This window comes from Streptomyces sp. NPDC093586, assembly GCF_044764905.1.
In the GTDB taxonomy this organism is placed as follows: Bacteria; Actinomycetota; Actinomycetes; order Streptomycetales; family Streptomycetaceae; genus Streptomyces.
In genome coordinates, this window is the sequence record NZ_JBIWJA010000019.1 from 56347 (window position 1) to 149269 (window position 92923).

Genomic DNA, 92923 nt, shown 5'->3' on the forward strand with positions numbered 1-92923 from the left:
CCCTCGTCGCCGAACTCGGCGCCCTCGGCCTGCTGGCCCGCCTGTTCACCTCCGGCGCGCTCGACCTGTGCCTGATGCGCGAGTCCCTCGCCTACGCCTGCACGGAGGCCGAGACCGCGCTCGCCCTCCAGGGGCTCGGCGCCCATCCGGTGTACGCCCACGGCACCGAGACCCAGCGCGCCCGCTGGCTGCCCCGCGTGAGCGACGGCACCGCGGTGGCCGCCTTCGCACTCAGCGAGCCCGCGGCGGGCTCGGACGCGGCGGCCCTGACATTGAGGGCGGAGCCGACGGGGACGTGGAACGCGGCGGGCGGGACCGGGCCGGCCGGGGAGCGGGGTGTCGCGGACGGCGCCGGGTCGGCAGGACCGCGGGACGCCACGGGCGTGGCCGGGGCGCAGGGCGCCTCCGTGCGAAGCCGCGGCGGCTCGCGGAGCGACGCCCGGCCGGACGACACCGCCGCCCCCACCCTGGCCGCGGAACCCGACGGACGTTCCGCCTGGCGGCTCACCGGCGAGAAGTGCTGGATCTCCAACGCCCCCGAGGCCGACTTCTACACCGTCTTCGCCCGCACCACCCCCGGCGCCGGCGCCCGCGGCGTCACCGCCTTCCTGGTACCGGCCGACCGTCCCGGCCTCACCGGCACCCCCCTCGACATGCTCTCGCCGCACCCCATCGGCGCCCTGGCCTTCGACGCCGTGCCCGTCACCGCCGCCGACGTGCTCGGCGAGCCGGACCGCGGCTTCCGCGTCGCCATGGGCACCCTCAACCTGTTCCGCCCCAGCGTCGGCGCCTTCGCCGTCGGCATGGCCCGCGCCGCCCTGGACGCCACCCTGGCCCACACCTCGGCCCGCGAGGCCTTCGGCGGCAGACTCCGCGACCTCCAGACCGTCTCCCACCAGGTCGCCGAGATGGCCCTGCGCACCGAGGCGGCCCGCCTCATGGTGTACGCGGCGGCGACGGCGTACGACGAGAACGCGCCGGACGTGCCGCGGCGCGCCGCGATGGCGAAGCTCCTCGCCACCGAGACCGCCCAGTACGTCGTCGACAAGGCCGTCCAGCTGCACGGCGCCCGCGCCCTGCAACGCGGCCACCTCCTCGAACACCTCTACCGCGAGGTCCGCGCCCCCCGCGTCTACGAGGGCGCGAGCGAGGTGCAGCGCGACATCATCGCCAAGGAGCTGTACCGCACACAGGACACGACCGGGGAGGCCGGAGCATGACCGCCGAACGCGTGAACCCGCCCGACCTCTCCCCGCCCACCGGCTTCTCCCACGCCGTCGTCGCCACCGGCACCCGCGTCGTCCTCCTGGCCGGCCAGACCGCGCTGGACACCGACGGGAAGATCACCGGCGACACCCTCCCCGAACAGTTCGAGAAGGCCCTCACCAACCTCCTCACCGCCCTGCGCGCCGCCGGCGGCACCCCCGCGGACCTGGCCCGCGTCACCGTCTACGCCACCGACGTCGCCGACTACCGCCGCCACGCCGCCGGCCTCGGCCGCACCTGGCGCCGGCTCGCCGGCCGCGACTACCCGGCGATGGCGGTCGTGGAGGTCGTACGCCTGTGGGACGAACGGGCGCTGGTGGAACTGGACGGTTTCGCCGTACTGCCGTAAGCCCCCTGCCCGGACCTAGAGTTCGGGTATGCCGGACATCGAACTGAGCGCGGGAACCCTCGAGTACGAGGACACGGGCGGCGAGGGACCGGTCGTCGTCCTCCTCCACGGCCTGGTCCACGACGCCTCCGTCTGGCGCGAGGTCACCGCCGGCCTGCGTGCCGACCACCGGGTGATCGCACCGACCCTGCCCTACGGCTCCCACCGCAGGCCCCTGTCCCGCCCGCCCACGCCGGACCTCGTCAACGAACTGATCGCCGAGTTCCTCGACCGCCTCGACCTGACCGACGTCACCCTGGTCGAGAGCGACTGCGGCCGGGCCCAGACGGTGGCGGCCCGGCATCCCGAGCGCCTCGCCCGGCTCGTGCTGATCTCGTGCGAGGCCTTCGACAACTACCCGCCGGGACTGCCCGGCAAGCTGATCGGCCTCGCCTGCCGCGTGCCCGGCGGCGTGCCCCTGCTGGTCCGCACCCTGGGCCTGAAGCCCCTGCGCCGCCTGCCCGTCGGGATCGGCGCGCTCACCAGACGCCCCGTGCCGGACGCGATCGTCGACGGCTGGCTGCGCCCCCTGCGCACCGACCCGGCGATCCGCCGCGACTTCCGGCACTACAACACCCACGTCCGGCGCGGCGAACTGCTGGAGGCCGCCCAGGGGCTGCGGCGCTTCGACCGGCCCGCACTGGTCGTCTGGGCCCTCGAGGACCTGATGATGCCCCGCGACCACGGCCGCCGTCTGGCCGAGATCCTCCCGCAGGGCAGGCTGGTGGAGGTCGAGGACAGCCGGACGCTGATCGCCGAGGACCAGCCGGAACTCCTCACCTCCCTGCTGAGGGAGTTCATCGCCGAGAAACCCTGAGGACGACGCCCGCGACGGTCAGGCGGCCGTCGCCGCACCCTCGGCGGGCACCCGGTGCGGCCCGACGGCGCGGCCGTCGGGCCGCAGCTCACCGGTGTCGTCGAAGACGATGCCGCCGTCGCACAGCAGGTTCCACCCCTGCTCGGGGTGGGCGGCGACGACGTGCGCGGCGGGGGAGTCGGCCCCAGGGCAGGAAGGCCGGTGGGAACACATGGCGCACCTCCACGTCGTGAGGGCCGTCCCGGAGGTGGGACCGCCCGTACAGACCGACCGTGCGCCCCGTCGGCAGTCGCCGCCAAGGGACAGCGGCCAAGCGTGACAACACCCGGACGACACGGCGACCGTTCCACGACGGCCGACGCGGACTCGCCACCGAAGGGGTGAGGGTCACTCTCTTCGGGTTGCCCGCCCGGTACCAGTGGAATCCCTCATTCCGACCGACCGGGAGGTCTCCCATGTCCCTACGCCCCGCCGCCCTCGCCGCGGCCGCCGGCGCCGCCCTGATCCTGCTGGCCGCCCCCACCGCGACCGCGAAGGCCGACGCCGCCGAGACGGTGACCGTCGACTCCACCGGCCGCATCGCCGCGGACGGCACCATCACCCTCTCCGGAACCTACCGCTGCTCCGGCGGCACCGGTCCGGTGTACGTCAGCTCGTCCGTGAGCCAGGGCGACAGAACCGTCGAGTACGGCATCGGAGGCACCCTCGCGGTGTGCGACGGCCACCAGCACCGCTGGACCAACATCGGCAGGCCCTACCGCGCCCTGCGGCCCGGCACGGCCCACGTCGGCGCCACCCTGATGGAACTGCGCCCGGTCGGCATCGTCTCGCTGCCGAGCTTCCACGCCCTGAACGAACAGGACATCAAACTGGTCCGGGGCTGACGCCCGTCTGGTCCGGGGGCGGGCCCGCACCCGTTTCGGCCATCCGCAAACGGGCGCGGGCCCGCCTCCCCACGACGGCCGCCACCGCGTGGGACACGGCCCAGGAGCCCGGCGCTGGACGAGCGGCTTCACCAGGTGCTCCAGCGTCGCGGGACCGGCGGACCGGGCCGCCGACCGCCACCGCCGGGGCCAGACCGGCCCACTGGGAAGTTTCCCGTCGCGTCCTGCCCCGAGGGGCGACCGCGACGGTCGGCTCACGCGCCGCCACGACCGCTCCGTCCTCGACGCGCACTGCCTTCTCGCCGCCCTGGGGCATCGCCCGCGGGGCACACTCGAGGACGGTCGCCCGCGGGGTCGGCGACGGCCTGTGCGGGAAGGCGCACCTCGCCGCTCCGGGCGGGCAGCAGACGCCCGAGCCGGGCGGGCAGCCACCAGTTGGCCCGGCCCATGAGCCGCATCAGGGCGGGCGCCAGCACCATCCGGACGACGGTGGCGTCGAGCACGACGGCGGTCATCACCACGAAACCGAGCTGGCGCAGGTCCTGACGGTGGGTGCTGAGCAGCCCGGTGAGGCTCACGACGAGCACGCCCGCGGCCAGGCTGATGGGAAGGGCGGTGCGGCGCAGGCCGTACAGCACGGCCGCCGAGTTGTCGCCGTGGGCCCGGTGGCGCTCGGCGATGCGGTGGACGAGGAAGACCTCGTAGTCCATCGACAGGCCGAACACCAGACTGAGGACGATCAGGGGCAGCAGGGGGCTGACGGCGGAGTAACCCAGCACCGGGGTGACCAGGGTGAGCACCCCGAAGGCGGCTCCCACGCAGAGCAGGTTCATCGCGATCGCCTTGAGCGGGACGAGCACCGAACGGAAGACCAGGAAGGTCAGGACGAACGTGCCGCAGCTGATCACCGCCAGCACCCACCACACCCGGTCACCGGCCGCGACGGCCAGGTCGTACACGGTCGCGGACGGCCCGGCGAACCGCACGGGCTGACCGGCGGGCAGCAGACGCGGTGCCAGGTCCTCGCGCAGCCGCTGCTGGAGAGCGGCCGCTGCCGCGGAGTCCGGCGCCTGCGCCTCGCCGATCAGCAGCAGGGTCAGGTCGCGGCCGTTGTCGATCGGAGCCGCCAGGGAGACCCGGCGGTCCTCGTCCAGCGCGTCGGACAGCGCCTGGGTGTCGACGGACCCGGCGCCCACCGGGTGGGGCAGGACGACCAGGGTGAGGCTCGCGATCCGGTCGGCCTCCATCCTGGCCAGTCCGTCGCCGGCGGCGGTGCCGGCGAGTACGGACCGGTCGAAGTGCAGCGCCGTGCGCAGTCCGAGCGCGGGGAGCGCGGCCAGCAGGAGGAGCAGCGTCGCGGCGGTGGCGTAGCGGGCGGGGTGCCGCATCAGGTGCTCGGTCCAGCGCGCCCAGGCACGGGGGCCGGGCTTCGGGCGGCGCCGTCCCGGCCGCTTCCAGGGCATCGGAGCCCAGTCCAGGACCCGGTCGCAGGAGGCGAGCAGCGCCGGCATCAGGGTGAGCGCGGCGAGGGTCGCGGTCGACGCGGCCAGCACCGCGGCGAGCGCCAGGGTCCGCATGTAGGCGATGTCCGTCAGCAGCAGACCTGTGGCGGTCGCGACGACGGCCGTGCCCGCCAGGAGGACCGTGGCACCGGCGGTGGCGGTGGCCTGTTCGGCGGCCCGGCCGGGCGGCAGCCCGGTGGCCCGACGCCGGCGGTGACGCAGCGACAGCAGCAGTGCGTAGTCCAGACCGACACCGAGTCCGACGGTGGCGACCACGGCCACCGCGGTCGCGTCCACGCCCCGGGACAGACCGGTCAGCGTCAGGATGCCGAGGCTGAGGACGATCGCGCTCCCGGCGAGCAGCAGCACCAGGGCGGCGGCTCCCAGGGAGCCGAGACCCACCGCCAGCAGCAGGGCGGCCGCGGGAACCGTGAACACCTCGGCGGACTCCACGTCCCGGGTGGTGGCACGGGCCAGTTCCGCCAGGACGGGATCCAGACCGACGAGGGCGACCGACACCGCGCCGTCCGAGCGGTCGCGGGCGATCTCCCGGGCTCGGTCGGCCAGTTCCGGCAGCACCTGCCGGGCGGTGTCCGTGCCGCCGAGGAGGCCGAGCATCACGTACGCGTGGCGGGGGTCCTGCCGCTCGGTGCGGGGCACCGGCAGGGCGGCCCCCACCCGCGGCTGCTTCGTCATCGCGGCGGTGACGGCCTGCGTGGTGCGCCCGTACACCGGATCGTCGGCCGACAGCGTGCGGGAGGCGAACGCCAGCATCACCTGCCGCGTGCCGACGTCGGGGAACCGGTCGGCGACCAGGTCCGCTGCGGCGGCCGAGGCCGACCGGTCGACCGTGATGTCCGGCGGCTGCAGGGCCCGGGGGAGGACGGACAGCACGGCGAGACTCGCCACGACCAGCACCAGCCACACGGACATCACCGCGAAGCGGTACCGCACCACGATCGTTCCGATGCGGCGCATCGACGCCTCCCTCACCCGCGCTGCCGAAGGCCCTTTGGCTATCACGGACGGGTCGGGGCGTTCCGGTCACCGCGACCGCCCGCAGGCCGCCCGGACACCTCGCTCGACCGGGCGGCGCAAGGCGTACCGCGTCCCGGGGCGGGCGGCCGCCGTGACCCGAACGAGTGATGCGGGGAGGGGAGGGAAGGGGCGGCGGCGGTTCCCGCCGGACGGCCGCCCGGGCAAGGACCGCGGACCCGGGCCCGGCTCCGCGGTCCTCACTCCCGAGGGTGAACGCGACCAGCGGTGACTACCCTGCGCGTTCCGTTGGCTATTTCCGCACACGCGTCTATCCCGGCCGGCACTTCTGCATGACGACCAGTGGCCCGACGTCGTCCGCGGCATCGCCCGGGACCCGCGGGAAGCGCTGCGCCCGTCCCGCGAGCCGTAGACGCCGCCGGACAGGGTCCGGGGCGGGTGGACCGGGCCGACGGTGGTGGGTCACGGTCACACCGCGGGGGCGCCGTCCCGGCCGAAGAGCGTCGCGATCCCGAAGTGGTGGCTGGGAAGGTTGTCCTCCGTCAGCAGACCGACGGTGAAGGAGTCCCGCACGGCCGCGGACATCACGGACTGCCCCTCCCGCCAGGGCTCGCCGTCCAGCGGGCCGTCGTAGTCGGTGGCCTCGCTCCAGGGGGTGTGGGTGTGCGGGAACCAGGGCTTGGCGGCATCGAGGTGGCGGTCGAGCAGCCGCGCCACGACCGGCTCCAGGGCCGCGAGGAGGCCGACCGGTGCGAGAGCGGGATCATCAGACACAAGGGGCCTCACCTGAGGAGGCCGCCGGGCGACGACGCACCGGCCGGGCCGCGGTCCTGCGGCCCGGCCGGCCTCTGCCCGGCGGCAGGGGAGCGGGACGAGCGCCCCGCTCCCCTGCCGCCGGGAGCCCGCGTTACCAGGCGGCCTTCGCGCTGTCGTAGGACTGCTGGCAGGTGGCGTTGGTCGCCTCGGTGGAGAGCTTCTGCATGGAGTTCTTCCAGACCTTCTTGACCACGGTCTCCGCGCCCCGGGTCTCCGCCGGGAGGGTGGGCGCGTACTTCTTGAACGCTCCCATCGCCGCGGTGGTGAACTTCCTGCACACCAGGCCGTCGGTGTTCTGGTAGGTGGTGTCCAGGTACCGTGCGACCTCCGCCCCGTTGGCGGTGGCCCAGTCGTTCCACGCCGTGCACGCACGGTCCGTGAACGCTTCCTGGTCGGTCTCGCTCAGCGCGCCCAGCTCGTTCAGCAGGGTGGTCTTGACCTTGTCGGGGACCGTGAACTGCTGGACGGGGAACTTGTCCTGGACCCCGGTGATGGCCGACAGGCACGAGGGGGGCAGATCCACCGCGTGCGCGGGCGCCTGTACGGTCAGCAGGGGGACGGACAGCATGGCGGCGACGACGGCGGCGCGCCGACAGATGTGACGAACGGTCATGGTGGGGGTGCCTCCTCAAGAGGAACGCGGATGCTCGGTCGGGCCGGAACAACGCCCTGATCACGTCAACGGCCGAAGCCCGCGCAGGTCACGCGTCGTCCCCCGGAAGCCGGAAGCCGGCCAGCCGTCCGGGGGACGCGCCGTGACCGTCCGCCACCGCGTGGATCCGGCACCTCTGCCGGACGTGCGGTCGCGAGGCCTTCCCGTGCCCTTCGAGCCCCGGACGAGCGGTGCGAACTGCTCCCGCGTCGGGCGGGCTTCCTCGTGCGGGGCCTTGAACACCGCATGTCTTCCCGCGCTTCCGTACGCCCCCACGGGAACGGCAACAGGCCGGTCGTCGGCAGGCGCGGCCGGGACGGGCGGCGGATGGTCTGCGAGGTGTGTGCGGCCATCCTCGCGGTTGCAGACGCAGGGGTGCGGGTGGCGTAGCTGTATCGTGCGGCCCACCATCTACACCGAGGGGGAGCGGCTATGGGGGGCATGACCGCCAAGGAACGAGTCGCGGGTCTCGTCGTCGCGTACGCGGCCCTGGTCGACGCGTCCAACGCATGTGACGCGCTGGACGAGGTGGTGGTGGCCGCCGACAGCTGGACTTCGGCCACGGATCTCCTCCGATCCTGCGGCTACCGCAAGGTCCCCAGGCGGGCCATGAACGACAAGGTCCCGGCAGAGGCGGTCGCGGCAGCCCTCACCAGTCCCGGAACGGTGTTCCGGAAGCGTTTTACGGCGGACACGCCGTGGACACCCGCCACCAAGTGAGGGAACGGTCCTCCAGGACCAACGGGACTCCTTCATCGTGCCCGCACGGCAGCTGCGGGGCAGGCCGGAAGGGTGAGCGGCGCACCGGCCATCGTGTGAACTCGGTCCGGCACCTGGAGCCGCCGGAGCACCTGACGACCACTCGGCACCGCGCGCACTGCGGCGTCCCGTAAGCGTGTGCTCTCCTGCAGGCGAGCCGAGTGGGGGAGGGGGCGGCGATCAGGCGTCGATGATGACGGGGATGATGAGGGGCTGGCGGCGGTACGTCCGGAATGCCCAGTTCGCCACGGCGCGGGCGATGAGCTGCTCCAGTTGGTGCGCATCGCCGACCCCTTCCTGGGCCGCGGTCGCCAGAGTCTTCTCGATGACAGGGACGACCGGTTCGAAGGTGGTGTCGTCGTGGACGAACCCGCGGGCCAGGAAGTCGGGCGGCTCGGTGAGGGCGCCCGTGTCGGCGTCGACGATCACCACCACGGTGACCACGCCTTCCTCCGCGAGGGTGACGCGGTCCTTCAGGGACGCCTCGGTGGCCCCGCCGACCTCCATGCCGTCCACGTAGACATTGCCCGCGGGCACCTTGCCGGTGATCGACGCGCGCCCGTCCACGAGGTCGACGACCACGCCGTCCTCGGCGATGACCACCCGCTCGGGATCGACCCCCGTACGGATGGCAAGGTCGGCGTTGGCCCGCAGGTGGCGCCATTCGCCGTGCACCGGCATGACATTGCGGGGCTTGACGATGTTGTAGCAGTACACGAGTTCACCGGCGCTGGCGTGCCCGGAGACGTGCACCTTGGCGTTGCCCTTGTGGACGACATGGGCGCCCCACCGGGTCAGCCCGTTGATCACCCGGTAGATGGCGTTCTCGTTGCCGGGGATCAGGGAGCTGGCGAGCAGGACGGTGTCGTCCTTGCCGATGCGGATCACATGGTCGCGGTTGGCCATCCGGGACAGCGCCGCCATCGGCTCGCCCTGGGATCCGGTACACACGAGGGCGATCTTGTGGTCGGGGAGCTTCTCCAGTTCCTTGGTACTGACGACCAGGCCGCGGGGAACCTTCAGGTAACCGAGGTCGCGGGCGATGCCCATGTTGCGGACCATGGAGCGGCCCACGAAGGCGACCTTCCGGCCGTGCTGGTGCGCGGCGTCCAGGACCTGCTGGATGCGATGCACATGACTGGCGAAGCTGGAGACGATCACCCGGCGCGGGGCGGTACGCATGACCTGCTCGATCGCCGGATTCAGTTCGCGCTCGGAGGTGGTGAAGCCGGGGACCTCGGCGTTGGTGGAGTCGGTGAGGAAGAGATCGACGCCTTCCTCACCGAGGCGGGCGAAGGCGCGCAGGTCGGTGATGCGGTCGTCCAGCGGGAACTGGTCCATCTTGAAGTCACCCGTGTGCAGCACCAGTCCGGCCCCCGTGCGGATCGCGATGGCGAGACTGTCCGGGATGGAGTGGTTGACCGCGACGAACTCGCAGTCGAAGGGGCCGAAGCCGCGCCGGTCTCCCTCACGGACCCGCACCGTGCGTGGTCTGATGCCGTGCTCCTTGAGCTTGGCCTCCAGGAACGCCAGTGTCAGCTTCGAGCCCACGACGGGGATGTCGGAGCGCTCTCGCAGCAGATACGGCACGCCGCCGATGTGGTCCTCGTGGCCGTGGGTGAGCACCACGGCCACGATGTCGTCCAGGCGATCGCGGATCGACGTGAAGTCCGGCAGGATCACGTCCACGCCGGGCTGAGTCTCTTCGGGGAACAGCACGCCGCAGTCGACGACGAGCAGCTTGCCGGCGTGCTCGAAGACGGTCATGTTGCGCCCGATCTCACCCAGACCGCCCAGGGCGACGACCCTCAGCCCTCCTTCGGGCAGCGGAGGGGCGGCTTTCAGTTCAGGATGCGGATGACTCATGCTTTTGACGTTACCCGAGAGTCTGCGGAGGTGATCCACGGACTGTCGGAGGTCCTGACGAAGGCGCTGGACGTGGCGGTGGGCGATCAGGCAGGTGGCGAGGCCGAGGAAGGCTTCGGTCCTGGCGCGCACCGTGTACTCCGTGACCGCCTGGCTGCTGTCCGGGACGAGCGCCGGCTACCACCCGGGCACCTGAGGGCCGCTGGTCGAGGCCGTTCTGCGTCGCCTCGACCACGCCGACATTTTTCTGATCATCGCCGGAGCCTGTACCCCTTTGGCCGTGCTCCTGCCCCCTGACCGGCAGGCACTGCTGCTGTGGATCGTGTGGATCGTGTGGACGGGTGCGCTGGCCGGCATCTCCTTTCGGGTCCTGGGGATCAATGCCCTCGCTGGCTGTACACCCCCTGCTGCCTGGCCCTGAGGGGGGCACCGGCGCGGTGCCTGCCCGACTTCCTGCACATCGGCGGAGCGGCGGTGGTCCCCCTGATGATGACCGGCGGTTTTCTCCGCGGCACGGGAGTGGCGGTCTACGCCGTCCACTGACCGCAGCAGCAGGATTCGCTCCTGCGTCACGGTGGTGTCGCCCCATTCGCACCGATCGGGGAGTGCGGCATGCGGTGAGGGCCCGGCCGGCGCGCGCCGGCCGGGCCCTCACCGCTGTTCTGGTGTCAGCGCGCGCCTGTCGCGTCGGTCAGGGGGACGCCGAGCATCATGACGTGCAGGGGGACTCTCGGTGGCTGATGAGCCGCACGTCGTGCTGTGCTGTGGGACAGTCGGCCCTCCTTCGTTCCGTGGTTCTCGGCCTGCCGGATCCGGGCCGGAGCCGGCAGGCGGATGCTCCGCCGCTGTGGTGGCCCGCTCGTCGGCCGGCCACCGGTCGTGCTGTCACGTGCGCACGCGTGCGTCCCGGCTCGTCCGCCGGTCCCAGCCCGGAAGCGGCAGGGTGCGGCGCCATGCGCGGGACACGAGTACGGCCGTCAGCACGGCGGCGACGGGCGTGAGGGCGAGCGGGAGATAGCCGGTGAGGTGGCCGGCGTTCCCGGTCAGCGCCGGGAGCAGGGACGCCCCGACCGCCGCGTACAGCCCGACGACCGTGAGCCGGATGCCGGGGGAGGTGCGGCAGACACCTCTCCAGGGCCGGGTCGCCGCGCCGGGGGTGGTCGCCTCCTGCGTCACCCTGGCGGCGTCGGTCAGGCGGCGGATGCCGGAGCGGGGGACGGAGCAGGCGAAGGTCCGGCCGTCAGGTGCGACGAAGACCGCCGGGACCATGCTCTTCCCGTCCGCCATGGTCCAGCGCCGGGCCCAGACCAGCCGGCCTGTCCCCTCGCCGAACTCCGTCGTCAGGGGGAGGATCTCGGCGCGGTCGACACAGAGTTCGACCGCGGTGTCACCGTCGACCGCGGCGCTCAGCCAGACCCTGTCGACCACCTTGGTGCTGCCGGCCCGGTCGCCGAGCGTGGTGCGGGCGTCGTGGACCGCGGTCAGCCACTCCACATACGCGGCGTTCACCTGCCCCGCCGCCGCGTCCTCGGCCAGCAGCCTGCGCGGACCGTGCTCGGAGACCCGCTCCGAGTTCACGAAGCCGACGGCCGCCCAGCACGCCACGAGCAGGAGAACCGCGAACGGCATCAGCGTCCCGCCCTCCAGCGGCACGTACCAGGGCGAGAGGTACGACGACAGGTCCACACCGTCGTCCACCCAGCCGCCCAGCTCGGGGCGACCGGGGGCGTGGAGGACCCGGACGTCCCTTCCCTCCTCCGGCGACGAGCCGACGATCCCGCGGTCCACGGCGAGCACCGTGCCGTCGGCCAGTTCGACGCGCAGATCGGCGTAGTGGTAGGCGCCCCGCTTGCCCTTGCCGACGCCGGTGGGCTCCCGGTCGCCGACCTGGACGACGGTCCCCGTCGACACCCGCGGCTGCGCGCGCTGGATCGCGTCGAGCGCCTCGCCCTGGGTGCCGTCCGGCCGCAGCCCCACGAGGGACGCCGAGGCGATGGCGGTGGCGGCGAGCACGAGGGCGAAGGCCGGGCCGAGCGGGACGGGGAAGGGGCGGGGGAGCGCCGAGGGGATCGGCGGGAGTTCCTCGTCGAGCCCGGGCGCGGGCGGGCCCGGCTCCGGCGGGGGCGCCCGGCGCGAGGCTTCCACCCACCCCAGACCGCACACGAGCGCCAGCGTCATCGCGGCCATCATGTCGACACGCGGCGCCGCAGCCGTGAACCGTACGACGGGAAGCAGGACCACCGCCGCGGCGCATATCAGCGCCGCCGTCCCCCACCCGCGAGTCCAAACCGTGGATCTTCGCATCCCCCCATCCAACCCCGGCGACGGGTACGACGAAGGCGACCTCACCGAAGTCGTCGATTCCTCCGGGAAGCCGCTGCGTTTCGGATACGACGACAGGGCGCGCATCGTCTCGTGGACCGACACGAACGGCCACCGCTTCGACTACACCTACGACGATCAGGACCGCCGCGTCGGTCGGTCCGGGAGCGAGGGGCACGTCGACTCCCGTTTCCGGTACGAGCCGGGGACGACCACCGTCGTGAACGGCCTCGGGCACGTGCGGCGTTACGCCGTCGATGCCCGGGCGCACGTCGTCGCCGAGACCGATGCGAACGGTGCGGCGACGTACTTCGAGCGGGACAGGTTCAACCGGCTGGTCCGCCGGGTCGATCCGCTGGGGCGGACGACCGCGGTCGAGTGCGACGGGCACGGCCGGGTCACCTCGGTCACGCGCCCGGACGGCCGGCGCACCACCGTGGAGTACGACCTTCTCGGGCTCCCCGTCCTGGTGACTCGTCCGGACGGGACGAGAGTCCGGCGGGAGTACGACGAGCGGGGCAACCTCACATCGGAGACCGGCCCGTCCGGCACGCTCCGGTTCACCTACGACGCCCGCGGCCACGTGGCTTCGACGACCGATCCGGCGGGCCGCACCACCTTGATACGGTGCAACGCCGCGGGCCTCCCCGTGGAGTCCGTCGCCCCATCCGATGGTGTCACCCGCCACACGTACGACGCCTTCGGCCGACCCGTCTCCGTCACCGATCCGCTCGGCCGGGCCACCCGCCTGACCTGGAGCACGGAGGGACGCCTGCTGCGCCGCACGGATTCCGACGGCGGCGAACACGAGTGGACCTACGACGGTGAAGGGAACGTGCTCACCCACACCACCCCCGACGGCGGGCGGACGGTGTACGAGTACGGCGCCTTCGACCGTCTGACGGCGCGGCTATCACTACCGCTCGGACGGTCACCTGGCGGCGTTGGAAACGGGCGACGGACGCTACGACTTCACCCTGGACACGGTGGGACGGATCACCGCCGTGACCGCGTCCGGCTGGGAGGAGAAGTACGCCTGCGACGGTGCCGGGAACCAGACCGAGGCCATGTGGCCGGACTTCCAGCCCGACGCCGCGGTGGCCACCGGACGTCGCACGTACCAGCGGAACAGGGCGGAACAGGGCGGAACAGGGCGGAACAGGCTGGTCTCGGCGGGAGGACCGCGCTACGAGCACGACGCCCAGGGGCGCGTGACGCCGCGTCAGAGGACTCGGTTGTCCCGCAAGCCGGACACATGGCGCTTCACCTGGGACGCCGAGGACCGGCTGATCGGACTGACCACACCCGACGGCACGTCCTGGCGGTACCTGTACGACGCGTTGGGGCGTCGCCTCGCCAAACGCCGGCTGACCGTGGACGGCGAGGTCGACGAGGAGACCACCTTCACCTGGGAGGGCTCGGCACTGTGCGAGCAGACCACGGTCTCCCGGGGGAGGTCCGGCTCGGTCGCCCTCACCTGGGACCACCGGGATCTGCACCCTGTGGTACGGACGGAACGTCTCCTCTCCACGTCCCAGGAAGAGATCGACAGTCGTTTCTTCACGATCGTGACGGACCTGGTGGGGGCACCCACCGCGCTCGTCGACGAGCGCGGCGCCGTCGCCTGGTGGACCCGTGCGACGGTGTGTGGGCAGACGACCTGGAACAGCGATGCGACCGCCTGCACCCCGCTGCGCTTTCCGGGCCAGTACTTCGACCCGGAATCAGGGCTGCGCCACAACGTCTTCCGCACCTACGATCCCGGGAGCGCCCGGTGCCTGACGCCCGATCCACGGGGCCTCGCCCCGGCGCCCAACCCCACGGCGTACGTGCGCAATCCGCTCACCTGGTCCGACCACCTGGGTCTGGCTCCGGACGAGTGCACCGTCACTGTCTACCGGAAGCAGACCCGGCATCCGCTCAGCCAGCGTGGGCACGTGGACGAAAACGGAAACGTCACCATCACCGGAAACAATCAGCTCTATGTCAACATGAGCGGCGACATCAAGCACGCTGTTGAATTCCGTGGTGACGGCGGCCAGATCGTGTCGTTCGAGGTGCCGAAGGGCTTCGTCGAAGAGGTACGGCACAATGCGGTGCCGCAGAAACAGCCGGAAGGGCTGGGCTTCACCCAACAGGAGTGGAAGCGGCTGAAGAAGTATTACCCGGAGATATCGGACCCCACGATGGGGCCTGACCTCTACGGACTGCCCGGAGAGGTGATCGACGAAATGCGCAGAGTCATCATTCCCGGGCCTGGTGAAATTGTTCAGGATTTCGAGTGGAAGTAGGAAACGTGCTGCACGGGATCGAGGGTGTGGAGCGAGAACTCGCTCGGGTTTCCGGACGGCCCGAAAGCGACCCCGACACCCCTGTCCTCGTCCATGTCGCGGTGAATCCGAACGGCGATCCCGAGGCGTACGCCGGCAGGTTGCGCGAGGTCTTCGCAGCGGTGTTCGCCCTTGCCGCGCACGTGGACTTCGACGAGGACGAGGTGCGCGTGGACACCCTTCCCGACTGGTTCGTCCAGGTCTGCGTGGGCGGTGCCGCCGCCGATTCGTTCGCCGTCGACGGCCGGGCGCGTTACACCGGGCGGACCGGTGACGGGCCCTGGGAGATCCAGGACTGGCTTTCCCGCTTCGACCCCGAACTGGAGGCGAGGGGCTGGGCGTTCTGGGACCTCACGCGCTCCGCCGACGGCGGTGGGCGGCTGAATCTGTGGCTGGACACGTGGGGGGAGCCGTTCTTCTCCTGGGAGGAACTGCGCTGGCTCCTGTACACCTGTGGCGCGGACTCCGTCGCCGATCCGGTGGTGACCAAGTCCGACTCCTGGGCGCAGGAACAGTCCGCATGAGCGACACGACGCCCTCGCGCCAGGTCCGTGCGGTCTTCGACGACGAGGTCATCACCGTCTACCAGGCGTACGGGGACCGGATCGCCGTGCCCGCCCTCCGGGCAGGCACCTTCGTCGATCCGTTCAAACGGGCGCGCATGACGTGGATCAAGCCGTCGTTCCTCTGGATGATGTACCGCTGCGGTTGGGCGACCAGGCCCGATCAGGAGCGGGTCCTCGCCATCGAGATCACGAGAGAGGGCTTCGAGTGGGCTCTCGCGAACGCCTGCCTCAGCCATTTCGACCGCACCCGCTTCGACACCGAAGCCGCTTGGCGGGAAGCGCTGCGGACCAGTCCCGTCCGGGTCCAGTGGGACCCCGAGCGTGACCTCGGGCTGAATCCGTTGCCCCGTCGTGCCATCCAGATCGGGCTGTCGGGCGAGGCGGTGGACCGGTACGTGGACGACTGGGTCACGTCGATCCGGGACGTGACGCCACTCGCCCATGAGGTGCACGCGGCGGTCGTCGCAGGTGACGAAGACGCGGCCCGGGGGCTTCTTCCCGCTGAACGGCCGTACCCGTTGACCGACGACCTCGTGGGCCGGATCGGCCGACGATGAGCGGGTGGGACGGACCGCCTTCGCCGACCACGGCTGGAGGAGCAGGTCCTGGTCGAGGTGACAGGGCGGGTCGTCGCGCAGGCCCTCGTGCAGAACGCCTTCGAAAAGGAAGGCCTCCACATCCGGTGGCAGGTCCAGATGGTGCGGGCGAAGCTGTGCTTCGCGCTCCCCGAGGCTGCAAGGTCCGCGATGTGCCTCCGTCTCAAGCGTGCCCCGTGCCCCGTGCGGGCGCACGGGGCACGGCACGGGCCGCCATTGACGCGATCTCCGCCCGGCTTCGGGCCGGACGGTGTCAGGCCGGGACCGCGGTCGGCCGGGCCCCGGCGCGGGTGCAAAGTCCCAGAGAAGTCCCACGGGTGCCGCCAGGCCCCCTCCTGCTCCGCATCCTCGCAGGCCGGACACAGCGCGGCGGCGTCTTCCTGGAGGACGTTCAGATGTCCCGGAAGATCTCGATCTGCGCCCCGATCGAGTTCAGCCGCTCCGCCAGGTCCTCGTACCCCCGGTTGATGACGTACACGTTGCGCAGCACCGACGTGCCCTCCGCCGCCATCATCGCCAGCAGGACGACCACCGCCGGGCGCAGGGCCGGCGGGCACATCATCTCGGCGGCACGCCAGCGGGTGGGGCCCTCGACCAGGACGCGGTGGGGGTCCAGGAGCTGGAGGCGCCCGCCGAGGCGGTTGAGGTCGGTCAGGTAGATGGCGCGGTTGTCGTAGACCCAGTCGTGGATGAGGGTCTTGCCCTGCGCGGAGGCCGCGATCGCGGCGAAGAACGGGACGTTGTCGATGTTCAGGCCGGGGAACGGCATCGGGTGGATCTTGTCGATCGGCGCCTCCAGCTTGGAGGGCCGGACGGTGAGGTCCACCAGGCGCGTGCGGCCGTTGTCCGCGACGTACTCCGGCGTGCGGTCGTGGTCGAGGCCCATCTCCTCGAGGACCGCCAGCTCGATCTCCAGGAACTCGATGGGGACGCGACGCACCGTCAGCTCCGACTCCGTCACGACGGCGGCGGCCAGCAGGCTCATCGCCTCCACCGGGTCCTCGGAGGGGGAGTAGTCCACGTCGACGTCGATGACCGGCAGGCCGTGCACGGTGAGCGTGGTGGTGCCGATGCCCTCGACCTTGACGCCCAGGGCCTCCAGGAAGAAGCACAGGTCCTGGACCATGTAGTTGGACGAGGCGTTGCGGATGACGGTGACGCCGTCGTGCCGGGCGGCCGCGAGGAGCGCGTTCTCGGTGACCGTGTCGCCCCGCTCGGTCAGCACGATCGGGCGGTCCGGGCGCACGCCGCGGTCGACCACCGCGTGGTAGTGGCCCTCGGTCGCGGCGACGTCCAGGCCGAACCGGCGCAGGGCGATCATGTGCGGCTCGATGGTGCGCGTGCCGAGGTCGCAGCCGCCGGCGTAGGGCAGCCGGAAGCGGTCCATGCGGTGCAGCAGCGGGCCCAGGAACATGATGATGGAGCGGGTGCGGACGGCGGCCTCGGCGTCGATGGCCTCCATGTCCAGCTCGGCCGGGGGCACGATCTCCAGGTCGGTGCCGTCGTTGACCCAGCGGGTGCGCACGCCGATGGAGTTCAGGACCTCCAGGAGGCGGTAGACCTCCTCGATGCGGGCGACCCGGCGCAGCACCGTGCGCCCCTTGTTGAGCAGCGAGGCGCACAGCAGGGCCACGCAGGCGTTCTTGCTGGTCTTGACGTCGATGGCGCCGGACAGGCGGCGGCCGCCGACCACGCGCAGGTGCATCGGGCCCGCGTAGCCCAGGGAGACGATCTCGCTGTCCAGCGCTTCGCCGATACGGGCGATCATCTCAAGGCTGATGTTCTGGTTGCCGCGCTCGATGCGGTTGACGGCGCTCTGACTGGTGTTGAGCGCCTCCGCGAGCTGTGCCTGCGTCCAGCCACGGTGCTGCCGGGCGTCACGGATGAGCTTGCCGATGCGTACGAGGTAGTCGTCTGCCATGAGGTTGAGGCTATCTCAGATATGAGATGGTGCCTCTCAGGGGGGTCTGTTCGGGTGATGCGGCGTCAGGAGCGGGTCAGCGGCGCTTCGCGGTGGTCGTGCGACGCCACCCGAAAGGCCCCGGCAGATCCATCGACGTCGTGCGCCGCCCCGTGCTGCTGCGCGTGTGGCGCGGGCCGCTTCGGCCACCGGTCGTGATGGACCACGAACGTTTGTTGAGGTTCAGCCGCACTCCGGGGAGGATCCGGAAGCTCTTGCGGAACGTGAGCGGCATCGTGCCCCCTTCCGAGTCGTGCCGGGAGCGCCCGGCATACGTCGGATACCCCGGTTCGGCGTGGAGATGGCCGTCCGGGTCACTCGGGTGGGGTGCACGCCACACCGCGCCCGGGCATGACCAGTCCGCCCCTATGTACTAGAGTTATCTCGACATCGAGATATCTGCCGAGGCGCACCGCAGCCGCACGCCGCTACCGGGTCTGACAGTAAGGGTTACCTAACTTAGCCCTACCTTAGCGGATCGGTCGGGGCGACGCGGCGGCAGGATGCGGTGGTACGCGCACATCAATGAAGGAGACTGTCGTGTCGGCGAACAGCTTCGACGCCCGCAGCACGCTGCAGGTGGGCGACGAGTCGTACGAGATCTTCCGGCTGGACAAGGTCGAGGGCTCCGCGCGCCTTCCCTACAGCCTGAAGGTGCTGCTGGAGAACCTGCTCCGCACCGAGGACGGCGCGAACATCACCGCCGACCACATCCGCGCCCTCGGCGGCTGGGACTCGCAGGCCCAGCCGTCGCAGGAGATCCAGTTCACGCCCGCCCGCGTGATCATGCAGGACTTCACCGGCGTGCCCTGCGTCGTCGACCTCGCCACCATGCGCGAGGCCGTCAAGGAGCTCGGCGGCGACCCGGCGAAGATCAACCCGCTGGCCCCGGCCGAGCTGGTCATCGACCACTCCGTGATCGCCGACAAGTTCGGCACCAACGACGCCTTCAAGCAGAACGTCGACCTGGAGTACGGCCGCAACAAGGAGCGCTACCAGTTCCTGCGCTGGGGCCAGACCGCCTTCGACGAGTTCAAGGTCGTCCCGCCCGGCACCGGCATCGTCCACCAGGTGAACATCGAGCACCTGGCCCGCGTCGTCATGATCCGCGACGGCAAGGCCTACCCCGACACCCTGGTCGGCACCGACTCGCACACCACCATGGTCAACGGCCTCGGCGTCCTCGGCTGGGGCGTCGGCGGCATCGAGGCCGAGGCCGCCATGCTCGGCCAGCCGGTCTCCATGCTGATCCCGCGCGTCGTCGGCTTCAAGCTCACCGGCGAGCTGCAGCCCGGCACCACCGCCACCGACCTCGTCCTCACGATCACCGAGATGCTGCGCAAGCACGGCGTCGTCGGCAAGTTCGTCGAGTTCTACGGCGAGGGCGTCGCCGCCACGTCGCTGGCCAACCGCGCCACCATCGGCAACATGTCGCCGGAGTTCGGCTCCACCGCCGCGATCTTCCCGATCGACGACGAGACGCTGAACTACCTGCGCCTGACCGGCCGCTCCGAGCAGCAGGTCGCGCTCGTCGAGGCGTACGCCAAGGAGCAGGGCCTCTGGCTGGACCCGGCCGCCGAGCCCGACTTCTCCGAGAAGCTGGAGCTCGACCTCTCCACGGTCGTGCCCTCCATCGCCGGCCCGAAGCGCCCGCAGGACCGCATCGTCCTCGCCAACGCCGCCGAGCAGTTCAAGCAGGACGTGCGCAACTACGTCGACAGCGTGGACGAGGCGGGCCAGGAGTCCTTCCCGGCCTCCGACGCCCCCGCCGTCACCAACGGCGTGCCGTCCAACCCGGTCCCGGTCACCGCCCCCGACGGCACGACCTACGAGCTGGACCACGGTGCGGTGACGGTCGCGGCCATCACCTCCTGCACCAACACCTCCAACCCGTACGTCATGGTCGCCGCCGCCCTGGTGGCCAAGAAGGCGGTCGAGAAGGGCCTGACCCGCAAGCCGTGGGTCAAGACCACCCTCGCCCCGGGCTCCAAGGTCGTCACCGACTACTTCGAGAAGGCGGGCCTGACCCCGTACCTCGACAAGGTCGGCTTCAACCTGGTCGGTTACGGCTGCACCACCTGCATCGGCAACTCCGGCCCGCTGCCGGACGAGGTCTCCAAGGCCGTCAACGACCACGACCTCGCCGTCACCTCGGTCCTCTCCGGCAACCGGAACTTCGAGGGCCGCATCAACCCCGACGTCAAGATGAACTACCTGGCGTCCCCGCCGCTGGTCGTCGCCTACGCGATCGCCGGTTCCATGAAGGTGGACATCACCAAGGACGCCCTGGGCGCCGACCAGGACGGCAACCCGGTCTTCCTGAAGGACATCTGGCCCTCCGAGGCCGAGGTCAACGAGGTCGTCGCCAACGCCATCGGCGAGGACATGTTCGCCAAGTCCTACAGCGACGTCTTCGCGGGCGACGCCCAGTGGCAGGCGCTGCCGATCCCCACCGGCGACACCTTCGAGTGGGACACCGAGTCCACCTACGTGCGCAAGCCCCCGTACTTCGAGGGCATGGGCATGGAGCCGGCCCCGGTCGAGGACATCACCGGCGCCCGGGTGCTCGCCAAGCTCGGCGACTCGGTCACCACCGACCACATCTCCCCGGCCGGTGCCATCAAGGCCGACACCCCGGCGGGCAAGTACCTCACGGAGCACGGCGTCGAGCGCCGCGACTTCAACAGCTACGGCTCGCGCCGCGGCAACCACGAGATCATGATCCGCGGTACGTTCGCCAACATCCGCCTGCGCAACCAGATCGCGCCGGGCACCGAGGGCGGCTACACCCGCGACTTCACCCAGGACGGCGGTCCGGTGTCGTTCATCTACGACGCCTCCCGCAACTACATCGAGCAGGGCATCCCGCTCGTCGTCCTGGCCGGCAAGGAGTACGGTTCCGGCTCGTCCCGCGACTGGGCCGCCAAGGGCACCGCGCTCCTCGGCGTCAAGGCCGTCATCGCCGAGTCCTACGAGCGCATCCACCGCTCGAACCTCATCGGCATGGGCGTCCTGCCGCTGCAGTTCCCGGAGGGCCAGTCCGCGGCCTCCCTCGGCCTGACCGGCGAGGAGACCTTCTCCGTCTCCGGCGTCACCGAGCTGAACGACGGCACCACCCCGCGCACGGTGAAGGTCACCACCGACACGGGCGTCGAGTTCGACGCGGTCGTCCGCATCGACACCCCCGGCGAGGCCGACTACTACCGCAACGGCGGCATCCTGCAGTACGTGCTGCGCAGCCTGATCCGCAACTAGGCGGCGGCGCACAACGGTTGAGGGCCGCACCCCCGGCGACGGGGGTGCGGCCCTCGGGCGTTGCCACGGGGCGGCCCGGGCGTCACACGGGTCGTCCGGGCGTCAGGCGACCGCCGCGCCCGTGCCGCGAGCCGCGGCGATGTAGTCGGTGCGGCCGGCCCCGTCGTACAGCGTGATGTCGACGTACGCGCCCTCCGGGATGTCGAAGTCCTTCACCGTGAGGTCCACGGTCTGAGAGGTCCCCGGCGCGGAGAAGGTGCCCAGGTCGTGGTACGAGCCGCCGGACGAGTAGCCGACGGCCGCGTAGAAGGTGTCGCCGTCGTTCCTGGTGTCGTAGACCCAGAGCTTCTCGTCGTTCGGGTGGAACTCGACCTTGCCGACGAACGAACCCGCGGCGGTCAGCTCCATCTTGACGGCGGTGCCGCCCGCGTCCTGCGCGAAGGAGGTGCCGTCGAACGGGTCGGTGAGACTGCCGCCGCTGCACGGGCAGGTGCCGGTGTCGCGGTAGTACGTGGCGACGGCGGGATCGGGATCGTAGGCCTGGGCCGGCGCGGCCGTCGCGACCAGGGCCCCCGTCGCCAGCAGCGCCCCCGTGGCCAGTCCCGTGAACCGCTTGCCGATGCTCGTCCGCACGTGCTCCCCCTCCGACGACCGCGCGATGACCGTGCGCCGTCCGGCGCCGGCCGGTGACGCCCGCCCATTCTGGTGCATCCGTCACGTCCGGGGAACGGGGCGACACGCGGGGGTGGCGGGTTCAGGCCACGAGCCCGGACCCGCCACCCCCGCGTCCGGCTCACGCCAGCAGTTCCACCTCCGCCAGCGTGTGCTCGCCATCGAGGACGAGGCGGTACTTCGCGTACGTGCCCGGCGACCTCACCGAGAACGCCCTGGTCTGCCGGTCCCAGGCGAAGGACTCGCCGGAGCGCTGGTCCAGGGTGCGCCACGTCGCGCCGTCGGAGGACCCCTGGAGCTTCCAGCCGGTGGGGGCCTTCGTCCGGTCCGCCGAGGAGGTCAGGGTGTACTGGAGCGCCTTCGAGGCCTTCCCGGACACCGGCAGGTCGACCGAGGTCACGGCGGCGCCCGTCGCCGAGGTGTCGTCGAACAGGGCGCCGTCACCCGCGAGGACGTCCGCGCGCGGCGTCGGCACCCGGTCGTCCCGGGTGATCGACACCGGCGCCGCGTCCTTGCCGGTGCCCCACGCCGACGGCTTCGCGCCCATGTCGAACTCCAGGACACCGCCCCCGGCGATCAGCGAGTGGGGGAGCGAAGTGGACGTCCAGCGCTTGCCGTCGACCTTCAGACCCTGCACGTAGACGTTCTTCGGGCTGTTCCTCGGTGCCTTGACGACCAGCTTCCGCCCGTTCTCCAGGTGGACGGTCGCCTTGGTGAACAGCGGGGAGCCGATGGCGTACTCGCCGCTGCCCATCACCAGCGGGTAGAAGCCCAGGGAGGAGAAGAGGAACCAGGCCGACTGCTCGCCGTTGTCCTCGTCGCCGTGGTAGCCCTGCCCGATCTCGCTGCCGGTGTAGAGCCGCTGGAGCACCTCGCGGACGTTCTTCTGCGTCTTGTACGGCTGCCCGGCCGCGTCGTACATGTACAGGGCGTGGTGGGCGACCTGGTTGGAGTGCCCGTACATGCCCATCCGGACGTCCCGCGCCTCGGTCATCTCGTGGATGACGCCGTCGTAGGAGCCCTTCAGCTCGGGCGAGGCGGTCTCGGGCGTGGCGAGGTACTCGTCGAGCTTGTCGGCGAGGCCGCCCCGGCCGCCGTACAGGTTGGCCAGACCGCGGCTGTCCTGCGGGGCGGTGAAGGCGTAGCCCCAGCCGTTGGTCTCGGTGTAGTCGTGGCCCCACACGCGCGGGTCGTACTTCTCCGAGTCGACCCGCCACTTGCCCGACGCGTCCTTGCCCTGGAAGAAACCGGCCTTCGCGTCGAACAGGTTGACGTAGTCCCGGGCGCGGTTCAGGAAGTAGGCGGATTCCTCCTGGTAGCGCTTCTCGCCGGTCTCGCGGTAGAGCTTCTCGCCCATCTTCGCGATGCCGTAGTCGTTGAGGTAGCCCTCCAGCGCCCAGGAGAGGCCCTCGTGCGTCTCGGTGGAGGTGTAGCCGAGGAACGGCGAGGTCGCCATGCCCTTGCGGCCCACGCCCGAGGACGGCGGCACGACGGTGGCGTTCTTCACGGCCGCGTCGTACGCCGCCTTCGCGTCGAAGCCGACGCCCTTGACGTACGCGTCGGCGAAGGCGACGTCGCTGGACGTGCCGGTCATCAGGTCGGCGTAGCCGGGAGAGGACCAGCGCGAGGTCCAGCCACCGTCCTTGTAGTGCTGCACGAACCCGTCGACCAGCTCACCGGCCTTGGCGGGGGTGAGGAAGGAGTACGCCGGCCAGGTGGTCCGGTAGGTGTCCCAGAAGCCGTTGTTGACGTACACCTTGCCGTCCACGACCTTGGCGCCCGTCTCCGTCGGTGTGTTCTCCTTGACCGCCTTGGAGAACGGGGAGGCGTACTTGTACGTCCCGCCGACCTTCTCGTGGCCCGCGTTCGGGTACAGGTACAGCCGGTAGAGGCTGGAGTACAGGGTGGTCAGCTGGTCCCGCGTGGCGCCCTCCACCTCGACCTTGCCGAGGATGCGGTCCCACTGCCTCTGGGCGTCCCGCTTGACCTTGTCGAAGGAGGCCCGCTCCGGGATCTCCTGGCGCAGGTTGTCCTTCGCCTGGTCGACGCCGATCAGCGAGGTCGCGATGCGCAGCGTCACGGTGCGGTCCCGGCCGGCGTCGAAGCGCAGGTGGCCCTTGACGCCGCTGGAGTCGCCGCCGGTGACCTTGCTGTCGAACTCGCCGTAGACGAAGAGGCGGGTGGCGCCCGCCGAGCCGCCGGACCTGACGTCCGAGTAGCCGGTGAAGGTGCCGTTCTCCTTGTCCAGCGTCAGGCCGCCCTTGTCCTCGACGTTGTCGAAGATGACGCTCGCGTCGTCGCCGGGGTAGGTGAAGCGCATCATCGCGGCGTGGTCGGCCGGCGCCATCTCGGCCTTGAGGCCGTTCTCGAACCGCACCCCGTAGTAGTACGGCCGTGCGGTCTCGTTCTCGTGCCGGAAGGCCAGCTCACGGGCGTCCCGGCCGGTGTCCGGAGTGCCGGCGGCGGCCGACGGCATCACCTGGAAGGTCTGCCGGTCGCCCATCCACGGGCTCGGTTCGTGGCTCGCGGCGAACGCCTGCAGGGTGGGCAGGTTGTCGTCGTTGTTGCCGCGCGCGTATTCGTAGATCCAGCTGGTCGTCCCGGCGTTGGTCACCGGCGTCCAGAAGTTGAAGCCGTGCGGGACGGCCGTCGCGGGGAAGTTGTTGCCGCGCGAGAAGCTGCCGCTGGAGTGGGTGCCGCGCGTGGTCAGCGCGTAGTCGGACAGATGGGCCTCGGGCCGCTCGGGCTCGGCCGGTCCGATGGCCACGTCGTCCAGCCAGCCCCGGAACTTCGCCGGTCCCTCGGGGGAGTCGTACGCCACCAGGATCCGGTCGACGGTCTTGCCGGCGGCGACCGAGCCGATGCCCGACTCGACGGCGTTCCACTGGTTGACGTACAGCACCTTCGACCCGCCCTGTCCGCGCGGTGTCAGCGGGAAGCCGTGGCTGTCGGTCGCCCCGAGGTCGCTGAGGTAGGTGCCGTCGGTGAAGGCGAGGTCGACGGAGACGTTGGTGGCGTCGTAGTCGAGGTCGCCGTCGGCCATCGACGGGAAGATCTTGTACGACAGCTCGGTGCGGCGGTCGACCTTCACATCGACGTCGAAGACCTTGTTGTACGAGTAGGCCCGCCCGCCGGCCGTGTGCCGGCCCGCGTAGCGCAGGGCCCGCTTGCCGGTGAAGCCGGCGCCCGCCTTGGCCGTCGGTGAGCCGGAGGGGCCCTTGTCGACGTGGGAGAGCATGTCCTCGGGGACGGGCGTGTCGCTGCCGCCGGTGGACAGCTGCACGTCGGCGAGCTGGAGGATGTCCCCGCCGTTGTTCTTCGTGACGTCCAGCCGGAAGTGCCGGTACTCGGCCGGCTGGGCGAGATCGTACGTCTTCGTCCGGAACCGTTCGCCGAAGGACTCTCCGGAGCGGCTGTCGAGCGTCCGCCAGTTCCTGCCGTCCGCCGAGCCCTGGAGCGTCCAGTCCGCCGGGTCGCGTTCGGCGTGGTCGTTGGCCGAGGTGAGCGCGTACTTCGTGATCCTCGCCGGCTCGTCCAGGTCGAACTCGGCCCAGCCGGTCTTCGCGAAGGTCAGCCACTTGGTGCCCGGCTCGTTGTCGACGAGGTTCTCCTTCACCTCGCCGCCGCCGGTGTTCTCGGCGCTCGCCCGTACGCCGGTGACGTGGCCGGTGACGTTGCCGGGTATGCCCGTGCTGTACCCGCCGTCGACGCCCGCGGCCCGCTTGCCGCCGTCCGGGGCGGTCTCCACCGTGTCGGTCCAGTCCGGAGCCGGGTCGTCCGCCTCGAAGGAGGACGCGAACTCCCGGTCGGGGGCGGTGGGCGCCGAGGGCAGCGCGACCGCGGCCCCCTGTGCGCCCACCGCCAGTGCGAAGGCGGTCGTCAGCACGACCGCCGGACCCCATCTGTGCCGAACTCCGTACCGCATGTTCCAGCACCCTCCCTGCGTCCCCGGAAGTGCTTTCCGGGGGAACGGACAACGTTGTCAGATTCGCAGCGCAAGGAACAGTAGCGCGTGAAGGGGCCAGTGATGTCAAGGGCGTTGACTGTGGCGTGCGGATGCGATGCCCGTGGGATTTCCTTCCGGGAGCGCACCGGCCGCTCATATTTCCGCCAGGTCTCAACTCGGAAAAGACGTGCCGGGAACCATGCATTCGATCTTGCTCCGTCGACCGGAAGTGGACTATACCTGTCGGCCATCGGGAGATCCGTGGGGGAACCGCGAAAGCACACCACCAAAGGCGCCCGCAGAGCAGTACCCGCACTTCCTGCACGACCCAGCGTGACCCGATCGCGGTGCCGGGGAGGATCCGGTTCACCGCCTGAGTCCTGGAGAAGGCGAGGACTTGAGCATGGGATCCACTTCCGCCGAGAACAACCGAACGGGCGTCGGCCGCCGCGATCTGATCAAGCGGTCCGCCGCGCTCGGCCTGATCTCCGTGCCGGCCATGAGCGTCCTGTCCGCCTGCGCGAGCGGCGGCGGGGACGACCAGAAGAAGGCCGAGTCCGGCAAGAAGACCGCCAAGAACCCCCTGGCCGTCAACGAGACCGCCCAGATGGAGTTCGTGCTCTTCGACGGCGGCTTCGGCAAGGAGTACGCCGAGGACGCCGTCAAGCTCTACGAGCAGAACTTCCCCAAGGCCAAGGTGAAGTTCGCCGCCACCCAGAAGATCCAGTCCACGCTGCAGCCGCGCTTCAACGGCGGCAACCCGCCCGACCTCGTCGACAACTCCGGTGCCGAACAGATGGACATGGGCGTCCTCGTCGGCAAGAACCAGCTCGCCGACCTCACCCCGCTGCTGGACGCCCCCTCCTACGACGACCCGAACAAGAAGGTCCGCGACACGCTGCGCCCCGGCATCGTGGAGATGGGCCAGTTCGACGGCGAGAAGGTCTGGATCCTGTACTACGCCTACACGGTGTACGGCAACTGGTACTCCCAGAAGGCCCTGGACTCCCTCGACGCCGAGTACCCGAAGACCTGGGACGAGATGCTCGCCGTCTGCGAGAAGGCGAAGAAGAAGGGCATGGCCGGCTGGACCTACGCCGGCAAGTACCCGTACTACCTGCCCTTCTCGATGTACCCGATGATCGCCAAGGTCGGCGGTGTCGAGGTGCTCGACGCCATCGACAACCTCGAGCCGAACGCCTGGAAGCACCCGGCGGTCAAGACCGTCTTCGAGGCCTACTACGAGCTCTACAAGAAGGGTTACGTCCTCAAGGGCACCCCGGGCCTGGACCACATCCAGTCGCAGACCGCGTGGGCCAAGGGCGACGCGCTGTTCATCCCGAACGGCTCCTGGGTGGAGAACGAGTCCGCGAAGGTCATCCCCGCGGACTTCCAGCTCTCCGTCTCGGCCCCGCCCGGCATCGACTCCTCCGACAAGATGCCGTTCGGCACCATCTGGGCCTCCGGCGGCGAGCCCTTCGTCGTCCCGGCCAAGGCGGCCAACGGCGCCGGCGGCATGGAGCAGTTGCGCATCATGCTGAGCGAGGCGTCCTCGAAGAACTTCACGTCCAAGGTGAAGTCGCTGACCGCCCTCAACGGCGGGACCGAGGGCATCGAGCTGACCCCGGGCCTCAAGTCCGGTGTGGCGGCGCTGGAACTGGCCGGCGAGAACGTGGTGAACCCGCGTCTGCAGGACTGGTACGTGCAGCTCCAGAAGGAGAAGATCGGCGTCGGCGGGCTCGGCGAGATGATGGCCGGCCGGCTCACCCCGGCCGAGGCCGTCAAGAAGATCCAGGGCTACGCCGACGAGGCCGCCAAGGACGATTCGATCAAGCACTACAAGCACCAGTGAGGGCGCGTCACCAGGGCCCGGCCGCAACCCCGTTGCCGGCCGGGCCCCGGCGGCGCCACCCGCGCGCAGATCGGGGTCGGTAGCAATGCAGCACGGCAAGTACCGGTTCATCGTGGGGTTCCTGGCGGTCCCCCTGGGACTGTACGCGCTCTTCGTCGTCTGGCCGTTCGTCCAGTCCATCTACTACTCGTTCACGAACTGGACGGGACTGAGTCCCGAGTTCGAGATGGTCGGCTTCGACAACTACTCACGGATGCTCGACGACGACATCTTCTGGAAGTCGTTGCAGCACAGCGTGATGTTCGCCCTGCTGGTGCCGCTGGTGACCCTCGGCCTGGCGCTGTTCTTCGCCTTCATGATCAATGTGGGCGGACGCCGCCGCCGCGGCGGGCCGGCGATCACCGGTGTCCGCGGCTCCGGCTTCTACAAGATCGTCTACTTCTTCCCGCAGGTGCTGTCCATCGCGATCGTCGCCCTGCTGTTCGCGTTCGCGTACAACCCGGACAGCGGCGCGATCAACTCGCTGCTGCGGGGCGTCGGCCTCGGCTCGGTCCAGCCGCTGTGGCTGGGCGATCCGAACCTGGCCCTGTGGTGCGTGATGGCGGTGCTCGTCTGGTCCACGGTCGGCTTCTTCGTGGTCCTGTTCTCCGCGGGCATGGCCTCCATCCCGGGAGAGCTGTACGAGGCCGCGCTGCTGGACGGGGCGAACCGCGCGACGACCTTCTTCAAGGTCACCCTGCCGCTGCTGTGGGACACCGTGCAGTCCGGCTGGGTCTACATGGGCATCCTCGCGCTCGGCGCCGAGTCGTTCGCGGTCGTACAGATCATGACGACCGGCCCCGGCGGCCCCGACTACTCGACCACCGTCATGGTCCTGTACGTGTACCAGAAGGCGTTCCGTGACGGTCAGGCCGCCTACGCCACCACGATCGGCGTCGCCCTGCTCGTCGTCACGCTGGCCTTCGCCGCCGTCGTGATGCGACTGGGCCGGCGCGAGCGGCTGGAGTACTGATCATGAAGACGACCGAGACCCCCGCGCCCGTGCCGGCCGAGTCCGGCGCTGCCGTCCGCAAGACCGAGCTCCCGCCCGGCGGACCGACCGGGGCGAAGAAGGAGGGCACCACCCTCAACGTCTTCTCCCACGGCGTCCTCGTCATCTGGGCGATCATGGTCGGGATGCCGCTGGTGTGGGCGGTGATGACCTCCTTCAAGGACGACGCCTCCATCTTCGGCTCGCCCTGGTCGCTGCCCGACAGGCTGCACTTCGACAACTGGTCGCGGGCCTGGTCCCAGGCCCACATGAGCGACTACTTCCTCAACACCGTCCTGGTGGTCGGCGGCTCGCTCGTCGGCACCCTGGTGCTCGGCTCCATGGCGGCCTACGTGCTCGCCCGGTTCGACTTCCCGGGCAACCGGTTCATCTACTACCTGTTCATCGGCGGCATGAGCTTCCCGATCATGCTCGCGCTGGTCCCGTTGTTCTACGTGGTGGACAACATGGGGCTGCTGAACACCATCCACGGGCTGATCCTCGTCTACATCGCCTACTCGCTGCCCTTCACGGTGTTCTTCCTGACCGGGTTCTTCCGGACCCTGCCGAGTTCGGTGGCGGAGGCGGCGTTCGTGGACGGGGCCTCCCACACCCGGACGTTCTTCCAGGTCATGCTGCCGATGGCCAAGCCCGGCCTGATCAGCGTGGGGATCTTCAACTTCCTCGGGCAGTGGAACCAGTACATGCTGCCCACCGTGCTGAACACCGACCCGGACAAGCACGTCCTCACCCAGGGCCTGGTCCAACTCGCGGTCAGCCAGGGCTACAAGGGCGACTGGTCCGGACTGTTCGCGGGCCTGGTGATGGCCATGCTGCCGGTGCTCGCCGCGTACATCGTCTTCCAGCGCCAGGTGGTCCAGGGCCTCACGGCGGGCGCCCTGAAGTAACCCCGCCCCGGCCCTCGCGCATGCCGCTCCCGGAATCCGGGGGCGGCATACGTGTGCGTGTGCGGGGCACCCGGATGCGGTTCAACCTCTTGACGGGAGGCGACCCGAACGGCTCAGCTTAGAGTTCACTAGTTGGACATAGACGGGGCCTCATCGAAGCGGTCCCGTGCGCAGGAGGTCGTCGTGGAGACTCCCGGGTCGCAGTCGTCGCTGCACCGAGCCAACCTGGAACGGGTCGTACGAGCGGTACGGCTCGCCGGGTCGCTCACGCAGGCGGAGATCGCGAGGACGACGGGTCTGTCCGCGGCGACCGTCTCGAACATCGTCCGGGAACTGAAGGACGGCGGGACCGTCGAGGTCACGCCCACCTCGGCGGGCGGCCGCCGGGCCCGCAGCGTCTCGCTGAGCGGGGACGCCGGCATCGTCATCGGCGTCGACTTCGGGCACACGCACCTGCGTGTCGCGGTCGGGAACCTGGCCCACCAGGTACTCGCCGAGGAGTCCGAGCCGCTGGACGTCGACGCGTCCGCGGCGCAGGGCTTCGACCGCGCGGAACAGCTGGTCAGCCGGTTGATCGAGGCCACCGGCGTCGACCGGTCCAAGATCGCGGGCGTGGGTCTCGGCGTGCCCGGCCCGATCGACGTGGAGTCCGGGACGCTGGGCTCGACCGCCATCCTGCCCGGCTGGGGCGGCACCCGGCCCGCCGAGGAGCTGCGGGGGCGGCTCGGCGTGCCCGTGCACGTGGACAACGACGCCAACCTCGGCGCCCTCGGCGAGCTGGTCTGGGGCAGCGGCCGGGGCGTGCGCGACCTGGCGTACATCAAGGTCGCCAGCGGCGTCGGAGCCGGTCTGGTGATCAGCGGCAAGATCTACCGCGGGCCGGGCGGCACCGCGGGTGAGATCGGACACATCACGCTGGACGAGGCCGGTCCCGTCTGCCGCTGCGGGAACCGCGGCTGCCTGGAGACCTTCGCGTCCGCGCGCTACGTGCTCCCGCTGCTCCAGCCGAGCCACGGCACGGACCTGACGATGGAAGGCGTCGTGCGGCTGGCGCGGGACGGCGACCCGGGCTGCCGCCGGGTGATCGCCGACGTCGGCCGCCACATCGGCAGCGGGGTCGCCAATCTCTGCAACCTGCTCAACCCGAGCCGTGTGGTCCTCGGCGGCGATCTCGCCGAGGCCGGTGAGCTGGTGCTCGGCCCGATAAGGGAGTCCGTCGGCCGCTACGCCATCCCCAGTGCGGCGCGCCAACTCTCCGTTCTCCCCGGGGCACTTGGGGGGCGTGCGGAGGTCCTCGGCGCGCTCGCCCTGGCCCTCAGCGAGATGGGCGATTCGACGCTTTTGGACGGAAGTGCGGCCGGCGCCCTGTCCGTGGCGACCCCTGCCTTCACTTAGAGAACGGATGGCACCGTTGCCATCTCGTTAAGGATTTACTTCTTGACGTCGCACGTGTGGCCGAGTTGACTTCCAGCCACCTCGGCCGCAACGACGCGGCCTCGTCAGGGAGGTTTCTGAAGTGAACACGCGTATGCGTCGTGCCGCCGTCGCCGTTGCCGCCACCGCGATGGCCGCCTCGCTCGCCGCCTGCGGCAGCGCCAAGGAGTCCGGCGACAAGAGCGACTCGTCCGGTTCCGCCGCCAAGAAGGGCGACGACATCAAGGTCGGTCTGCTCCTTCCGGAGAACCAGAACGCGCGGTACGAGAAGTTCGACAAGCCCTTGATCGAGAAGAAGGTCAAGGAGCTCACGAACAACAAGGGCGAGGTCGTCTACGCCAACGCCAAGCAGGACCCCACGCTGCAGTCGCAGCAGGTCGACACGATGGTGACCAACAAGGTCGACGTGCTGATCGTGGACGCGGTGAACTCCAAGTCCATCGCCAGCTCGATCAAGAAGGCCAAGGACCAGGGCATCAAGGTCGTCGCCTACGACCGCCTCGCCGAGGGCCCGATCGACGCCTACACCTCGTTCGACAACGTGACCGTCGGCAAGACCCAGGGCGAGGCCCTGCTGAAGGCGCTGGGCGACAAGGCCAAGAGCGGCCAGATCGTCATGATGAACGGTTCCTCCACGGACCCGAACGCCGCCCAGTTCAAGGAGGGCGCACTCTCCGTCCTCAAGGACAAGGTGAACATCGGCCGCTCCTACGACACCAAGGAGTGGAAGCCGGAGAACGCCAACGCCAACATGGAGGGCGCCATCTCCGCCCTCGGCAAGGACAAGATCATCGGCGTCTACTCCGCCAACGACGGCATGGCGGGCGGCATCAACACCGCCCTGAAGGCCGCCGGCATCAACAACATCCCGATCACGGGCCAGGACGCCGAACTCGCGGGCGTGCAGCGCATCCTCACCGGTGAGCAGTACATGAGCGTCTACAAGTCCTACCCGCAGGAGGCCACGGTCGCCGCCGAGATGGCCGTCGCCCTCGCCCAGGGCAAGGGTGTGGACTCCATCGCCAAGACCAAGGTCGACAGCGCCACCACCAAGGGCGTCCCGACGGTGCTCATCCCGGTCGTCTCGCTGACCAAGGACAACATCAAGGACACCGTCATCAAGGAGGGTTTCTACACCCTCGACGAGATCTGCTCGGACAAGTACAAGGCCGCCTGCGACAAGGCCGGCCTGAAGTAGGCGGCCCCGCTTCCCGTACCGCCGTGAGCGCGTACGGGACCGGCTGCACGCAGCTTCCTCCGGCGCCCCGCACCCATCAGCCCCGCAAGCTAAGCGGGGTGCCGGACGGAACACCCGGCGGGCATCCCCCGCCCACCCACCCAGTCTTTCTGCACAACCTCCCGCCGGGTCAGGCGGCGAAGGAGATGGTTCACGTGTCCGCTACGCCCGTGCTGGCGTTGCGCGGGGTCTCCAAGCGATTCGGTGCCGTCCAGGCGCTCACCGATGTAGAGCTTGAGGTCCACGCCGGTGAGGTGGTCGCCCTGGTGGGCGACAACGGCGCCGGAAAGTCCACGCTGGTCAAGACGATCGCCGGCGTGCACCCCATCGATGAAGGCGTCATCGAGTGGGACGGCAAGGCCGTCACCATCAACAAGCCGAACGACGCCCAGAACCTCGGCATCGCGACCGTCTACCAGGACCTCGCGCTGTGCGACAACATCGACGTCGTCGGCAACCTCTACCTCGGCCGGGAGCTGCGCAAGCGCGGCGTCCTGGACGAGGTGGAGATGGAGCGCCGCTCCCGCGAGCTGCTGGACACGCTGTCCATCCGCATCCCCAGCGTCCGCATCCCGATCGCCTCGCTCTCCGGCGGTCAGCGCCAGGTCGTGGCGATCGCCCGCTCCATGCTCGGCGAGCCCAAGCTGGTCATCCTCGACGAGCCCACCGCCGCCCTCGGTGTCGAGCAGACCGCGCAGGTCCTCGACCTGGTCGAGCGGCTGCGCGAGCGCGGTCACGCCGTCATCCTCATCAGCCACAACATGGCCGATGTCAAGGCGGTCGCCGACAAGGTCGCCGTCCTGCGCCTCGGCCGCAACAACGGCGTCTTCGAGGTCAAGTCGACCTCGCAGGAAGAGATCATCTCCGCCATCACGGGCGCCACGGACAACGCCGTGACCCGTCGTGCGGCGCGCACCAATGGGGAGATCAAGAAGTGAGCATCGACAAGACCTCCACCCCCGCCGGGGACAATACGGTCGAGAACCCCGAAGCCGCATCCGCCGCGGTCCCCACGGTCGACCCCCGGCTGCTGGTGCGCGAGCAGGGATTCGCGGGCTACGTCGGTGAGTTCAAGCGGAAGATGAAGGCGGGCGACCTCGGGTCCCTCCCGGTCGTCGTCGGCCTGCTGATCATCTGGGCCATCTTCACCAGCCTGAACTCCAACTTCCTCACCGCCGGCAACTTCTCCGACATGTCGATCGCCATGGTCGGCACCGGCATGATCGCCGTCGGCATCGTCTTCGTGCTGCTGCTCGGCGAGATCGACCTGTCGGTCGGCTCGGTCAGCGGTGTCGCCGGCGCCACCTTCGCGGTGCTGAGCGTCACGCACGGGATGAACGAGGTACTGGCCCTGGTGCTGGCCGTCCTCACGGGCACCGTGGCCGGCGCCGTCCACGGCTTCATCTTCGCGAAGATCGGCGTCCCGGCCTTCGCCGTGACCCTGGCCGGCCTGCTGTTCTGGCAGGGCTTCATGCTGCAGATCCTCGGCAGCAACGGCACGATCAACCTGGACGCCGACGGTGCGGTCGCCAAGCTGACCAGCTACTACTTCAGCGACGTGGCCGCCGCCTACGGCCTGGCGATCGTCGTGACCGCGGGGTACTTCCTCGCCGCGTTCTTCGACAACCGCCGCCGGGCGGCCGCCGGCGTGCCGTCCCGGCCGCTGAACGAGATCATCGTCCGCACCGTGCTGCTCGCCGTGCTGGCCTTCGTCGTGGCGTTCGTCTTCAACCAGTACAAGGGCCTGCCCCTGGCCGTGGTGATCTTCCTGGCGTTCCTGGCGCTCACGGACTTCGTGCTGCGCCGCACCGCCTACGGCCGCAAGATCTACGCACTCGGCGGCAGCGTCGAGGCGTCCCGCAGGGCCGGCATCAACGTGGACCTCGTCCGCATCTCGGTCTTCGCGATCGCCGGCACCTTCGCCGCGATAGGCGGCCTCTTCGTCGCCTCGAAGATCGCCTCCGCCAACCAGGGCGCGGGCACCGGCGAGTTCCTGATGAACGTCATCGCCGCGGCCGTGATCGGCGGCACGTCCCTCTTCGGCGGCCGCGGCCGCACCTGGGACGCGCTGCTCGGTGTGATGGTCATCATCTCGATCCAGTACGGCCTCGCCCTGCAGGGCATCGCCTCGCCGGTCCAGTACATGATCACCGGTGGCGTGCTGCTGGCGACCGTCGTCATCGACGCGGTCACCCGCAGGACCCAGCGTTCGGCAGGCCGTGCCTGACGGTCTCCTCTGACAGAGGGTGCCCGGTGTCAAGACGACGCCGGGCACCCTCTTTGTGTATGTCGGGGGACTCGTCTATCGCAGTTCCGGCCGCCCCGGGGCCCTTTTTCCGAAGAAATAAACATGAGGACGGAAGGCGGGATTTCGGGTGGGGAGGGTGCTCGATAACTCATTGACTCCCCTGTTTGCCGTGGGCATGATGATTCATGCCGGTCCTCCAGGGGCGCGTTATTCCGAATGTGTCGGGAGCGCCCGCATCGAAGTCCGGTGGGAATATCGTGCACTGCGTGGCAGGGAGCCATTTTGTCGCAATTTGGCATGTCCATGTCTTTAGTGAATGCCGGAGTGGCCGCTGTTCTTCTCCGGGCGGCCGCGGCGAAAATCGTCGGCCCCGCCGTCGCGGCCTCGGCTCTCCAGGAGCTCGCGGGGGGACGACTACGGCCGCCTGACGGCGTCGTCCGCCTGGTCGCGTTACTCGAACTGGCCACGCTCGTCCTGCTGGTGTCCCCGACCGCCCGCCCCGTCGGATACGGGGCCGTCGCCGTGCTCGGTCTCTCCTTCGCCGCACTCGGCGCGGCGGGCCGGCTCCGCGGCAGCGACCGCCCGTGCGGCTGCTTCGGCGTGGACAACGACAAGCCGCTCGGCGCCGCCAACATGATCACCGGTCTGGCCTTCGCCGCGGTGGCACTTGTAGGCCTCCTCGCCACGCCCGACGCCGGCTCGGCCGCGACCGCGGCCACACTCACCTCCGCCGTCTCCAGCGGCTGGCTCCTGGTCACGCACCGGGCGGCCGCGGCGACCGCCTACCGCTCCTTCCTTCGCAGATGGGGATCTGCCTGATGACGATCGTTCTGGCCTGCGCACTGCTGCTTCTGACCGCTGCCGTCGTCCTGCTCTTCGCGATGATGGGCGAACTCGCGGCCCGCACCACGGGCGCCGCCCCGGCCGCCTCGACGGCGGTCTCCCCGCTGGAGGAGTACCGCCTCGGCGCCGTGGTGGACGACTGGCCCGAGCCCCTCAGGGCCCTGGACACCGGATCCCGCGTCGTCGTCCTCGTGCTGAGCACCGTCTGCGCCACCTGTGCCAAGGTCGCCACGCAGATATCCGAGGGTGCCCTCGCGGGCATGGCGGGCACGGTCGGCGTCGCGATCTCCTGCGCCGAACGGGCGGACGGCGAGGAGTTCGCCCGGCGCAACGGGCTGACGGACATCCCCACGTACGTCGACGAGCGGGGCGGCTGGGTCGCGGGCTCCTTCTCCGTGACCCAGAGCCCGACCGCGCTCGTCTTCGACAACGGCGTGCTGAGCGAGGGGTACCTCTTCACCTCCGTCGCCGACCTGCTGCGCGAGGTGCGTCCGGCCGGCACCGCCCGCGCCGCTGCCTGACGCGCGTACGCGCCCACCGACGTGGTCCGCGGCGGCCGCCGCGGATCCCGAACCCAGAAGAAGAATCCATGTCCGGAAGAAGAACAGGAGCATCCGCATGCGTTTTGCCCGCAGAACGGCCGGCGCCGACGCTGCCGAGCCGAAGCTCCGGCTCGGCAGGCGCCGCGTACTCGGCGGCCTCGGGGCCAGCGGACTCGTGGCCGCCGCAGGAGTCTTCAGCTCCGCGTCGCCCGCCGCGGCCGACAGCGACAACTGCTGCAACCTCGCCCACCCGCCGGGCACGTCGGGCTACACCACGATGACGTACTGCCGTGCCCACCTCGGCTACCTGTGGAGCTGTTCGATGAGCGGCACCCTGCACTGCAGCTGCTGCGAGACGCCCGGCAACGTCAAGTCGGCCTTCGAGTGCCGTTACAACTGACCGGTCGCCACCGGACGGTTCACCACTGAACGATGCGGTCCGAGGGCGCCCCGCGTCCCCGACCTGGACACGAAGGAGTCAACACCGCATGGTGACCTGGCTCGTGATCGCCGGCGTCGCGGCGATCCTGCAAGTCTTCAGCCCTTGAGGCCAGTCGATGGCCGGGGTCGCCGGCCCGATGCTGAAGCGAAGCGGATCGAGTGGTAGCCGGTTCCTCGTGAGTCTGGCGGTGGGAGAGGTCATTGCCGCGGGCCTCATGTCCCTGGCCGTGTACGTGCTCGGGCAGGGCGTCGCCCTGGTCGCCGACACGTCATGGCGTCGGACGATCACCGCAGTGGCCCTGGTGGTGTTCGGCGTCGCCGACCTGGCGAACCGTACGCCGCACATCTGGCGGCAGGTGCCGCAGGAACACGTCCGGACCATGCCGCCCGGCATGCTCGGTCTGACCTGGGGCTTCGATCTCGGCCTGCTGTTCACCACACAGAAGTCGACCTCCCTGACCTGGGGTGTGCTCGCGGCAGCCGTGCTGCTGCACCCCGGATCCTCGCCGCTGCTGCTCGTCGGCATGGCGCTGGTGGGGGTGGCGGCCGTGACGGTGCGCAGCGTCACCTGGTCCCTTGTTCCCCTCACCCAGTTCGGAGACCGCGTACGGCCCTGGTTCCCGTGGATGCGGCGCGCGGCCGGTCTCGGTCTCGTGCTCCTGGGTGCCTACACGGTCTGGACGGCCTGGCAATGAACAGTTACACCACGGCCCGGGACTCCCGGGGGCACATCGCCCTCACCCGCTTCGAATGCCGCACGGCGCTGAACGTGGTCGTCGTGCTGCTCATGCACATGCGCATCAAGAGAGAGGTCCGGCGCGTCGCCCCCGGGTTCGTGGGCGCCGCACCGGTCGTGCTCTGGAAAGACCGCACGGTCCTCAGCGTGACTCTCTGGCGGACGCTGGAGAGCATGTACGCGATGGGGGAGGCGCAGAGCCACATCCGCGCCTCCCGCGTTCCGTCGAAGCTGGGGATCCGCACCACCAGTGGCCTGTTCCCGTACAGGGGCGACTGGAAGAACGTGCTGTTCGAGGCGACGGTCGCCGACATCGATCCGCTCCACGAGCGGACGCACGACGACGCGGCGGCCGGCGCATCCACTTCGGCTCGGAAGGAAAACGCACGATGACTCGTACTCCCACCGACAGGGGGGTGGCGTTCGTCGACGAGAAGACGGACGGTACCCGCCTCGTGTACGTGGCGCTCGGCGTCGCGTCGGACGGATCACCGCAGGAGGTCTTCGCCGTCCACCGGCTCACCGCGGACGACCGCCTGGACATCGACCCGGCGGTCCGCATGGTCGCGGCCGGGTCGATGACCCGCAGCAGCGAGCCGGTCCGCGTCTTCGGCGACGGCGAGAGCATCAAGGTCCAGCCGACGGCCAAGGACATGGGCCGGCTGCTGGTCTGACGGATTCACGCCGGGGCGCACGGCGACCAGCCGCGCGCCCCGGCGCACCCGGCGGAGGCGGACGGGAATCGAACCCGCCGGGCGGAGCTGCTCCGCCCCTCCCGCTTTGAAGGCGGGGAGGCCCACCAGGAACCCTGACGCCTCCGCGGACACCTTACGTCACACGCCGACCGGGACCGGCACCTGAGTACGTATGCACGGAAACGCACAACGCACAGACAGGAAAACGGTGTTGAACAGCGCGACAACGATCCGGCTCACCCAGTACGCGCGCGGCGGCGGCTGCGCCTGCAAGATCCCGCCCGGTGAGCTGGAGACCGTCATGGCCGCCGTCCCGGCCGGCACGAGTGGCCCGCGGCCCCTGGGCGAGCTGTTGGTCGGCACCGAGAACGGCGACGACGCCGCCGTGGTCACCACCGCCACCGGCACCCTCGTCATGACCACCGACTTCTTCGGCCCCGTCGTCGACGACGCCTACGACTGGGGCCGGATCGCCGCGGCCAACGCGCTGTCCGACGTCTACGCGATGGGCGGCACCCCCGTCGTCGCCGTCAACCTGCTGGCCTGGCCGCGCGAGACCCTGCCGATGGAACTGGCCGCCGAGGTGCTGCGCGGCGGCGCCGACACGGCCGCCGAGGCCGGCTGCCATCTCGCCGGCGGGCACAGCATCGACGACCCGGAACCCAAGTACGGGCTCGCCGTCACCGGGCAGGCCGACCCCGAGCGACTGCTGCGCAACGACGCGGGCCGCCCCGGGATGCCGCTGTCGCTGACCAAGCCGCTCGGCATCGGTGTACTGAACACCCGGCACAAGGCGACCGGTGAGCGCTTCCCCGCGGCGGTGGCGGCCATGACCACGCTCAACGCCGCCGCCTCGCGCGCCGCCCTCGCCGCGGGCGCCGTCTGTGCCACCGACGTCACCGGCTTCGGGCTCCTCGGCCACCTCTACAAACTGGCCCGGGCCAGCGGCGTCACGGCCGTCCTCGACCCGGCCGCCGTCCCCTACCTCGACGGAGCCCGCGAGGCCGTGCGCGACGGCCACGTCAGCGGCGGTACCCGGCGCAATCTCGACTGGGTCGCCCCGCACACCCGCTTCGGGCCCGCCGTCGGCGAGGAGGAACGGCTGCTGCTCGCCGACGCCCAGACCTCCGGAGGCCTCCTCGTCGCCGGGGAGATCCCCGGCGCGCCCGTCATCGGCCATCTCGCCCCGCGCGGCGACCACTTCGTGACGGTCGGCTGACCCATGGCGCCCCGCACCCCCGCACCGGCCCACCGGCGCGTGCCCCGCACCGACGCCGTGCTCGCCGAGCCCCGGCTCGTGGAGGCCGCACGCCGGCTCGGCCCCGCCCTCGTCAAGCAGGCCGTGCACCGGGCCCAGGACCGGGTGCGCGCCGCCGAGGTGCCGCCCGAGCAGATCGCCGACGCAGCCGTCGCGCTGCTGCCCGAGCACGCCATGTCCCTGCGCCCCGTCCTCAACGCGACCGGCATCGTCCTGCACACCAACCTCGGCCGCGCCCCCCTGTCCGCGCAGGCCCGCGCGGCGGTGGACGCCGCCGCCGGACACGTCGACGTCGAGTACGACATCGACAGCGGGCGGCGCGACCGGCGTGGCAGGGGCGCCCTGGACGCGCTGCGCGCCGCCGTGCCGGACGCGGGCGACGCCCACGTCGTCAACAACGGCGCCGCCGCGCTCGCCCTGGCGGCCACGGTGCTGGCACAGGGCCGCGAGATCGTGGTCAGCCGCGGCGAACTCATCGAGATCGGTGACGGGTTCCGGCTGCCCGACCTGCTGGTCAGCACCGGCGCCCGGCTGCGCGAGGTCGGCACCACCAACCGCACCCACCTCGCCGACTACCGCGACGCCCTCGGCCCCGACACCGCCTGCATCCTCAAGATCCACCCGTCCAACTTCCGTGTCGAGGGCTTCACTTCGGCCGTTGCGGTCACCGACCTGGCCGGCCTCGGGGTGCCCGTGGTCGGTGACATCGGCTCGGGCCTGCTGCGTCCCGACCCGCTGCTGCCCGACGAGCCGGACGCCACCACCTGGCTGCGCCAGGGCGCCGCCCTCGTCACCGCCAGCGGCGACAAACTCCTCGGCGGCCCGCAGGCAGGACTGCTGCTCGGCACCGCGGCCCTGGTCGAACGCCTGCGCCGTCACCCGCTGGCCCGCGCCCTGCGCGTCGACAAGCTCACCCTCGCCGCCCTGGAGGCGACCCTGCGCGGCCCCGAACCGCCCGTGCACCGCGCCCTGCACACCGACCCCGTACGGCTGCGGGCGCGCAGCACCGTGCTCGTGGACCGGCTCACCGCCCGCGGCGTCACCGCCGCCGTCGTCCCGCACGACGGCGCCGTCGGAGGCGGCGGCGCCCCGGGGCAGCGGCTGCCGGGCTGGGCCGTGCGGGTCTGCGCGGACCTCGCCGACCCGCTGCGCCGGGGCCGCCCCAGCGTCGTGGGGCGCACCACCAGGGGCGCGCTCCTGCTCGACCTGCGCTGCGTCCCCGAGGAACGGGACGACGACCTGTTCACGGCGGCCGTGGCCGCGGCCCGGGACGCCGGGTGCCCCGGCACCTGCCCGGCGGGGTGAGGCGGCCGTGCACGTCGTGGCCACCGCGGGCCATGTCGACCACGGCAAGTCGACCCTGGTCCGCGCCCTGACCGGAATGGAACCCGACCGCTGGGCCGAGGAGAAGCGGCGCGGCATGACCATCGACCTCGGCTACGCCTGGACGTCGCTGCCCACCGGCGAGACGGTGACCTTCGTCGACGTGCCCGGTCACCAGAAGTTCGTCTCCAACATGCTGGCGGGCGTCGGCCCGGTACCCGCCGCACTGCTCGTGATCGCCGCCGACGAGGGCTGGAGCCGGCAGACCCAGGAACACGTTGAGGCACTGAGCGCGTTCGGCGTGCGCGACGGTGTCCTCGTCGTCACCCGCGCCGACCTCGGCGACGGCGACCTCGCCGTCGAGGAGGCCAGGGACCGGCTGGCCGGCACCCCGCTGGCCGCTCTGGAGGCCGTCGTCACCAGCGCACCGACCGGCGCGGGCCTGCCCGAACTGCGCGGCGCGCTCGCCCGCCTGGCCGCGCGGCTGCCGGCCCCGTCCCCCACCCCGCGCACCCGGCTGTGGGTGGACCGCGTCTTCACGGTGCGCGGCGCCGGAACCGTCGTGACGGGCACCCTGGGCCGCGGCAGCATCGCCCGCGGCGACGAACTGCTGCTCTGGTCCCGCGGGGAGCCGGTCCGCGTCCGGCAGGTGCAGAGTCTCGGCCGGAGCGTCGAACGGGCCGACGCCGTCGCCCGGGTCGCCGTGAACCTGCGCGGGACGCCCCGTGACGGCATCCGCCGCGGCGACGCCCTGGTGGCCCCCGGCTGGTGGGCGGGCACCAGGGAGTTCGACGCGCGGGTCGACCGGCTCGCCGACTGCCGGGCGAGCCGGCTGATCCTGCACGTGGGGTCCGCTGCCGTCCCCGTCCGCGTACGCCGCCTGGGCGAGGGAACGGCGCGGATCCGGGCGGAGCGCGACCTGCCCCTCGACGTGGGGGAGCGGGCGCTGCTGCGGGACCCGGGGCAGCAGCGGATCGTCGCCGGCCTCGTCGTCCTCGACCTGGAACCGCCGCCGCTGTCCCGGCGGGGCGCCGCCGCCCGCCGCCACGCGGACCTCGCCGCCCGCCCCGACCGGCCCGACGCCGCCGCGGAGATCGCGCGGCGCGGCGCGGTACGGCGCACGGCCCTGACCCGGACCGGACACATGGCACCGGACGCGCCCGCACCGCGGGGGACACGGGAGATCGCCGGGTGGTGCGTCGACGCCGACTGGTGGCGCGAGCGCACGGCACGACTCACCGAGGCCGTACGGGCACGCGCCGCCGCGCGGCCGGACGCCCCGGCTCTGCCGCGCGAGGCCGCGCTCCGGGCGAGCGGCCTCGTCGACGGCGCTCTGCTGAGCGCGGCGGCCGACGAGCTGGGCCTGGTACGGGACGGCGCGGGCCTGCGCGGGGCGGGCGCCCGGCCCGCGCAGGCCGACCGGATCGCGAGCGCGCTCGACGCGGTGTACGCGCGGCTGCGTGCCGACCCGTTCGACGCCCCGGACCGGCCCGAGCTGGACGCGCTCGGGCTCACCCGCTTCCACCTGCGCGCCGCGGCCGACCGCGGGCGGCTTCGCCGCCTGGACCAGAGCGTGTACGTGCACCCCGATGCCGTGCCGCTCGCACTCGCCCGCCTGGCCCGGCTGCCGCAGCCGTTCACGCTCAGCGCCGGTCGCCAGGTGCTCGGCACCTCGCGGCGGGTCGCGGTGCCCCTGTTCGAGCTCCTCGACCGGCTGGGACACACCAGGGTCACCGAGGAGGGCCTGCGGCACGTGGTGGCGCGCGACGGGGCCGCGCGCTGAGCGGTACGGCCCGGCCGGACGTTCCCCGGCCGCACGTACGCACAGGCTGTGCCGGTTCCACGAACGAAACTGCGACAAATGGACGGCACTCCCGATGACCGGTGCCCTGGGCGGAACATTAGACTCGTCGAGCCCGGCAACAGCTCTACTTCAAGGAGGCACGGGTGCCGCTGCTGACCCGCATCACGGGACCGCGCGATCTGGACCGGCTCAGCCTGGAAGAGCTGGGCCGGCTGGCAGAGGAGATCCGGACCTTCCTCGTCGACGCCGTCTCCAAGACCGGCGGCCACCTCGGCCCCAACCTCGGCGTGGTGGAACTCACCCTCGCCCTGCACCGCGTCTTCGACTCCCCGACCGACAAGGTGCTCTGGGACACCGGACACCAGTCCTACGTGCACAAGCTGCTCACCGGCCGCCAGGACTTCTCGAGGCTGAAGATGAAGGGCGGCCTGTCCGGCTACCCCTCGCAGGCCGAGTCCGAGCACGACGTCATCGAGAACAGTCACGCCTCCACCGTCCTCGGCTGGGCCGACGGCATCGCCAAGGCCAACCAGGTCCTGGGACGCGACGACCGGCACGTCGTCGCGGTCATCGGCGACGGCGCGCTCACCGGCGGCATGGCCTGGGAGGCGCTGAACAACATCGCCGCGGCCAAGGACCGTCCCCTCGTCATCGTCGTCAACGACAACGAGCGCTCCTACGCGCCCACCATCGGCGGCCTCGCCAACCACCTGGCGACCCTGCGCACCACCGACGGCTACGAGCGCTTCCTGGCCCGCACCAAGGAGCTCCTGGAGCGCACCCCGGTCGTCGGCCGTCCCCTCTACGACACCCTGCACGGCGCGAAGAAGGGCCTGAAGGACTTCATCGCCCCGCAGGGCATGTTCGAGGACCTCGGCCTGAAGTACGTCGGCCCCATCGACGGCCACGACATCGAGGCCCTGGAGTCCGCCCTCACCCGCGCCAAGCGCTTCGGCGGCCCCGTCATCGTGCACTGCCTCACCGAGAAGGGCCGCGGCTACCAGCCCGCCCTGGCGGACGAGGCCGACCGCTTCCACGCCGTCGGCAGGATCCACCCCGACACGGGCCTGCCCATCTCCACCTCCGGCGCCGACTGGACGTCCGTCTTCGGCGACGAGATGGTCAGGATCGGCGAGGAGCGCGAGGACGTCGTCGCCATCACCGCCGCGATGCTCCAGCCGGTCGGCCTCGACAAGTTCGCCAAGGCCTTCCCCGACCGCGTCTACGACGTCGGCATCGCCGAGCAGCACGGCGCCGTCTCCGCGGCCGGCCTCGCCCACGCCGGCGTCCACCCGGTCTTCGCCGTGTACGCCACCTTCCTCAACCGCGCCTTCGACCAGGTCCTCATGGACGTCGCCCTGCACAAGTGCGGCGTCACCTTCGTGCTCGACCGCGCCGGTGTCACCGGCACCGACGGCGCCTCCCACAACGGCATGTGGGACATGTCGATCCTCCAGGTCGTCCCCGGTCTGCGGCTCGCCGCCCCGCGCGACGCCGACCAGGTCCGCGCCCAGCTGCGCGAGGCCGTCGAGGTGGACGACGCGCCGACCGTGGTCCGCTTCTCCAAGGGCGCCGTCGGCCCCGCCGTGCCCGCCGTCGGCCGCGTCGGCGGCATGGACGTGCTGCGCGCCCCCGGCACCGACACCCCGGACGTCCTGCTGGTCTCCGTCGGCGCCCTCGCGCCGATGTGCCTGGAGGTCGCCGACATGCTGGGCAAGCAGGGCATCACCACCACCGTGGTCGACCCGCGCTGGGTCAAGCCCGTCGACGAGGCCATGGCCCCGCTCGCCGAGCGCCACCGCGTGGTCGTCACCGTCGAGGACAACTCCCGGGTCGGCGGTGTCGGCTCCGCGATCGCCCAGGCCCTGCGCGACGCGGGCGTCGACGTGCCGCTGCGCGACTTCGGCATCCCGCCGCGCTTCCTCGACCACGCCTCGCGCGCCGAGGTCCTGGCCGAGATCGGGCTCACCGCGCCGGACATCGCCCGCCAGGTCACCGGCCTGGTCGCCAAGCTCGACGGGCGCTACGAGCGCACGGACGCCGAGGTGGACCCGGTGGAGGCCGCGCGCGACTGACGCAGGGCCGGATGGGCAGGTTCTCCACTCGTTGCGGTGGCGAAACCTGCCCATCCGCGTGAATCCGCTCACGCCCGGGCATACGCACTACGCCCCCTCACGATCATGTCGAGGCCGACAAGCGTCGGAGGTACCCGTGAGCAGCAGTCTCTTCAGGACCAAGAACATCGAGCAGTCCATCCAGGACACGGAGGAACCGGAGCACGCGCTCAAGAAATCCCTGTCCGCGCTGGATCTGACCGTCTTCGGTGTCGGTGTCATCATCGGCACCGGCATCTTCGTGCTGACCGGCACGGTCGCCAAGAACAACGCCGGGCCCGCGGTCGCCCTGGCCTTCGTCGTCGCCGGCGTCGTGTGCGCGCTCGCCGCGCTGTGCTACGCCGAGTTCGCCTCCACGGTCCCGGTGGCCGGCTCCGCGTACACCTTCTCCTACGCCTCGCTCGGTGAACTGCCCGCCTGGATCATCGGCTGGGACCTGGTCCTGGAGTTCGCGCTCGGCACGGCGGTGGTGGCCGTCGGCTGGTCGGGCTACATCCGCTCGTTCCTGGAGAACGCCGGCTGGCAGTTCCCCGAGGTCCTCGGCGGCCGGGAGGGTGCCGACGGATTCGGCTTCGACATCCTCGCCGCCGGGCTGGTGCTGGTGCTCACCGGCATCCTCGTCCTCGGCATGAAGCTGTCGGCCCGCATCACCACCGTCGTCGTCGCCGTCAAGGTGATCGTCGTCCTCATCGTGATCATCGCGGGCGCCTTCTTCGTCAACGGCGCCAACTACGACCCCTTCGTCCCGAAGGCGCAACCCGTCGAGGCGGGCGGGGGGCTGCACTCCCCGCTGATCCAGCTGATGTTCGGGTGGGCGCCGTCCAACTTCGGCGTGATGGGAATCTTCACCGCCGCCTCCGTCGTCTTCTTCGCCTTCATCGGTTTCGACATCGTCGCCACGGCCGCCGAGGAGACCAGGAACCCGCAGCGCGACATGCCCCGCGGCATCCTCGGCTCCCTGTTCATCTGCACCATCCTGTACGTCGCCGTCTCGATCGTCGTCACCGGCATGCAGCACTACACGAAGCTCTCCGTCGACGCCCCGCTCTCCGACGCGTTCAAGGCCACCGGACACCCCTTCTTCTCCGGCGTGATCAGTTTCGGTGCCGCCGTCGGCCTGACCACGGTCTGCATGATCCTGCTGCTCGGCCAGACCCGGGTGTTCTTCGCGATGAGCCGCGACGGACTGCTGCCGCGCTTCTTCTCCGTGGTCCACCCGAGGTTCCGGACCCCGTACCGGCCGACCATCCTGCTCGGTGTGATCATCGCCATCGTCGCGGGTTTCACCAGCCTGAGCGAGCTCGCCGAGCTGGTGAACATCGGTACCCTCTTCGCCTTCGTCGTCGTCGCGATCAGCGTGATCATTCTGCGTCGTACCCGCCCCGACCTGCCGCGCGCCTTCCGTACCCCGCTGGTCCCGCTGCTGCCGATCGTGTCGGTGGCCGCCTCGCTGTGGCTGATGCTGAACCTGCCCGCCGAGACCTGGGTCCGGTTCGGCATCTGGATGGCGATCGGCTTCGTCGTCTACTTCTTCTACGGCCGCACCCACAGCCGCATGGCCCTCGGCGAGGACACCCCGGCCGGGCGGCCGGGCGGCAACACGCCGTAGTCGCCGCCTCGCGTCGCACCGGCCCCGTACGCCCTCTTCCGGGAACGCACGGGGCCGGACGGCATACGGCCGGGCGCGGGGCGCCGGCCGGCGGACGCGCTGCACGGGCGGTCGTCAGGCCGGCCTGACCGTCCGGGGGCCCGCCACCTCCGCACCCAGCTCCGTCACCCGGCGGCGCAGCTCGCGATCCGCCGTCACCACCAGGACGGGGCGGTCACCGGCCCCGGCGACCAGCTCGACGATGCGGTCGTCCCCGCTGCCCGGCGCGGCCTCCACCCGTACACCGGGCACGGAGTCCACACCCCGGGCCGCGCCCTCGACCACGAGCACGATCTCCACCGGACCGCAAAGTCCCGGCGTCCCGTCCGCCGCCAGCCGGTCACGCAGCCGCTCCGCGGCCCCCCGCCGGTCCCGCCACCATCCGTCGGGCACGGACCCCACGACGTTCGCGCCGTCGACGATCACGATGAGGGGTGCGCTGCCGTTCATGGGGCCAGGGTCGCACGCCCACCCCACGCGCGGGGGACCGCGGGCGGGCAGCATAGAGTGAGCCTGTGATCGGAGAGTGGCTCATACGCGGTCGTGACGGCCGCCTCAGCATCTACCACGTGACACCCGACGCGGTCCTGTGCCGCGCCGAGCTCGTGCCGGGCGGCGCGTGGGGTGCACCGCGCATCGTGGGCGGGGGGCAGGTGCCGCATCCGGTCCTCGCGCTCGGGCAGGGGGCCGACGGCTATGTGCACCTGGTCTCCTGGCGGCCCGCGGGGCCCGGCCGGTCGAGTCTGGTGCACTCCGTGCATTTCCAGCCGTTGCTGGCCCCGCTGGACTGGGACGACATCGGCCACCCGGCGGGCAAGGGCGACCGCACCAGCCCGCCGGCCGTCGCGGTCGACGGCCACGGCCGGGCGCACGTCTTCGTGCAGGGCGAGGGCGGCGGTCTCACCATGCGTGCCCAGAGCCAGAAGGGCAGCTGGGGCCCGTGGCACGACTTCAAGGCGGCGATCGAGGGCGGGCCCGTCGCGCTGGCCGGGGTGAACGGGGGCATGCAGGCGTACGCGGCCGCTCCCGGCATGCTCATGCACTGGCGTCAGCCGGGTTCCGGCGTGGTGTTCGGCGCGGTGGAGTCGGTGAAGGCCGAGGCCCGTCCGGGCACCCTGCGCGCCCTGGCCACCTCCGACGAGAACACCACGCTCTTCTTCACCGACACGTCCGGCACCCTGTGCGCCTGGCGCCCCGGGGCCGATCCGGTGCCCCTGCTCCCCGCGGCGGGCCCCGGCCCGGTGGCGGCCGTCCGCTGTGAACTCGACGGCCAGGACTGCACGTTGCTGGCCCAGCGCGCCTCCTCCGGCCGGGTCGCCTTCGCGGCGTACCCCGCCGAGCAGGAGCCGGCGGACGTCCGGTGGACCGAGTCCGGGCCACACCTGCCCGCCGACGCCGAGGTCTCCCTCGCCCTGGACGCCGACGGCCGAGTGGTGGCGGCGGCCCTCTCCCCGTCGACGGGACAGCTCCTGCTGGCCCGCCGCACGGACGAGCCGGGCCCGGCGCTCACGGCGTGGCAGACGGTCTGACGCGAGGAAGGCACCCGGCCCCCGCCGCCGGTCCCGAGCGGACGGCGGAGTCTGCGGCGGGCCGGTCGTGTCCGCCGTGGAGGCCTTCCCCCGGTCACCGCGACGAACGGCGGCCGTCGGTGAGCCGGCACGACGCGGAAGAGGGCCCCCGCCTCGGCGGGGGCCCTCTTCACGTACCGGATCGATGCGGCGTCACGCCGGAACCGACGCCACGCCCGGCTCCAGGAACCGCTTCCCGTTCACCCGCTCCGACACGCCCTCGCGGTCCAGGTACGGCGTGATGCCGCCCAGGTGGAAGGGCCAGCCGGCGCCGGTGATCAGGCAGAGGTCGATGTCCTGGGCCTCGGCGACGACGCCCTCGTCGAGCATCAGGCCGATCTCCTGCGCCACCGCGTCCAGGACGCGGGTGCGGACCTGCTCCTGGGTCAGGACGGTGTCGCCCTGCTTCAGCAGCGCGGCGACCTCCGGGTCGAGCTCCGGCTTGCCGCTGTCGTAGACGTAGAAGCCGCGCTTGCCCGCCTCGACGACCGCCTTGAGGTTCGGGGAGACCGTGAAGCGGTCCGGGAAGGCCCGGTTGAGGGTCTCCGAGACGTGCAGGCCGATCGCCGGGCCGACCAGCTCCAGCAGGACCAGCGGGGACATCGGCAGGCCGAGCGGCTCCACCGCCTTCTCCGCGACCTCGACGGGGGTGCCCTCGTCGATGACGTTCTGGATCTCGCCCATGAAGCGGGTCAGGATGCGGTTCACGACGAACGCCGGGGCGTCCTTGACGAGAACGGCCGTCTTCTTCAGCTTCTTGGCCACCGCGAACGCGGTCGCCAGCGAGGCGTCGTCGGTCCGCTCGCCGCGCACGATCTCCAGCAGCGGCAGGATCGCGACCGGGTTGAAGAAGTGGAAGCCGACGACCCGCTCGGGGTGCTTCAGCTTCGACGCCATCTCCGACACGGACAGGGACGAGGTGTTCGTCGCGAGGATCGCGTGCGCCGGGGCGACCGCCTCGACCTCCGCGAACACCTTCTGCTTGACGCCCATCTCCTCGAAGACCGCTTCGATGACGAAGTCGGCGTCCGCGAAGCCCTCGGCCTTGTCCAGGACGCCGGTCACCAGGGCCTTGAGGCGGTTGGCCTTGTCCTGGTTGATCCGGCCCTTGCCGAGCAGCTTGTCGATCTCGGCGTGGACGTAGCCCACGCCCTTGTCGACGCGCTCCTGGTCGATGTCCGTGAGGACGACCGGGACCTCCAGGCGGCGCAGGAACAGCAGCGCCAGCTGGCTGGCCATCAGGCCCGCGCCGACGACGCCGACCTTCGTCACCGGGCGGGCCAGCGACTTGTCCGGGGCGCCGGCGGGGCGCTTGCCGCGCTTCTGCACCAGGTTGAACGCGTAGATGCCGGAGCGCAGTTCGCCGCCCATGATGAGGTCGGCCAGGGCCTGGTCCTCGGCGTCGTAGCCCTGCTGGAGGTCGCCGTTCTTGGCGGCGGCGATGATGTCCAGCGCGCGGTAGGCGGCCGGGGCCGCGCCGTGCACCTTGGAGTCGGCGATGAACCGGCCGCGCGCGACCGCCTGGTCCCAAGCCTCGCCCCGGTCGATCACCGGACGCTCGACGGTGATCTCGCCCTTGAGGACGGACGCCGTCCAGATCAGCGACTGCTCCAGGAAGTCGGCGCCCTCGAAGATCGCGTCCGCGATCCCGAGCTCGTAGACCTGCTTGCCCTTGAGCTGCTTGTTCTGGTTGAGGCTGTTCTCGATGATCACCGAGACGGCCTTGTCCGCGCCGATCAGGTTCGGCAGCAGCGTGCAGCCGCCCCAGCCGGGGACCAGGCCGAGGAAGACCTCGGGCAGGGAGAACGCCGGGAGCGCCGCCGACACGGTGCGGTACGCGCAGTGCAGGCCGATCTCCACGCCGCCGCCCATGGCCGCGCCGTTGTAGTACGCGAAGGTCGGCACGGCCAGCTGGGACAGCCGCTTGAAGACATCGTGGCCGCCCTTGCCGATGGCCAGCGCGTCCTCGTGCCGCTTCAGCAGCTCGACGCCCTTGAGGTCGGCGCCGACCGCGAAGATGAACGGCTTGCCGGTGACGCCGACGCCGACGATGTCGCCGTCCGCGGCCTCCTTCTCGACCTGGTCGATGGCGGCGTCGATGTTCGCCAGCGACTGCGGGCCGAGCGTGGTCGGCTTGGTGTGGTCGTGACCGTTGTCCAGGGTGATCAGGGCGAAGCGGCCCGCGCCCAGGGGCAGGTCGAAGTGGCGTACGTGCGCGCTCGTGACGACCTCGCCGGGGAACAGCTCGGCCGCACCCTTCAGCAGCTCTGCGGTGGTGCTCACTTGTCCCCCTCGAAGTGCGGGTTCTCCCAGATGACCGTCGCGCCCATGCCGAAGCCGACGCACATGGTGGTCAGGCCGTAGCGGACGTGCGGCTGCTCCTCGAACTGGCGGGCCAGCTGCGTCATCAGGCGGACGCCGGAGGAGGCGAGCGGGTGGCCGAAGGCGATGGCGCCGCCGTACTGGTTGACGCGGGCGTCGTCGTCGGCGATGCCGTAGTGCTCCAGGAACGCGAGGACCTGGACGGCGAAGGCCTCGTTGATCTCGAACAGGCCGATGTCGGAGATCGACAGGCCCGCCTGCGCGAGGGCCTTCTCGGTGGCCGGGATCGGGCCGTAGCCCATGACCTCGGGCTCGACGCCCGCGAAGGCGTACGAGACGAGGCGCATCTTGACCGGGAGGTTGTTCTCGCGGGCGAAGTCCTCGCTGGCGATGAGGGAGGCGGTGGCGCCGTCGTTCAGACCGGCCGCGTTGCCCGCGGTGACCCGGCCGTGCACGCGGAACGGCGTCTTCAGGTTCGCCAGGTTCTCCAGCGTGGTGCCCGGGCGCATCGGCTCGTCGGCGGTGACCAGACCCCAGCCCGTCTCGCCGCCCTCTGCGTTGGTGCGGCGCACCGAGACCGGCACCAGGTCGGCCTGGATCTGGCCGTTGGCGTACGCCTTGGCGGCCTTCTCCTGGGAGCGCACGGCGTACTCGTCGGCGCGCCGCTTGGTGATGCTCGGGTAGCGGTCGTGCAGGTTCTCGGCGGTCATGCCCATGAACAGGGCGGACTCGTCGACCAGCTTCTCGCTGACGAACCGCGGGTTCGGGTCCACGCCCTCGCCCATCGGGTGGCGGCCCATGTGCTCGACACCGCCCGCGATGGCGACGTCGTACGCGCCGAAGGCGACCGAGCCGGCCACCGTGGTGACGGCGGTCAGGGCGCCCGCGCACATGCGGTCGATCGAGTAGCCCGGGACCGAGGTGGGCAGGCCCGCGAGGATGCCGGCGGTGCGGCCGATGGTCAGGCCCTGGTCGCCGATCTGCGTGGTCGCGGCGACGGCGACCTCGTCGATCTTCTTGGGGTCGAGACCGGGGTTGCGGCGCAGCAGCTCCCGGATCGCCTTCACGACCAGGTCGTCGGCGCGGGTCTCGTGGTAGATGCCCTTCGGGCCCGCCTTGCCGAACGGGGTGCGGACGCCGTCTACGAAGACGACGTCCCTGACGGTACGAGGCACGATGGCTCTCCTCCAGGGTGCGGGATGGCACTGCACTGCTGCGGCACGCTGAGCGTGCGCTCAGGCCCATGCTACTTATGAGTAACGTAGCTGCCCAGTCCCCCCGGCCCAAGCGGTGAACGTCACACCCGGAGCCGGACGGACCTCACCCCGCCGGCGGTGCCGACGGGGTGAGGGCGGCACGGCTCGTCGCCGACGGGCGGCCCGTCGGCACCGCCGTGAGTCGTCCCGGGCCGGCGATGACACGCCGGCGTCGGCGTCCGCAGGAGTGGGGTGCCGTCGGAGCGGCCCCGCGCGCCGCCGCGTCCGTCAGGCCTGCTCCGTCTCCTGGGCCAGGGCCGCCACCAGGACCGGCGTCACCTGCTCCACCTGCCATGGCCGGGCGCCGTGCGCGGTGAGGGCCGCGGCCACGGAGTCCCGGTCGGCAGGCTTCGGCGGCTCCCAGCAGACCCTGCGCACGGTGTCCGGGGTGATCAGGTTCTCCTGCGGCATGTTCAGTTCCTCGGCCAGCGCCGTCACGCCCGCCCGCGCCGCGGACAGCCGGGCGGCGGCGGCCGGGTCCTTGTCGGCCCAGGCGCGCGGCGGCGGCGGACCGGTCACCGGCTGGCCCGGCTGGGGCAGCTGCGACTCCGTGAGGTCCTTGGCCCGGTCGACCGCGGCCTGCCACTGCTCCAGCTGCCGGCGGTTCACCCGCCCGAAGCCGGCGAGCGCCCCGAGCGCGTGCACGTTGGCCGGCAGGGCGAGCGCGGCCTCCACGATGGCCGCGTCCCCGAGCACCTTGCCGGGGGAGACGTCCCGGCGCTGGGCGATCCGGTCCCGGGCCTGCCACAGCTCCCGGACGACGGCGAGCTGCCGGCGCCGGCGCACCTTGTGCATGCCGGACGTGCGGCGCCACGGCTCCTTGCGGGGCTCGGCCGGCGGGGCCGAGGCGATCGCGTCGAACTCCTGCCGGGCCCACTCCAGCTTGCCCTGCCGGTCCAGCTCCTTCTCCAGCGCGTCGCGCAGGTCGACGAGGAGCTCGACGTCGAGGGCGGCGTAGCGCAGCCACGGCTCGGGCAGCGGGCGGGTCGACCAGTCGACGGCCGAGTGGCCCTTCTCCAGGACGAAGCCCAGTACGTTCTCGACCATCGCGCCGAGGCCGACCCGGGGGAAGCCGGCGAGTCGCCCGGCCAGCTCGGTGTCGAACAGGCGGGTGGGGACCATCCCTATGTCCCGCAGGCAGGGCAGGTCCTGGGTGGCCGCGTGCAGCACCCACTCGGCGTCGGAGATCGCCGCGCCCAGCTCCGACAGGTCGGGGCAGGCCACGGGGTCGATGAGCGCGGTGCCCGCGCCCTGGCGGCGCAGCTGCACCAGGTAGGCGCGCTGGCCGTAGCGGTAGCCGGAGGCGCGCTCGGCGTCGACGGCGACGGGGCCGCTGCCGGCGGCGAAGGCGGCGGTCACCTCGGCGAGGGCGGCCGCGTCGGCGATCACCGGCGGAACGCCCTCGCGCGGTTCGAGCAAGGGTGTCGGCGCCTGACTCACAGAAGATCCGGCGTCGTCCGGAGGGGCGCCTCCGGTGGTTCGCAGTGAATGGTCTGCTGCGGTTTCGTGGGCGTCGGTCACCGGTCAAGGGTATCGGTGTATGCGCGGCGCCCGCCGACGGAACGTTCCGTCGGCGGGCGCCGGGGGGTCGTAAACCGGACAGGTCAGTGAAAGTTCGGGCTCATGGAGGATGCGGCCGGGGAGCGGGCGGGGATCGGGGCGGTCAGTGGATGATGCCGGTCCGCAGGGCGACCGCCACCATGCCGGCGCGGTCACCCGTGCCGAGCTTGCGGGCGATGCGGGCCAGGTGGCTCTTGACGGTCAGGGCGGACAGGCCCATGGAGACGCCGATCGCCTTGTTCGACTGGCCCTCCGCGACCAGTCGCAGCACCTCGACCTCGCGGCCGGAGAGCTCGCGGTAGCCGCCCGGGTGGCTCGGGGCGCCCGGGGGGCGGCGGTGCAGTCGGGCGGCGGCGCCGCCGATGGGTGCGGCACCGGGCCGGGTGGGGAGCCCGATGTTGGTGCGGGTGCCGGTGACGACGTAGCCCTTGACGCCGCCGGCGAGGGCGTTGCGGACGGCGCCGATGTCGTCGGCGGCGGACAGGGCGAGCCCGTTGGGCCAGCCCGCGGCGCGGGTCTCGGACAGCAGGGTGAGGCCGGAGCCGTCGGGGAGATGGACGTCCGCGACGCAGATGTCGCGGGGGTTGCCGATGCGGGGACGAGCCTCCGCGACGGACGAGGCCTCGATGACGTCGCGCACACCGAGCGCCCAGAGATGGCGGGTGACGGTGGAACGGACGCGCGGGTCGGCCACGACCACCATGGCGGTCGGCTTGTTCGGGCGGTAGGCGACCAGGCTTGCGGGCTGCTCGAGGAGAACGGACACCAGGCCTCCTGGGGTGTGGGGACGGGACCGGCTCCGTGGGGGGTGAAGCCGGGACGAACCGTGCTTTCAAGGTCACAGTCGTCTTCGGCAACGAACCCGTCCGCCTTTAGGGAATGATCACGATCTGGTGAGTAACAATCCGAGCAATTCGGACACGCGGTCGATCATTCGAAGATCGAACGGTTTCAATCTCTGTCGATACGAGGCCGAAAGTGGCCGTATCGACAAAGTGACCGAAGGTTCGGTGCGCGGGCGTCCACGGCGTGACCGGCCGTGCGCCGGCTCCTGGTGGCAGTGCGGTCCTGATGACGGGGCCACGGCCCTGACGGGACCACCGTGACCACGCTCCTGGCAGGACCACGGTCCTGACGGAATCGCGGTCCCAGGTCCTGTCGTCAAACTCCCGTCGTCCGCCCGGAGGGCGGGTCTGGCGGCGTCAGGTGCGTGCTCCGGGGGTCACCCCGGCCGGAGGCTGGAGGAGTGCCGGCCCCTGACCCTCGTACGGGACGTACTCGGGTCAGGGGCCGGTGCGGCGAGTGGGGGCACCCCCTCTGGGAGAGCGTGCAGGGCGGCGCCGGGCGGACGGGAGTCTGACGACAGGGCCTAACGGGAGTGCGGTCCGCGCCGCTGCGGCAGCGTGACGATCGACGCGTCGCCCGGACCGGCCGGCGGCAGTCCGGCGACCTGGGCCAGCAGGTCGCACCACGACGCGAGGTGGGCGGCGGTGTCAGGCACCCCGCCCAGGCCCTCGCGGGGCGTCCAGGACGCGCGGATCTCGATCTGCGAGGCGGACGGACGCGTCGACAGCCCGCCGAAGTAGTGCGAACTCGCCCGCGTGACGGTGCCGCTGGGCTCGCCGTAGGCCAGGCCGCGTGCCTGGAGGGCGCCCGTGAGCCAGGACCAGCACACCTCCGGCAGCAGCGGGTCCGCGGCCATCTCCGGCTCCAGTTCGGCGCGCACCAGGGTGACCAGCCGGAAGGTGCCCCGCCAGGCGTCGTGCCCGGCCGGATCGTGCAGCAGCACCAGACGCCCGTCGGCCAGGTCCTCGTCGCCGTCGACGACCGCGGCCTCCAGCGCGTACGCGTACGGCGCGAGGCGCTGCGGCGCACGGGTCGGCTCCACCTCGACCTGCGGCCGCAGCCGCGCGGTCTGGAGCGCGTCGACGGCGGCCGTGAACGGCGGCGGTGCCGCACCGCCCGGTTGCCGCCCGCCCTCCTTGGTGTCCTTCGGTTCGTCCATTCCGCCAGCGTCGTCCGACAGTCGTCCCTGAGCCGCAGCCATGCGGGGAAGATTAAGCGGAACGGCGTCCCGGCGCAGGGAGGGACACCCGCGTGCGGGCGCGATGTCCGGATCCCGCGGTCCCGCGGGGGCGCGCCGGGCCCCCGGTGCGGGTGTGCGCGCCCCGGCCCGGCGTGCCCGCACCCGAGAGCCGGGGCGGTCCCGGGGGCATGCGAGACTTGCCGCTGTGAGTGCCAACCAGAGCCCCGCGGGCAAGCAGCCGACCGCCACGTACGACTCCGCTTTCCTCAAGGCGTGCCGGCGTGAGCCGGTGCCGCACACGCCCGTGTGGTTCATGCGGCAGGCCGGGCGCTCGCTGCCGGAGTACCTCAAGGTGCGCGAGGGCATCCCGATGCTCGAGTCCTGCATGCGGCCGGAACTGGTCGCCGAGATCACCCTCCAGCCCGTGCGCCGGCACGGCGTGGACGCGGCGATCTACTTCAGCGACATCGTCGTCCCGCTCAAGGCCATCGGCATCGACCTCGACATCAAGCCGGGTGTCGGCCCGGTGATCGAGAAGCCGATCCGCACCCGCGAGGACCTGGAGCGGCTGCGCGACCTGACCCCCGAGGACGTCTCCTACGTCACCGAGGCGTACGGCCTGCTCACCCGGGAGCTCGGCGCGACCCCGCTGATCGGCTTCGCGGGCGCCCCGTTCACCCTCGCGAGCTACCTCGTGGAGGGCGGCCCGTCCCGCAACCACGAGCACACCAAGGCGCTCATGTACGGCGACCCGCAGCTGTGGGCCGACCTGCTGGACCGGCTCGCCGACATCACGGCCGCCTTCCTCACGGTGCAGATCGAGGCGGGCGCGAGCGCCGTCCAGCTCTTCGACTCCTGGGTCGGCGCCCTCGCCCCCGCGGACTACCGCCGCTTCGTGCAGCCCGCCTCCCGCAAGGTCTTCGAGGCCGTCGCCGGGTACGGCGTGCCGCGCATCCACTTCGGTGTGGGCACCGGCGAGCTCCTCGGCGACATGGGTGCGGCCGGTGCGGACGTCGTCGGCGTCGACTGGCGCGTCCCGCTGGACGAGGCCGCCCGCCGCGTCGGCCCCGGCAAGGCGCTCCAGGGGAACCTGGACCCCGCCGTCCTCTTCTCCTCCCCGCAGGCGGTCGAGGCCAAGGCCGACGAGGTCCTCGACGCGGCGGCGGGCCTGGAGGGCCACGTCTTCAACCTCGGTCACGGCGTCCTGCCGTCCACCGAGCCGGACGCGCTGACCCGGCTCGTGGAGTACGTCCACACCCGGACCGCCCGCTGACCCCACGCACCACCCGCGCGGCGCGCGTCCCGGCCCGACGGGGCCGGCGGCGGGCGCCGCGCGCGGATGACGGGCCGTCACGCACGTCCGGCCGGGCGCCCGGAGCCCGTGACGCGCCCGTGGGTCAGGCGGCGAACAGCAGGGCGACGACCTGGGCGAGGAAGAGTCCCCCGTAGAAGCAGACCGGGGTGGGCGAGAACGCCGCCTTCACCGCCCCCGCGCGTTCGCGGCCCGCGTCCACGTCCATCGCGAACGGCTCCACCGCCACCTCCGGACGCCGCACCCGGTCGTACAGGCGCCGGTACAGGCGTTCGCGGTACATGAAGTAGCCGTCCAGGAGCCAGAACGCCAGGACCGGCACCAGACTGACCAGCGCGAGGGCCCGGTCCTCGGTGCGGACGGCGAACGCGAGCAGCGCGCCGGTGACCGTCAGCGACCAGCCCTTGATCAGGAACGAGTTGTTGCCCATCCGGGCCACGGTCATCTGGATCAGCTCGAGATGCTTGATCCGGCCTTCGCCCAGCGCCGGGCCGTCCCCCGCCGTCATCGGTCCCCCCAAGCCGTCGACCAGTCCGACCCGGAGCATACCCACCGGCCCGTACGGCAGTTGACGCTCACCGGCATGCAGGCGCCGTCGTGCCGACCGCCTCGAGCCGGCGCGGGCCGGGGCTCACTTCGTGCCGAGGACGCCGGCGACGGCGGCGTGGAGCATGGAGCCGCGGCTCTGGGAGTCGCCCCAGCGGACGAGGCTCTGCGCGTTCAGCCCGTCGACCATTCCCAGGATCTGCCAGGCGGCGGCGCCGGGGTCGGGGGGATGGAACTCGCCGGATGCCGTGCCGCGCTGGATCACGGCGAGAATCAGTTCCTGCCAGGCGTCCATCTCCGTGCGGACGGCGTTCGCGAGGGCCTCGTTGCGCAGGCCGTGGGCCCAGGCTTCGACCCAGACCAGGGTGACGTCGTCCCGGCTCGGGTCGATCATCGTGTCCAGGAGGGCGTCCATGCTCGCCGCGGCGCTGTCGGACGACGCGACGAGGGCGGCCACTTCCCGGCGTTCGTCGGCGACGATCCGTTGGAAGGTGTCGGCGACGAGGCGGTCCATGCTGTCGATGTAGTGCGCGACGAGTGCGGGAGCGACTCCCGCGCGGGCGGCCACCGCACGCAGCGTCAAGGCACCGATTCCGGCCTCGACGGCGAGAGAGTACGCCGCGGCGAGGATATCGGCGGCCCGTTCCTGCGGGGACTTTCTGCGGGCACGTGGTCGATCGACTGTTGACATGGTGCGGGCACCCTACTACTTTCGGCCGGGCTGTTGACCACCCAATCAATAGCGGTCGTCACGAACGCGGGGGAGCCGGCCGTCACCCGCGTCCTCGACATGAGGTTCCCGGAGGGGCAGCGCTGGGCGAACCCGGCGGCGGTCGTGCTCGATCCGGGCGCACATCGCGCCGATGTCCTGGCGGACAACTCCGCGAAGAGCACCACACGCCCGCACCTCGTGGTGAGCGTCCGACGCTTGCCCATTCCGGTGACCGAGAACCGCCGCCCGACCGACTCGCATCGGAACGGTCCGCATTCGATCAAAGAGGATCCGCACATGCCCGAGAGCACTGTCTACGTCAACGCCGTCGTCTTCGACGGGCTCGTCGACGGTCCGCGCCACGAGGCCTTCGCGGTGCGTGGCGAGCGGTTCCTCGCCGTCGGCTCCGCGGACGAGGTGCGGGCGGCGGCGGGTGCGGACGCCACCGAGGTGGACCTCGGCGGGGCGTTCGCGATGCCCGGAGTGATCGAGGCGCACGCGCACCTGTCGATGTTCGGCCACGCGCAGGGGAAGGTGCAGTTGCGCGATTGTGCGACCGTCGAGCAGATCCAGCAGCGGCTCCTGGAGGCCCGTCGCGAGAACCCGGACGCCGTGCGGATCGAAGGGGTGGGCTGGCTGTTCGACGCGCTGCCCGAGGGCGTCTCGCAGCCGACCGCGGCGATGATCGACGCGGTGATCGACGACATCCCGGTGTTCCTCGACGCGAACGACCTGCATTCGACGTGGGTGAACTCGGCGGCGCTGCGGGCCGTAGGCGTCGACCGCGACACCGCCGATCCGATCGGCGGCGAGGTGGTGCGCGATGCGCACGGGGAGCCGACCGGTTTCCTCCTCGAGACGGCGGCGTTGGACCTCGTGCTGCCGTACCTCGAAAGCGTCGCCACGGACCATGAGCATGACGCGTTCCTGGCACGCGCGTTCGATGCCTATCTCAAGGCCGGGGTGACCGGGGCCGTGGACATGGGGATGGGTGAGAGCGCCCTGACCGCACTGCGCCGTCTGCTGGACCGGGACGGCCGTCTGCCGTTCCCCGTGTCCGCGCATTGGCTGATCGGTTCGACCGGCGACGCCGCCGCCGATCTCGCGCAGGTGGAGCGGGCCGTGCGGCTGCGCGACGAGTTCGCCGCCGACGGCACGCCGTGGCTGCGGATCTCCGGCATCAAGCTCATCCTCGACGGCGTGATCGACGCGTGCACCGCGGCCATGGTGCGTCCTTACGCCGACGGGACGAACGCGGATCCGATCTGGAACCGTGAAGCGGTGATGCCGGTCGCGATCGCCGCGGACCGAGCGGGCCTGCAGCTCGCGATGCACGCGATCGGCGACGCGGCGAGCGCGCTCGCGGTCGACATCGTCGTCGCGTGCGAACAAGCGAACGGCGCGGACGCGTCGCGCCGCCCCCGTATCGAGCACCTCGAGTCGGTGGCCCCGGAGACGGTCGCCCGGATGCGCGCGCACGGCGTCGTCGCCTCGATGCAGCCGGTGCACTGCGATCCGGCGATCCTCGACAACTGGACGGCCGTCCTCGGCGACCGGCGCGCCGAGGACGGATTCCCGTGGAACTGGTTCCGCGATGCCGAGGTGCCGCTCGCGCTCGGCACGGACGCCCCCACGGCGCCGCACGAGGCGCTGCACAACCTGTTCATCGCGATGTCCGGCCGCTCGACGCTCGACCCCGAGCGGGCGCCGTACCACCCCGAGCGCGCGTTCACCGCCGCGCAGGCGCTCGCCGCCGCCACCAGCGGAGCGGCGTTCGCCGGGCGGATCGACGATGCGTACGGGCGCATCGCCCCCGGGTTCTACGCCAACGCCGCGGTGCTCGATCTCGATCCGCTCTCCCGGCCGGCCGACGACCTGCTGTCCGCCTCCGTCCTGCTCACCCTCGTCCACGGCGACGCCGCCTACCGCGCACCCGCGGGAAGCGACCGCTGAGGCCCCCGACCTCACCCGGGATCCCTGTCACCCGATTCACTGCGTCCCCGCTCACCCGCATCGGCGCGGACCGGAGAATCTTGCTGGAAGGCACACCATGTCCGAGACATCTGCCGCTTCCGACAACCCGCAGCGGGAGTCCAGCCCGCCCCGACACGAGTTCCTCGACACGGCGACCGCCCCCGAAACCCGCGGCATCGAGATCGTCGAGGACGGCGAGCGGCACGGGAAGGCGCGCGACCTCTTCTTCGTCTGGTCGGCGCCCAACGTCAGTGTGCTGAACCTCACCGTGGGGGCGTCGTTGACGATCGTCCTCGGCCTCGAGATCTGGCAGGGGCTGCTCGTGCTGCTCGCCTCCTCGGTCCTGGCGGCCCTGCCCGGCATCGTGGCGATCTCCGGTCCCGCGGCCGGCACCTCCGGCTCGGTGATCCAGCGCGCGATCTACGGCATCCGCGGCAACAAGATCGTGGTCGCCTTCTACGGGTGGTTCATCTCCGGCGTGTTCCTCGCCCTGAACTGGGTCGCCGCCGCCTTCATGGGCGCCGAGCTCCTCATGCGGTGGGGCTTTCCCGACCGCACGGCCGCGCTCATCCTCGTCGCCGTCGTCACCGCCGCGATCACCGTGCTCGTCGCCATCTACGGGCACGGCCTGATCCTGCGCGCCTACATGGGCATCGCGATCGCGCTGTCCGTGATCTTCGCCGCGGTCCTGGGGTTCATCGCCCCCTCGATCGACTGGGGCTTCGCACAGCCCGAGCCGCTGAGCGGCCTGCCGCTGTGGTCCAGCCTCACGATCGCCTTCGCGCTGCTCTCCTCCTCCCCGCTCTCGTTCAGCAACAGCGCCGACATGGCCCGCTACCTGCCGCGTGACACGAAGCCGTCGCGCATCATCGGCGCCACCACCCTGGGCAATCTGTTCCCCGGCATGCCCATCACCGCGTTCGGGATCGTCCTCGGCGGCACCGTGGGGGCCGAGAGCCTCGAGAGCGGCATCGAGTACTCGCTGCTGGAGAAGCTGCCGTCCTGGCTCGCCCCGGTCTTCGTCCTCGGGGTCATCGTGAACACGATCGCGCTCAACGGCATGACCACGTACACCGCCAGCATGGCGCTGCAGTCCATCGGCGTGCCGATCCGGCGGATACCCTCGGCGATCCTCATCGGCGTGCTCGGCACGGCCTTCACGATCGTCCTCGTGCTGTCGTCGAGCCTGATCGACGCGATCAACCTGATGCTCCAGTTCCTGCTCGTGATCTCCGCCCCCACGATGGCCGTGTACGTGGCCGACATCGCGCTTCGCCGCAATCGCTACGACGGACGCGACCTGTTCGACGAGCGCCCCGGCGGGAAGTTCTGGTACACCGGCGGCTTCGGCGGCCCCGGCCTGATCTCCGTCGTCGCCGGCGCGGTCGCCACCGCCCTGTTCCTCTCGACCACCGCCTGGATCGGACCGCTCGGCGCCGCCCTCGGCGACCTCGACCTCTCCGTGCCCGTCGGCATGCTCGTCTCGGCCGCGCTGTACGCGCTGCTGGCCGGTCCGGGCATCCGCAAGCAGACGGCCTCCCGCTGACACAGCGCCCCTACGGGGCCCGCCGTCCGAAGAGGACGCCGCGCGGCTCCGGGGGTGGGGGAGTGCCGGGTTTGAGGGGCCAGGCGAGGAGCATGCCGGCCGCGAAGCCGACGACGTGGGCCATGTAGGCGACGGTGCCGGCGTCGGAGACGCCCTGGCCGGCGGAGTAGAACGCCTGGAGGACGAACCACAGGCCCAGCACGATCCAGGCCGGCAGGCGCAGGGGCAGGAAGATCAGGAAGGGGACGAGGAAGACGGGATCCTCCTCGTGGCGGGCCCCATCGAACCAGCGTGGAGCACCGTGATCGAGACCAGCGGCGGCACCGGCCTGATCGGCGCCGGCCACTGTGTTCTCCTCGAACTGTGCACCCCCGAGCAGCCCGCGGTGACCGTGTTCAAGAACCCCGACCAGATCGAGCTGCTGTATGCCGATCTCGACGACAACCGGGCCGGCCTGGACATCGCCGGCGGACGCAGGTGGGGCACCTTCGGTCACGTATCCGGAGCGCTGCACGAGGCGGGCTTCACCGCGGACGGCGGCCTGCACGACACGCTCAGCGGCCACCCGTGCAACGACCTGGCACGCCATGCGATCAACGCGGCCACCGGCCTGAGCGCGCTCGAGGCAGGCGCCACAGGGTGGGTCTCCGGCATCGTCCCCACCGCGACCGCCTCGCGGCAGATCGACCGAAGCCGCGCTCTCTGGCGATAGAGCCCCCCATCAGTCTGTGTGCCTCCTGTTTGCCTCGGACATCGGGAGCCGGGGGCGCACGGCATAGCCGAACCGTTCTCCTCGCCAAGATCGACTCATTTCCCCTTTTGGCACCAGTTTCACACCCGATGCATGGGATGGCCAAGGTGATCGTGGCGCGCTGTCGCCCTGTGAACTCGATGGTCTTCGCGCCCCTGAAACACCTCTCCTGAGCCGACATGGCGGCCGCACGCATGACTGACTCCCGAACTGTGCCCTGCGGGTGATCCGCCCGATGGGCGCGGCCGGCCGCAACCTTGCCCGCGGGTGCCACCCGCGTCAGCCGTAAAGCCCACACCCTCGCAGAAGCTGAACCGAGCGTCCTGCGGCGCCGGTGACACAGCCATGTCGATGGCACTATGGTGCCGCGAATGCCGCGTGACCCGCGTTCCCTGCCGAGCCAGCTCACCGTCCTCGGACTGTCATCCGACGAGGCTGCTCTCTACGCCGAGTTGCTGACGCGTCCGCCGGAGCCGCTGGATGCCCGGGCGGGGTTGTTCGACGGCGACAAGGACGGCGAGCGGCTTGCGTCGGCATGCGAAGGGCTGGTGACGCTCGGGCTGGTGGAGGCTCCTGGCAGCGTTGGTGGCCCGATAGTACCGATGCCTCCGGCAACCAGCCTGGAGATCCTCGCGCGGCTGCGCACCGCCGAGGTGGACCGGGCGCGGTTGGCGGCCTGCGGGGCGTATCAGGGGTTCCGGCGGCAAAAGCTGAGTGCGGCAGCGGGATCGGCGGTCGAGTGCGTCACCGGTGCAGATGCCATCGAGCACCGGATCAACGAGGCGCTGAACGGGGCTCGCAGGGAAATCCGGATGCTCGACTCGCCGCCCTACTTCCGCCCCGCCCGCCTGGGGACGGATCAGACGGTCGCGTTGCTTGCCCGTGGGGTCGCCCACCGCACCGTGTACTCGCGGGCCTCCTTGGAGCACGCCGGGAACTTCACGGCCAATGTCGAGCCCTGCCTGGAATCCGGTGAGCAGGCGCGCTTCGTCGAGGTGGTGCCGGTGAAATTGACACTGGTGGATGACGACCTGGCGCTGGTGTCTTCGTCTCTGGCGGAGGCCGATGTCAACCTCGCGCTGCTGCTGGTCCGGTCCGGTGGGCTGCTGTCAGCGCTGTCCGCCCTGTTCGAGTCCGTCTGGGAGCGGGCCCTGCCGCTGCCGCACCGCGGCATGGGGCTCGTCCCGGCCACCGCGCTGCACCCCGTGGAACGACGCATCCTCACTCTTCTGGCGGCGGGGGTGAGCGACGTCCACATCGTTCGGGAGATCGGCATCAGCAGGCGGACTTTCTACCGGCGGCTGGAGCTTTTGATGGCCAAGGCCGGGGCCACGTCCCGCTTCCAGTTGGCGCTGCGGGCGCGCGAGCGGGGATGGCTGTGAGCCGGCAGGCGTGAACAGCAGGCACGCTCGGCGAAGGTGCGCGCTCACGACCGAGCGGTGCGTCCGTGGCACAGGGGTGCCACGGGCACGGAGGTGCCGTCCGGTCCGGCTCCCTCCTGCTAGAACTACGGCCGCCCCTCAACGCCGGCCGTCCCCGTGGCCGACACCCTGGATGGAGGCAGTGCCATGACATGGACCAGAGCCGCCGTCGCCGCGTGCGCGGTGCTCGCCATCACCGCGGTCGTGATCCCCAACGCTGCGTCAGCGCCCATAGTTCATGGGGAGATACGCGCGGGGAACGCACCGGACGGGATCGACGGCAGATACATCGTCGTCCTCGAGGATTCCGCCCACGACCGTGGACACCAGCAGGTCACCACCATCGCCCACGCGCTGACCCAGCGCTACGGAGGAAAGGCGCACCGGAAGTTCAGCACAGCACTGGACGGCTTCACGCTGAGTGCCGCCACGGACCAGGCACAGCGTCTGGCCGCCGATCCGGCCGTCGCATACGTGGAGCAGGACCGCCTCGTCCACGGCGACACCACACAGAACGACGCGGCCTGGGGTCTGGACCGGGTGGACCAGCGCTCGCTGCCTCTGAGCACCACCTACTCGTACGCGAGGACGGGCAGCGGTGTGACCGCGTACATCATCGACTCCGGTATCCGGATCAGCCATCAGGACTTCGGCGGCCGGGCCTCCTACGGCTACGACTTCGTGGACAACGACTCCTCCGCCAGTGATTGTCATGGGCATGGCACTCACGTCGCCGGGACCGTGGGCAGCCGAACCTATGGCGTCGCCAAGGAGGTCTCCCTGGTTGCCGTCCGCGTCCTCAACTGCGAGAACAGCGGAACCAGTTCCGACGTCATCGCCGGATACGACTGGGTGGCCCAACACGCGAACCGCCCGGCCGTGGCGAACGTCAGCATCGGCGGCAGCCCGAGCTTCGCCAAGGACGACGCGGTGAAGGGCATGATCCGAGCCGGAGTGACGGTCGCGGTCTCCGCCGGCAACAACGACACCAGCGCCTGCGAGCAGTCCCCGGCCCGGTTGCCGGAGGCGATCACAGTGGCCGCCACCACGAGCAGTGACGCCCGGTGGTCGAGTTCCAACTACGGTTCCTGCGTCGACATATTCGCCCCCGGCTCCTCGGTCCGCTCGCTCAGCAGCAGCAGCGACACCGGCACCGCCACGATGACCGGAACATCGATGGCCACTCCGCACGTGACCGGCGCGGCAGCGCTGTACCTGTCCCGCAACGCTTCCGCCTCCCCGGCCCAGACCACCTCCGCCCTGATGTCCGAGGCCACCACCGGCAAGGTGACGAACACCAGCGGATCACCCAACCGTCTTCTGTACACGCCGTCGCTCTGAGCCGACAGCCCCCACTGGCCGGCCTCGAGCCTCGCCCCGCTCCGGGCCAGCCGATGCCTCCAGGCCGGTTCGAAGACCATCCCTCGCCCCGGCCGGTCCCGGCGGACCTCCCTTCGGTGCGGTCAGCCGGGCCGGAGGAACGGTCCGCAGTCCTCGCTGTGATGCGCCGACATCACCAATGACCTTGGAGTGCCGAATGGAACGTCGCAATTTCCTGCGTGCAGTGGTCGCAGGCACCTCCACCACCGCCCTCAGCTTCACCCTCTGGCAAGGGGCTGCCTCGGCGGCCCCCGCACAGCCCGGTGCCGGCCCGTACGGGCCGCTGGGAACCGCAGACGCCAACGGCATCCAACTGCCCAGTGGATTCACCAGCCGGGTGATAGCGAGGTCCGGCCAGCGGGTCGGCTCCACGTCCTACACCTGGCACCCGGCTCCCGACGGCGGCGCCTGCTACGCGGACGGCACCGGCTGGATCTACGTCTCCAACTCGGAGGTTGCCTCGACCGGCGGCGCGAGCGCGGTCAAGTTCGACTCCTCCGGTTCGATCGTCTCCGCCTACCGCATCCTGTCCAACACCAACCGCAACTGCGCAGGTGGCAAGACCCCATGGAACACCTGGCTCTCCTGCGAGGAGGTCAGCCGCGGCTACGTCTACGAGACCGACCCGTGGGGCGCAAAGTCCCCCGTCCGCCACAGCGCCATGGGCCGCTTCAACCACGAGGCGGCCGCCGCCGACCCGATCCACAAGGTGATCTACCTGACGGAGGACGAGCCAGACGGCTGCCTCTATCGCTTCGTGCCCTCTACCTGGGGCAACCTGTCCTCCGGCACACTCCAGGTCCTGAAAGCAGGCACCTCGACATCGGGCTCGTTCACCTGGGCGAATGTGCCCGACCCCTCCGGCTCGTCCACCGCCACCCGCAATCAGGTGTCCGGCGCCAAGCGCTTCAGCGGCGGAGAAGGCTGCTACTACGCCAACAACAAGGCCTACTTCACCACCAAGGGCGACAACCGGCTCTGGCAGCTCAACCTCGACTCCAGCACCTACGAACTGGCCTACGACGACTCCCTCGTCACCAACGGCACACCCCCGCTGACCGGGGTCGACAACATCACCGGCACCACGGGCGGTGACCTCTTCGTCGCCGAGGACGGCGGCAGCATGGACATCTGCGTGATCACCCGTGAAGGCGTCGTGGCACCGTTCTTGCGCATCATCGGCCAGTCGTCGTCCGAGATCTGCGGCCCAGCCTTCTCTCCCGACGGCAGACGCCTGTACTTCTCCAGTCAGCGCGGCACCACCGGCAGCTCCTCCGGCGGCATCACCTACGAGGTCAGCGGCCCGTTCCGAGCCTGACGCGGACTCCGCCCCCTCGGGCAGGCCGGCAGGGCTCAGACACGAACCCGGGCCGACGACACCATCGTCGGCCCGGACAGGCTCGTACTCGACTTCGACCGCACCCTGTGGGGCGACCCGGCGGCAGACTGGACCATCCGTATGGCGGCGGCAAAGCAGGACGGGAGGAGCGCGTTCTGGAAGCCTATGGCCCGAAGGATGCCTCTTCCAGCGCCGTGCTCCGGGCGCGGATCTACGAGGCCGTGCATCTCGGCGCCATCCGCCTTGAGCGCCATCGTCTCGGCAACCATGCGGGTGTGACGGACAGCTATAGGGCAATGTCGCAGGTTCCCCTGCCAAACGTACGCATCGGCCGATCGTGGCTGTCCCTCACTCGTGCCTACGCGTGTGCCGCCTCGTCCGGCTGCGATCGTGAACGCGCTTCCCCGCCAGCCGCACACCCGTGTCCTCGAAATCGGATGCGGGCCTGGGGTGGCGGCACGAGCGGTGGCAGCCCGGCCGGACACTGGTTACATTCTGGCCATCGACAGGTCCGCTACCGCCATCGCCCAGGCGCGAGCAGCCGCGGCAGACGAGATCAAGTCCGGGCGCATGAGTGTTCGCCAGGTCGCCGCCGAAGACTTCGTCCTGCAGGCTCACGAGGAGCCGTACGACCTCGTGTTCGCCGTTCGTGTCGGTGCCCTCGACGGGCGACATCCCGAGGCTGGTCAGCGGGCGCTCCGGCGCATTGCCCTGGCGACCAAGGCAGACACCCGGCTCTTCGTCGATGGCGGCGATCCGCTTCGTGAGCTACCCACCCCGCGGTCTTGAGCTGACGATTCGTTGGAACCAACGTCTTGAAGCGTGCTGGTGGCGGACCCGGTCAGCTGGAGGTGCTGAGCAGTTGTCCGGAGGTGTTCTGGGAAGAAGGGGTCGTCGAGACGCGCGTCGGTGACGCGGTCGCGTACATCGGTGAGAAGCCAGCCCAGCAGCTCGGCAGTGGCGTGGTACTCACCGTAGAAGCCCATGCGTAGGTCGGTGATCTCGGACTCGAACATCACGTCGTCAACGAGGTCTGCCAGGTGCGTATCGGCAGCCGGGGTATGGGTCGCGGTCCATATGTCCAGCCAAGGACGCAGGCTGTCGGTGGCGACGGTGATGACGCTGAGGGCTTCCCTGGCGGGCACCGGGCTGGGATGGGTGTGCAGAGTGCTCTGCCACCAGGCGGACCAGACGTCGCGAAGAGCCTCGGTCAAGGGCGCCTCCCAGGTGGTCCAGCCCGCCTGAACCAGACGGGAGGCGATGAGCTCCTCGTCGACGTGGAGCCGGCCGGTGACGAGGGGGCGGATGATGCGCGGGACGAGGCGGCGGTAGAGACGCGGGAAGTCGTCCCAATGATCGGGTACCTCTGCGGCGACCGAGGACACCAGGTTGTCGGGTACGAGGTGCAGCGGCCCGGAGAGTTCGGCGAGGTCCTGCTCGGCGTAGCAGTACGTGCACCCTGCGACGAGGAAGGGCTCTTCTGAGGCGAAGGTGCGATCCAGGACATCGAGAACTGTCATGAGCTGCTCGGAGCAAGACATGAAGACCTGCCGGGGGACTCCGCCCGGGCGACCGGCGAAGATCGCAGGTTATCAGAGTCCGTGCCCAGTCTCACGCTCAATGTCCTGATGGTGCGAGCTGAGCGTCCGAGTGGCCAAGTGGGCTGCGTAGTGGCCGTCTGAAGTGCTCAGTCACAAACAGCCGTTCCAGTCACCCGCGAAGTACGGAACTGATACTCCAGCAGCGGATCGTCTCCTGAGCTGGCGATTGTCGTTGTCCCGGCGTGGAGGGCATGACTGAAGTCGGTTGCTGGTCCGACGTGTTGGAGTCGGTTACCGGATGACAGGCAAACGAGCAGGTCAACCGGCATGTCCCGGAGCATTTACGGGACATCGTCCATAGAGGGTGGGCTCTTCACGTAGTGAGGGGAAACGCGCGAAGGCGGGATCGTGGGCGGCGGTGTTCCTCGCCGGGCCTCCCGCGCCGGGCTTCAAGAAGCCCTCATGGGCTTCCGTCATCAGCTGTTGGCCCATCAGGCAACTCGGCCTCTGGCCAGCGTAAGCCCTGCCATAGAGGCAAAGTGCTGGCAAGGCATGCGGATGGTTGAATCGCTCAATGAACGGCGGACCGATGTCGGATTGCATCAGTGCAATTGCGAACTTTCTCGATCGTTCTCCGTGTTGCCGCTTACCCGGAAGGCTCCTACGGGGCCCGCCGGGCCCGCCGTCCGAAGAGGATGCCGCGCGGCTCCGGGGGTGGGGGAGTGCCGGGTTTGAGGGGCCAGGCGAGGAGCATGCCGGCCGCGAAGCCGACGACGTGGGCCATGTAGGCGACGGTGCCGGCGTCGGAGACGCCCTGGCCGGCGGAGTAGAACGCCTGGAGGACGAACCACAGGCCCAGCACGATCCAGGCCGGCAGGCGCAGGGGCAGGAAGATCAGGAAGGGGACGAGGACCCAGACGCGGGCCCTCGGGTACAGCACCAGGTACGCGCCGAGGACGCCGGCGATCGCCCCGGAGGCGCCGATCAGGGGGGTGGTGGAGGAGGGGTTCGTGAGGGCGAATCCGTACGCGGACGCGTAGCCGCACACGCCGTAGAACAGCAGGTAGCGCAGATGGCCCATGCGGTCCTCGACGTTGTTGCCGAAGATCCACAGGAAGAGCATGTTGCCCAGCAGGTGCGGCCAGCCGCCGTGCAGGAACATCGCCGTCAGGACGCTCAGCTCGGGCGACTTGTCGTAGTCCGGCGGACCGATCACACACCCCGGCCCCCGCGGGCCCACCCCGGTCTCGCCGGTCGGCACCAGCCGGGGCAACCGGTGCTGCAGCAACTCCTGGGGCACCGCCGCGTAGTGGTCCAGGAACGCCTGGAGATGGCACATCTGCGCGAGACTGCCCTCGCCCGTCACGGAACCGGTCATGCCGGGGGTGAACAGGAACACCAGGACGTTCGCGAGGATCAGGGCATACGTCACCCAGGGCGTGCGGCGCGCCGGGTTCACGTCATGGACGGGGATGACCACGGGACACTACTGCCCGCCTGGCGGCCGATGAATCGGCACGTCCCCTGAACGCCCCCGTCCGTGGGTGAGTGGGTCCTCTCGACCGCCCGCGGTCCGGGAAAGGCGGGACGCGGGGCGACGCGAGGACCGGGCGGTGGGCGAACGGAGCGGCGGCACGGTGAGGGCAGGCGGTCCTCAGCGCCGCTCCTCCACCGCCCGCGCCGCCTTGCGGGCCGCCACCAGCACCGGGTCCCACACCGGGGAGAACGGCGGCGCGTACCCCAGGTCCAGGGCGGTCATCCGCTCCACCGTCATCCCGGCCGTGAGGGCCACCGCGGCGATGTCGACCCGCTTGCCCGCGCCCTCACGACCGACGATCTGCACACCGAGCAGCCGTCCGGTGCGCCGCTCGGCGAGCATCTTCACCGTCATGGGGGAGGCGCCCGGGTAGTACCCGGCGCGGCTGGTCGACTCGACGGTGACCGACACGAACCGCAGCCCCGCCCGCAGCGCGTCCTTCTCGCGCAGCCCGGTCCGCGCGATCTCCAGGTCGCAGACCTTGCTGACCGCCGTGCCGACCACACCCGGGAACGTGGCGTAACCGCCGCCCGCGTTGGTGCCGATGACCTGCCCGTGCTTGTTGGCGTGCGTGCCCAGCGGAATGTGCCGCTCCTGACCGGAGACCAGGTCGAGCACCTCCACGCAGTCGCCGCCGGCCCAGATGTTCTCGTGCCCGCGCACGCGCATCGCCAGGTCGGTCAGCAGCCCGCCGTGGGCGCCGAGCGGCAGACCGGCCCGGGCGGCGAGCGAGGTCTCGGGGCGCACGCCGATGCCGAGCACCACCACGTCCGCCGGGTACTCGGCGTCCTCGGTGGCCACCGCCCGGACCCGGCCGTCGTCCCCCGTCAGCACCTTGGTGACCTCGGCGTCGTTCACCATGGTGATGCCGAGGCCCTCCAGCGCCTCGTGCACCATCCGGCCCATGTCCGGGTCGAGCGTGGACATCGGTTCCCGGCCGCGGTTGACGACCGTCACCTCGTAACCGCGGTTGATGAGCGCCTCGGCCATCTCCACGCCGATGTACCCGGCCCCGACGACCACCGCGTGCCGGCCCCGCGTGCGGGCCAGCGTGTCGAGCAGCGCCTGCCCGTCGTCCAGGGACTGCACCCCGTGCACGCCGGGCGCGTCGGCCCCCGGCATGTCGGGGCGGATCGGGCGGGCGCCGGTCGCGATCACGAGCTTGTCGTACGGCGTCCAGCTCTCCGCGCCCGAATCGACGTCACGCGCGCGCACCCGCCCGCCGTCGACGTCGATCTCCGTCACCTCGGTGCGCATCCGCAGGTCGATGCCGCGCGAACGGTGCTCCTCGGGCGTACGGGCGATCAGCCGGTCCCGTTCGGGGACGTCACCGCCGACCCAGTAGGGGATGCCGCACGCCGAGAACGAGCTGAAGTGGCCGCGTTCGAACGCGACGATCTCCAGCTCGTCCGGGCCCTTCAGCCGGCGCGCCTGCGACGCCGCTGACATCCCCGCGGCGTCGCCGCCGATCACGACCAGCCGCTCCCGCGCACCGCCCGCACCGCTCGGCCTGCCCGCACCACTCGCCCTGCCCGCACCGCTCATGCTCATGCGAACACGCTACGGGAGCGCGGCATTTCAGCCCTCCTCGCCCGTCCCTCCGGCGGGCGTGTTCCCCGGTACCGGCCGGGCCGTCGGCAGCGGGCCGACCGCCGTCGGCACCGGCGGGGTCTCGGGACGGCGCGGCAGCCGGGGCCGCACCACCCGCAGCCACAGCAGCACGAGCAGCGCCGCCACCGCGGCGAACGGCAGGACCGCGCCGAACACCATCGCCACCCAGCGCAGCATCGTCACGAACGCGTCCCAGCCGCCCGCCAGCGCGTCCGTGAACCCCGGATCGTCGTCCTTCGCCGCCTCTTTCCTCACCGGCGTCTCGGACAGGGAGAGGGTGATGGTGGCCAGATTGGTGCGGTCCTTCAGGGACGCCTGCCGGGCGAGCAGCGACTCCAGCTCGGCCTGACGGGAGCTCAGTTCGCCCTCCAGCGCCACCACGTCGCTCAGCTTGGTGGCGCGGTCCATCAGCTCGCGCACCCGGGCCACGCTGGCGCGCTGCGAGGTGATGCGGCTCTCGACGTCCACGACCTGGTCGGTGACGTCCTCCGCCTTCGCGTTGCGCTCCAGGAGCTTGCCGGCGCCCTCCAGTCCGGACAGGACGTCCTGGTACGCGTCGACGGGCACGCGCAGGACGAGCCGGGTCCGTTCACGGCCGTCCCCGTCCCGGCTGGTGGTCTCGTCGCCGACGTAACCGCCCGCCTCCTCGGCCGCGGTGCGCGCCTCCTCCAGCGCCTTGGGAACGCTCTTGACCTGGACCGTCAGGGAGGCGGTGCGGATGATGCGGCTCGCGGCGGCCTTCGGCGGCGCGGTCGCCCCGGAGCGGTCCGACTCCGCGCCCGCCGCGCCCTTGCCGTTGCCGTCGTTCGCCGGGGCGGCCGCCTTGGCGTCGCTCGCGCCGCCGGAGTCGTCGGTGCCGGCACTGCATCCGGTGAGCGTGAGGACCGCGGCCAGCAGGACGGCGGTCGCGGCCGGGACGGCTCGCAGGGAAGGTGGTGTACGCACAGGGCCCCCTGGGGTCGGTGTCGTCTGTCGTCCCTATGACGCCGCGAGGGGCCCGGGCGACGGCGCGGAACGGTCCCGAAGTGGTCACGGTCCGGACTCACAGCTGATCACGCGGCACCCGGCCCGACGGTCCCCCCGACGGTGGGGTCTGAGAGGCTGGGGGGCATGTGCGCAAGCGAGATCCCGGCGGGCACGACACCCGCGGACACGGGGCACGTCGTCGTCATCGGGGCCGGTATCGCCGGCCTGGCCGCCGCCCACCGGCTGCTGGAGCGCGGGGCCCGCGTGACCGTGCTGGAGGCCTCCGGCCGCGTCGGCGGCAAGCTGCTGCCCGGCGAGATCGCCGGGGTCCGGGTCGACCTCGGCGCCGAGTCGATGCTGGCCCGCCGCCCCGAGGCCGTCGGTCTCGCCCGCGACGTCGGACTCGTCGACCGCCTCCAGCCGCCGGCCACCGCGTCGGCCTCGCTGTGGACCCGCGGCGCCCTGCGCCCCATGCCCAAGGGCCACGTCATGGGCGTCCCCGGCACCGCCGCCGCCCTGGCCGGCGTGCTGTCGCCGGAGGGCCTCGCCCGCATCGAGCGCGACGCCGAGCTGCCCCGCACCGAGGTCGGCGACGACGTGGCGGTGGGGGAGTACGTGGCGGCGCGCCTGGGCCGCGAGGTCGTCGACCGGCTCGTCGAGCCGCTGCTGGGCGGGGTCTACGCGGGCGACGCGTACCGCATCTCGCTGCGCTCGGCCGTCCCCCAGCTCTTCGAGGCCGCCCGCACCCACACCTCCCTCACCGAGGCGGTGCGCGCCCTCCAGGGCCGCACGGCCACCTCCCCGCCGAGCGGCCCGGTGTTCATGGGCATCGAGGGCGGCGTCGGCACCCTGCCGCTCGCGGTCGCGGAGTCGGTGCGGGCGCGGGGCGGCGAGATCGTCACCGGGGCACCCGTGACGGAGCTGCGCCGCACCGCCCCGGACGGCTGGCGGATCGTCGCCGGCGACCGGGTGCTGCACGCCGGCGCGGTCGTCGTCGCCGTGCCCGCCCGCCCCGCCGCCGAGCTGCTGCGCGCCGAGGCACCCGCCGCCGCGGCCGAGCTGTCCGCGGTGGAGTACGCCTCGATGGCCCTGATCACCCTCGCCTACCGCCGTTCCGACGCCGCCGCGCTCCCCGAGGGCAGCGGCTTCCTCGTGCCGCCGGTCGACGGGCGCACCATCAAGGCGTCCACCTTCGCCTCCCGCAAGTGGGGCTGGATCGCCGACGAGAACCCGGACCTGGTCGTCCTGCGCACCTCGGTGGGCCGGTACGGCGAGACGGAGATCCTCGGCCGCGACGACGACGGGCTCGTCGCCGTGTCCCGGCACGACCTGGAGGAGGCCACCGGCCTGGCCGCCGCGCCGGTCGCCACCCGCGTCACCCGCTGGCAGGACGGCCTGCCCCAGTACCCCGTCGGCCACCACGCGCGCGTGGCCCGTGTCCGCGACCACGTCGCGAAGCTCCCCGGCCTCGCCGTCTGCGGTGCCGCCTACGACGGCGTCGGCATCCCGGCGAGCATCGCGAGCGCCTACGCCGCCGTGGACCAGCTCCACGGCGACACGGACGGTGTGGAGCAGCTCACCGCCCACCCGGTGCAGAGCCTGCACGGCGGAGCGGGAGAATAGGACCATGAGTGACGACGCCTCCACCGCTGCCGCAGGCCGGATCCCCAACAAGGGCAAGCTGGCCAAGGACCTCAACGAGGTCATCCGCTACACCCTCTGGTCCGTCTTCAAGCTCAAGGACGTGCTGCCCGAGGATCGCGCGGGCTACGCCGACGAGGTCCAGGAGCTGTTCGACCAGCTCGCCGCCAAGGACGTGACGATCCGCGGCACCTACGACATCTCCGGGATGCGCGCCGACGCCGACCTCATGATCTGGTGGCACGCCGAGACCAGCGACCAGCTCCAGGAGGCGTACAACCTCTTCCGCCGCACCAAGCTGGGCCGCGCGCTGGAGCCGGTCTGGTCGAACATGGCGCTGCACCGCCCCGCCGAGTTCAACCGCTCGCACATCCCGGCGTTCCTCGCCGACGAGACGCCGCGCAACTACGTCAGCGTCTACCCGTTCGTGCGGTCCTACGACTGGTACCTGCTGCCCGACGAGGACCGCCGCCGCATGCTCGCCGACCACGGCAAGATGGCCCGTGGCTACCCGGACGTGCGCGCCAACACGGTCGCCTCCTTCTCGCTGGGCGACTACGAGTGGATCCTCGCCTTCGAGGCCGACGAGCTGGACCGCATCGTCGACCTCATGCGCCACCTGCGCGGCTCCGAGGCCCGCATGCACGTCCGCGAGGAGGTCCCGTTCTACACGGGCCGTCGTAAGGACATCGCTGAGTTGGTGGCCGGGTTGGCCTGAGCGGCGGGTGTCGGTTGTCGGGTCGGCCGGGGGTCCGGGGGTTGTCCCCCGGGGGGTGCGGTACGGGCCGTCGCAAGGACATCGTTGAGCTGGTGGCCGGGCCGGCCCGGCCGGGTTCCCGGCAGGAGGGCCGGGACTCAGGTCTCCGGCGTGGGCCTCGGTCGCGGTTCCGGTCTTCCGGCGCAGGACGCGTCCCGCGCCGGGAGGCGTCCGTCCAGCAGGTACGCCTCCAGACGGCCGTCGACGCAGGCGTTGGTCCCGCCCCCGACGCCGTGCGTCCCGGCGTCCCGCTCGGTCACCAGCACCGAGCCCGACAGCCGCCGGTGCAGCTCCAGCGCCCCGTCGTAGGGCGCGGCCGCGTCGCGTTCGGCGGCCAGGACCAGCGTCGGCGGCAGCTCGCCCGGCCCCGTGCGCACGTCCGGCGGCCGCTGCGGGGACGTCCGCCAGAAAGCGCACGGCAGGTGCGTCCACGCGTTGTCCCACGTCGCGAACGGCGCCCGGCGCGCGAGCCGCGTGTGGTCCCGGTCCCACACGCGGAACCCGGCCGGCCAGGGCGCGTCGTTGCACTCGACGGCCGTGCGCGCCGCGCCGGCGTTCTCCGCCCCGGCCGCCTCCTCCTCGGGGTACGGTCCCGCCTGGTCGATCAGCGGCTGCGGGTTCCCCCGCAGATAGGCCGACAGCGCCTCGGCGCGATACGGCCAGTAGACGTCGTCGTACGCCGCCCTCAGGAACGCCCCGTGCAACTGCGCCGGGCCCACCGTGCCGCCCGCGGGCCGCCGCGCGAGCCGCGCGCTCGCCCTGTCGTAGCCGCGCTGCACCCGCCCCGGCGTGCGGCCGAGCCCGTACACGTCGTCGTGCGCGGCGATCCACTCCCTGACGTCCCGCCAGCGGTCCTCGGCCGCCTCCGAGCGGTCCAGGCCGTTGCGGTACCCGACCTGCCGCGGATCCGGGTTCACCGGTGAGTCGAACACCATCCGCCGCACGTGCGAGGGGAACAGCTCCGCGTACAGCGCCCCGAGGTAGGTGCCGTACGACGTGCCCATGAAGGTGAGCTTCCGCTCGCCCAGCGCGGCCCGCACGACGTCCAGGTCGCGGGCGTTGTTGAGGGAGTGGTAGTGGCGCAGCGCGTCGCCCGTCCGCTCGCGGCAGCCGCGCGCGTACGCCTCGGCCTCGGCGACGCGCTCCTTCTTGAACGCCTCGGAGGGCCGTGCGGGGGCGGGCCGGGGCGCCTCGACGACGTGCCCGGGGTCCTGGCAGGACAGGGGCGCGGAGGGGGTGACGCCGCGCGGGGCGTAGCCGACCAGGTCGTACGCCGCCGCGATCCGCTTCCACTGCGGCATCAGGCCGGCCAGCGGGACGTACAGCCCGCCGGCGCCCGGTCCGCCCGGCTGGTGGATCAGGGCGCCCTGCCCCGGCACCTCGCGCCCACCGTGCCGCGGGTCCTTGTGCGTGGCCCGCATCCGGCTGACGGTGAGCCGGATCTGCTCGCCGTCGGGGTGCGCGTAGTCGAGGGGGACGGTGACGGTGCCGCAGCGCAGGGCGGCCGGCAGGTCCTCCGCCCCCGGGCACCTGCCGAACGCGATGCCGGTCTCGGCGGCGCGTGCGGCGGCCACGGTCGTGCCGCGTGCCTCGGGGCTCACGGGTGCCCCCGGGCCCGTCTGGGCCGGGGCGGTGGTGAGGGTGCTCAGCAGCAGGGACCCGGCGGCCGGGAGGAGGGCGGCAGCTCGCATCGGGTGTCCCTTCGGTGCACGGCGGCGACAGAAGGGATGTTTCGTCCGGTGGCCGGACAAGGCAAGCACCGTCCGCGGGTGTCGGCTCCGCACGCGACTTCGGGGGCGCCCGGTTCAGCCCTGCCGCTCGTGGTGCCCTCCGAGGTACTCCTCCCGGTGCGCGAAGGCCGCCCGCAGGTCCGGTTCGCCGATGGCGTGGATGCCGCGCACGGCAACGGAGGTGAGGTACGTCCGCTCGTCCGCCGTGCCGCCGGCCTCCCGGGCGAGTGTGCCGAGCAGCCGCTGTCCGGCCGGGGAGGCCCAGCGCGAGTACGGGTGCACCTCCATCCGCGCGATCGCCAGGGAGCTCAGGGTCAGCACGAGCGGCAGCGCGAACCACAGGGCGATCAGGTGGCGCGGCAGGTCCGCCGGGACGGGCAGCGCCAGCGCGGCGGCGCCCAGCGCGCACACGGTCAGCGCGGCGAGCCGCACCCGCCGGACCCCGGCCGCGATGCTGCGGGCGCCGTCCGGCACGGCGAGGCCCGCGCCGACCAGCCGGTCCGCCAGCGCCCGTACCGCGTCGGCGGTGGCGGCGGCCGCCCGCACCGGCGCTATCCGGGACTGTCCCTCGGGTCCTATGGCCCCGATGACCGACCGCTCCATCTCGTCCCGGCCGCGCGGATCGACGACCGTCGCCCAGCCGGTGTGCGCGAGCAGCAGGCGGCGCTGGCGCGCCATGGACACCATCGTCAGGTCGGCGACCCGCCGAGGGCCGCCGGACAGGAACGCCGCCTCGTACAGCGTCAGCGCGTGCGCACGGCCCGCGGCCCCGGTGTCGGAGGCGGCCGCGCGCACGGCGGCCAGGCACAGCCGCGTGCACGCCAGGCCGGCCACGACCCAGGCCGGCAGCAGGAGAAGGACCCAGAACATGCCGTACTTCTATGCCAAGGGCTTACGCCGGCGCCATGCCCTTTTCACATACCGGGACGCGCCGTCGTCGGTGCGTGACATTCCGCTCGGCGGCGTCCGCGGTCCGCTCAACGGCGCAGCAGCACCCGCCGGGTGGCGCGGGCCCACCGGGCGCCGGGCCGCTCCGGCAGCGGCACCGGCCCCGACCGCTCCAGCCACCACTGCCGCAACTCCCGTCGCGCGCGGGCGTCCCGCGGCCGGTCGTCCCGCAGCAGCCGCTCGGCGAACTCCAGCGCGTCCCGCCGGTACCCGCCGGTCATCGGATGCCCCTGGGCGTACGCGAGGAAGGCGGGCCGGTACCCGGTGCCCAGGATCACCGGCAGCTCCGGCGCGACCTTCGCGACCACGTCCGCGCGCTTCCCGGCGAGCGCCCGCGCCTGCACGCCGAGCCGCACCCGGTCGAACCCCTCGGGCACGGGCGCGCCGGCGACCAGCGCGGACAGCAGCGCGGACTGGGCGAGGGCGAGGCGCTGCCGGACGGCGTCGGTGGCGGGGGACCCCGCCTCCTCCCGCGACGCGGGCGCGGGCGCGGGCCCGGCGAGGACCGCGCCCGACGCCCGCCCCTTCTCCACCGCCGCGCGGATCGCCTCCACCTCGCCCCGCAGTTCGGCCTCCCCGGGGAAGTTCTCGTCGCGCTCCAGCAGCACGCCCGGCGGTGCCACGCGCGAGGCGAGGTCGGTCAGGATGTCGAGCACCGGCCCCGGCACGGGGTGGGCGTGGCTGTCGTGCCAGACGCCGTCGCGCTCGAAGCCGCCCGCGACGTGGACGTAGGCGAGGGCTTCCAGGGGCAGTTCGCGCAGCGCCTCGGCCGGGTCCTCGCCGCGGTTGACGTGGTTGGTGTGGAGGTTCGCCACGTCGATGAGCAGCCGTACGCCGGTCCGGTCGGCCAGCTCGTACAGGAACTGCCCCTCCGTCATCTCCTCGCCGGGCCAGGAGAACAGCGCGGCGATGTTCTCGACGGCGAGCGGTACGGGCAGGGCGTCCTGGGCGACGCGTACGTTCTCGCACAGCACGTCGAGGGCGTCGCGGGTGCGGGGCACCGGCAGCAGGTGCCCCGCCTCCAGGCGCGGGGAGGCGGACAGCGGCCCGCCCGCCCGGACGAACGCGATGTGCTCGGTGACCAGCGGCGAACCCAGCACCTGGGCCCGTTCGGCCAGCGCCGCCAGCCTTCCCGCGTCGGGCCGTTCGGCGCCGCCGAGGCCGAGCGAGACGCCGTGCGGCACGACGGTGACGCCGCGCTCGCGCAGCCGCAGCAGGGATTCCGGCAGGTGCCCGGGGCAGAGGTTCTCGGCCACGGCCTCGACCCAGTCGATGCCGGGCATCCGCTCCACGACGTCCGCGATCTCCGGCCGCCACCCGATGCCGGTCCCCAGTCGCTCCATGGCCCGCTCCTCCCCGTCGGTTCGACGGGGATATGGCCCGGGGCGCCCGGCCCCAACCCCGGAGCGGGCATGTTCAGAGCAATATCTGAGGTTCGCGGTGGCGGTCGTGCTCAGGGCCGGTCGTCGTCGGCGCGGGCGAAGTCGGGTATCTCGTCGGACAGCAGGTGCTCGGCGCCGCCTTCGAGGAGCTTCGCGGTCTCGGTGGAACGGGGGAGCATGGTGCTCTCGTACGTGCGGACGGCCTCCTCGACGGTGGAGGCGCCGGCCAGGGCGAGAGCCAGTTCGGCGGCGTCGAGCATGGCCAGGTTGACGCCGACACCGAGCGGGGGCATGAGGTGGGCGGCGTCGCCGAGGAGGGTGACGGTCGGGTCGTGCTCCCAGGTGTGCGGGACCGGGAGGGCGAAGATCGGGCGGTCGACGTAGTGCCCGTCGTTGTCGCTGATCAGCCGGCGCAGCCCGGGCGCCCAGTGCGCGTACTCGTCGAGGAGGAGGGCGCGGATGCCGTCGGTGTCGTCGGGGGCGAGGCCGCGCTCGCCGAGCCAGCCGAGCGGGACGCGCCTGATCAGGTAGAGGCGGATGTGGTCGCCGGTGTTGCGCTGGGCGAACATGCCGCGCTCACCGTCGGCCGCGGCGGCGCTGCCCGGTCCGACCAGACGGGCGATGTCGGGGTGCCGGTGGTCGACGTCGGAGTACCACGCCTCCAGGAAGCTCACCCCGCTGTACTGCGGCACCGCGGGGGACACGGCCGGGCGGACCCGGGAGAAGGCTCCGTCCGCGCCGATGACCAGGTCGGCCTCGCTGGTCGTGCCGTCGGTCCAGTGCAGCGTGCGCGGCCCGCAGGACGGCCCGCCGACCGACTCGAGGGCGCGGCCCCACCGTACGGTCCCCGGCCGCAGGGAGTTCAGCAGCAGGTCGCGCAGATGGCCGCGGTTGATCTCCGGTTTGAAGAGCTCGCCGTCCTCCGGGACGTGGTGGAAGAGGACCTCGCCGTCCGGGTTCAGCTGGCGCATCTCCTGCCCTTCGGGGCGGGCCAGGTCGAAGAACTCCTGGAGCAGGCCGGCTTCCTTCAGCGCGATCTGGCCGTTGTCGGCGTGCAGGTCCAGGGTGCCGCCCTGGTCGCGGGCGTCCGGGCCCGGGTCGCGGTCGTGGACGGTGACCGCGATGCCGTGCCGCTGGAGGATCCGGGCGCAGGTCAGGCCGCCGGGGCCGGCTCCGATGATGCTGATGCGGGCGCGGGTGGGTGCTGGGGAGGTCATGGCTGCTTCCTCGGGGTCGACGAAGGGCGGGCTGCCCTTCTCGACGTCAGGCTAGATACAAAAGTGCAATGACTCAACTTATTTATCGAGACAATCTTTGTTGTGGTGCAACCGCCGGATATGCTCACCCCATGACCGAGCCCCCTGTCGGCCGCCGCGAACGCAAGAAGGCGGCCACCCGGCAAGCGATCGCCGACGCCGCCCTGCGTCTCTTCCTGGAGCGCGGCTACGACCACGTGAGCATCCGGGACATCGCCGACGCGGCCGACGTGTCGACCACGACGGTGTTCAAGCACTTCCCCGGGAAGGAGGCACTGGTCTTCGACCAGGAGCAGGACCGGGAGACCCGGCTGGTCGCCGCCGTGCGGCAGCGTCCCGACGGCGAGAGCGTCCCCGACGCCCTCCGGCGGCACGTCCTGGACACGTGGCTGCCGATCGAGGCACACCCGCAGCGGGCGGAGTTCAGCCGGCTGGTGGACTCCACGCCCGAACTGAGCGCCTACGCCGAGCGCATGTGGACCCGGCACGCCAACGCCCTCGCCGCGGCCATCGCCGAGGACCTCGGCGTCGACCGCGACGACCTCGCCTGCGCGGCCCTCGCCCGCTACGTCCTGGAGGTCCCCGCCCTGGCCCGCGGCCGCGAGGACCCGCGGGCCGCCGTGGAGACGGTCTTCGACCTCCTCACCCGCGGCTGGAGCCCGCCGGGCCGCACCCGCTGACGGGGTCCCGGCGGGGCTGGTCGGGGCGTCTCACCGCAGCGCCGGATGATCCGCCACCACCGTGCACGAGCCCGGCGCGATCTCCGTGAACCCGGCGTCCCGGACCACCGGCAGCCCGCCCGTCGTGAGACCGGGCCAGCGGGCGGGGTCCGCGGTGCGCACCGCGAGGGGGAAGCCCGCCTCCCGCCAGGCGGCGCGTTCCGCGTCGTCCAGTTCCCACCAGGCGAGCTGGGCGCCGTGGCCGGCCTGGGCCATCGCCTTGCCGGCCGACATGTCCAGGTCCGGGTTCATCCACAGCACGGGGGCCGACGGGTCGGCGCCGGCCGGGGGCTCCGGGTCGTCGAGGTCGGTGCCGGAGACCTGGAGGCGGGCCAGGTCCTTGGGCCAGCCGTCCAGCGGGACCGGCGGGAAGACCCGTACCTCGGCCGCCTTCCCGGTGACCGTGATGCCGGGCAGCGCCTCGGCCCGCCGCCACTCGGCGCCGCGCGCCCGCCGCACCACCTTGCGGATCCGGGCGTCCTGCCAGTCACGCACGGCCTCGGCCCACTCGCCGTCGCCCGTCGACCGCTCGTCCGCGAGCATCACCAGCACCGCGCGCGCCGCGGTCTCCAGAGCGTCCGTACGGGCCGGCGGCGCCGCCCGCTCGATGCGGACGACCAGCGGCAGCACGAACTGCGGCGCCAGGTCGCGGTCGCCGGGCTCGGCGCGGAAGGGACTGTCGGGGACGGGCGTCGTCGGCTCATTGCTCACGCCCACCAGTCTGCCAACCCGCCCGCGGGCGAGGGGACGGCCCCCACGCGTCGCGTGCCGGCCGGGCCGGGGTCACCCGGAGCAGGCGGTCCGCTGGGCCTCCTGCCATTCGCACCGCGGGCAGAGGGTGATCCCCTTGTACGACTCCGGGTGCTCCGTCGGCTCCCGGCACAGCACGCACTCCGCGTACGGCGGTCCGTCCGCCTCGGGCGGCCGGGTCGCGTCGATCAGACAGTAGTCCTCGTCGCTGCTCATGCCTCCAGCGTAGGACGGTCAGCGCCGCCCGCCCGCCGCGTCGATCAGCTCGGACACCTTCACGAAGCGGTAGCCCCGCTCGCGCAGACCGGGCACGATCGTGCGCACCGCCCGCTCGGTCACCGGGGCGGCACTGCGGGTGCAGTGCATGACGACGACCGAACCGGGCCGTACGCCGTCCAGCACCTGCCGGGCCACCGCGTCGGCGTCCGTCGCGAACGCGTCCCCGCTCACCACGTCCCACTGCACGGCGGTGACGCCCGCGGGGGCCAGTTCCCCGAGGGCCGTCCTGTCGTAACAGCCGCCCGGGAAACGGAAGTAGGGCATCGGATCCGGCACCCCGGCCTTCGCGAACGCCGTGTACGCCCGCTCCACGTCCGACCGCATCCGCTCCCGGGGCACGGTCGGCAGGCCGTAGCAGTCGTCCGTGTAGGCGTAGTGGCTGTAGGAGTGGTTGGCGATCTCGAACTGCGGGTCCAGGCCGAGGGAGCGGGCCTCGTCCGGGTACTCCTCGGCCCAGCGCCCGGTCATGAACACCGTGGCCGGCACCTTCAGCCTCCGCAGGGTCGCGATCAGCTGGGGATTGTCGAACCGTTCGCCCGCCGCCGCCCGGGGCCCCTCGTCCGCGGTCATGTCCGCGTCGAAGGTGAGGGCGACGATCTTGCCGTCGGCGCGCGGGCCGTGCTCGAAGACGGGGGTGAGGCCCGCCGGACCCGGCGCGAGGGTGGGCGGCCGGGAGGGGGCGGCCTTCGACGGGCCGGCGGAGGCGGACGGTGCCGGACGGGGGGCCTGCCGGGATTCGGCGGCCCCGCAGGCGGCGAGGGCGACGGAGGCGGCGGCGACGGCGCACAGTGCGGTGGTACGGCGTACAAGAAGGATCACCACACGAACGTATGAGTGCGGTGGTCGGTTTGTACGACTATGTGTCGTGTCGTGTCCGAGAGGTCACCCGGTCAGATGTCCCGCCGCTCCAGCGGTTCGGTCGCCGGGCCCTGGATCACCGTGCCGTCCGTGGCGAACCGCGAGCCGTGGCAGGGACACTCCCAGGCGCGTTCCGCCGGGTTGAAGTCGACCAGGCAGCCCAGGTGCGTGCAGCGCGGGGAGACCGCGTGCAGCGCGCCGTCGTCGTCCCGGTGGACCGCGAGACGGTGGCCGTCGACCCGGACCACGGCCCCCTCGCCGGGCGGCAGGGCGTCCACCGGGGGAGCGGGCTTCAGCCGGTCCCCGACGAAGTGACCGGCCACCTGCGCCTGTGTCTTCAGGAACCGCGGCGCCTCACGCACCTGCGTCTTCAGCCGGCGCGGGTCGTACAGCCCGCTCCAGGCACACTCCCGGCCGGTGATCTGCGCGCTCAGCAGCAGGCCCGCCATGACACCGCCGCTCATGCCCCAGCCGCCGAACCCGGTGGCCACGTACGCGTGCCGCGCGCCCTGGTGCAGCGGGCCCACCATGGGCACGGTGTCGGTGGGGTCGATGTCCTGCGTGGCCCAGGCGTGGGTGAGGTCCACGCCGGGGAAGCGGTCGCGGGCCCAGGCCGAGAGCCGGTCGAACCGCTCGCGGGTGTCCCCGGTGCCGGGCGTGAAGTGCTGGCCGGTGACGATCAGCAGCCGCCGGCCGTCCTCGAGGGGCGCGGTGCGCACCGACCGGGTGCCCTCGTCCGGCGTGATGTACATGCCGTCGACGTCCCGGGCCGCTTCGACCGGCCCCGCCACGACCAGCTCCCGGCGCGGCGAGAGCCGGGCGAACAGCAGCGCCCGGTCGAAGATCGGGTAGTGGGTGGCGACCACCACGTCCCGGGCGGTCACCGTCGCCCCCTCCTCGGTCGACACCCGGCACGGCTCGCCCTCGTCCAGACCCCGCACGGTGGTCCGCTCGAAGATCCGCCCGCCGAGCGACTCCAGCGCGTCGGCGAGGGCCAGCAGGTACTTGCGCGGATGGAACTGCGCCTGCCCGGTCACCCGTACGGCGCCCGCCACCGGGAACGGCAGCCCGGTCCCGGTCACGAACGACGCCGGCAGCCCCGCCTCCGCGGCGGCCGCCGCCTCGGCCCGCAGCTCGTCCACCCGGTCCGCGTCGCACACGTACGTGTACGCGTCGCGGGTCTCCCACTCGCAGTCGACGCCCAGCTCGTCCACCAGGGCGGCGGCGTGCTCGACCGCCTCCGTCTGCGAGCGCGCGTACAGCCGGGCGCCCTCGGGACCCCGGGTGCGGCGGAGCCTGTCGTAGACCAGCGTGTGCAGGACGGACACCTTGGCGGTGGTGTGACCGGTGACGCTCGCGGCGATCCGCCCGGCCTCCAGCACCGCCACGCTCCGTCCGGCCCGCGCCAGCTCGAACGCCGTGCTCAGCCCGGCGATCCCGCCGCCGATCACCGCGACGTCGGCCTCGATGTCCTCCGTCAGGGGCGGGCGAGGGGCACCCGGCGCCGTTTCCAGCCAGTACGAGCCGCTGACCTGCGCGTTCTCCGTCATGCGGCGCCGGGTACCCCGCGTTCACACCGTCCTCACCTGCGCCAGGGGCCGGTCACCGCGAAGGTCGTCCCCGGGGTGTAGCAGTTGACGTACATGGTGTCGCCGTCGGGTGAGAACGTGACCCCGGCGAACTCGCCCCATTCGGGCTCCTCGGCCGTGCCGATGTTCTGCCGCCCGCGGGCCATTGCGTAGACCTCGCCGCGCCGGGTCACCCCGAAGACGTGCTGGGCGCCGTCGCCGTCCTCGCAGACCATGAGGCCGCCGCTCGGTGCCAGACAGATGTTGTCCGGGGACTCGCCGGGCAGCTGCACGTCGGTGTCCGGGCCGAAGACGATCACCAGGGTCAGGCGGCGGCGGTCCGGGTCGTAGCGCCAGATCTGGCCGTAGTGGTCGCCCGCCGAGCCCTCGGCGCTGCGGGCGAAGGACGACACGAAGTACACGCTGCGCCCGCCCCAGTAACAGCCCTCCAGCTTCTGCGCGTGGGTGATGCCGCCCCGCCCGAAGTCCTGGTGGCGGATCGGCGTCGAGGTGGCCAGCGGGTCGGGTACGTCGACCCACTCGATGCCGTCGAACTCGGCGCCCGTCTCCTGGATCGAGGACAGGTCGGGCACGCCGGGCACGCGCATCGCCTGGAGCCGGCCGCCCGCGCGCAGCGAGCCCGTGCCGCCCAGCGGCTTCTCGGGCAGGAAGCGGTAGAAGAGCCCGAAGGGCCGCTGGAAGGCGTCCTCCGTCTCGTACACGACGCCCCGCTTCGGGTCCACGGCGATCGCCTCGTGCTGGAAGCGGCCCATCGCGGTCAGCGGCACCGCGCCGGTGCGGTGCGGGTCCACCGGGTCGACCTCGAAGATGAAGCCGTGGTCCTTGGTGTAGCCGTTGGTGCCCGCCTTGTCCTCGGTCTCCTCGCAGGTCAGCCAGGTGTGCCACGGGGTGGGACCGCCCGCGCAGTTGACGGCCGTCCCGGCGATCGCCACCCGCTCGTCGAGGACGCGGTTGCGGGAGTCCAGGGTCAGCGCCGTACAGCCGCCCTTGCCCGCCGGGTCGTACGTCAGGCCCTGGACCGTGGGGACGGGGACCCTGCCGGTGGCGCGGTTCTCGTGGTTGCGGACGAGGTGGACGCGGCCCTGTCTGCCGGGAAAGGCCGCCATGCCGTCGTGGTTGGACGGGACCGGGCCCTCGCCGGAGCGCAGCTGGTCGCCCTCACGGGACAGGACCCGGTAGCGGAATCCTTTCGGCAGGTCGAGCAGACCGTCGGGGTCGGGCACCAGGGGGCCGTACCCGGTGTGGCCGAGGGACTGTGCGGCGGCGGTGCCCGCGAAGAGTTCGGAGAGGGCGCCGGTGAAGGCGATGCCGGCTCCGAGCGCACCGGAGCGGGCGAGCACCTGACGTCGTGTTGCGGACATGGGGCAACCTTCCTGCTGGCGGACAGGACTGTGACCCCGCTGTGTCTATCACCTGCCGGGAGTCCCGGGAACCACGCGCGTAGCACGTGTCACCGGTCGTCATCACCCGACGGGCCGCTCCTGGGCCTTCTCCAGGAACCGCAGCAGCTCCACCGGGAAGGGCAGGACCAGCGTCGAGTTCTTCTCCGCGGCCACCGCCACCACCGTCTGCAGCAGGCGCAGTTGCAGGGCGGCGGGCTGCTCGGACATCTGCTCCGCCGCCTCGGCGAGCTTCCTCGACGCCTGCAGCTCGGCGTCGGCGTTGATGATCCGGGCCCGCCGCTCGCGGTCGGCCTCGGCCTGCCGCGCCATGGAGCGCTTCATCGTGTCGGGCAGGGAGACGTCCTTGATCTCGACCCGGTCGATCTGCACGCCCCAGCCGACCGCCGGGCTGTCGATCATCAGCTCCAGGCCCTGGTTGAGCTTCTCCCGGTCGGAGAGCAGGTCGTCCAGATCGCTCTTGCCGATGATCGACCGCAGCGAGGTCTGCGCCATCTGCGAGACCGCGAACCGGTAGTCCTCGACCTTGACGAGGGCGCTGGCCGCGTCGACCACCCGGAAGTACACGACCGCGTCGACCCGCACGGTCACGTTGTCGCGCGTGATGCCCTCCTGCGCGGGCACCGGCAGCGTGACGATCTGCATGTTGACCTTGTGCAGCCGGTCCACGAACGGGACCACCATCGTGAACCCGGGCGGACGCACGTCACCCGCGAGCCGCCCGAGCCGGAAGACCACCCCGCGCTCGTACTGCTTGACGACCCGCGCCGCCGAGACGACGTAGAGCACCCCGGCACTTCCGACGGCGGCCACCGCGGTCAGCAGCTCCTGGAGCATGGCGGCCTCCTCGCCCAGAGGTCCGATTCGTCTGCTCCTGCAACGATATGCCCGGTGCCCGGTCCGGGGCCATGCCCGCGGGCACGCCCGGAACGGGCACCGGTACGGGCGCCGGGTACGGGCGCCGGACGCGGGTTACGCCGCGGCCCCGGCCGGTTCCGTGACCTTCACCGGGTCCGTGCCGGCCGCGCTGTGCCGCTCGGCCCAGTTCTCCAGCGCGGTGCGGCAGGCGTGGTCCAGGTGGTGCAGCCCGGACAGGTCCAGCTCGACCGGGCGGTCCTGCGGGAGTGCCTCCAGGCTCTCCAGCAGCTTCGGCAGCCGAAGGAAGGTCGCGTTGCCCGACAGGTGCGCCTGGACGGGACCGGCGCCCTTGTCGACGACCTCCAGCCTGAGGTGCGAGGCCTCCCAGGCGGTCTTGGCCACGGACAGGGCCAGACCGATCAGCACGCCCTCGAACATGTTCACCGCGACGATCGACACGGCCGTGACCACCAGGATCAGCGCCTCGCCCCGGTGCCCGCGCCACAGCGACACGATGCCGCGGAACGGGATCAGCTTCCAGCCCGCGTGGACCAGGATGCCGGCCAGCGCGGGCAGCGGGATCAGCGCCAGGGCGGACGGCAGCAGCGCGGCGAACAGCAGCAGCCACACGCCGTGCAGCACCCGGGACGCCTTGGTCCGCGCGCCGGCGCCGACGTTGGCGGAACTGCGCACGATGACCGCGGTCATCGGCAGCGCGCCGAGCAGACCGCACACCGAGTTGCCGGCGCCCTGCGCCATCAGCTCCTTGTCGTACTCGGTGCGCGGGCCGTCGTGCAACCGGTCCACCGCGGCGGCGCTGAACAGGCTCTCCGCCGACGCGATCAGGGTGAAGGCGACGATCGTGCCGAGGAACCCGACGTCCGCCAGCTCGCCGAAGGCGTCGGCGCCGGGCGGCTGGACCGAGTCCAGCAGGCCGTTCACCTCGACGGTCGCCACCGGCAGTCCGAAGACCGCCGTGACCGCCGTGGCCAGTCCGACCGCGGCCAGCGCGCCCGGCACGGTCCGGACCCGCTCCGGCAGCCGCTTCCACAGCACCATCACCGCGACGGTGCCCGCGCCGAGGGCGAGCGAGGTCAGCGCCTCGGTGCTGCCCAGCGCGTCGGCGGCGGCCCCGGGCAGCCCGATGATCTTGTCGATGCCCGAGGCGGGCGCCTCGAGCCCGGCCGCCGAGTACAGCTGGCCGGCGATCAGCACGAGGCCGATGCCGGCCAGCATGCCCTCGACGACCGACAGGGAGATCGCCCGGAACCAGCGCCCCAGCCGCAGGGCGCCCATCGCGAGCTGGATCAGCCCGGCGGCCAGCACGATCACGCCGAGCGCGGGCAGCCCGTAGGCGTCGACCGCGCCGAGGACCAGCACGGTCAGGCCGGCGGCCGGGCCCGACACCTGCAGGCTGCTGCCCGGCAGGAACCCGGTGACCAGGCCGCCCACGATGCCGGTGACGAGGCCGAGTTCGGCCGGGACGCCGGAGGCGACGGCGACGCCCACGCACAGCGGGAGGGCGACCAGGAAGACGACGAGCGAGGCGGTGAGGTCCTGCCGCCAGTGCGGGAACCTGGATATCGCGTTCACGGCGCGGCTCACAGGGTCTCGAACGCGTCGGTGTTCGCGCGGTGCTGGCGCACGGTTCCGGTGTGGACCTCGTAGTACCAGCCGCGCAGCCGCAGCCGGCCCTCGGCCAGCCGCCGCTCGACGCACGGGTAGGAGCGCAGCCGCAGCAGCTGGGCCAGGACGTGGTGCTGCACGGCGTCGGCGACCGTGGGGTCGGCGGGGTCGCCGGGCTTCGGCTCGTCCGCGGCGTGGGCCAGCCAGTCGCGCACGGCGGGGACGGCGGTCAGGTCGTCACCGCGCACCAGCGCGCCGACGGCGCCGCAGTGCGAGTGGCCGCAGACCACGATGTCGCCGACGCCGAGCACCTCGACGGCGTACTCGATGGTGGCCGCCTCGCCGCTGGGGCGCCCGGCGCCGTACGGCGGGACGATGTTGCCCGCGGTGCGCAGCTCGAAGAGCTGGCCGGGCCGGGCACCCGTGATCAGGGCCGGTACGACCCGGGAGTCGGAGCAGGTGATGAACAGGACTTCGGGCGACTGGCCTTCGGCGTGCCCGGCGAACTCCTCAGGGCGCTGTCCGAACGTGCGGGCGTTGTCGATGAGGGGCTGCATGATGGGTCATTCCTCCTGGCGCGCAGTGGGGGCGCGTCGGATCGGGACGGACGGAGTGCGGGAGAACTCCGTCGCTCAGCAGCGGAAGACCTGGAGGGCCGCGGGGGAGCGGTCGGCGGCGGATCTGGAGCGGCGCTCGTGCGCGCGGCCGGGCGGCGCCTGCTCGGGTGCGGTGGTGGTGCGCTGCCCGGAGAGCGGGCGCTCGGGGGCCTCGGGTTCGGGTGCGGCGGTGGCGCGGTGCCGGTCGCGGACGCGTACCGGGCCCTGCGTGTTCCCGGAGCGGCCGGGCTCGTGGCAGCTGACGGTCTCGTCGTGCAACGCCGTGCCGGTGGGGGCGACCCCGGTGAACACCGACTGGGCATGGACCACGGCATCACGGCTCGTGTGCGCGGCTGCGAAGGACGAGGCGGGTGCGAAGAACGGGAGGGCGAACAGGACGGCGGCGAGGAGCGGAAGCAGGATCCGGGCCGTCGTACCTCGGAACATGCGCCCCCCTCCCGGCAGTTCACGCCTCTTGTGCGTACCAACGCTTGGTCAACGCTTGGTCAAGAAACACGTTAACCCCGCAAGGCCGTTTGCGGGGTTAACGCGGCGTTACGAGGCGAAGAGAGCCTGAAAACCGAGGCCGGTCGGCGAGAAACGGACGGTGGGTCAGTCCGCGTCGACGAGGCGTGCCGCGTCCCGGGCCAGGGCGGTGAGCCGGGAGATCGCCCGGAAGTACTTCTTGCGGTAGCCGCCCTTCAGCATCTCCTCGCTGAACAGCCGGTCGAAGGGCAGCCCCGAGGCCAGGACGGGCACCTCGCGGTCGTAGAGCCGGTCGGCGAGGACGACGAGCCGCAGGGCCGTCGACTGGTCCGGCACCGGGCGGACCCCGGTCAGGCACACGGCCGAGACGCCGTCGGTCAGCGCGCCGTAGCGGCTGGGGTGGACGCGGGCCAGGTGGTCGAGGAGCGCGGGGAACGCGTCGAGGGAGGCGCCGTCGGTCTCGTGGGCCGCCCGGGTCACCTGCTCGTCGGAGTACGGCGCCGGGGCCTCGGGCAGGCCGCGGTGGCGGTAGTCCTCGCCGTCGATGCGCAGGGCGCGGAAGTGGGCCGACAGGCCCTGGATCTCGCGCAGGAAGTCGGCCGCCGCGAAGCGGCCCTCGCCGAGCTTGCCCGGCAGCGTGTTGGAGGTGGCGGCGAGCGCCACGCCGGCCTCCACGAGGCGTCCGAGCAGTGTGGAGACGAGGACGGTGTCGCCCGGGTCGTCGAGCTCGAACTCGTCGATGCACAGGAGGCGGTGCCCGGAGAGGGTCTGCACGGTCTGCTGGAAGCCGAGGGCGCCGACCAGGTTGGTCAGCTCCACGAAGGTGCCGAAGGCCTTGCGGGAGGGCTCGGCGGGGGTGGCGTGCCACAGGGAGGCCAGCAGGTGGGTCTTGCCGACGCCGTAGCCGCCGTCGAGGTAGACGCCGCGGGGGCCGGCGGGGGGCCTCGGGGCCTTGCCCCGCCCGAGGCCGAAGAAGCCGCGCCTGCCGGTGCCCGTGCCGGGGGCCTCGCCCAGTCCGGCGGCGAAGCCCTCCAGGACCCGGACGGCCTCGCTCTGGCTGGGCTGGTTCGGGTCCGGGATGTACGTGCTGAAGCGGACCGAGTCGAAGCGCGGGGGCGGCACCATCTCGGCGACCAGGCGGTCCGCCGGGACGTGCGGCTCGCGGGCGCACAGGGACAGCGGGGGCGCCCCGGCTATCGGGGTGGAGCCGGAGGGGGCGGAACCGGGGGCGGGGGAGGAGGACGACACGGTGGTCAATGGTAGGGCCTGTGCGGGGGGCGTCCGGTGTGGTGGTGCGGGCGCCGGTGCCGGGGGCCCGGCGTGGTGGCGGGGCAGGGTGGGGCGCGTGGCCCGGCGCCGACGGGGGCCTCCCCCGGAGGGGGGTGCCTCCAGAGCCCACCCGTGCCGCCCCAGCGGCACGACCCCAGTGGCACTCCCGCCCGCGGCCGGGGCGGCACGGGCGGGGTTCGGCGGTGGGTGGCGTGGAACACTGCACGGCATGCGACGTCTGTTCCCTGTGACCGATCCGACAGCAGAGCGCGACTCCGCCGGGGCCGACCGGGAGTGGAGCCTCGCCGAGCTGGCCGCCGCCTACGCGTACCCCGGGCCGGACGCGCGGCAGGGGGCCTGGCTGCGGGCCAACATGGTCTCCACCCTCGACGGGGCCGCCCAGCACGACGGCCGCTCCCAGCCCATCTCCAGCGCGGCCGACATGCGGATCTTCGGCACCCTGCGGGCGCTCGCGGACGTGGTGGTCGCCGGCGCCGAGACCGTACGCCAGGAGGGGTACCGGCCCGCACGCGCGCGTGCGGAGTTCGCGGAGCTGCGGCGGGCGGCCGGACAGGGTCCGGCACCGGTGATCGCGGTGGTCAGCGCGAGCCTGGAGCTGGACTTCTCCCTGCCGCTGTTCACCTCGCCGCTGGTGCCCACCCTGGTCCTCACCGGCGCCGCGGCGGCCCCGGACCGGGTCGCGGCCGCCGAGAAGGCCGGCGCCCGGGTGGTGATCGCCGGCGACGGCGTCGGCGTGGACCCCGCCCGCGCCGTCCGCGCGCTCGCGGAGCTCGGTCACACCCGGCTGCTGACCGAGGGCGGTCCGCGGCTGCTGGGGCAGTTCATCGCGGCCGGCGTCCTCGACGAGCTGTGCCTGACCGTCTCCCCGATGCTCACCGCGGGCGACGCGCAGCGGATCGCGGGCGGGCCCTCGGTCGAGGTGCCGCGGCGGTACGCCCTGGCGTCCCTGTTGGAGGAGGAAGGTTTCCTCTTCAGCCGGTACCGGCGCGACTGAGTCACGGCGACGGAGGCCCGGACAGAGGTTCGGCCGTTAGCGCGCGGTTGCGAACCATGAGCGGAATCAGTCATTCCGCTTAGTTCGCACCGGGCACACTGATTCCGGCAGTACCCGTGCGATCACGGGGAAGGATGGTTTCCGCAGGGTCCGGCACGCCTGCGGAGGGTGGGCCCACGGGCCCTCGAAGGAGAATGGGGCGCCTGGTGTTCACAAGCGTTTTGATGATCGAGAAGGCCCTGACGTCCGCCGACGTGGAGTTCGTCACCACCTTGCACGGGGACGAACCGGTCGCCTTCCACGTGCTGCTCCAGCCGCGCGGCGACCAGGCCGACCGGCTGCTGCGGGCCATCGACGACGTCGCCCTCGGCGAGCTCGACGAAGCGGTCCGCGAGGGCGAGACCCCGGAGGGGGAGGAGGCGCTGAGCGTCGGGCAGCGGGCGCTGGAGGTGTCCCTCACGGCCCTGCGCGCGTCCGGCGCCGAGGCCGTGGGCAGCCTGATCGAGGACCACCCGCTGGACGCGCTCAGATCGCTCGTCGAGGAGACCGGCGCCGACGAGGTGATCGTCCTGACCGACCCGCACTACGTGGAGGAGTTCTTCCACCGGGACTGGGCCTCGCGGGCCCGCCACAAGGTCGGCGTACCGGTCCTGAAACTGTTCTCCCACAGCAAGGCATAGGCTGGGGCCGCGCCCCCGCCGGGGGCGCGCCCACCGCCGTACCGGCCGCCGGCACCCGCCGGCACCACGTCGTACCCACCCGTGACACCTCTGGGAGAACAGCGCATGGCACCCGGCCTTCCTACCGCCATGGACCGACCGCACTTCATCGGCATCGGCGGCGCCGGGATGTCGGGCATCGCCAAGATCCTCGCCCAGCGCGGGGCCGCGGTGGCGGGCAGCGACGCCAAGGACTCCGCGACCGCCGAGGCGCTGCGCGCGCTGGGCGCGACCGTGCACATCGGGCACGCGGCGGAGCACCTCGCCGACGACGCGAGCTGCGTCGTCGTGTCGTCGGCGATCCGCGAGGACAACCCGGAGCTGGCCCGCGCGGCCGAACTGGGCATCCCGGTCGTGCACCGCTCCGACGCCCTCGCCGCCCTGATGGAGGGCCTGCGCCCGCTGGCGGTCGCCGGCACCCACGGCAAGACCACCACCACCTCGATGCTGGCCGTCTCGCTGTCCGAGCTGGGCCGCGGCCCGTCGTACGCGATCGGCGGCGACCTGGACGCGCCCGGTTCCAACGCCCTGCACGGCGACGGCGAGATCTTCGTCGCCGAGGCGGACGAGAGCGACCGGAGCTTCCACAAGTACGCCCCCGAGGTCGCCATCGTCCTCAACGTGGAGCTGGACCACCACGCCAACTACGCGTCGATGGACGAGATCTACGAGTCCTTCGAGACCTTCGCCGGGAAGATCGTCCCCGGCGGCACGCTGGTGGTCTCCGCCGACCAGGAGGGCGCCCGGGAGCTGACGCGCCGGCTGGCCGGTTCGGTGCGGACGGTGACGTACGGCGAGGCGGAGGACGCCGACGTGCGCGTCCTGTCGGTCGTCCCGCAGGGCCTCAGGAGCGAGGTCACCGTGCTGATGGACGGCGCGGAGCTGACCTTCGGGGTCTCCGTCCCGGGCCGCCACTACGCCCTCAACGCGGTCGCCGCCCTCGCCGCGGGCGTCGCCCTGGGCATCCCCGCCGCCGAGCTGGCCCCCGCCCTGGCCGCCTACACGGGCGTCAAGCGGCGCCTCCAGCTCAAGGGCGAGGCGGCAGGCGTGCAGGTCGTCGACTCCTACGCGCACCACCCCACCGAGATGACGGCGGACCTGGAGGCCATGCGCGCCGCGGTCGACGACGCCCGCATCCTGGTCCTCTTCCAGCCGCACCTGTTCTCCCGCACCCAGGAGCTCGGCAAGGAGATGGGCCGGGCGCTCGCCCTGGCCGACGCGTCGGTGGTCCTCGACATCTACCCGGCCCGCGAGGACCCGATCCCCGGTGTCACCAGCGAGCTGATCATCGAGGCCGCCCGGGCGGCGGGCGCGGACGTCACGCCGGTCCACGACAAGGACGCGGCGCCCGCGGTGGTCGCGGGAATGGCGAAGGCCGGTGATCTCGTTCTCACCATGGGCGCGGGCGACGTCACCGACCTCGGACCGCGCATCCTGGACGAGCTGTCGAGCAAGGCGAAGTAAGGGGCTGAGGACTCATGGCGTACGACGTCGAGAAGCCGGACGAGCAGTGGCGGGCGGAGCTGGCACCGGCCGAGTACGCCGTGCTGCGGCAGGCCGCCACGGAGCCCGCCTTCACCGGTGAGTACACCGACACCAGGACCGAGGGCGTCTACTCCTGCCGCGCCTGCGGCGCCGAGCTGTTCACCTCGGAGACGAAGTTCGCCTCGCACTGCGGCTGGCCGTCCTTCTTCGACCCGAAGGACACCGACGCGGTGGAGCTGATCGAGGACCGCTCCCACGGGATGGTGCGCACCGAGGTGCGCTGCGCCCGCTGCGGCTCCCACCTCGGTCACGTCTTCGAGGGCGAGGGGTATCCGACCCCGACCGACCAGCGGTACTGCATCAACAGCATCGCGCTGCGGCTGCGGCCCGCCGATTCCTAATGGAGTTGTCAAGCGGCCTGCGTGACGGACGGTATCGGTTCGTAGCACCTTCCGTCACGAAGCAGGGCCCACAGGACGTTGACCC

At 71.8% G+C, this 92923-nt stretch carries 79 protein-coding genes, 1 tRNA gene and 3 pseudogenes (1 of these 83 cut by a window edge); 45 read left to right on the forward strand and 38 right to left on the reverse strand.

What is annotated here, in order from left to right; all coding sequences use genetic code 11:
- The 3 genes in view from ACIRFH_RS20635 to ACIRFH_RS20645 are tightly spaced (at most 28 nt apart) and all read left to right on the forward strand, a layout consistent with a single transcriptional unit that may run on beyond the window.
- Nucleotides 1–1220: the 3' portion of an acyl-CoA dehydrogenase family protein gene (locus tag ACIRFH_RS20635; protein ID WP_403522593.1), read on the forward strand. 118 nt of this gene lie to the left of the window's left edge; 1220 of the gene's 1338 nt are visible here — the last part of the coding sequence; the start codon falls outside the window, past its left edge; it ends in the stop codon at nt 1218–1220.
- Nucleotides 1217–1615 carry a RidA family protein gene (locus ACIRFH_RS20640; RefSeq protein WP_403522596.1) on the forward strand — a complete coding sequence of 133 codons (399 nt, stop codon included), beginning with the start codon at nt 1217–1219 and terminating at the stop codon, nt 1613–1615. Before ACIRFH_RS20635 ends, ACIRFH_RS20640 begins: the two co-directional genes overlap by 4 nt.
- A gap of 28 nt (nt 1616–1643) precedes the next feature.
- Nucleotides 1644–2471: an alpha/beta fold hydrolase gene (locus ACIRFH_RS20645; RefSeq protein WP_403522599.1), complete on the forward strand. Its 828-nt coding sequence runs from the start codon at nt 1644–1646 to the stop codon at nt 2469–2471.
- A gap of 18 nt (nt 2472–2489) precedes the next feature.
- Here ACIRFH_RS20645 and ACIRFH_RS20650 read toward each other — a convergent pair whose 3' ends face one another.
- A complete protein-coding gene (locus tag ACIRFH_RS20650) occupies nt 2490–2684 on the reverse strand; it encodes a DUF5999 family protein (protein ID WP_403522602.1) in 195 nt (64 codons plus the stop codon).
- 242 nt (nt 2685–2926) lie between these two features.
- On the opposite strand from ACIRFH_RS20650, the gene ACIRFH_RS20655 reads away from it, so the two are divergent.
- The gene (locus ACIRFH_RS20655; protein WP_403522605.1) at nt 2927–3355 is read left to right on the forward strand and encodes a DUF6299 family protein; all 429 of its coding nucleotides are present in this window, start codon (nt 2927–2929) and stop codon (nt 3353–3355) included.
- A gap of 254 nt (nt 3356–3609) precedes the next feature.
- On the opposite strand, the gene ACIRFH_RS20660 is transcribed toward ACIRFH_RS20655, so the two are convergent.
- The 3 genes from ACIRFH_RS20660 to ACIRFH_RS20670 form a co-directional block, all read right to left on the reverse strand.
- The gene (locus ACIRFH_RS20660; protein WP_403522608.1) at nt 3610–5835 is read right to left on the reverse strand and encodes an MMPL family transporter; all 2226 of its coding nucleotides are present in this window, start codon (nt 5833–5835) and stop codon (nt 3610–3612) included.
- Nucleotides 5836–6321: 486 nt separating this feature from the next.
- On the reverse strand, nt 6322–6627 hold the full coding sequence (locus ACIRFH_RS20665; protein WP_403522611.1) for an acyl-ACP desaturase: 306 nt from the start codon (nt 6625–6627) through the stop codon (nt 6322–6324).
- A gap of 133 nt (nt 6628–6760) precedes the next feature.
- On the reverse strand, nt 6761–7282 hold the full coding sequence (locus ACIRFH_RS20670; RefSeq protein ID WP_403522614.1) for a hypothetical protein: 522 nt from the start codon (nt 7280–7282) through the stop codon (nt 6761–6763).
- A gap of 471 nt (nt 7283–7753) precedes the next feature.
- Here ACIRFH_RS20670 and ACIRFH_RS20675 point away from each other — a divergent pair, with 471 nt between their 5' ends.
- Nucleotides 7754–8041 (forward strand): hypothetical protein, encoded by a 288-nt coding sequence (locus tag ACIRFH_RS20675; protein ID WP_403522617.1) that lies wholly within the window; start codon nt 7754–7756, stop codon nt 8039–8041.
- A 219-nt stretch (nt 8042–8260) separates the two neighbouring features.
- On the opposite strand, the gene ACIRFH_RS20680 is transcribed toward ACIRFH_RS20675, so the two are convergent.
- Nucleotides 8261–9946 carry a ribonuclease J gene (locus tag ACIRFH_RS20680; protein ID WP_403522620.1) on the reverse strand — a complete coding sequence of 562 codons (1686 nt, stop codon included), beginning with the start codon at nt 9944–9946 and terminating at the stop codon, nt 8261–8263.
- Between the two features lie 253 nt (nt 9947–10199).
- Here ACIRFH_RS20680 and ACIRFH_RS20685 point away from each other — a divergent pair, with 253 nt between their 5' ends.
- Nucleotides 10200–10367 (forward strand): hypothetical protein, encoded by a 168-nt coding sequence (locus tag ACIRFH_RS20685; RefSeq protein ID WP_403522812.1) that lies wholly within the window; start codon nt 10200–10202, stop codon nt 10365–10367.
- Nucleotides 10368–10831: 464 nt separating this feature from the next.
- On the opposite strand, the gene ACIRFH_RS20690 is transcribed toward ACIRFH_RS20685, so the two are convergent.
- Nucleotides 10832–12124: a hypothetical protein gene (locus ACIRFH_RS20690; protein WP_403522623.1), complete on the reverse strand. Its 1293-nt coding sequence runs from the start codon at nt 12122–12124 to the stop codon at nt 10832–10834.
- Nucleotides 12125–12134: 10 nt separating this feature from the next.
- Between ACIRFH_RS20690 and ACIRFH_RS20695 the strand changes: the two are divergent.
- From ACIRFH_RS20695 to ACIRFH_RS20710, 4 genes and pseudogenes are all read left to right on the forward strand, one after another.
- A pseudogene (locus ACIRFH_RS20695) lies at nt 12135–13148 on the forward strand (type IV secretion protein Rhs); the annotation flags it as partial.
- 64 nt (nt 13149–13212) lie between these two features.
- Nucleotides 13213–14559: an RHS repeat domain-containing protein gene (locus tag ACIRFH_RS20700; RefSeq protein WP_403522626.1), complete on the forward strand. Its 1347-nt coding sequence runs from the start codon at nt 13213–13215 to the stop codon at nt 14557–14559.
- 101 nt (nt 14560–14660) lie between these two features.
- A complete protein-coding gene (locus tag ACIRFH_RS20705; RefSeq protein WP_403522628.1) occupies nt 14661–15122 on the forward strand; it encodes a hypothetical protein in 462 nt (153 codons plus the stop codon).
- Complete coding sequence (locus tag ACIRFH_RS20710) at nt 15119–15721, forward strand: DUF4291 domain-containing protein (protein ID WP_403522631.1); 603 nt, start codon at nt 15119–15121, stop codon at nt 15719–15721. Before ACIRFH_RS20705 ends, ACIRFH_RS20710 begins: the two co-directional genes overlap by 4 nt.
- A gap of 430 nt (nt 15722–16151) precedes the next feature.
- On the opposite strand, the gene ACIRFH_RS20715 is transcribed toward ACIRFH_RS20710, so the two are convergent.
- Both ACIRFH_RS20715 and ACIRFH_RS20720 read right to left on the reverse strand, forming a co-directional pair.
- On the reverse strand, nt 16152–17681 hold the full coding sequence (locus ACIRFH_RS20715; RefSeq protein ID WP_403522633.1) for a UDP-N-acetylglucosamine 1-carboxyvinyltransferase: 1530 nt from the start codon (nt 17679–17681) through the stop codon (nt 16152–16154).
- A 76-nt stretch (nt 17682–17757) separates the two neighbouring features.
- Complete coding sequence (locus ACIRFH_RS20720; RefSeq protein ID WP_403522635.1) at nt 17758–17955, reverse strand: DUF4236 domain-containing protein; 198 nt, start codon at nt 17953–17955, stop codon at nt 17758–17760.
- A gap of 305 nt (nt 17956–18260) precedes the next feature.
- Between ACIRFH_RS20720 and acnA the strand changes: the two genes are divergently transcribed.
- Nucleotides 18261–20975 (forward strand): aconitate hydratase AcnA, encoded by a 2715-nt coding sequence (acnA, locus tag ACIRFH_RS20725; protein ID WP_403522638.1) that lies wholly within the window; start codon nt 18261–18263, stop codon nt 20973–20975.
- A gap of 102 nt (nt 20976–21077) precedes the next feature.
- On the opposite strand, the gene ACIRFH_RS20730 is transcribed toward acnA, so the two are convergent.
- Together ACIRFH_RS20730 and ACIRFH_RS20735 are read right to left on the reverse strand one after the other, a co-directional pair.
- Nucleotides 21078–21608: a hypothetical protein gene (locus ACIRFH_RS20730; protein WP_403522640.1), complete on the reverse strand. Its 531-nt coding sequence runs from the start codon at nt 21606–21608 to the stop codon at nt 21078–21080.
- A gap of 160 nt (nt 21609–21768) precedes the next feature.
- On the reverse strand, nt 21769–25572 hold the full coding sequence (locus ACIRFH_RS20735) for a GH92 family glycosyl hydrolase (protein WP_403522644.1): 3804 nt from the start codon (nt 25570–25572) through the stop codon (nt 21769–21771).
- A gap of 424 nt (nt 25573–25996) precedes the next feature.
- On the opposite strand from ACIRFH_RS20735, the gene ngcE reads away from it, so the two are divergent.
- The 13 genes from ngcE to ACIRFH_RS20800 all read left to right on the forward strand — a co-directional run bounded on the left by ngcE (nt 25997) and on the right by ACIRFH_RS20800 (nt 37538).
- Nucleotides 25997–27445, forward strand: a complete 1449-nt coding sequence (gene ngcE, locus ACIRFH_RS20740) for an N-acetylglucosamine/diacetylchitobiose ABC transporter substrate-binding protein (RefSeq protein ID WP_403522646.1) — start codon at nt 25997–25999, stop codon at nt 27443–27445.
- An 85-nt stretch (nt 27446–27530) separates the two neighbouring features.
- A complete protein-coding gene (locus tag ACIRFH_RS20745; protein ID WP_403522648.1) occupies nt 27531–28457 on the forward strand; it encodes a carbohydrate ABC transporter permease in 927 nt (308 codons plus the stop codon).
- Between the two features lie 2 nt (nt 28458–28459).
- The gene (locus ACIRFH_RS20750) at nt 28460–29383 is read left to right on the forward strand and encodes a carbohydrate ABC transporter permease (RefSeq protein ID WP_403522651.1); all 924 of its coding nucleotides are present in this window, start codon (nt 28460–28462) and stop codon (nt 29381–29383) included.
- A gap of 183 nt (nt 29384–29566) precedes the next feature.
- Complete coding sequence (locus ACIRFH_RS20755; RefSeq protein WP_403522654.1) at nt 29567–30778, forward strand: ROK family protein; 1212 nt, start codon at nt 29567–29569, stop codon at nt 30776–30778.
- 133 nt (nt 30779–30911) lie between these two features.
- Nucleotides 30912–32015: a sugar ABC transporter substrate-binding protein gene (locus ACIRFH_RS20760; protein ID WP_403522815.1), complete on the forward strand. Its 1104-nt coding sequence runs from the start codon at nt 30912–30914 to the stop codon at nt 32013–32015.
- 185 nt (nt 32016–32200) lie between these two features.
- Nucleotides 32201–32992, forward strand: coding sequence for an ATP-binding cassette domain-containing protein (locus tag ACIRFH_RS20765; RefSeq protein ID WP_403522657.1), 792 nt, complete (start codon nt 32201–32203; stop codon nt 32990–32992).
- On the forward strand, nt 32989–34281 hold the full coding sequence (locus ACIRFH_RS20770) for a sugar ABC transporter permease (protein WP_403522659.1): 1293 nt from the start codon (nt 32989–32991) through the stop codon (nt 34279–34281). Before ACIRFH_RS20765 ends, ACIRFH_RS20770 begins: the two co-directional genes overlap by 4 nt.
- 324 nt (nt 34282–34605) lie before the next feature.
- Nucleotides 34606–35121 (forward strand): MauE/DoxX family redox-associated membrane protein, encoded by a 516-nt coding sequence (locus ACIRFH_RS20775; protein ID WP_403522661.1) that lies wholly within the window; start codon nt 34606–34608, stop codon nt 35119–35121.
- Nucleotides 35121–35666 (forward strand): hypothetical protein, encoded by a 546-nt coding sequence (locus tag ACIRFH_RS20780; RefSeq protein WP_403522663.1) that lies wholly within the window; start codon nt 35121–35123, stop codon nt 35664–35666. The genes ACIRFH_RS20775 and ACIRFH_RS20780 overlap by 1 nt, the downstream gene beginning before the upstream one ends.
- 97 nt (nt 35667–35763) lie before the next feature.
- Nucleotides 35764–36087: a hypothetical protein gene (locus ACIRFH_RS20785; protein ID WP_403522666.1), complete on the forward strand. Its 324-nt coding sequence runs from the start codon at nt 35764–35766 to the stop codon at nt 36085–36087.
- A gap of 217 nt (nt 36088–36304) precedes the next feature.
- Nucleotides 36305–36823: a hypothetical protein gene (locus ACIRFH_RS20790; protein ID WP_403522669.1), complete on the forward strand. Its 519-nt coding sequence runs from the start codon at nt 36305–36307 to the stop codon at nt 36821–36823.
- A complete protein-coding gene (locus tag ACIRFH_RS20795) occupies nt 36820–37257 on the forward strand; it encodes a hypothetical protein (RefSeq protein ID WP_403522672.1) in 438 nt (145 codons plus the stop codon). Before ACIRFH_RS20790 ends, ACIRFH_RS20795 begins: the two co-directional genes overlap by 4 nt.
- The gene (locus ACIRFH_RS20800; RefSeq protein ID WP_403522675.1) at nt 37254–37538 is read left to right on the forward strand and encodes a hypothetical protein; all 285 of its coding nucleotides are present in this window, start codon (nt 37254–37256) and stop codon (nt 37536–37538) included. The genes ACIRFH_RS20795 and ACIRFH_RS20800 overlap by 4 nt, the downstream gene beginning before the upstream one ends.
- 52 nt (nt 37539–37590) lie before the next feature.
- Here ACIRFH_RS20800 and ACIRFH_RS20805 read toward each other — a convergent pair.
- Nucleotides 37591–37683: transfer RNA gene (locus ACIRFH_RS20805), tRNA-Sec, on the reverse strand.
- Nucleotides 37684–37731: 48 nt separating this feature from the next.
- On the opposite strand from ACIRFH_RS20805, the gene selD reads away from it, so the two are divergent.
- The 5 genes from selD to ACIRFH_RS20830 all read left to right on the forward strand — a co-directional run bounded on the left by selD (nt 37732) and on the right by ACIRFH_RS20830 (nt 45667).
- Complete coding sequence (selD, locus tag ACIRFH_RS20810) at nt 37732–38778, forward strand: selenide, water dikinase SelD (RefSeq protein ID WP_403522678.1); 1047 nt, start codon at nt 37732–37734, stop codon at nt 38776–38778.
- A 3-nt stretch (nt 38779–38781) separates the two neighbouring features.
- Entirely contained in the window at nt 38782–40122 is a 1341-nt protein-coding gene (gene selA, locus ACIRFH_RS20815; protein WP_403522681.1) for an L-seryl-tRNA(Sec) selenium transferase, read from the forward strand.
- Between the two features lie 7 nt (nt 40123–40129).
- Nucleotides 40130–41923, forward strand: a complete 1794-nt coding sequence (selB, locus tag ACIRFH_RS20820; RefSeq protein WP_403522683.1) for a selenocysteine-specific translation elongation factor — start codon at nt 40130–40132, stop codon at nt 41921–41923.
- A 164-nt stretch (nt 41924–42087) separates the two neighbouring features.
- The gene (gene dxs / locus ACIRFH_RS20825; protein ID WP_403522686.1) at nt 42088–44019 is read left to right on the forward strand and encodes a 1-deoxy-D-xylulose-5-phosphate synthase; all 1932 of its coding nucleotides are present in this window, start codon (nt 42088–42090) and stop codon (nt 44017–44019) included.
- 136 nt (nt 44020–44155) lie between these two features.
- Nucleotides 44156–45667 (forward strand): amino acid permease, encoded by a 1512-nt coding sequence (locus tag ACIRFH_RS20830; RefSeq protein ID WP_403522688.1) that lies wholly within the window; start codon nt 44156–44158, stop codon nt 45665–45667.
- Nucleotides 45668–45781: 114 nt separating this feature from the next.
- Here the strand turns inward: ACIRFH_RS20830 and ACIRFH_RS20835 are convergent, their stop codons facing one another.
- Complete coding sequence (locus ACIRFH_RS20835) at nt 45782–46156, reverse strand: NTP pyrophosphohydrolase (RefSeq protein ID WP_403522691.1); 375 nt, start codon at nt 46154–46156, stop codon at nt 45782–45784.
- Between the two features lie 65 nt (nt 46157–46221).
- Between ACIRFH_RS20835 and ACIRFH_RS20840 the strand changes: the two genes are divergently transcribed.
- Complete coding sequence (locus ACIRFH_RS20840) at nt 46222–47235, forward strand: hypothetical protein (protein WP_403522694.1); 1014 nt, start codon at nt 46222–46224, stop codon at nt 47233–47235.
- Between the two features lie 192 nt (nt 47236–47427).
- Here ACIRFH_RS20840 and ACIRFH_RS20845 read toward each other — a convergent pair whose 3' ends face one another.
- The 5 genes from ACIRFH_RS20845 to ACIRFH_RS20865 form a co-directional block, all read right to left on the reverse strand.
- Nucleotides 47428–49557: a 3-hydroxyacyl-CoA dehydrogenase NAD-binding domain-containing protein gene (locus ACIRFH_RS20845; protein ID WP_403522697.1), complete on the reverse strand. Its 2130-nt coding sequence runs from the start codon at nt 49555–49557 to the stop codon at nt 47428–47430.
- The gene (locus tag ACIRFH_RS20850; protein ID WP_403522700.1) at nt 49554–50771 is read right to left on the reverse strand and encodes a thiolase family protein; all 1218 of its coding nucleotides are present in this window, start codon (nt 50769–50771) and stop codon (nt 49554–49556) included. The genes ACIRFH_RS20845 and ACIRFH_RS20850 overlap by 4 nt, the downstream gene beginning before the upstream one ends.
- 309 nt (nt 50772–51080) lie before the next feature.
- Nucleotides 51081–52373: an HRDC domain-containing protein gene (locus ACIRFH_RS20855; RefSeq protein WP_403522703.1), complete on the reverse strand. Its 1293-nt coding sequence runs from the start codon at nt 52371–52373 to the stop codon at nt 51081–51083.
- A gap of 142 nt (nt 52374–52515) precedes the next feature.
- Nucleotides 52516–53178 carry a response regulator transcription factor gene (locus ACIRFH_RS20860; protein WP_077797935.1) on the reverse strand — a complete coding sequence of 221 codons (663 nt, stop codon included), beginning with the start codon at nt 53176–53178 and terminating at the stop codon, nt 52516–52518.
- A gap of 603 nt (nt 53179–53781) precedes the next feature.
- Nucleotides 53782–54459 (reverse strand): DUF3000 domain-containing protein, encoded by a 678-nt coding sequence (locus tag ACIRFH_RS20865; protein WP_403522706.1) that lies wholly within the window; start codon nt 54457–54459, stop codon nt 53782–53784.
- 184 nt (nt 54460–54643) lie between these two features.
- Between ACIRFH_RS20865 and hemE the strand changes: the two genes are divergently transcribed.
- Nucleotides 54644–55711, forward strand: a complete 1068-nt coding sequence (gene hemE, locus ACIRFH_RS20870) for a uroporphyrinogen decarboxylase (protein WP_403522709.1) — start codon at nt 54644–54646, stop codon at nt 55709–55711.
- 124 nt (nt 55712–55835) lie between these two features.
- Here hemE and ACIRFH_RS20875 read toward each other — a convergent pair whose 3' ends face one another.
- Nucleotides 55836–56258 carry a hypothetical protein gene (locus ACIRFH_RS20875; RefSeq protein WP_403522712.1) on the reverse strand — a complete coding sequence of 141 codons (423 nt, stop codon included), beginning with the start codon at nt 56256–56258 and terminating at the stop codon, nt 55836–55838.
- Between the two features lie 123 nt (nt 56259–56381).
- Complete coding sequence (locus ACIRFH_RS20880) at nt 56382–56987, reverse strand: TetR/AcrR family transcriptional regulator (protein ID WP_403522716.1); 606 nt, start codon at nt 56985–56987, stop codon at nt 56382–56384.
- A gap of 318 nt (nt 56988–57305) precedes the next feature.
- Here ACIRFH_RS20880 and ACIRFH_RS20885 point away from each other — a divergent pair, with 318 nt between their 5' ends.
- Both ACIRFH_RS20885 and ACIRFH_RS20890 read left to right on the forward strand, forming a co-directional pair.
- Nucleotides 57306–58961, forward strand: coding sequence for an amidohydrolase (locus ACIRFH_RS20885; protein ID WP_403522719.1), 1656 nt, complete (start codon nt 57306–57308; stop codon nt 58959–58961).
- 97 nt (nt 58962–59058) lie between these two features.
- A complete protein-coding gene (locus ACIRFH_RS20890; protein WP_403522721.1) occupies nt 59059–60528 on the forward strand; it encodes a purine-cytosine permease family protein in 1470 nt (489 codons plus the stop codon).
- A 10-nt stretch (nt 60529–60538) separates the two neighbouring features.
- On the opposite strand, the pseudogene ACIRFH_RS20895 reads toward ACIRFH_RS20890, so the two are convergent.
- A pseudogene (locus ACIRFH_RS20895) lies at nt 60539–60778 on the reverse strand (rhomboid family intramembrane serine protease); the annotation flags it as partial.
- A 51-nt stretch (nt 60779–60829) separates the two neighbouring features.
- On the opposite strand from ACIRFH_RS20895, the gene ACIRFH_RS20900 reads away from it, so the two are divergent.
- The 5 genes from ACIRFH_RS20900 to ACIRFH_RS20920 all read left to right on the forward strand — a co-directional run bounded on the left by ACIRFH_RS20900 (nt 60830) and on the right by ACIRFH_RS20920 (nt 66208).
- A complete protein-coding gene (locus ACIRFH_RS20900; RefSeq protein ID WP_403522727.1) occupies nt 60830–61240 on the forward strand; it encodes a hypothetical protein in 411 nt (136 codons plus the stop codon).
- Between the two features lie 410 nt (nt 61241–61650).
- A complete protein-coding gene (locus ACIRFH_RS20905) occupies nt 61651–62661 on the forward strand; it encodes a LuxR family transcriptional regulator (protein ID WP_403522730.1) in 1011 nt (336 codons plus the stop codon).
- A 186-nt stretch (nt 62662–62847) separates the two neighbouring features.
- Nucleotides 62848–64041: a S8 family serine peptidase gene (locus ACIRFH_RS20910; protein WP_403522733.1), complete on the forward strand. Its 1194-nt coding sequence runs from the start codon at nt 62848–62850 to the stop codon at nt 64039–64041.
- A gap of 196 nt (nt 64042–64237) precedes the next feature.
- Complete coding sequence (locus ACIRFH_RS20915; protein WP_403522737.1) at nt 64238–65398, forward strand: alkaline phosphatase PhoX; 1161 nt, start codon at nt 64238–64240, stop codon at nt 65396–65398.
- Nucleotides 65399–65809: 411 nt separating this feature from the next.
- Nucleotides 65810–66208, forward strand: coding sequence for a class I SAM-dependent methyltransferase (locus ACIRFH_RS20920; protein WP_403522740.1), 399 nt, complete (start codon nt 65810–65812; stop codon nt 66206–66208).
- 65 nt (nt 66209–66273) lie between these two features.
- Here the strand turns inward: ACIRFH_RS20920 and ACIRFH_RS20925 are convergent.
- The 4 genes and pseudogenes from ACIRFH_RS20925 to ACIRFH_RS20940 all read right to left on the reverse strand — a co-directional run.
- Nucleotides 66274–66960: pseudogene (locus tag ACIRFH_RS20925) on the reverse strand (hypothetical protein); the annotation flags it as partial.
- Nucleotides 66961–67621: 661 nt separating this feature from the next.
- Nucleotides 67622–68440, reverse strand: coding sequence for a rhomboid family intramembrane serine protease (locus ACIRFH_RS20930; protein ID WP_403522742.1), 819 nt, complete (start codon nt 68438–68440; stop codon nt 67622–67624).
- A 174-nt stretch (nt 68441–68614) separates the two neighbouring features.
- Nucleotides 68615–70042 carry an FAD-dependent oxidoreductase gene (locus ACIRFH_RS20935; RefSeq protein WP_403522818.1) on the reverse strand — a complete coding sequence of 476 codons (1428 nt, stop codon included), beginning with the start codon at nt 70040–70042 and terminating at the stop codon, nt 68615–68617.
- A 33-nt stretch (nt 70043–70075) separates the two neighbouring features.
- On the reverse strand, nt 70076–71053 hold the full coding sequence (locus ACIRFH_RS20940) for a DUF4349 domain-containing protein (protein WP_403522745.1): 978 nt from the start codon (nt 71051–71053) through the stop codon (nt 70076–70078).
- 165 nt (nt 71054–71218) lie between these two features.
- On the opposite strand from ACIRFH_RS20940, the gene hemG reads away from it, so the two are divergent.
- Both hemG and hemQ read left to right on the forward strand, forming a co-directional pair.
- Nucleotides 71219–72697 (forward strand): protoporphyrinogen oxidase, encoded by a 1479-nt coding sequence (gene hemG, locus ACIRFH_RS20945; RefSeq protein WP_403522748.1) that lies wholly within the window; start codon nt 71219–71221, stop codon nt 72695–72697.
- A 4-nt stretch (nt 72698–72701) separates the two neighbouring features.
- The gene (hemQ, locus tag ACIRFH_RS20950; protein ID WP_403522751.1) at nt 72702–73433 is read left to right on the forward strand and encodes a hydrogen peroxide-dependent heme synthase; all 732 of its coding nucleotides are present in this window, start codon (nt 72702–72704) and stop codon (nt 73431–73433) included.
- Between the two features lie 137 nt (nt 73434–73570).
- Here hemQ and ACIRFH_RS20955 read toward each other — a convergent pair whose 3' ends face one another.
- The 4 genes from ACIRFH_RS20955 to ACIRFH_RS20970 all read right to left on the reverse strand — a co-directional run bounded on the left by ACIRFH_RS20955 (nt 73571) and on the right by ACIRFH_RS20970 (nt 78749).
- Nucleotides 73571–75163, reverse strand: a complete 1593-nt coding sequence (locus ACIRFH_RS20955) for an alpha/beta hydrolase (protein WP_403522753.1) — start codon at nt 75161–75163, stop codon at nt 73571–73573.
- Between the two features lie 114 nt (nt 75164–75277).
- Complete coding sequence (locus tag ACIRFH_RS20960; RefSeq protein WP_403522756.1) at nt 75278–76072, reverse strand: TIGR04222 domain-containing membrane protein; 795 nt, start codon at nt 76070–76072, stop codon at nt 75278–75280.
- A 107-nt stretch (nt 76073–76179) separates the two neighbouring features.
- On the reverse strand, nt 76180–77493 hold the full coding sequence (locus tag ACIRFH_RS20965) for a DUF692 domain-containing protein (protein WP_403522758.1): 1314 nt from the start codon (nt 77491–77493) through the stop codon (nt 76180–76182).
- A gap of 110 nt (nt 77494–77603) precedes the next feature.
- Complete coding sequence (locus tag ACIRFH_RS20970) at nt 77604–78749, reverse strand: FAD-dependent oxidoreductase (RefSeq protein WP_403522761.1); 1146 nt, start codon at nt 78747–78749, stop codon at nt 77604–77606.
- A gap of 131 nt (nt 78750–78880) precedes the next feature.
- On the opposite strand from ACIRFH_RS20970, the gene ACIRFH_RS20975 reads away from it, so the two are divergent.
- A complete protein-coding gene (locus ACIRFH_RS20975; protein WP_403522764.1) occupies nt 78881–79468 on the forward strand; it encodes a TetR/AcrR family transcriptional regulator in 588 nt (195 codons plus the stop codon).
- A 30-nt stretch (nt 79469–79498) separates the two neighbouring features.
- Here the strand turns inward: ACIRFH_RS20975 and ACIRFH_RS20980 are convergent, their stop codons facing one another.
- The 10 genes from ACIRFH_RS20980 to zapE form a co-directional block, all read right to left on the reverse strand.
- Nucleotides 79499–80218: a peptidyl-tRNA hydrolase gene (locus ACIRFH_RS20980; protein ID WP_403522767.1), complete on the reverse strand. Its 720-nt coding sequence runs from the start codon at nt 80216–80218 to the stop codon at nt 79499–79501.
- A gap of 72 nt (nt 80219–80290) precedes the next feature.
- Nucleotides 80291–80473, reverse strand: a complete 183-nt coding sequence (locus tag ACIRFH_RS20985) for a hypothetical protein (RefSeq protein ID WP_403522769.1) — start codon at nt 80471–80473, stop codon at nt 80291–80293.
- A gap of 18 nt (nt 80474–80491) precedes the next feature.
- Nucleotides 80492–81355 (reverse strand): polysaccharide deacetylase family protein, encoded by an 864-nt coding sequence (locus ACIRFH_RS20990; RefSeq protein ID WP_403522771.1) that lies wholly within the window; start codon nt 81353–81355, stop codon nt 80492–80494.
- Nucleotides 81356–81426: 71 nt separating this feature from the next.
- Entirely contained in the window at nt 81427–82944 is a 1518-nt protein-coding gene (locus tag ACIRFH_RS20995; protein WP_403522774.1) for an FAD-dependent oxidoreductase, read from the reverse strand.
- Nucleotides 82945–82976: 32 nt separating this feature from the next.
- Nucleotides 82977–84344, reverse strand: a complete 1368-nt coding sequence (locus ACIRFH_RS21000; protein ID WP_403522776.1) for a PhoX family protein — start codon at nt 84342–84344, stop codon at nt 82977–82979.
- Nucleotides 84345–84446: 102 nt separating this feature from the next.
- Nucleotides 84447–85220 carry a slipin family protein gene (locus tag ACIRFH_RS21005; protein WP_403522779.1) on the reverse strand — a complete coding sequence of 258 codons (774 nt, stop codon included), beginning with the start codon at nt 85218–85220 and terminating at the stop codon, nt 84447–84449.
- Between the two features lie 135 nt (nt 85221–85355).
- Nucleotides 85356–86834, reverse strand: a complete 1479-nt coding sequence (locus ACIRFH_RS21010) for a SulP family inorganic anion transporter (RefSeq protein WP_403522782.1) — start codon at nt 86832–86834, stop codon at nt 85356–85358.
- An 8-nt stretch (nt 86835–86842) separates the two neighbouring features.
- Nucleotides 86843–87424, reverse strand: coding sequence for a carbonic anhydrase (locus ACIRFH_RS21015; RefSeq protein WP_403522785.1), 582 nt, complete (start codon nt 87422–87424; stop codon nt 86843–86845).
- A gap of 75 nt (nt 87425–87499) precedes the next feature.
- Nucleotides 87500–87910, reverse strand: coding sequence for a hypothetical protein (locus tag ACIRFH_RS21020; protein ID WP_403522787.1), 411 nt, complete (start codon nt 87908–87910; stop codon nt 87500–87502).
- Between the two features lie 165 nt (nt 87911–88075).
- Nucleotides 88076–89197, reverse strand: a complete 1122-nt coding sequence (gene zapE, locus ACIRFH_RS21025; protein WP_403522789.1) for a cell division protein ZapE — start codon at nt 89195–89197, stop codon at nt 88076–88078.
- A gap of 250 nt (nt 89198–89447) precedes the next feature.
- Here zapE and ACIRFH_RS21030 point away from each other — a divergent pair, with 250 nt between their 5' ends.
- From ACIRFH_RS21030 to msrB, 4 genes are all read left to right on the forward strand, one after another.
- Nucleotides 89448–90233, forward strand: a complete 786-nt coding sequence (locus tag ACIRFH_RS21030; protein WP_403522792.1) for a pyrimidine reductase family protein — start codon at nt 89448–89450, stop codon at nt 90231–90233.
- A gap of 206 nt (nt 90234–90439) precedes the next feature.
- The gene (locus ACIRFH_RS21035; protein WP_403522795.1) at nt 90440–90913 is read left to right on the forward strand and encodes an indole-3-glycerol phosphate synthase; all 474 of its coding nucleotides are present in this window, start codon (nt 90440–90442) and stop codon (nt 90911–90913) included.
- 105 nt (nt 90914–91018) lie between these two features.
- Complete coding sequence (murC, locus tag ACIRFH_RS21040) at nt 91019–92416, forward strand: UDP-N-acetylmuramate--L-alanine ligase (protein WP_403522798.1); 1398 nt, start codon at nt 91019–91021, stop codon at nt 92414–92416.
- A gap of 14 nt (nt 92417–92430) precedes the next feature.
- On the forward strand, nt 92431–92838 hold the full coding sequence (msrB, locus tag ACIRFH_RS21045) for a peptide-methionine (R)-S-oxide reductase MsrB (RefSeq protein WP_403522801.1): 408 nt from the start codon (nt 92431–92433) through the stop codon (nt 92836–92838).
- Nucleotides 92839–92923 lie beyond the last annotated feature (85 nt).

What these genes read in the sequence shown, in the direction of transcription:
- ACIRFH_RS20640 (WP_403522596.1), top strand. Translation starts at nt 1,217, where the DNA reads ATGACCGCCGAACGCGTGAACCCGCCCGACCTCTCCCCGCCCACCGGC.
- ACIRFH_RS20645 (WP_403522599.1), top strand. Translation starts at nt 1,644, where the DNA reads ATGCCGGACATCGAACTGAGCGCGGGAACCCTCGAGTACGAGGACACG.
- ACIRFH_RS20650 (WP_403522602.1), bottom strand. Translation starts at nt 2,684, where the DNA reads ATGTGTTCCCACCGGCCTTCCTGCCCTGGGGCCGACTCCCCCGCCGCG.
- ACIRFH_RS20655 (WP_403522605.1), top strand. Translation starts at nt 2,927, where the DNA reads ATGTCCCTACGCCCCGCCGCCCTCGCCGCGGCCGCCGGCGCCGCCCTG.
- ACIRFH_RS20660 (WP_403522608.1), bottom strand. Translation starts at nt 5,835, where the DNA reads ATGCGCCGCATCGGAACGATCGTGGTGCGGTACCGCTTCGCGGTGATG.
- ACIRFH_RS20670 (WP_403522614.1), bottom strand. Translation starts at nt 7,282, where the DNA reads ATGACCGTTCGTCACATCTGTCGGCGCGCCGCCGTCGTCGCCGCCATG.
- ACIRFH_RS20675 (WP_403522617.1), top strand. Translation starts at nt 7,754, where the DNA reads ATGGGGGGCATGACCGCCAAGGAACGAGTCGCGGGTCTCGTCGTCGCG.
- ACIRFH_RS20680 (WP_403522620.1), bottom strand. Translation starts at nt 9,946, where the DNA reads ATGAGTCATCCGCATCCTGAACTGAAAGCCGCCCCTCCGCTGCCCGAA.
- ACIRFH_RS20690 (WP_403522623.1), bottom strand. Translation starts at nt 12,124, where the DNA reads ATGACGCTGGCGCTCGTGTGCGGTCTGGGGTGGGTGGAAGCCTCGCGC.
- ACIRFH_RS20710 (WP_403522631.1), top strand. Translation starts at nt 15,119, where the DNA reads ATGAGCGACACGACGCCCTCGCGCCAGGTCCGTGCGGTCTTCGACGAC.
- ACIRFH_RS20715 (WP_403522633.1), bottom strand. Translation starts at nt 17,681, where the DNA reads ATGGCAGACGACTACCTCGTACGCATCGGCAAGCTCATCCGTGACGCC.
- ACIRFH_RS20720 (WP_403522635.1), bottom strand. Translation starts at nt 17,955, where the DNA reads ATGCCGCTCACGTTCCGCAAGAGCTTCCGGATCCTCCCCGGAGTGCGG.
- ACIRFH_RS20735 (WP_403522644.1), bottom strand. Translation starts at nt 25,572, where the DNA reads ATGCGGTACGGAGTTCGGCACAGATGGGGTCCGGCGGTCGTGCTGACG.
- ngcE (WP_403522646.1), top strand. Translation starts at nt 25,997, where the DNA reads ATGGGATCCACTTCCGCCGAGAACAACCGAACGGGCGTCGGCCGCCGC.
- ACIRFH_RS20745 (WP_403522648.1), top strand. Translation starts at nt 27,531, where the DNA reads ATGCAGCACGGCAAGTACCGGTTCATCGTGGGGTTCCTGGCGGTCCCC.
- ACIRFH_RS20750 (WP_403522651.1), top strand. Translation starts at nt 28,460, where the DNA reads ATGAAGACGACCGAGACCCCCGCGCCCGTGCCGGCCGAGTCCGGCGCT.
- ACIRFH_RS20760 (WP_403522815.1), top strand. Translation starts at nt 30,912, where the DNA reads ATGCGTCGTGCCGCCGTCGCCGTTGCCGCCACCGCGATGGCCGCCTCG.
- ACIRFH_RS20765 (WP_403522657.1), top strand. Translation starts at nt 32,201, where the DNA reads ATGGTTCACGTGTCCGCTACGCCCGTGCTGGCGTTGCGCGGGGTCTCC.
- ACIRFH_RS20775 (WP_403522661.1), top strand. Translation starts at nt 34,606, where the DNA reads ATGTCTTTAGTGAATGCCGGAGTGGCCGCTGTTCTTCTCCGGGCGGCC.
- ACIRFH_RS20780 (WP_403522663.1), top strand. Translation starts at nt 35,121, where the DNA reads ATGACGATCGTTCTGGCCTGCGCACTGCTGCTTCTGACCGCTGCCGTC.
- ACIRFH_RS20785 (WP_403522666.1), top strand. Translation starts at nt 35,764, where the DNA reads ATGCGTTTTGCCCGCAGAACGGCCGGCGCCGACGCTGCCGAGCCGAAG.
- ACIRFH_RS20795 (WP_403522672.1), top strand. Translation starts at nt 36,820, where the DNA reads ATGAACAGTTACACCACGGCCCGGGACTCCCGGGGGCACATCGCCCTC.
- ACIRFH_RS20800 (WP_403522675.1), top strand. Translation starts at nt 37,254, where the DNA reads ATGACTCGTACTCCCACCGACAGGGGGGTGGCGTTCGTCGACGAGAAG.
- selD (WP_403522678.1), top strand. Translation starts at nt 37,732, where the DNA reads ATGCACGGAAACGCACAACGCACAGACAGGAAAACGGTGTTGAACAGC.
- selA (WP_403522681.1), top strand. Translation starts at nt 38,782, where the DNA reads ATGGCGCCCCGCACCCCCGCACCGGCCCACCGGCGCGTGCCCCGCACC.
- ACIRFH_RS20835 (WP_403522691.1), bottom strand. Translation starts at nt 46,156, where the DNA reads ATGAACGGCAGCGCACCCCTCATCGTGATCGTCGACGGCGCGAACGTC.
- ACIRFH_RS20865 (WP_403522706.1), bottom strand. Translation starts at nt 54,459, where the DNA reads ATGGCTGCGGCTCAGGGACGACTGTCGGACGACGCTGGCGGAATGGAC.
- ACIRFH_RS20875 (WP_403522712.1), bottom strand. Translation starts at nt 56,258, where the DNA reads ATGACGGCGGGGGACGGCCCGGCGCTGGGCGAAGGCCGGATCAAGCAT.
- ACIRFH_RS20880 (WP_403522716.1), bottom strand. Translation starts at nt 56,987, where the DNA reads ATGTCAACAGTCGATCGACCACGTGCCCGCAGAAAGTCCCCGCAGGAA.
- ACIRFH_RS20885 (WP_403522719.1), top strand. Translation starts at nt 57,306, where the DNA reads ATGCCCGAGAGCACTGTCTACGTCAACGCCGTCGTCTTCGACGGGCTC.
- ACIRFH_RS20890 (WP_403522721.1), top strand. Translation starts at nt 59,059, where the DNA reads ATGTCCGAGACATCTGCCGCTTCCGACAACCCGCAGCGGGAGTCCAGC.
- ACIRFH_RS20905 (WP_403522730.1), top strand. Translation starts at nt 61,651, where the DNA reads ATGCCGCGTGACCCGCGTTCCCTGCCGAGCCAGCTCACCGTCCTCGGA.
- ACIRFH_RS20910 (WP_403522733.1), top strand. Translation starts at nt 62,848, where the DNA reads ATGACATGGACCAGAGCCGCCGTCGCCGCGTGCGCGGTGCTCGCCATC.
- ACIRFH_RS20915 (WP_403522737.1), top strand. Translation starts at nt 64,238, where the DNA reads ATGGAACGTCGCAATTTCCTGCGTGCAGTGGTCGCAGGCACCTCCACC.
- ACIRFH_RS20935 (WP_403522818.1), bottom strand. Translation starts at nt 70,042, where the DNA reads ATGAGCGGTGCGGGCAGGGCGAGTGGTGCGGGCAGGCCGAGCGGTGCG.
- hemG (WP_403522748.1), top strand. Translation starts at nt 71,219, where the DNA reads ATGTGCGCAAGCGAGATCCCGGCGGGCACGACACCCGCGGACACGGGG.
- hemQ (WP_403522751.1), top strand. Translation starts at nt 72,702, where the DNA reads ATGAGTGACGACGCCTCCACCGCTGCCGCAGGCCGGATCCCCAACAAG.
- ACIRFH_RS20955 (WP_403522753.1), bottom strand. Translation starts at nt 75,163, where the DNA reads ATGCGAGCTGCCGCCCTCCTCCCGGCCGCCGGGTCCCTGCTGCTGAGC.
- ACIRFH_RS20960 (WP_403522756.1), bottom strand. Translation starts at nt 76,072, where the DNA reads ATGTTCTGGGTCCTTCTCCTGCTGCCGGCCTGGGTCGTGGCCGGCCTG.
- ACIRFH_RS20965 (WP_403522758.1), bottom strand. Translation starts at nt 77,493, where the DNA reads ATGGAGCGACTGGGGACCGGCATCGGGTGGCGGCCGGAGATCGCGGAC.
- ACIRFH_RS20970 (WP_403522761.1), bottom strand. Translation starts at nt 78,749, where the DNA reads ATGACCTCCCCAGCACCCACCCGCGCCCGCATCAGCATCATCGGAGCC.
- ACIRFH_RS20975 (WP_403522764.1), top strand. Translation starts at nt 78,881, where the DNA reads ATGACCGAGCCCCCTGTCGGCCGCCGCGAACGCAAGAAGGCGGCCACC.
- ACIRFH_RS20985 (WP_403522769.1), bottom strand. Translation starts at nt 80,473, where the DNA reads ATGAGCAGCGACGAGGACTACTGTCTGATCGACGCGACCCGGCCGCCC.
- ACIRFH_RS20995 (WP_403522774.1), bottom strand. Translation starts at nt 82,944, where the DNA reads ATGACGGAGAACGCGCAGGTCAGCGGCTCGTACTGGCTGGAAACGGCG.
- ACIRFH_RS21000 (WP_403522776.1), bottom strand. Translation starts at nt 84,344, where the DNA reads ATGTCCGCAACACGACGTCAGGTGCTCGCCCGCTCCGGTGCGCTCGGA.
- ACIRFH_RS21005 (WP_403522779.1), bottom strand. Translation starts at nt 85,220, where the DNA reads ATGCTCCAGGAGCTGCTGACCGCGGTGGCCGCCGTCGGAAGTGCCGGG.
- ACIRFH_RS21015 (WP_403522785.1), bottom strand. Translation starts at nt 87,424, where the DNA reads ATGCAGCCCCTCATCGACAACGCCCGCACGTTCGGACAGCGCCCTGAG.
- ACIRFH_RS21020 (WP_403522787.1), bottom strand. Translation starts at nt 87,910, where the DNA reads ATGTTCCGAGGTACGACGGCCCGGATCCTGCTTCCGCTCCTCGCCGCC.
- ACIRFH_RS21030 (WP_403522792.1), top strand. Translation starts at nt 89,448, where the DNA reads ATGCGACGTCTGTTCCCTGTGACCGATCCGACAGCAGAGCGCGACTCC.
- murC (WP_403522798.1), top strand. Translation starts at nt 91,019, where the DNA reads ATGGCACCCGGCCTTCCTACCGCCATGGACCGACCGCACTTCATCGGC.
- msrB (WP_403522801.1), top strand. Translation starts at nt 92,431, where the DNA reads ATGGCGTACGACGTCGAGAAGCCGGACGAGCAGTGGCGGGCGGAGCTG.